At 71.3% G+C, this 114,150-nt stretch carries 100 protein-coding genes, 2 tRNA genes and 2 pseudogenes (2 of these 104 only partly in view); 37 read left to right on the forward strand and 67 right to left on the reverse strand.

Features of this window, described 5'->3' with window-relative positions; translation table 11 throughout:
- On the reverse strand, positions 1-646 hold the 5' portion of the coding sequence (locus tag OG522_RS05495; RefSeq protein ID WP_329461790.1) for a hypothetical protein. 590 nt of this gene lie to the left of the window's left edge; 646 of the gene's 1,236 nt are visible here — the first part of the coding sequence; its start codon is at positions 644-646; its stop codon lies off the left edge, out of view.
- Positions 647-953: 307 nt separating this feature from the next.
- On the opposite strand from OG522_RS05495, the gene OG522_RS05500 reads away from it, so the two are divergent.
- The 3 genes from OG522_RS05500 to OG522_RS05510 all read left to right on the forward strand — a co-directional run bounded on the left by OG522_RS05500 (position 954) and on the right by OG522_RS05510 (position 3,234).
- The gene (locus tag OG522_RS05500) at positions 954-1,958 is read left to right on the forward strand and encodes an SPFH domain-containing protein (RefSeq protein WP_329461791.1); all 1,005 of its coding nucleotides are present in this window, start codon (positions 954-956) and stop codon (positions 1,956-1,958) included.
- Complete coding sequence (locus OG522_RS05505) at positions 1,955-2,857, forward strand: hypothetical protein (RefSeq protein ID WP_329461792.1); 903 nt, start codon at positions 1,955-1,957, stop codon at positions 2,855-2,857. The genes OG522_RS05500 and OG522_RS05505 overlap by 4 nt, the downstream gene beginning before the upstream one ends.
- Positions 2,858-2,976: 119 nt before the next feature.
- On the forward strand, positions 2,977-3,234 hold the full coding sequence (locus OG522_RS05510; protein ID WP_329461793.1) for a hypothetical protein: 258 nt from the start codon (positions 2,977-2,979) through the stop codon (positions 3,232-3,234).
- A gap of 23 nt (positions 3,235-3,257) precedes the next feature.
- Here OG522_RS05510 and OG522_RS05515 read toward each other — a convergent pair whose 3' ends face one another.
- The 4 genes from OG522_RS05515 to OG522_RS05530 all read right to left on the reverse strand — a co-directional run bounded on the left by OG522_RS05515 (position 3,258) and on the right by OG522_RS05530 (position 7,573).
- A complete protein-coding gene (locus OG522_RS05515; RefSeq protein ID WP_329461794.1) occupies positions 3,258-4,085 on the reverse strand; it encodes an SAM-dependent methyltransferase in 828 nt (275 codons plus the stop codon).
- 455 nt (positions 4,086-4,540) lie between these two features.
- Positions 4,541-5,773, reverse strand: coding sequence for a cytochrome P450 family protein (locus OG522_RS05520; protein WP_329461795.1), 1,233 nt, complete (start codon positions 5,771-5,773; stop codon positions 4,541-4,543).
- A gap of 117 nt (positions 5,774-5,890) precedes the next feature.
- Positions 5,891-6,754, reverse strand: coding sequence for an ABC transporter substrate-binding protein (locus tag OG522_RS05525; protein WP_329461796.1), 864 nt, complete (start codon positions 6,752-6,754; stop codon positions 5,891-5,893).
- 153 nt (positions 6,755-6,907) lie between these two features.
- Positions 6,908-7,573 carry a chaplin gene (locus OG522_RS05530; protein ID WP_329461797.1) on the reverse strand — a complete coding sequence of 222 codons (666 nt, stop codon included), beginning with the start codon at positions 7,571-7,573 and terminating at the stop codon, positions 6,908-6,910.
- A 374-nt stretch (positions 7,574-7,947) separates the two neighbouring features.
- Here OG522_RS05530 and OG522_RS05535 point away from each other — a divergent pair, with 374 nt between their 5' ends.
- Entirely contained in the window at positions 7,948-8,697 is a 750-nt protein-coding gene (locus OG522_RS05535) for a hypothetical protein (RefSeq protein ID WP_329461798.1), read from the forward strand.
- Here OG522_RS05535 and OG522_RS05540 read toward each other — a convergent pair.
- The 3 genes from OG522_RS05540 to OG522_RS05550 form a co-directional block, all read right to left on the reverse strand.
- Positions 8,682-9,401 (reverse strand): MgtC/SapB family protein, encoded by a 720-nt coding sequence (locus OG522_RS05540; RefSeq protein ID WP_329461799.1) that lies wholly within the window; start codon positions 9,399-9,401, stop codon positions 8,682-8,684. The two genes, OG522_RS05535 and OG522_RS05540, sit on opposite strands and share 16 nt — an antisense overlap.
- Before the next feature lie 269 nt (positions 9,402-9,670).
- Entirely contained in the window at positions 9,671-11,188 is a 1,518-nt protein-coding gene (glpK, locus tag OG522_RS05545) for a glycerol kinase GlpK (RefSeq protein WP_329461800.1), read from the reverse strand.
- A gap of 66 nt (positions 11,189-11,254) precedes the next feature.
- Positions 11,255-12,103 carry an MIP/aquaporin family protein gene (locus OG522_RS05550; RefSeq protein ID WP_329461802.1) on the reverse strand — a complete coding sequence of 283 codons (849 nt, stop codon included), beginning with the start codon at positions 12,101-12,103 and terminating at the stop codon, positions 11,255-11,257.
- Positions 12,104-12,458: 355 nt separating this feature from the next.
- On the opposite strand from OG522_RS05550, the gene dhaK reads away from it, so the two are divergent.
- Positions 12,459-13,463 carry a dihydroxyacetone kinase subunit DhaK gene (gene dhaK, locus OG522_RS05555; RefSeq protein ID WP_329461803.1) on the forward strand — a complete coding sequence of 335 codons (1,005 nt, stop codon included), beginning with the start codon at positions 12,459-12,461 and terminating at the stop codon, positions 13,461-13,463.
- An 82-nt stretch (positions 13,464-13,545) separates the two neighbouring features.
- Here dhaK and OG522_RS05560 read toward each other — a convergent pair.
- A tRNA-Pro gene (locus tag OG522_RS05560) sits at positions 13,546-13,619 on the reverse strand.
- 93 nt (positions 13,620-13,712) lie between these two features.
- On the opposite strand from OG522_RS05560, the gene OG522_RS05565 reads away from it, so the two are divergent.
- Positions 13,713-14,198 (forward strand): DUF309 domain-containing protein, encoded by a 486-nt coding sequence (locus OG522_RS05565; protein ID WP_329461804.1) that lies wholly within the window; start codon positions 13,713-13,715, stop codon positions 14,196-14,198.
- Here the strand turns inward: OG522_RS05565 and OG522_RS05570 are convergent.
- The 7 genes from OG522_RS05570 to OG522_RS05600 all read right to left on the reverse strand — a co-directional run bounded on the left by OG522_RS05570 (position 14,188) and on the right by OG522_RS05600 (position 20,447).
- Positions 14,188-14,817 carry a LutC/YkgG family protein gene (locus tag OG522_RS05570; RefSeq protein ID WP_329461805.1) on the reverse strand — a complete coding sequence of 210 codons (630 nt, stop codon included), beginning with the start codon at positions 14,815-14,817 and terminating at the stop codon, positions 14,188-14,190. The two genes, OG522_RS05565 and OG522_RS05570, sit on opposite strands and share 11 nt — an antisense overlap.
- Entirely contained in the window at positions 14,814-16,256 is a 1,443-nt protein-coding gene (locus tag OG522_RS05575; RefSeq protein ID WP_329461806.1) for a LutB/LldF family L-lactate oxidation iron-sulfur protein, read from the reverse strand. The genes OG522_RS05570 and OG522_RS05575 overlap by 4 nt, the downstream gene beginning before the upstream one ends.
- Entirely contained in the window at positions 16,253-17,008 is a 756-nt protein-coding gene (locus OG522_RS05580) for a (Fe-S)-binding protein (RefSeq protein ID WP_329461807.1), read from the reverse strand. The genes OG522_RS05575 and OG522_RS05580 overlap by 4 nt, the downstream gene beginning before the upstream one ends.
- Before the next feature lie 48 nt (positions 17,009-17,056).
- Positions 17,057-18,286: a cytochrome P450 gene (locus OG522_RS05585; RefSeq protein ID WP_329461808.1), complete on the reverse strand. Its 1,230-nt coding sequence runs from the start codon at positions 18,284-18,286 to the stop codon at positions 17,057-17,059.
- Between the two features lie 271 nt (positions 18,287-18,557).
- Positions 18,558-19,415: a class II fructose-bisphosphate aldolase gene (locus OG522_RS05590; protein ID WP_329461809.1), complete on the reverse strand. Its 858-nt coding sequence runs from the start codon at positions 19,413-19,415 to the stop codon at positions 18,558-18,560.
- Complete coding sequence (locus tag OG522_RS05595; protein ID WP_329461810.1) at positions 19,415-19,540, reverse strand: hypothetical protein; 126 nt, start codon at positions 19,538-19,540, stop codon at positions 19,415-19,417. Before OG522_RS05595 ends, OG522_RS05590 begins: the two co-directional genes overlap by 1 nt.
- Before the next feature lie 22 nt (positions 19,541-19,562).
- Complete coding sequence (locus OG522_RS05600) at positions 19,563-20,447, reverse strand: SIS domain-containing protein (protein ID WP_329461811.1); 885 nt, start codon at positions 20,445-20,447, stop codon at positions 19,563-19,565.
- A gap of 139 nt (positions 20,448-20,586) precedes the next feature.
- Here OG522_RS05600 and OG522_RS05605 point away from each other — a divergent pair, with 139 nt between their 5' ends.
- On the forward strand, positions 20,587-21,366 hold the full coding sequence (locus tag OG522_RS05605; RefSeq protein ID WP_329461812.1) for a DeoR/GlpR family DNA-binding transcription regulator: 780 nt from the start codon (positions 20,587-20,589) through the stop codon (positions 21,364-21,366).
- Positions 21,367-21,456: 90 nt separating this feature from the next.
- Here OG522_RS05605 and OG522_RS05610 read toward each other — a convergent pair whose 3' ends face one another.
- On the reverse strand, positions 21,457-22,245 hold the full coding sequence (locus OG522_RS05610) for an alpha/beta fold hydrolase (protein WP_329461813.1): 789 nt from the start codon (positions 22,243-22,245) through the stop codon (positions 21,457-21,459).
- 124 nt (positions 22,246-22,369) lie between these two features.
- The gene (locus tag OG522_RS05615) at positions 22,370-22,969 is read right to left on the reverse strand and encodes a TetR/AcrR family transcriptional regulator (protein ID WP_329461814.1); all 600 of its coding nucleotides are present in this window, start codon (positions 22,967-22,969) and stop codon (positions 22,370-22,372) included.
- Positions 22,970-23,139: 170 nt separating this feature from the next.
- On the opposite strand from OG522_RS05615, the gene OG522_RS05620 reads away from it, so the two are divergent.
- From OG522_RS05620 to OG522_RS05630, 3 genes and pseudogenes are all read left to right on the forward strand, one after another.
- A complete protein-coding gene (locus OG522_RS05620) occupies positions 23,140-23,958 on the forward strand; it encodes a phosphatase PAP2 family protein (protein WP_329461815.1) in 819 nt (272 codons plus the stop codon).
- Entirely contained in the window at positions 23,955-24,842 is an 888-nt protein-coding gene (locus OG522_RS05625; protein WP_329461816.1) for a DMT family transporter, read from the forward strand. The genes OG522_RS05620 and OG522_RS05625 overlap by 4 nt, the downstream gene beginning before the upstream one ends.
- Before the next feature lie 27 nt (positions 24,843-24,869).
- Positions 24,870-25,256: pseudogene (locus tag OG522_RS05630) on the forward strand (TetR/AcrR family transcriptional regulator C-terminal domain-containing protein); the annotation flags it as partial.
- Here the strand turns inward: OG522_RS05630 and acuI are convergent.
- The 4 genes from acuI to OG522_RS05650 all read right to left on the reverse strand — a co-directional run bounded on the left by acuI (position 25,246) and on the right by OG522_RS05650 (position 31,019).
- Positions 25,246-26,229 (reverse strand): acrylyl-CoA reductase (NADPH), encoded by a 984-nt coding sequence (gene acuI, locus OG522_RS05635; RefSeq protein WP_329461817.1) that lies wholly within the window; start codon positions 26,227-26,229, stop codon positions 25,246-25,248. The pseudogene OG522_RS05630 and the gene acuI sit on opposite strands and share 11 nt — an antisense overlap.
- Positions 26,230-26,349: 120 nt before the next feature.
- Positions 26,350-29,019 (reverse strand): TIM-barrel domain-containing protein, encoded by a 2,670-nt coding sequence (locus tag OG522_RS05640; RefSeq protein WP_443074664.1) that lies wholly within the window; start codon positions 29,017-29,019, stop codon positions 26,350-26,352.
- A 277-nt stretch (positions 29,020-29,296) separates the two neighbouring features.
- Positions 29,297-29,602, reverse strand: a complete 306-nt coding sequence (locus OG522_RS05645; RefSeq protein ID WP_329461818.1) for a hypothetical protein — start codon at positions 29,600-29,602, stop codon at positions 29,297-29,299.
- A gap of 1,024 nt (positions 29,603-30,626) precedes the next feature.
- The gene (locus OG522_RS05650; protein WP_329461819.1) at positions 30,627-31,019 is read right to left on the reverse strand and encodes a nuclear transport factor 2 family protein; all 393 of its coding nucleotides are present in this window, start codon (positions 31,017-31,019) and stop codon (positions 30,627-30,629) included.
- A gap of 103 nt (positions 31,020-31,122) precedes the next feature.
- Here OG522_RS05650 and OG522_RS05655 point away from each other — a divergent pair, with 103 nt between their 5' ends.
- On the forward strand, positions 31,123-31,566 hold the full coding sequence (locus OG522_RS05655) for a MarR family winged helix-turn-helix transcriptional regulator (protein WP_329461820.1): 444 nt from the start codon (positions 31,123-31,125) through the stop codon (positions 31,564-31,566).
- Between the two features lie 449 nt (positions 31,567-32,015).
- On the opposite strand, the gene OG522_RS05660 is transcribed toward OG522_RS05655, so the two are convergent.
- Together OG522_RS05660 and OG522_RS05665 are read right to left on the reverse strand one after the other, a co-directional pair.
- On the reverse strand, positions 32,016-33,071 hold the full coding sequence (locus tag OG522_RS05660; RefSeq protein WP_329461821.1) for a cobalamin B12-binding domain-containing protein: 1,056 nt from the start codon (positions 33,069-33,071) through the stop codon (positions 32,016-32,018).
- On the reverse strand, positions 33,068-34,612 hold the full coding sequence (locus OG522_RS05665; RefSeq protein ID WP_329461822.1) for a PP2C family protein-serine/threonine phosphatase: 1,545 nt from the start codon (positions 34,610-34,612) through the stop codon (positions 33,068-33,070). Before OG522_RS05665 ends, OG522_RS05660 begins: the two co-directional genes overlap by 4 nt.
- A 436-nt stretch (positions 34,613-35,048) precedes the next feature.
- Here OG522_RS05665 and OG522_RS05670 point away from each other — a divergent pair, with 436 nt between their 5' ends.
- Positions 35,049-35,561, forward strand: coding sequence for a TspO/MBR family protein (locus OG522_RS05670; RefSeq protein WP_329461823.1), 513 nt, complete (start codon positions 35,049-35,051; stop codon positions 35,559-35,561).
- A gap of 523 nt (positions 35,562-36,084) precedes the next feature.
- On the opposite strand, the gene OG522_RS05675 is transcribed toward OG522_RS05670, so the two are convergent.
- Together OG522_RS05675 and OG522_RS05680 are read right to left on the reverse strand one after the other, a co-directional pair.
- Positions 36,085-36,158: transfer RNA gene (locus tag OG522_RS05675), tRNA-Pro, on the reverse strand.
- Between the two features lie 274 nt (positions 36,159-36,432).
- The gene (locus OG522_RS05680) at positions 36,433-37,614 is read right to left on the reverse strand and encodes a Gfo/Idh/MocA family protein (RefSeq protein WP_329461824.1); all 1,182 of its coding nucleotides are present in this window, start codon (positions 37,612-37,614) and stop codon (positions 36,433-36,435) included.
- 1,232 nt (positions 37,615-38,846) lie between these two features.
- Between OG522_RS05680 and OG522_RS05685 the strand changes: the two genes are divergently transcribed.
- A complete protein-coding gene (locus OG522_RS05685; protein ID WP_329461825.1) occupies positions 38,847-40,052 on the forward strand; it encodes an acyl-CoA dehydrogenase family protein in 1,206 nt (401 codons plus the stop codon).
- A gap of 27 nt (positions 40,053-40,079) precedes the next feature.
- Here OG522_RS05685 and OG522_RS05690 read toward each other — a convergent pair whose 3' ends face one another.
- Genes OG522_RS05690 through OG522_RS05710 form a run of 5 tightly spaced genes read right to left on the reverse strand, consistent with a single transcriptional unit; the run spans position 40,080 to position 43,979 of the window.
- Complete coding sequence (locus OG522_RS05690) at positions 40,080-40,643, reverse strand: GAF domain-containing protein (RefSeq protein WP_329461826.1); 564 nt, start codon at positions 40,641-40,643, stop codon at positions 40,080-40,082.
- 2 nt (positions 40,644-40,645) lie between these two features.
- Positions 40,646-41,263 carry a GTP-binding protein gene (locus tag OG522_RS05695; protein WP_329461827.1) on the reverse strand — a complete coding sequence of 206 codons (618 nt, stop codon included), beginning with the start codon at positions 41,261-41,263 and terminating at the stop codon, positions 40,646-40,648.
- Positions 41,241-41,612 carry a DUF742 domain-containing protein gene (locus OG522_RS05700; protein WP_329461828.1) on the reverse strand — a complete coding sequence of 124 codons (372 nt, stop codon included), beginning with the start codon at positions 41,610-41,612 and terminating at the stop codon, positions 41,241-41,243. The genes OG522_RS05695 and OG522_RS05700 overlap by 23 nt, the downstream gene beginning before the upstream one ends.
- A 2-nt stretch (positions 41,613-41,614) precedes the next feature.
- Positions 41,615-42,049, reverse strand: coding sequence for a roadblock/LC7 domain-containing protein (locus tag OG522_RS05705; protein WP_329461829.1), 435 nt, complete (start codon positions 42,047-42,049; stop codon positions 41,615-41,617).
- 7 nt (positions 42,050-42,056) lie between these two features.
- Positions 42,057-43,979 carry an ATP-binding protein gene (locus tag OG522_RS05710; protein ID WP_329461830.1) on the reverse strand — a complete coding sequence of 641 codons (1,923 nt, stop codon included), beginning with the start codon at positions 43,977-43,979 and terminating at the stop codon, positions 42,057-42,059.
- A gap of 450 nt (positions 43,980-44,429) precedes the next feature.
- On the opposite strand from OG522_RS05710, the pseudogene OG522_RS05715 reads away from it, so the two are divergent.
- Positions 44,430-45,621: pseudogene (locus OG522_RS05715) on the forward strand (PP2C family protein-serine/threonine phosphatase).
- Between the two features lie 12 nt (positions 45,622-45,633).
- Here OG522_RS05715 and OG522_RS05720 read toward each other — a convergent pair.
- The 3 genes from OG522_RS05720 to lgt form a co-directional block, all read right to left on the reverse strand.
- Positions 45,634-45,810, reverse strand: coding sequence for a hypothetical protein (locus tag OG522_RS05720; protein WP_329461831.1), 177 nt, complete (start codon positions 45,808-45,810; stop codon positions 45,634-45,636).
- A gap of 77 nt (positions 45,811-45,887) precedes the next feature.
- A complete protein-coding gene (locus tag OG522_RS05725; protein ID WP_329461832.1) occupies positions 45,888-47,951 on the reverse strand; it encodes a transglycosylase domain-containing protein in 2,064 nt (687 codons plus the stop codon).
- 145 nt (positions 47,952-48,096) lie between these two features.
- A complete protein-coding gene (gene lgt / locus OG522_RS05730) occupies positions 48,097-48,954 on the reverse strand; it encodes a prolipoprotein diacylglyceryl transferase (protein ID WP_329467498.1) in 858 nt (285 codons plus the stop codon).
- 360 nt (positions 48,955-49,314) lie between these two features.
- Here lgt and OG522_RS05735 point away from each other — a divergent pair, with 360 nt between their 5' ends.
- From OG522_RS05735 to OG522_RS05745, 3 genes are all read left to right on the forward strand, one after another.
- Complete coding sequence (locus tag OG522_RS05735) at positions 49,315-51,144, forward strand: bifunctional serine/threonine protein kinase/MFS transporter (protein ID WP_329461833.1); 1,830 nt, start codon at positions 49,315-49,317, stop codon at positions 51,142-51,144.
- A 171-nt stretch (positions 51,145-51,315) separates the two neighbouring features.
- Positions 51,316-52,692: an efflux RND transporter periplasmic adaptor subunit gene (locus OG522_RS05740; protein ID WP_329461834.1), complete on the forward strand. Its 1,377-nt coding sequence runs from the start codon at positions 51,316-51,318 to the stop codon at positions 52,690-52,692.
- Positions 52,693-52,803: 111 nt separating this feature from the next.
- Entirely contained in the window at positions 52,804-53,160 is a 357-nt protein-coding gene (locus tag OG522_RS05745; protein ID WP_329461835.1) for a hypothetical protein, read from the forward strand.
- 130 nt (positions 53,161-53,290) lie between these two features.
- On the opposite strand, the gene OG522_RS05750 is transcribed toward OG522_RS05745, so the two are convergent.
- Complete coding sequence (locus OG522_RS05750; RefSeq protein WP_329461836.1) at positions 53,291-53,860, reverse strand: histidine phosphatase family protein; 570 nt, start codon at positions 53,858-53,860, stop codon at positions 53,291-53,293.
- 258 nt (positions 53,861-54,118) lie between these two features.
- Between OG522_RS05750 and OG522_RS05755 the strand changes: the two genes are divergently transcribed.
- Together OG522_RS05755 and OG522_RS05760 are read left to right on the forward strand one after the other, a co-directional pair.
- Positions 54,119-54,340 (forward strand): CbtB domain-containing protein, encoded by a 222-nt coding sequence (locus OG522_RS05755; RefSeq protein ID WP_329461837.1) that lies wholly within the window; start codon positions 54,119-54,121, stop codon positions 54,338-54,340.
- 20 nt (positions 54,341-54,360) lie between these two features.
- Positions 54,361-55,128 carry a CbtA family protein gene (locus OG522_RS05760; protein WP_329461838.1) on the forward strand — a complete coding sequence of 256 codons (768 nt, stop codon included), beginning with the start codon at positions 54,361-54,363 and terminating at the stop codon, positions 55,126-55,128.
- Positions 55,129-55,135: 7 nt separating this feature from the next.
- Here OG522_RS05760 and OG522_RS05765 read toward each other — a convergent pair whose 3' ends face one another.
- On the reverse strand, positions 55,136-56,335 hold the full coding sequence (locus OG522_RS05765; RefSeq protein WP_329461839.1) for a hypothetical protein: 1,200 nt from the start codon (positions 56,333-56,335) through the stop codon (positions 55,136-55,138).
- Between the two features lie 996 nt (positions 56,336-57,331).
- On the opposite strand from OG522_RS05765, the gene OG522_RS05770 reads away from it, so the two are divergent.
- On the forward strand, positions 57,332-58,726 hold the full coding sequence (locus tag OG522_RS05770) for a hypothetical protein (protein WP_329461840.1): 1,395 nt from the start codon (positions 57,332-57,334) through the stop codon (positions 58,724-58,726).
- A 30-nt stretch (positions 58,727-58,756) separates the two neighbouring features.
- Here OG522_RS05770 and OG522_RS05775 read toward each other — a convergent pair whose 3' ends face one another.
- Both OG522_RS05775 and OG522_RS05780 read right to left on the reverse strand, forming a co-directional pair.
- Positions 58,757-59,956, reverse strand: a complete 1,200-nt coding sequence (locus OG522_RS05775; protein WP_329461841.1) for an MBL fold metallo-hydrolase — start codon at positions 59,954-59,956, stop codon at positions 58,757-58,759.
- A gap of 169 nt (positions 59,957-60,125) precedes the next feature.
- Positions 60,126-60,572, reverse strand: coding sequence for a PPOX class F420-dependent oxidoreductase (locus OG522_RS05780; RefSeq protein WP_329461842.1), 447 nt, complete (start codon positions 60,570-60,572; stop codon positions 60,126-60,128).
- Positions 60,573-61,039: 467 nt separating this feature from the next.
- Between OG522_RS05780 and OG522_RS05785 the strand changes: the two genes are divergently transcribed.
- From OG522_RS05785 to OG522_RS05800, 4 genes are all read left to right on the forward strand, one after another.
- Positions 61,040-61,711 (forward strand): GNAT family N-acetyltransferase, encoded by a 672-nt coding sequence (locus tag OG522_RS05785; RefSeq protein WP_329461843.1) that lies wholly within the window; start codon positions 61,040-61,042, stop codon positions 61,709-61,711.
- 307 nt (positions 61,712-62,018) lie between these two features.
- Positions 62,019-62,531: a putative immunity protein gene (locus OG522_RS05790; protein ID WP_329461844.1), complete on the forward strand. Its 513-nt coding sequence runs from the start codon at positions 62,019-62,021 to the stop codon at positions 62,529-62,531.
- Between the two features lie 130 nt (positions 62,532-62,661).
- Entirely contained in the window at positions 62,662-62,922 is a 261-nt protein-coding gene (locus OG522_RS05795; RefSeq protein WP_329461845.1) for a hypothetical protein, read from the forward strand.
- Between the two features lie 38 nt (positions 62,923-62,960).
- Positions 62,961-63,953, forward strand: a complete 993-nt coding sequence (locus OG522_RS05800; RefSeq protein ID WP_329461846.1) for an NAD-dependent epimerase/dehydratase family protein — start codon at positions 62,961-62,963, stop codon at positions 63,951-63,953.
- Between the two features lie 214 nt (positions 63,954-64,167).
- On the opposite strand, the gene OG522_RS05805 is transcribed toward OG522_RS05800, so the two are convergent.
- Positions 64,168-64,959, reverse strand: a complete 792-nt coding sequence (locus OG522_RS05805) for an SGNH/GDSL hydrolase family protein (protein WP_329461847.1) — start codon at positions 64,957-64,959, stop codon at positions 64,168-64,170.
- Positions 64,960-65,156: 197 nt separating this feature from the next.
- The gene (locus OG522_RS05810) at positions 65,157-67,253 is read right to left on the reverse strand and encodes an alpha-galactosidase (RefSeq protein WP_329461848.1); all 2,097 of its coding nucleotides are present in this window, start codon (positions 67,251-67,253) and stop codon (positions 65,157-65,159) included.
- Between the two features lie 170 nt (positions 67,254-67,423).
- On the opposite strand from OG522_RS05810, the gene OG522_RS05815 reads away from it, so the two are divergent.
- The gene (locus OG522_RS05815; RefSeq protein WP_329461849.1) at positions 67,424-68,239 is read left to right on the forward strand and encodes a tyrosine-protein phosphatase; all 816 of its coding nucleotides are present in this window, start codon (positions 67,424-67,426) and stop codon (positions 68,237-68,239) included.
- Between the two features lie 4 nt (positions 68,240-68,243).
- Here the strand turns inward: OG522_RS05815 and OG522_RS05820 are convergent, their stop codons facing one another.
- From OG522_RS05820 to OG522_RS05905, 18 genes are all read right to left on the reverse strand, one after another.
- Complete coding sequence (locus OG522_RS05820; RefSeq protein ID WP_329461850.1) at positions 68,244-68,414, reverse strand: DUF6126 family protein; 171 nt, start codon at positions 68,412-68,414, stop codon at positions 68,244-68,246.
- Positions 68,415-68,429: 15 nt separating this feature from the next.
- Positions 68,430-69,023, reverse strand: coding sequence for a helix-turn-helix domain-containing protein (locus OG522_RS05825; RefSeq protein ID WP_329461851.1), 594 nt, complete (start codon positions 69,021-69,023; stop codon positions 68,430-68,432).
- Between the two features lie 66 nt (positions 69,024-69,089).
- A complete protein-coding gene (locus OG522_RS05830; RefSeq protein WP_329461852.1) occupies positions 69,090-70,526 on the reverse strand; it encodes an aspartate aminotransferase family protein in 1,437 nt (478 codons plus the stop codon).
- A complete protein-coding gene (gene dxs / locus OG522_RS05835; protein ID WP_329461853.1) occupies positions 70,523-72,430 on the reverse strand; it encodes a 1-deoxy-D-xylulose-5-phosphate synthase in 1,908 nt (635 codons plus the stop codon). The genes OG522_RS05830 and dxs overlap by 4 nt, the downstream gene beginning before the upstream one ends.
- Positions 72,431-72,671: 241 nt before the next feature.
- The gene (gene hpnH / locus OG522_RS05840; RefSeq protein ID WP_329461854.1) at positions 72,672-73,694 is read right to left on the reverse strand and encodes an adenosyl-hopene transferase HpnH; all 1,023 of its coding nucleotides are present in this window, start codon (positions 73,692-73,694) and stop codon (positions 72,672-72,674) included.
- Between the two features lie 5 nt (positions 73,695-73,699).
- Positions 73,700-74,347 carry a phosphorylase family protein gene (locus OG522_RS05845; protein ID WP_329461855.1) on the reverse strand — a complete coding sequence of 216 codons (648 nt, stop codon included), beginning with the start codon at positions 74,345-74,347 and terminating at the stop codon, positions 73,700-73,702.
- Complete coding sequence (gene shc / locus OG522_RS05850; RefSeq protein WP_329461856.1) at positions 74,347-76,329, reverse strand: squalene--hopene cyclase; 1,983 nt, start codon at positions 76,327-76,329, stop codon at positions 74,347-74,349. The genes OG522_RS05845 and shc overlap by 1 nt, the downstream gene beginning before the upstream one ends.
- A gap of 107 nt (positions 76,330-76,436) precedes the next feature.
- Positions 76,437-77,546: a polyprenyl synthetase family protein gene (locus OG522_RS05855; protein WP_329461857.1), complete on the reverse strand. Its 1,110-nt coding sequence runs from the start codon at positions 77,544-77,546 to the stop codon at positions 76,437-76,439.
- Entirely contained in the window at positions 77,543-78,925 is a 1,383-nt protein-coding gene (hpnE, locus tag OG522_RS05860; protein ID WP_329461859.1) for a hydroxysqualene dehydroxylase HpnE, read from the reverse strand. Before hpnE ends, OG522_RS05855 begins: the two co-directional genes overlap by 4 nt.
- A 136-nt stretch (positions 78,926-79,061) precedes the next feature.
- Entirely contained in the window at positions 79,062-80,012 is a 951-nt protein-coding gene (hpnD, locus tag OG522_RS05865; protein ID WP_329461860.1) for a presqualene diphosphate synthase HpnD, read from the reverse strand.
- Positions 80,009-80,902: a squalene synthase HpnC gene (gene hpnC, locus OG522_RS05870; protein ID WP_329461861.1), complete on the reverse strand. Its 894-nt coding sequence runs from the start codon at positions 80,900-80,902 to the stop codon at positions 80,009-80,011. The genes hpnD and hpnC overlap by 4 nt, the downstream gene beginning before the upstream one ends.
- A gap of 418 nt (positions 80,903-81,320) precedes the next feature.
- The gene (locus tag OG522_RS05875; RefSeq protein WP_329461862.1) at positions 81,321-82,136 is read right to left on the reverse strand and encodes an ABC transporter ATP-binding protein; all 816 of its coding nucleotides are present in this window, start codon (positions 82,134-82,136) and stop codon (positions 81,321-81,323) included.
- The gene (locus OG522_RS05880) at positions 82,123-83,004 is read right to left on the reverse strand and encodes an ABC transporter permease (RefSeq protein WP_329461863.1); all 882 of its coding nucleotides are present in this window, start codon (positions 83,002-83,004) and stop codon (positions 82,123-82,125) included. Before OG522_RS05880 ends, OG522_RS05875 begins: the two co-directional genes overlap by 14 nt.
- Positions 83,005-83,070: 66 nt before the next feature.
- Positions 83,071-83,943 carry a glycosyltransferase family 2 protein gene (locus OG522_RS05885; protein WP_443074816.1) on the reverse strand — a complete coding sequence of 291 codons (873 nt, stop codon included), beginning with the start codon at positions 83,941-83,943 and terminating at the stop codon, positions 83,071-83,073.
- A gap of 8 nt (positions 83,944-83,951) precedes the next feature.
- On the reverse strand, positions 83,952-84,731 hold the full coding sequence (locus OG522_RS05890; RefSeq protein WP_329461865.1) for a CDP-alcohol phosphatidyltransferase family protein: 780 nt from the start codon (positions 84,729-84,731) through the stop codon (positions 83,952-83,954).
- Positions 84,709-85,770 (reverse strand): iron-containing alcohol dehydrogenase family protein, encoded by a 1,062-nt coding sequence (locus OG522_RS05895; protein ID WP_329461866.1) that lies wholly within the window; start codon positions 85,768-85,770, stop codon positions 84,709-84,711. The genes OG522_RS05890 and OG522_RS05895 overlap by 23 nt, the downstream gene beginning before the upstream one ends.
- Positions 85,758-86,495, reverse strand: coding sequence for a phosphocholine cytidylyltransferase family protein (locus OG522_RS05900; RefSeq protein ID WP_329461867.1), 738 nt, complete (start codon positions 86,493-86,495; stop codon positions 85,758-85,760). The genes OG522_RS05895 and OG522_RS05900 overlap by 13 nt, the downstream gene beginning before the upstream one ends.
- On the reverse strand, positions 86,492-88,285 hold the full coding sequence (locus tag OG522_RS05905) for a DUF5941 domain-containing protein (RefSeq protein WP_329467499.1): 1,794 nt from the start codon (positions 88,283-88,285) through the stop codon (positions 86,492-86,494). Before OG522_RS05905 ends, OG522_RS05900 begins: the two co-directional genes overlap by 4 nt.
- 440 nt (positions 88,286-88,725) lie before the next feature.
- On the opposite strand from OG522_RS05905, the gene OG522_RS05910 reads away from it, so the two are divergent.
- A complete protein-coding gene (locus tag OG522_RS05910) occupies positions 88,726-89,667 on the forward strand; it encodes a cation diffusion facilitator family transporter (RefSeq protein ID WP_329461868.1) in 942 nt (313 codons plus the stop codon).
- Between the two features lie 122 nt (positions 89,668-89,789).
- On the forward strand, positions 89,790-90,395 hold the full coding sequence (gene idi / locus OG522_RS05915) for an isopentenyl-diphosphate Delta-isomerase (protein ID WP_329461869.1): 606 nt from the start codon (positions 89,790-89,792) through the stop codon (positions 90,393-90,395).
- On the opposite strand, the gene OG522_RS05920 is transcribed toward idi, so the two are convergent.
- Positions 90,370-90,870: an ATP-binding protein gene (locus tag OG522_RS05920; protein ID WP_329461870.1), complete on the reverse strand. Its 501-nt coding sequence runs from the start codon at positions 90,868-90,870 to the stop codon at positions 90,370-90,372. The genes idi and OG522_RS05920 overlap by 26 nt on opposite strands.
- Before the next feature lie 441 nt (positions 90,871-91,311).
- Here OG522_RS05920 and OG522_RS05925 point away from each other — a divergent pair, with 441 nt between their 5' ends.
- Positions 91,312-92,079, forward strand: coding sequence for an enoyl-CoA hydratase/isomerase family protein (locus OG522_RS05925; RefSeq protein WP_329461871.1), 768 nt, complete (start codon positions 91,312-91,314; stop codon positions 92,077-92,079).
- Here the strand turns inward: OG522_RS05925 and OG522_RS05930 are convergent.
- Both OG522_RS05930 and OG522_RS05935 read right to left on the reverse strand, forming a co-directional pair.
- Positions 92,051-92,689 (reverse strand): DJ-1/PfpI family protein, encoded by a 639-nt coding sequence (locus tag OG522_RS05930; RefSeq protein WP_329461872.1) that lies wholly within the window; start codon positions 92,687-92,689, stop codon positions 92,051-92,053. The genes OG522_RS05925 and OG522_RS05930 overlap by 29 nt on opposite strands.
- 217 nt (positions 92,690-92,906) lie before the next feature.
- On the reverse strand, positions 92,907-93,869 hold the full coding sequence (locus OG522_RS05935) for a GlxA family transcriptional regulator (protein WP_329461873.1): 963 nt from the start codon (positions 93,867-93,869) through the stop codon (positions 92,907-92,909).
- A gap of 122 nt (positions 93,870-93,991) precedes the next feature.
- On the opposite strand from OG522_RS05935, the gene OG522_RS05940 reads away from it, so the two are divergent.
- Together OG522_RS05940 and OG522_RS05945 are read left to right on the forward strand one after the other, a co-directional pair.
- Entirely contained in the window at positions 93,992-94,855 is an 864-nt protein-coding gene (locus OG522_RS05940) for an SCO6745 family protein (RefSeq protein WP_329461874.1), read from the forward strand.
- A gap of 66 nt (positions 94,856-94,921) precedes the next feature.
- Entirely contained in the window at positions 94,922-97,366 is a 2,445-nt protein-coding gene (locus tag OG522_RS05945) for a Tex family protein (RefSeq protein WP_329461875.1), read from the forward strand.
- Between the two features lie 101 nt (positions 97,367-97,467).
- Here the strand turns inward: OG522_RS05945 and OG522_RS05950 are convergent, their stop codons facing one another.
- The gene (locus OG522_RS05950) at positions 97,468-99,105 is read right to left on the reverse strand and encodes an ABC-F family ATP-binding cassette domain-containing protein (protein WP_329461876.1); all 1,638 of its coding nucleotides are present in this window, start codon (positions 99,103-99,105) and stop codon (positions 97,468-97,470) included.
- Positions 99,106-99,277: 172 nt separating this feature from the next.
- Between OG522_RS05950 and OG522_RS05955 the strand changes: the two genes are divergently transcribed.
- Positions 99,278-100,042 carry a thioesterase II family protein gene (locus OG522_RS05955; RefSeq protein ID WP_329461877.1) on the forward strand — a complete coding sequence of 255 codons (765 nt, stop codon included), beginning with the start codon at positions 99,278-99,280 and terminating at the stop codon, positions 100,040-100,042.
- An 80-nt stretch (positions 100,043-100,122) separates the two neighbouring features.
- A complete protein-coding gene (locus OG522_RS05960; RefSeq protein WP_329461878.1) occupies positions 100,123-101,064 on the forward strand; it encodes an FAD-dependent oxidoreductase in 942 nt (313 codons plus the stop codon).
- Between the two features lies 1 nt (position 101,065).
- Here the strand turns inward: OG522_RS05960 and OG522_RS05965 are convergent, their stop codons facing one another.
- Both OG522_RS05965 and OG522_RS05970 read right to left on the reverse strand, forming a co-directional pair.
- Positions 101,066-102,343, reverse strand: a complete 1,278-nt coding sequence (locus tag OG522_RS05965; protein WP_329461879.1) for a M14 family metallopeptidase — start codon at positions 102,341-102,343, stop codon at positions 101,066-101,068.
- Complete coding sequence (locus OG522_RS05970) at positions 102,340-104,337, reverse strand: Xaa-Pro dipeptidyl-peptidase (RefSeq protein ID WP_329467501.1); 1,998 nt, start codon at positions 104,335-104,337, stop codon at positions 102,340-102,342. Before OG522_RS05970 ends, OG522_RS05965 begins: the two co-directional genes overlap by 4 nt.
- Positions 104,338-104,550: 213 nt before the next feature.
- Here OG522_RS05970 and OG522_RS05975 point away from each other — a divergent pair, with 213 nt between their 5' ends.
- Together OG522_RS05975 and OG522_RS05980 are read left to right on the forward strand one after the other, a co-directional pair.
- The gene (locus OG522_RS05975; protein ID WP_329461880.1) at positions 104,551-106,083 is read left to right on the forward strand and encodes a M1 family metallopeptidase; all 1,533 of its coding nucleotides are present in this window, start codon (positions 104,551-104,553) and stop codon (positions 106,081-106,083) included.
- A 244-nt stretch (positions 106,084-106,327) separates the two neighbouring features.
- Complete coding sequence (locus tag OG522_RS05980) at positions 106,328-107,353, forward strand: LacI family DNA-binding transcriptional regulator (RefSeq protein ID WP_329461881.1); 1,026 nt, start codon at positions 106,328-106,330, stop codon at positions 107,351-107,353.
- 89 nt (positions 107,354-107,442) lie between these two features.
- Here the strand turns inward: OG522_RS05980 and OG522_RS05985 are convergent, their stop codons facing one another.
- Together OG522_RS05985 and OG522_RS05990 are read right to left on the reverse strand one after the other, a co-directional pair.
- Complete coding sequence (locus OG522_RS05985; protein WP_329461882.1) at positions 107,443-108,312, reverse strand: oxygenase MpaB family protein; 870 nt, start codon at positions 108,310-108,312, stop codon at positions 107,443-107,445.
- A gap of 241 nt (positions 108,313-108,553) precedes the next feature.
- Positions 108,554-109,027, reverse strand: coding sequence for a F0F1 ATP synthase subunit B family protein (locus OG522_RS05990; protein ID WP_329461883.1), 474 nt, complete (start codon positions 109,025-109,027; stop codon positions 108,554-108,556).
- Positions 109,028-109,509: 482 nt separating this feature from the next.
- Between OG522_RS05990 and OG522_RS05995 the strand changes: the two genes are divergently transcribed.
- The 3 genes from OG522_RS05995 (at position 109,510) to OG522_RS06005 (ending at position 112,633) form a co-directional block, all read left to right on the forward strand.
- Positions 109,510-110,538: an alpha/beta hydrolase gene (locus OG522_RS05995; RefSeq protein ID WP_329461884.1), complete on the forward strand. Its 1,029-nt coding sequence runs from the start codon at positions 109,510-109,512 to the stop codon at positions 110,536-110,538.
- 33 nt (positions 110,539-110,571) lie between these two features.
- Positions 110,572-111,657 carry an RICIN domain-containing protein gene (locus OG522_RS06000; RefSeq protein WP_329461885.1) on the forward strand — a complete coding sequence of 362 codons (1,086 nt, stop codon included), beginning with the start codon at positions 110,572-110,574 and terminating at the stop codon, positions 111,655-111,657.
- A 241-nt stretch (positions 111,658-111,898) separates the two neighbouring features.
- Positions 111,899-112,633, forward strand: coding sequence for a MerR family transcriptional regulator (locus tag OG522_RS06005; RefSeq protein ID WP_329461886.1), 735 nt, complete (start codon positions 111,899-111,901; stop codon positions 112,631-112,633).
- A gap of 66 nt (positions 112,634-112,699) precedes the next feature.
- On the opposite strand, the gene OG522_RS06010 is transcribed toward OG522_RS06005, so the two are convergent.
- A protein-coding gene (locus OG522_RS06010) for a 3-hydroxyacyl-CoA dehydrogenase NAD-binding domain-containing protein (protein ID WP_329461887.1) crosses the window boundary here: on the reverse strand, positions 112,700-114,150 show its 3' portion. Its footprint extends 724 nt past the window's final position; the window shows 1,451 of its 2,175 coding nt (coding positions 725-2,175); its start codon lies beyond the right edge, outside the window — the gene reads right to left on this strand; its stop codon occupies positions 112,700-112,702.

Here is a 114,150-nt window from a genome sequence, read left to right on the forward strand (position 1 = left end):
CGTGCCAGCCGGTGTTGGTGCGCCATTCGGTGACGAAGTCGACCGCCTGGTCGACCTCGCTGCGCCATTGGGCGGCGGTCCAGTTGGCGACGGAACCCGGACCCTCGCAGAAGTGGCCGTTGAAGTGTGTGCCGATCTCGTGTCCGTCGGCCCACGCCTGCCGGGTGTACTTCAGCGTCTCCTTGAGGTGCTGATCGGTGAGGTATCCGATGTCGGAGGCGCCGACGGGATTGTTCGGCGGCCGATAGAGGCTCTTCTTCGACTCCGGCAGCAGGTAGAGGCCGGACAGGAAGAACGTCATGCCCGCGCCGTGGTTCCTGGCCAGTTCGAGGAAGCGCGGGAAGAGGCCGTTGCCGACCTCGCCGGCGCCGTCCCAGGAGAAGATCACGAACTGCGGCGGGGTCTGGCCGGGTTCGAGCGGGACGGGCCTGTCAGGCTGGTTGGGCTGCTTGCCGGTGTCCGCCGTCGACCCGTCACCGATGAGCCTGGCCTGCTGCTTTGCGGGTTTCGCCGGTCCCTGGCCGGAGGCCGGTACGCCCGGCCGCTCGGCGCCGCCATCGCCCGTCGAGCCGCAGCCCGCGAGCCCCGCCGCGGCAACCGCCCCAAGTCCCGCGCCAAGCAATCCCCTTCGGCTGATGTCCCGCATTGCCTGCTCCCGTCGCTCATCCAGCGGACCCCTGATCTGTAGACCACACGGCCATGAATTAACCCAATATCAGATGATATTGAGCCGCTCGCTTCGTCACACCGACACCACCATCACCACGTATGACCATCCCTTGACTTTCCGTAGGCCATCCGACGAGCCCGCCTTGAATCCGGCCACCCCCGCCCCGCGCGACCACCCGGCTCAACTCACGCCAGAAGGGCCGCCCTTCCCTCATTCACGTCATCTTGACGATAAACCCTCGCGGCCATATCGTCACTGAGACGAAAAGAAATGAGGTTCCGTCATGGCCGACATCTCCCGGCGCTTCGGCTGGCGCCATCTGCGCTCCACGCCCACCGCTCACGTCCGGCACCACAGGAACGGCGTCACCGCCCACGACGGCGCGGGGCTGAGCTTCTGGTTCCGGCCCCTGAGCGCCGCGCTGTCCGAAGTGCCGGTCAACGACCGGGAGCTGGCCATGGCCTTCCACGCCCGTACCTGCGACTTCCAGGACGTCACCGTGCAGGCGACCGTCACCTACCGGATCAGCGAGCCGGGCCGGGCCGCCGACCGGCTCGACTTCTCCATCGACCCGGACACCGGCATCTGGCGGGGCGACCCCTTGGACCAGTTGTCGACGCTGCTCACCGAGACGGCCCAGCAGCACGCCCTCGACGTGCTCGCCCGCACCCCGCTGGCGGCCGCGCTCGCCGACGGCGTGGCCGCGGTACGGGAGCGGGTCGCGGACGGTCTCGCGGCGGAGGCCCGGCTGCCCGCGACCGGCATCGAGGTGGTGGCCGTACGGGTCGTGGCGATCCGCCCCGAGCCGGAGGTGGAGCGGGCGTTGCGGACGCCGGCGCGGGAGCAGATCCAGCAGGAGGCGGACCGGGCGACGTACGAGCGGCGGGCCGTGGCCGTGGAGCGCGAGCGGGCCATCGCCGAGAACGAACTCGCCAGCCGCATCGAACTCGCCCGGCGGGAGGAGGAGTTGGTGGAGCAGCGCGGCACCAATACGCGCCGCGAGGCCGAGGAGGAAGCGGCGGCGGACGCGGTGCGCGCCGAAGCCGAGGCCGCCCGCACGGTGCGGCTCGCCCAGGCGGAGGCGGAGGCGGCCCGCGCGTCGGGCGAGGCGCGGGCGGCCGCCCAGGCGGCCTGGCTCCAGGTTCACGGCGAGGCGGACCCGGCCACGCTGCACGCCCTGGCCGTGACCCGGCTGGCCGAGAACCTGCCCCGCATCGACAGCCTCACCCTGTCCCCCGACGTCCTCACCGAACTGGTCTCCCGGCTGGGCCGGGGGGAGCGGTCGTGAGCCTGGCACCGCGGGCCGTGCTCGTCCATCGCACCTCGGAATACGAGGAGTTGCTGACCCGGCACGGCACACACGGCCAGGCGGAGTTCTTCCTCTCCTCGCGGGGACGGGAGATCCGCGAGGTCGCCGAACGCCATCAGCGAGTGCTACGGGCCCTCGCCGATGTGTCGGCCGCGGTGCCGTCGCAGTGGCGCCAGGCCCGGGTCGAGCGCGCCGACCTCGACCGCTTCCTGTTCGCCCCCGAGGACGTGGTCGTGGTGGTCGGACAGGACGGTCTGGTCGCCAACGCCGCCAAGTACCTGTCGGGACAGCCGGTGATCGGCATCGACACCGAGCCGGGGCGCAACCCCGGCGTCCTGGTGCGCCACCGGCCGGACGCCGCGGCGGCGCTGCTGCCCGCCGCCCTCTCGCGCGACCGCGGGGTCGAGGAGCTCACCATGGTGGAGGCGGTCACCGACGACGAGCAGCGGCTGCTCGCGCTCAACGAGATCTACCTCGGCGCCCCGGGCCATCAGACCGCCCGCTACCGCATCGCCGCAGCCGCCGGAAGCGCCACCAAAGTGGAAGCGCAGGCCTCGTCCGGCGTCCTGATCGGCACGGGCACGGGAGCCACCGGCTGGCTGCGTTCGCTGTGGCTCCAGCGCGAGAGCCCTTGCGCCCTGCCGTCGCGCGCGGATCCCCGCCTGGTGTGGTTCGTGCGCGAGGCATGGCCCTCCCCCGTCACCGGCACGTCGTTGGTCGACGGCGAGTTGTCCCGCTCGCAACGTCTGCGGATCACTGTGGAGTCCGACCGCCTGGTCGCGTTCGGCGACGGCATGGAGGGCGACACACTGGAACTGACCTGGGGTCAGTCGGTCACTGTGGGCGTTGCGGACACGGCGTTGCGGCTGGTGGGCTGAGGGCGTCGGACACAGCGGCCGGCCCGGCGGACCGCGCGTCATCGGGGCCGTGACGGCCGATTGTCAGTGGCGTACGGCATCGTGAACGGTGAGCCCGTACTGCCGAGGGAAGGCTGCCGATGACCGCCACCGCTGTGATGACGTCCCATGAACGCTCCGCCGCCCAGGCCTATCTGCGGCTGCTCAGTACCGTGCGCGCCGCCCTCGACGCACCCGCGGGCGGGCCGCAGGCCCCGCTCGCCCTGGAGGGCGTCATCGCCGAGGCGGACGAGGCTCTGGCGCTCGCGGGCCTCGCGGGCAACGAAGAGGCGCTGTTCGTCCTCGTGGGCAGCCTGCATGGTGGCGGGGCGCCCGCGCCGGGGCGGCCCCGCCCATGAGACGACGGCCGGATGCCGCCGCGTCAGCGCTTGAGGGCGACGCCGCCGTACATCGCCACCTCGGCAGGCAGTGCCCCCTCGCCCGTCTCCGGGCGCCATCGAGAGCACGAGACGACCCCGGGCTCAAGGAGCTCAAGTCCCTCGAAGAGCCGGGCGATTTGATCCGGGGTGCGCTGGGTCAGCCTGGGCGTGCCGTGCTCGTTCCAGAACGCCACGGCGGCGTCCACATCCGGCATGGCCGGGCTGGTGATGGTGTGGGAGAGCACTAGATGGCTGCCTGCCGGAAGTTCCCTCATCAGATCTCGCACGAGGCGGATCGCCTCGTTTTCGTCCGGGATGAAGATGACGACGCCGAGCAGCATCAGCGCGACCGGCTGCGTCAGATCGAGGGTCTTCGCCGCGTGTTCCAGGATGGCGCCGGTGTCGCGAAGGTCGGCGTCGAGGTAGTCCGTACGCCCCTCGGGAGCGCTGGTGAGCAGAGCACGGGCGTGTGCGAGGACCAGGGGGTCGTTGTCGACGTAGACGATCCGGGCCTCGGGCGCGAGCCGCTGGGCCACCTCATGGGTGTTGTCGGCGGTGGGCAGCCCGGTGCCGACGTCGAGGAACTGACGCACACCCCGGTCGGCCACCAGATGGCGCACGGCCCGCCCCAGGAACAGCCGGTCGGCGAGCGCGTAGTCGCCGATGCCCGGGTGGAGCGCGCGGATCTGGTCGCCGACTTCGCGGTCGACGGGGTAGTTGTCCTTGCCGCCGAGCCAGTAGTTCCAGATCCGGGCGGTGTGCGGCTGCGCGGTGTTGATGCGCTCGCGCACGTGGTCGGGCGTCGAGGCGGGTGCGGGGTTCTCGGTCACGGATGTGTCTCCTGGAATCCTGGAGGTGCGGCGCTGCGTCAACAGCCAATCTAGATACCGGAGTTGGCCCTTTCACAGTCACCCCACCACCCCCGCCCCACCCCGCCTCGACGGACCCGGCCCTGCTTCCGGGACGCGGGCCCCCGTGTGCATCGGCCGCCGGACACTCGGCGCGCCGCGGGGCGCCCGCCGGCTGCCCCACGGACGACCGGTTCCACGCCGCCGGTGACACCGCGCTGCGCGTGCGGAGTCGGCCCGGGGGGCGCCGCGCTCGCACGCCCTCGCGCTCGCACGCCGACGTCCTCGCATGCCGTCGTGCTCGACCGGCGGTCGCCGCGAGGTGCGCCGGTTCGCTGTGGGGCCGCGAGAGCGACGTGTGGACCCTCCCTGCCGACGGCACGGGCGCCCCCGGCAGGCCGTCGAGGGGGTCTGGTCGCCGGTCGTGGTGGGCCCGGCTACGCCCCCAGCCGTACCGGAATCTCCTGCCAGCCGCACGCGATGAACGACGGAACCTGCTTCAACTCCGCGCTCTTGACGGCCAGTTCGAGGTCGGGGAAGCGGGAGAAGAGCGCCGGCAGGGCGGTCAGGGCTTCCATCCGGGCGAGCGGGGCGCCGATGCAGCGGTGCACTCCGATACCGAAGGCCAGATGGTCGTCGGCGCCGCGCGCGGCGTCGAAGGAGTCCGCCTCGGCGCCGTAGTGCGCCGGGTCGAGGCCCGCCGCCGCGTAGGTGGTGACGATGGCGTCGCCCGCCGGGATGGTGACTCCGTCGACCGTGACGTCCGTGACCGCGAACCGCAGGGGGAGATTGGCGATCGACGGCTGGACGCGCAGCGTCTCGTCGACCACGGCGTCCCAGGTCGTCGCGCCCGAGCGGACGGCCGCGAGCTGCCCCGGCCGGTCCAGGAGCGCCACGATCGCGTTACCGATGAGGTTGACGGTCGTCTCGAACCCGGCGCCGATGACCAGGAGCACGGTGTGGACCAGTTCCTGCTCGCTGAGCCGGTCGCCGTCGTCGTCGCGCACCTTGATGAGTTCGGTGGTCATGTCGTCGCCCGGCCGCTCCCGCTTGGCAGCGACGAGGGCGCCCAGGACGGTGGCGATCTGCTCCTGTACGAACGCGCCGTGCTCGGGGCTCGGGTCCGAGGTGTCCATGATGGCGGCGATCAACCGGCCGGTGGCCTCGGTCAAGTGGTCCGGCACGCCGAAGAGTTCGCAGATGAGGCGCATGGGGAGCGGGTATGCGTAACCCGCCTTGAGATCGACCGGCCCACCGCTGGCAGCCGTTTCGGCGAGGCCGTCGAGGAGTTCGGCGGTGATCGCCTCGACCCGGCCCCGCATCGCCTCGGTGCGCCGGGCCGTGAAGCTGGGGGCGACCAGTTTGCGTAGCCGCGCATGGTCGGGACCGTACGTCGAGAGCATGTTGACCACGCCGACCCAGCCCAGGACCCAGGCCCAGCCGGGGTGTTGGTCCAGCTCCGGGAAGAGCGACCAGTGCTTGCGGGGGTCCTTGCTCACCTGCGGATCGAGGATCAGAGTCTTGAGGGTGTCGTAACCGGTTGGTGCCCAGGCGGGGATGCCGCCCGGCAGCGTGACGGGCACGATCGGCCCGAGTGCGCGCAGGCGGGCGCTCTCGGCGGCTATGTCCGCACCGAACGGGTCGAGGGGCACACGGGCGGGCGCGCTCATTCTCGGTCCCTCCTGACTGAGTAGGTGGCTAACCTGCCCAGTACACACCGGTGTTGACCCGCCCCTCGTCGCCTTTGGCCGAACCTGGACGTTCTCTCCCCCCATCGGACCGGCCGCTCAAGCCGTCTCCAGTGCCTGGGCAACCAGCTTGAGGAACGCCGCCTGGGCACGGGCGCTGCATGGAGACTCCGGGTTCCAGTCGAGGACGCGGGCTCCGCCCTCCAGGGCGCGCCACGACGGGTTGGCCCGCAGCGTGTCGGGCGCGGCCGCGTTCGACCTGGCGTCGGCGAGGACGATGGCCGGGCGCAGTTCGGCCGCTTCGTGCCAGCCGGTCGTGGACCAGTTGGTTCCGGTGCCCCCCTCCGGCTCGACCAGGGCGACGCCGTACGCCGCGAGGTCGAGCAGTTGGGGCCAGGCCCGGGGCCTCGCGAGGTGGACCTGGTCGGGACCCGCGGCGGACAGGGCGAGAACGCGGGGCGCGGGAGCCCGCGCGGCGGCCGCCCGCAGGCGGTCCTCGGCGGCTTCCAGCTCCGCGGTGTCCTCGGGGGCCGCCCCCAACGACCGTGCGAGATCGGCGAATCGGGCCCGCACCTGGGCCGGTGTGCGGGACGCTCCCACGTCCAGAACGACCAGCGGGACCTGCTCTTCCAGATGCTTGGCGACCTCGGGATCCAGCCCGTACACCTGGCCGCCACCGTACGCAACGGCCACCACCAGGTCCGGTCCGGCGCCCAGCAGCGCCTCGACGCCGAGGTCCGCGCCCGCCCCCAGGTAGCCGACCTCGGTCCGCGGCAGCGCGCCGGACTTGGCGGGATCGGGTTCGGCGCCGTCGTGGAAGGACCCGAACACCGCCACGGGACGGAGCCCCAGGTCCCAGAGCGTGGCGCCGGCCTGTATGTAGGCCACCACGCGGTACGGGCGGGCCGCCGCGGTCGACACGTGCCCGCGGTCGTCCGGGAATTGCCAGGCCGTCTGCTCCATCACGCCATCCGCCCCCAATGCGGTCGCGTTCGCCGCTCGTACGAAGCCGTACCCCGCTTGTCTGCCCAACGCCCGGACGAGTCACCCTTGTTCCCGGACCGGCACGACGATGGCCCCGGCCTGAGGGCCGGGGCCAGGGGAACATCGGTCGCGTTACTGGCCGACGTTACGGAACCGCCGGTAGAGCAGCGAGCCGCCGACGAGCAGGACGGCGGACGCGGGAGCGGCGAAGCCGACGCCGTCGGAACCGGTGTGCGCGAGGGTCGCGCCCTCCGCCGAGACGACCGGGGCGGCCGGTTCGGCCGGGGCGGGCGCAGCCGGGATCGACCTCACCGGGGGCGCGGTCGGCGCGGCGGGGTGGTCCGGACGCGGCGCGGAGTGGTTCACGGCCTTGTTGCCGAAGGCCGGGTTGCCGATCCCGACGACGTTGACCGAGTTCCCGCTGATGTTCACCGGAAGATCGATGGGCAGTTGGAGGCCGTTGCCGGAGAGCACCCCGGGCGAATCCTTCGCCTCACCCTCCGCGGAGGCCCCGCCGCCGTTGACGGAGTTCGACGAGCCGGACTTCTCCGACTTGTCGCCGTGGTGCGCGGACGAGTCGTTGGCGCACTTGTTACCCGCGGCGGGGTTGAGCAGCCCGAGCACGTCGACGGTGTTCCCGCACGCGTTGACCGGGACGTCCACCGGCAGCTGGATGGCATTGCCCGCCAGCAATCCCGGGGAGGCTTCAGCAGCGCCGGCGGCGGTCGAGTCCGCGTACGCATAACCGGTCGCGGCCAGCACACCGCCCGTGGCCACCACAGTGACCAAGCCTTTCATGGCAACCCGTTTCATGGGTTCCTGCCTTCCGGAGTCTGTCGCGGGACACTCGCCCGCACCGCCAACAACGGCGAACACACCGGATGAGTTATGCCGCATACGCCATTCACACCCCATCGGGTGGCCGCGTTATCGATTTGAGCAGGAAAGGGCGCATTACAGGACAGCATTTACTGATCTACGCGCCCGCGACAAGGCGCCGCAGACCCGGTCGAATGGGTCAGGGGGCGGCCCTTCGGCCGGGTGTGCCCCATGGCAGGATCTTCCGGAGGTCGGTGGGGAGTCCCTGGCCGGAGCTGGTCTGGGGGTCGAGGGTGCGCGGGGACACGGAAGCCCGGGTGCGGGAGGTGGGGCCGCAACCGGCCTCCTCTGACATGTGGCGGCCTGTTGCGGTCCCGCAGGCCCGGCCGCCCGGCGCGGGCGAACGCAGCCTCAGACGCTTCGCACGTTTCCTCGGACGGAATCTGCTCCGCGAGTTCCGCGCCATCATCGTCGCGCCGGTGCGCGAAGTGGTGCGGCGCGGCCTGTCCGGCATCCTCCTGGCGTTCCTCGCATCCGCGGCGGTGCTCGTTCTGCATGCGGTGGACCAGTCGCCGACCGGCGCGACTCTCGTGCGGCTCACCTCGCACGTCCGGGGCGACGTGTCGCTCCCCGTCGTTGTGCTGCGCACCCCGCTCTCCCTGTTCGTCCCCGCCCGCGACCTGCCTGCCTGGCCGGGCATACCCGTCCTGTTCCTCGGGGTCGCGCTGGCCCAGCTGTTGCTCGGCCCCGCCCGGACCGTGGTGGTGGCGTACGCCGTCTCGCTCGCCGGCACGCTCAGCGCTCGCGTCCTGATCGCGGTCGGGCCCGGCTGGTGGGGGCTACCGCCCGAGGCGGCGCACGTCATCGACACCGGGGCCTCCGCCGCGGTGGTCGGTCTCTTCGCCCACATCGCCACCGTGAAGCGGGCGCCCGTCCTGTTCCTGTGCGCCGTCGGGCCGACCGTCGTCAGGTCCTTCCAGAAGCCGAACCTGGCGGGCCACGAGCACATCGTGGCCATCACCGTGGCCGTCGCGCTTGGCTTCGTGGCCACCCGCAGGGCCGGGAGGAGCGCCCTGCGCGGGTGGGCTCACTCGTCTTCGTAGCCGTCGCGACTACAGGCCACCACACCCGCCACGTCGGCGAACCGGGCCGCCAGGACGCCCGGGTCGCCGCGGCCCACCGCCGACACCAGGACCTCGGCCACGTCTCCCGTGCCGCCCGCCCTGAGCATCTGCAGCCCGCCGACCGTGAACCCGCCGCGCTCGCACTGCTCCAGGAGCTCCTGGAGGAGCCCCGGCCGCTGCTCGTACGCGATCCGGAAGTTCAGCGCCAGCGACCGCATGGCGGGCAACCGGTGCACCAGCGGGCGGACCGCGTAGGCCGCGACGAAGTACGCGGCGGTCGCCAGGACGGCGAGCAGGGGCAGCCCCGCGGCGGCGGCCGCGCCCACCGCGGCCGCCAGCCAGATCGTGGCCGCGGTGGTGAGTCCCTGGACCGAGCCGCGGTTCACGAAGATCACCCCGGCGCCGATGAAGCCGACCCCGGACACGATCTGGGCCGCCACCCGCGAGGGGTCGAGCTGGATGGTCCCGACGTGCAGGACATCACTGAACCCGTACTTGCTGACCAGGGTGAACAGGGCCGCGCCCACGCCCACCGTGGTGTACGTCCGCAGCCCCGCGGCCTTCTGACGGATCTCCCGTTCCAGACCGATGGCCGCGGAGAGCAGGAAGGCCAGTCCGAACTCACCGGCCTGGAGCCACCCCTGACCACTCGGCTCCAGCGCCCCCGCCGTCAACAGAGCCATCACACGCCCCTTCGCACCCGGCTCGCCCCATCCTCACGAACAAGCATCGCCTACCCATACAGCCACATTCCATGATGTGCCGCCCGCCACCGGCCGATGGCCTCCATGGCGGAAAACGAGCAGGGGCCGTATCGGATCACGCCGATACGGCCCTGCATATACGTGCCCATACGGCTAGTTGGAGCCGGGACGACAGGAGTGAACCGCGATCCCCGACCGGGCTCCCGCGGTGACGTCCTGGAGCCCGGTCGGTCGCTCGGGGCCGGAACCTATTCGACCTTGGCCCAGTCGAGCGTGCGTTCCACCGCCTTCTTCCAGCCCGCGTATCCTTCCGCGCGCTGTTCCTCGGACCACTGGGGCTCCCAGCGCTTGGACTCCTGCCAGTGGGTGCGCAGTTCGTCCGTGTCGCGCCAGAAGCCGGTGGCCAGACCGGCGGCGTAGGCGGCGCCGAGCGCGGTGGTCTCGGCGACGACCGGGCGGCTGACCGGAACGCCGAGGACGTCGGCCTGGATCTGCATGCACAGGTCGTTGGCCGTCACGCCGCCATCGACCTTGAGCACGTCGAGGTGGACACCGGAGTCCTGCTCCATGGCCTCCACCACGTCGCGGCTCTGGTAGCAGATGGCTTCCAGGGTGGCCCGCGCCACATGGCCGTTGTCGTTGTAGCGGGCGAGGCCGACGATCGCGCCGCGGGCGTCGGAGCGCCAGTACGGGGCGAACAGACCGGAGAAGGCCGGGACGAAGTAGATCCCGCCGTTGTCCTCGACGGTACGCGCCAGGCGTTCGCTCTCGGCGGCGTCAGTGATGATCTTCAGCTGGTCGCGGAGCCATTGCACCGCGGAGCCGGTGACGGCGATGGAGCCTTCGAGCGCGTAGATCGCCGGGCTGTCGCCGAACTGGTAGGCCACGGTGGTGAGCAGACCGTGCTGGGACCGCACGAGTTCGGTACCGGTGTTGAGCACCAGGAAGTTGCCAGTGCCGTAGGTGTTCTTGGCCTCGCCCGGGGCGTAGCAGACCTGCCCGACGGTGGCTGCCTGCTGGTCGCCGAGCACCCCTGTGATGGGGATGGCGGCTCGCAACGGCCGGGACGTACGGGTCTGTCCGAACGCCTCCCGGTGGGAGGACGGCTTGATGGTGGGCAACATCGCCCGGGGAACGCCGAAGAAGCCCAGCAGTTCGTCGTCCCAGTCGAGGGTCTCCAGGTCCATCAGCATGGTGCGGCTGGCATTGGTCACGTCGGTGGCGTGGATGCCGCCGTCGGGGCCGCCGGTGAGGTTCCACAGCACCCAGCAGTCGGTGTTGCCGAAGAGGGCATGGCCCTGCTCAGCCGCCTCGCGGACTCCGTCGACGTTCTCCAGAATCCACTGGATCTTGCCGCCGGAGAAGTAGGTGGCCGGCGGCAGTCCTGCCTTGCGGCGGATGACATCGCCCTGACCCGAGCGTTCCAGGGCAGCCGCGATGGAGTCGGTACGGGTGTCCTGCCAGACGATGGCGTTGTAGTAGGGACGCCCCGTGCGGGGGTCCCATACGACGGTCGTCTCCCGCTGGTTGGTGATGCCGATGGCCTCCAGGTCGGACCCGGAGAGGTTTGCGTGCCGGAGGGCGTTCTGGATCACCGAGTTGGTGCGCTCCCAGATCTCGACCGGGTCGTGTTCGACCCACCCCGAGCGCGGGAGGATCTGGGAGTGCTCCAGTTGGTGCCTCGCCACCTCGCTGCCGGCATGATCGAAGATCATGAAACGGGTGCTGGTTGTTCCCTGGTCCACAGCGCCGACGAAGTCAGCCATGGGATGCCGCCTCTCTTGGAGCCACTTCTGCGAGGTGGGCCGGATCGCGGCCGCTCCAGGGCCTGGTCAGCTCTCGTCCGGAGTCGGGATCCGTCCAGCGGGCTCCGGCTCGGCCGTCGGCAGGAACCAGCCGATGAAGAACTTGTACAGAGCCGCTCCCAGGACACCGCCGATCAGCGGACCGACGATGGGCACCCAGAAGTAGAAGTGCCCGTACTGATCGCGCCACGCTCCGCCGTAGCCAGTCAGGAAGCTGGCCAGGCGGGGGCCGAAGTCACGTGCCGGATTGATCGCGTAGCCCGCGTTGGTGCCGACCGCCATGCCGATCGCCACGACGACCAGGCCGATGATGAACGGGGCCAGGTTGGCGCCGGGGGGCGTGTTGAGCACGTCCGTGATCGCCATGATCAGCAGCAGCAGGATCGCCGTGCCGATGATCTGGTCACGCAGCGCGCCCCATTCGCTGACCGGCAGATTGGTGTTGCCGTTGGCCGGCAGCGTGGAGAAGACGAACTGCGTTTTGATGGTGTGGCCGGGGTCCGCCTTCGCCAGCGCCTCGGTGTAGTTCCACCGCACGATCAGGGCTGCCACGAACGCGCCGGCCGTCTGGGCCACCACGTAGGGAGCGACCCTGCTCCACGGGAAACCCTTGAACGTCGCCAGCGCGACCGTCACCGCGGGATTGAGGTGAGCACCGCTCAGCCTCGCCGCGACGTAGACGCCCAGGGTGACGCCGAGGCCCCAGGCCCAGGCGATGCTGTCGTGGTTTCCCAGGCCGCCCACCGGATTCGTGAGGGCGCCACCGGCGACTACCTGAGCCACCACACCACAACCGAAGAGGATGAGGATCATCGTGCCGGCGAATTCGGCTGAAAGCTCGCCGACCAGTCCTGAGCTCTTGAGTCGCTCAGCCATGGGTGCCCGCTTCCCGCCGGCCCCCAAGGGACCGGCCGTCGACTGCCCCGAGTGCTCCGCACATCAGTGTAAAACCCGCCGGAGCGATGCGCGCGCGACGCGACAACGCCGGCTGCCAGGCCAGGCGGGAGACGGAAGTTCGCCCGTCGGCGGGAGATGCCTGGGCTGCCTTTTACGCTCCGCCCCGCCCCGTGAGGCCGGGCGGCGGCGAGCACGCGTCGCGGATGTCCACGGCGTGACGGCACACTGTTCGTGTGGCGTGCGATCGCGAATGCGCCCGCCTGTCACCGGCGATGTCCGAGCTCGGTGCGGACACCGGGCAAAGGCTCGGCCGCCGGTTCACCCGGGAGGTCCCATGAAGATGCTGATCAACAGTCCGGAGACCGTGGTCGCCGATGCCCTGCGGGGGATGGCTGCCGCCCACCCCGAGCTGAACGTGGACGTGGAGCGGCGGGTGGTCGTGCGGCGGGACGCGCGGGAGGGCGGGCGGGTCGGCCTTGTGTCCGGCGGCGGCTCCGGGCACGAGCCGCTGCACGCCGGGTTCGTCGGGTACGGGATGCTGTCGGCCGCGTGTCCCGGGGAGGTGTTCACCTCGCCCGTCCCGGACCAGATGCTGCGCGCGGCGAGCGCCGTCGAGGCAGGACAGGGCGTGCTGTTCGTCGTCAAGAACTACACCGGGGACGTGCTGAACTTCCAGATGGCCGCCGAGCTCGCCGAGGAGGACGGCGTCCGGGTCGAGCGGGTCCTGGTCAACGACGACGTCGCCGTCACCGACAGCCTGTACACGGCCGGGCGGCGGGGCACCGGGGCGACCCTGTTCGTGGAGAAGATCGCCGGGGCGGCCGCCGAGGAGGGGGCGCCGCTGGAGCAGGTGGCCGCGATCGCCCGGCGCGTCAACGAATCCTCGCGCAGCTTCGGCGTGGCGCTCAGCGCCTGCACCACTCCCGCGAAAGGCAGCCCGACCTTCGACCTGCCGGACGGGGAGATGGAACTCGGGATCGGGATCCACGGCGAGCCCGGTCGAGAGCGGCGCGCGGTGATGCCGGCCCGGGAGATCGCGGAGGCAGCTGTGGGAGCCGTACTCGACGAGCTGGCGGAGGTGGCTCCGGCCGACGGGCCGGTACTGGCCCTGGTCAACGGGATGGGAGCGACGCCGCTGCTGGAGCTGTACGGGTTCCACGCCGAGGTGGCGCGACTGCTGGAGGCCCGGGGGGTCCCCGTCGCGCGGACGCTCGTGGGCAACTACGTCACATCGCTGGACATGGCGGGCTGTTCGGTGTCCCTGTGCCGGGCCGACGCGGAAATGCTGCGGCTGTGGGACGCGCCCGTGCAGACCGCCGCGCTGCGCTGGGGCCGCTGACCCCAAGACGTCGTCTCCAAAAACGACCAAGGGGCCGTTTCAGATTGCTCTGAAACGGCCCCTTGCGTACGACTTCGAAAAGTCGGGACGACAGGATTTGAACCTGCGACCCCTTGACCCCCAGTCAAGTGCGCTACCAAGCTGCGCCACGTCCCGATGCCCGTCTGACCTGGGGTTTCCCCCGGCCGTTCGTGCATGAGAACCATACCGCACTCCAGGGTCCGATCAGGAACGGGGGACAATCGGCGCATGGAGAGTTCTGCACGCCGGGATCGTGACGCCGATGGCCGGGCGCGCAACGCGCGGCCCAGGGACGGGCTCGGCCGACCGCTGCCCTACGGCGCGGACGGGGTGGCACGGCAGCCGGAGGGGGTGACTCGCTCCCCCGAGGAGACGCTTCGCGAAGCACAGCGGCTCCTTGACGCCGGGATGCCGTTCCACGCCCACGAAGTGTTCGAGGACGCCTGGAAGTCGGGTGCCGCCCAGGAGGAGGCCCTGTGGCGGGGGTTGGCGCAGCTCGCGGTGGGACTGACCCATGCGGCGCGTGGCAACGCACGGGGCGCCGCTTCCCTCCTTGAGCGGGGGGCCGCGTCGCTCGCCCGGTACACCGGGCAGGGCGAGGTACCGACGTACGGCCTGGATCTAACCGAACTCGCCCGGTGGGCACGGGAGTTGACGGTTCGTCTGCCAGATCGCATGGACGCCGCGACCGAGGCCCCCCGGCTCACTCGCTGAGCAGGATCACTTCGAGGGTGCGCGGGCCGTGCACGCCCTCCACCCGGTCGAGTTCGATGTCGCTGGTGGCCGAGGGGCCGGAAATCCAGGTGAGCGGCCGCGTGGGGTCGAGTCGGGACATGGCCTGCGGTACGGATGCGACGACCTGCTCCGGGGCCCGTACGACGCAGATGTGGTGGTCCGGGACGAGGGTGATGCGTCGGCGCCCCTGGGCGGGCCCCCCGTCCAGGACGATCGTGCCGGTCTCGGCGATGGCCAGGGCGCAGCCGGTCACGACGCTGGCCACGCCGTCGAGTTCGGCGGCGGTGGACTGCGGGTTGTCGGGCACGCGGACGGGGGTGGCCGAGGCCAGCCACTGGGGCGGCAGTCCCGTCGGCGCCAGGACGTTCGCGGACCCGTGTGCGGCCAGGAGCCGCGCGACGAGGGGACCCACCCCGGCCGGGTCCGCGCGGTGCACGATCGCGCGGTAGTCGGCGAGGTTCTCGTGCAGCAGGTCGAGTACGGCCGCCGGGTCGTTGGGGGTGTGGCTCGCCAGGTAGTCGCGGGAAGGGGTGGGGGCCGCGGGGGCGCCGGCCACGGCGGCGCGGACCCGGGCCAGGATGCGGTCGCGTGAGCTCATGAGCGGTTCTTCTTCCACCAGTCCCGGAAGGGTTTTTCGGGGAACGCCGGCAGGTCGCGGCTGTCGGTCCAGGCCGTCGCGCCGGGCGGCCGCTTCGGGTGCAGTGCGCGGGTCCTGGCCGCGGCCCGCTCCCCCGCGGCCATGACCCGCGGATGGTCCATGGCCCAGCCGGCCGCCTTCATCGCGGCCTTCTCCAGGCGGTGCCCCGGGCCGCCCTGGCCTGCGACCTTCTCGCGGAGGTGGACGAGCACTTCGGGGATGTCGATGGCGACGGGGCAGACCTCGTAGCAGGCACCGCAGAGCGAGGAGGCGTACGGCAGCGATGCGTCGATCTCGCTTGTGGTACCGCGGAGTTGGGGGGTGAGGATGGCTCCGATCGGGCCGGGGTAGACCGAGCCGTAGGCGTGGCCGCCGGCCCGTTCGTACACCGGGCACACATTGAGGCAGGCCGAGCAGCGGATGCAGCGCAGGGCCTGCCGGCCCACCTCGTCGGCCAGCGCGTCGGTGCGGCCGTTGTCGAGCAGTACGAGGTGGAAGTCCTGCGGGCCGTCGCCGTCGGCCGGGCCGGTCCACATGCTGGTGTACGGGTTCATCCGCTCGGCCGTCGAGGAGCGCGGCAGCGTCTGGAGGAAGACCTCCAGGTCCTGCCAGGTCGGGATCACCTTCTCGATGCCGACGACCGAGATCAGGGTCTCCGGCAGGGTCAGGCACATCCGGCCGTTGCCCTCGGACTCGAAGACGACCAGTGTGCCGGTGTCGGCGACCATGAAGTTGGCGCCCGACACGCCCACCTTCGCCCGCAGGAACTTCTCCCTCAGGTGCAGGCGGGCCGCCTCGGCGAGGTCGGCGGGCGTGTCGGTGAGACCGTCCGGGGCGGGTCTGCCCCAACTGCCCATCCGGTCAAGGAAGATGTCGCGGATCTCGACGCGGTTGCGGTGGATGGCGGGGACCAGGATGTGCGACGGCCGGTCGTCGCCGAGCTGGACGATGAGCTCGGCGAGGTCGGTCTCGTAGGCGCGGATTCCTTCGGCGGCGAGCGCCTCGTTGAGTCCGATCTCCTGGGTGGCCATCGACTTGACCTTCACCACCTCCGTCTCGCCGGTGGCTCTGATCAGGTCGGCGACGATCCGGTTGGCCTCGTCCGCGTCGGCGGCCCAGTGCACGGTGCCCCCGGCGGTGGTGACCGACTCCTCCAACTGGACCAGATATTGGTCGAGATGACGGAGCGTGTGGTCCTTGATGCGCTTGCCCGCCTCGCGAAGCTGCTGCCAGTCGGCGAGTTCGGCGACCGCCTTGGCGCGCTTGTCGCGGATGGTGTGGGTGGCGTGGCGGAGGTTCTCGCGCAGGGTGGTGTCACGGACGGCGTCGCGCGCGGCCCGGGGAAACGCAGGGGGATCGGGCGGGGGGAACGCGGGCATGCCGACGAAGGTGCCGCTCATACGTGGGGCTCCGCTTCGGTGCTGAGGAGGATCTCGGCGATGTGCAGGGCTCGCAGCGGGGCGTCCTGGCGGTGGAGGATGCCGCCGATGTGCATCAGGCAGGAGTTGTCGGCGCCGCACAGCACTTCGGCACCGGTCGATGCGGCGTGGGCCACCTTGTCGGTGCCCATCGCGGCGGACACGTCCGGGTTCTTGACGGCGAAGGTGCCGCCGAAGCCGCAGCATTCGTCGGCGCCCGGGAGTTCGCGCAGTTCCAGGCCCTTCACGGCTTCCAGCAGTCTGCGGGGCCGGTCGCCGAGCCCCAGCGTGCGCAGGCCGTGGCAGGAGGGGTGGTAGGTGACGGTGTGCGGGAAGTACGCGCCGACGTCGGTCACGCCGAGCACGTCGACGAGGAACTCGCTCAGCTCGTACACGCGCGGGCCCAGCGATCGCGCGATCTCGCCCAGCTCGGGACCGCGCCCTTCGGCCGCGGCCTTGTGGCCGATGCGCGGATAGTTGTCGCGCACCATCGCCGCGCAGGAGCCGGACGGGGTGACCACGTGGTCGTACCCGTCGAAGACCCGGCCCATCCGCCGCACCAGGGGTTCGGTCTCGTGCCGGTAGCCGGTGTTGTACTGCGGCTGTCCGCAACACGTCTGCCCGGCGGGAAAGTCGACCTCCACCCCGAGCCGTTCGAGCAGCTTCACCGTCGCGATGCCGGTGGCGGGGTACACCGCGTCGTTGACGCAGGTGACGAAGAGTGCGACGCGCATGGTCGGAGGATATGCCGCACCGGGGCCGCGCGACAGGACCGTGATCGTTCACCAGACGAGGTGCAGCGCCTCCGGGGACCGGTGGATCATCGTCGGCCGCATGACGACCGGTCTGTCCTCCGCCAGCCGCAGTCCCGGCAGCCGGGTGCTGAGCAGTTCCAGGGTGATCCGCAGCTGTTCGCGGGCCAGTTGGGAGCCAGGACAGCCGTGTACGCCGTATCCGAAGGCGAGGTGGCGGGCCGGAGTGCGGGTGATGTCGAAGACGTCGGGCCGCTCGTGCCGACTGGGGTCCCGGTTGGCCGAACCGTACGCGATGAACACCACTGTCCCGGTGGGCAGTTCGGTGCCGGACAGGATGACCGGGCGGGTCGTGACGCGGCGGAAGCCCTGGATCGGGCTGTCGTAGCGGGCCGCCTCTTCGACGGCGGCCGGGATCATTTCGGGCTTCGCGCACAGGAGCTCCCACTGCGCGCGGTGGCGCAGCAGGTGCAGCAGTGTCGTTCCGATCAGGGCGCTGGTGGTGAGGTGCCCGGCGAGCAGGAAGTTTTGCAGGTGGGCGACCATTTCGTGGCGCTCGTCGAGGGTGAGTTCGTCGGTCGCCGACCCGCCGCCGGGAGCGAGCGCGGTGATCAGGCCGGTACACAGGTCGTCCTGCGGGTGGGCGCGCCGGTCCCGTATGTACGTGTCGAGGAGATGTTGCAGCGCGACGACGTCACGGGCGGCCGCGAGCTGGTCCGGCTCCTCCATCGGGCGGAAGAGCAACTGCTCGGCCCGGTGGCCGCCGTGCACGGCGAGCGGAACATCAGCGGCGTCCAGGCCGATCAGCCGCCCGATCACCGCGCCGGGGAGCTGGAGCGCGTACTCCGCCATGAGTTCGGCCGAGCCGCGTTGCGCGAAGGCGTCGACCAGCGCCGAGGCCCGTTCGGCCGCGTACGGGACGATGGCGGCGACCCGCGAGGGCGACAGGCCGTGGACGATCGGGGCGCGCAGTCGCTGGTGCAGAGCTCCGTCCGAGCTGACCACCACGGGCCGGCCGCCTAAACCCCGGCCCATCTCGGCGAGCACCGTGGGTCCGGGAAGGACGTCCGGGCGCAGCGCGTTGGCGGAGGAGAACGCTTCGGGGCGGCGCAGCACTTCACGCACGTCCGCGTCGCGCGCCACCAGCCAGGCGTCCAGCTCCGGCACGAAGGTCAGACCCTCGGCGTGCCGGGCCCGCGCATAGTGCGGATAGGGGTCGCGCTGCAGCGCGTCGAGCCGAGCGTGCTCATGCCGGTCCACAGGCCCATCGTCTACGACGTCCGGCGACATCGGAAGAGCGCCGGGCAAGCGGAAGGGGGCGGGTGGGGGGCGAGCGGGGGCAGGGTGGTGGTGGGAGCGCTCTCACTCCGGGGGCACGCGTGAGAGCGCTCTCGGGCAGGGGCGCGTGAGAGCGCCCTCGGGTGCGCGCGGGGTCGGGAGCGCCCTCGGGTGGACTCGCTTCCGAGAGCGCTCCCGGGCCGTCTCACGCCCGAGAGCGCTTTGGCCGGGCCGACCGGTTCGTACGGGCGGCTCAACTCGTCCCGTCGAGGACTCCGATGAGCCGGGTGACGGTCGCGGCCATCGCCTGGCGGCCGACCGTCAGGTAGGTGCGGGCGTCCACCGCTTCGGGATGGGCGGCGAGATAGGCGCGGATGGCGTCGGTCATGGCGATGTTCAGCGCGGTGCCGATGTTGACCTTGGCGATGCCGCCGACGACCGCCGCCGACAGCGCCTTGTCCGGAACTCCGGAGGAGCCGTGCAGGACCAGCGGCACCCTGAGGGCTTCGTCGAGTCTGGCGAGCAGGGCGTGGTCCAGTTGGGCGGTGCGCGAGGTCATGGCGTGCGAGCTGCCGATCGCGACGGCGAGCGCGTCCACGCCCGACTCGGCCACGAACTGCCGCGCCTGGCCGGGGTCGGTACGCGCACCGGGGGCGTGGGCGTCCAGTGGGGCCTTGCCGTCCTTGCCGCCCACCTCCCCCAACTCGGCTTCGATCCAAAGGCCTTGGGTGTGCGCCCAGTCGGCTGCGGCGCGCGTCGCGGCCAGGTTCTCCTCGTACGGCAGATGGGCCGCGTCGTACATCGCGGAGCTGAATCCCGCGTCGACCGCCTGGCGCAGGAGTTCGTCCTGCTTGACGTGGTCGAGGTGCAGCGCGACCGGTACGGACGCGGCTTCGGCGGCTGCGGCGGCGGCGCGGGCGAGCGGCAGGACCCGGCCGTAGCGGAACTTGACGACGTTCTCGCTGACCTGGAGCACGACCGGCGACTTGGCCGCTTCGGCGCCCGCGATGACCGCCTCGGCGTGTTCCAGCGTGATGATGTTGAAGGCCGCGACCGCGCGGCGTTTGTCGGCGGCTTCGGCGACGAGCGCGCCGGTCCGTGCGAGTGGCATCAGTGCTTCCCCTTCAGCTTCGTCACGTTGACTTGCGTGGCGTCGTCCATGTGCGGCGCGTTTGTGTGCGGCACGTTCATGTGCGGCGCCTCCATGTGCTCCGCGTTCACCTGCGTGGCGTTCATCTGCGGCACGAGCCCGGCCGGGTCAGGCGCCGTCGAGGATGACGGAGCGGGTGAGGTGGCGTGGGCGGTCCGGGTCGAGTCCGCGGGCAGCGGCGACGGCCACAGCCAGGCGCTGGGCGCGCACGAGTTCGGCGAGCGGGTCCAGGCGACCCTCGATCCACATCGCGCCGGTGTCGGCCACCTGCCCGGCGAGGCCTTCGGGGGCTTGCCCGAACATCCAGGTGGCAGTGGTGGTGGTCGAGATGCTGATGGGTCCGTGGCGGTATTCCATCGCCGGGTACGCCTCGGTCCAGGACAGGGATGCCTCGCGCATCTTCAGCGCGGCTTCCTGGGCGAGGCCGTTGGTCCAGCCGCGCCCGAGGAAGGTGAACTGGGTGCAGCCCACCAGGCCTTCGGGGAGCGGTTCGGCCAGTGCCGTGCGGGCGTCGGCGACGGCCTGCTCGGTGTGCAGCCCGAGGTGGGCGCGCAGCAGGGTGAGGGCGGTGGTGGCGAAGCGGGTCTGGACGACCGACTCCTCGTCGGCGAAGTCGAGCACGACGATGTCGTCGGCGGCCTGCATGACCGGGGTGCTCGGGTCGGCCGTGATGGCGGTGGTACGGACCCGGCCGCGCACCGCCGCGAGCAGGTCGAGCACCTCGGTGGTGGTACCGGAGCGGGTCAGCGCGACGATCCGGTCGTAGGAGCGTCCGGTGGGGAATTCGGAGGCCGCGAAGGCGTCGGTCTCGCCCAGGCCCGCGCCTTCGCGGAGTGCGGCGACGGCCTGCGCCATGAAGAAGGAGGTGCCGCAGCCGACGACGGCGACGCGTTCGCCGGGCGCCGGCAGTGCGTCCTTGTGCTGGACCGCGAGTTCGGCCGCCCGCTTCCAGCATTCGGGCTGACTGCTCAGTTCGTTCTCGACATGGCTCATGCCGGGCTCCCACCCTCTGAATCTGACGGGCCTATGCTTGTTTATGCAAAATATATCGCTCTTTCGAGCACAATCAAGCATGCGACTGTGCGCTAAGGTCATTACGGACGGTCACCGGTACGAAGAACGGAGGGTGCGGATGTCGCGCGACGCCCGCTGGCAGGCACTGCTCGAACTCCTCGTGGAGCAGGGTCGCCTTGAGGTCGACGAGGCGGCGACGGCCCTCGGCGTGTCGGCGGCCACCATCCGCCGCGACTTCGACCAGCTCGCCGAGCAGCAGATGCTGGTGCGCACGCGGGGCGGCGCGGTCGTGCACGGCGTCTCCTACGAACTCCCCCTGCGCTACAAGACGGCGCGGCAGGCCTCGGAGAAACAGCGGATCGCGAAGGCGGTGGCGGCTCTGGTCGCCCCCGGCGAGGCGGTGGGTCTGACGGGCGGCACCACGACGACGGAGGTCGCCCGCGCGCTGGCCGTGCGGCCCGAACTGGCCGCCGGATCACCGGCGTTGACGATTGTGACCAATGCGCTCAACATCGCCAACGAGCTCGCGGTTCGCCCACAGTTCAAGATCGTGGTGACGGGCGGGGTGGCCCGCCCCCAGTCGTACGAGCTGACGGGGCCGCTCGCGGGCGGGGTGCTGAACCAGATCACCATGGATGTGGCGGTGCTCGGCGTCGGCGCCTTCGATGTGACGCACGGGGCATCGGCGCACGACGAGGACGAGGCCGGCATCAACCGGCTGCTGTGCGAGCGGGCCGAACGGGTCATCGTGGCGGCGGACTCCACGAAGCTGGGCAAGCGCACGTTCGCCCGGATCTGCGCGACGTCCCAGGTCGGCACGCTGGTCACCGACACGGCGGTCTCGCCGGAGACGGCGGCGCGGTTCACCGAGGCCGGGGTGAGGGTCCTCGCGGTGTGACCCGCCGACGAGCCCGCCCTGTGGGCTGGGCATACGGTCCACCCACACACCCCGGGCCCGACCGGCGGGCCCGCCCCCCCGGCCGCGCTCTCAGGCGGTCAGGAAACGGGCGATCCGTTCGCCCCACGTGGCGATGTCCGCCGAGTCCGACGAGACGTGCAGGCGCGCACCCGGCAGGATCGCCGCGAGCTGCTGCGCCGTCGACAGCGGGTGGACCGGATCGTCGGCCAGCGCCAACAGCAGGGCAGGTTGGGTCAGTTGGGCGAGGGCGTCGCGGTCGGGGAGGTCGGAGTCGGCGAGGCCCCGGTACACGGCGGGCACGAGATCGCCCTCCACACCGCACTCGCGCGGCGGGTATCCCGGCACTCCGGCGAGGGAGGGCGGCACGCGGGTGGCGGCCGTCAGGGCGGTCAGGATTTCGGCGCCGCGCTGCTCCACGAGGTCGGCGACCTTACGGTAGCCGGCCGCCTGGGCCGGGCGGGTCTCCCAGGCGGTCGGCGGGATGAGCAGCACCAACCGGTCTAAGAGCAGCGGCTGTTGGAGCGCCGCGTGCAACACCGTCGCACAGCCGAGGGAGGAACCCATGCCGGTCACCGGCGCCTCGCCACCGAGGTGGCCGAGCAGGGCGACGAGGTCCTTCGCGAACCGGTCGAAGCGGTAGTCGGCCGGGTTGGGGCGGCCGGTGGAGGCGCCGTGGCCGCGGGCGTCGTACCGGACGAAGCGATGCGTGGGCAGCCGCTCAACCGGCTCCCAGCTGAACATGCCGAGCCCGGCTTCGACCTCGCGGCTCAGCGGGGCTCCGTGCGCGTAGACGGCGAGCGGGCCCTCACCGGTGTCGTCGTAGTCGAGGCGTGTGCCGTCGGGGAGCGTGAAATGCACGGATCATGCTAACCGGGGCCGGGGGTCCGGGTCCGCTCCCCGGGTTCCGCAGACCACCGACCGAACTCCCTTAGCGCAAGCGGTAGTTGACGCGAGGACCCAGCGCCCGCTCCCCCGACCCCGCTCAGCCGATCCGCAGCGCCGGGAAGATCACCGATTCGAGGAGTCCGAGCAGGGTGTCCTCGCCGCGGAAGCGGTCCTCGAAGAGGCGCTCGATGCGCAGCATGCCCATGATCATGGGGGCGACGTAGCCGATCGCGGGGTTGTCCGCGGCCACCTCGCCGCGTTCGACGCCGCGCTGGAGCATCGCGTCCAGTGCGGCGATCTCCGGGTTCAGTACCGTCTCGCGGAGGGCTTCGCGCAGGTCGGGGTGCTTGATGTAGGCCTGCCCGACGGCTTCCATCAGCTCGGTGTCGGGGCCCTCGCGGCGACCGACCGCCCGCGCCGCCTCACGCAGGTCCCCGGCGAGGGTACCGGTGTCGATGCCGGTGAAGAAGGAGCAGCGGCTCTTGCCGAGGGCCGCCGTGACGAGCAGGGGCTTGCTCTTCCACTGCCGGTACAGGGTGGCCTTGCCGCACTTGGTGCGCGCGGCGACGCCCTCCATGGTCACGGAGTCGTAGCCGCCCTCTCTGAGCAGGTCGAGCACGGCGTCGTACAGCTCCAGCTCGCGCTCGGGGCTGATCTTGCTGCGGCGGGCAGCGGCCGTGGCGGCCTGCGTCGACATCGTTCCCTCCGGAGAAAACAAGGGGTGCTCCTGCACATACGAGAGTAGGCTCCGCTCAACCGAGACGCAAACGTATCGAGACGTTTGCGTCTCGATGACTTTGGATCTAGCCTGCCTATGTTTGCTTCCGTTTTTTCCACGTATTGATCCAGGTTCAAAGGGGCCGGAGAATGCCTGCCGGTATAACCAAGGGGACGCGTCGCCAGACCCGTCCCACCGGACCGGAGACGACCGCATCCCGGCCGCCCCTGGTACGCGAGCTGCTGCTCGTGACCGCGCTCTTCCTCGTCTACAAGTTCGGCCGTCAGCTGGCGAACGGGCACGAGGCGAGGGCCTTCGACAACGCCGACCACGTGTGGAGCTGGGAGCGTGCGCTGCACCTGCCCGGCGAGGGCTCCGTCCAGCATCTGCTGCTGCACGGCGACGCCCTGGTCAAGGCCGCCAACACCTTCTACGCCACGGTGCACTTCCCGGCCACTGTCGCCTTCCTGGTCTGGCTGTATCTGCGCCGCCCCGAGCACTACCTGTGGTCGCGCCGGGTCCTCGCCGCGCTCACCGCCGGCGCCCTGGTACTGCACATCACGCTCCCGCTCGCCCCGCCGCGGATGCTCGCGGCGACCGGGCTCATCGACACGGCTCAGGTGTACGGACCCTCCGTGTACGCGGCGACACCGGACAACGACGCCATGGCGAACCAGTTCGCCGCGATGCCCTCGCTGCACTTCGGCTGGGCGCTGATGGTCGCCATCGGGCTGATCGCGGCGACCCGCGGGCGCCTGCGGTGGCTGTGGCTGCTGCATCCGCTGGTCACCCTGCTCGTGGTGGTGGGCACCGCCAACCACTACTGGCTGGACACGATCGTGGCCGCCGGGATGCTCGGCGCGGTGCTCTGCTTCGTACCGGCACCCCGTCGCGTCACACAGTTGCCTGCGGCATCCATGTCGGACCGGCGCACCGCTGTGCCGCAACTCTCCGAGGCCGCGCGATGAACGAGTCCGCGCTGCTCGCCATCCTCCTCTCGCTCGCTTCGGCCGCCGGATACGCGCTGGCCGCCGTCGGCCAGTCCCGGCTCGCGGCCCAGGGCGGCGGTGGGCTCGGCAAACTGCTGACCCGGCCGCTGTGGTGGTGGGCTGTCGGCCTCAACGCGGCGGGCGCGCTCATGCACGTGGCCGCGCTCCACTACGGTCCGCTCACCCTGGTCCAGCCGCTCGGCGCGCTCACCCTGGTCGCCGCGCTGCCCCTCTCCGCGTACTACGAGCGGCGGCGCGTCACCCGGCGCGAATGGCGCGGTGCGGCCTGGACGCTGGCCGGGCTCGCCGGCCTGATCGCGGTCACTGGGCCCGCCACCCCCGGCGACGCGCTGAGCCTGCGCGAGGCCCTCGCCATCGCCTCCACCACCGCCCTGCTGCTCGCCTTCCTGGTACGCGCCGGAGCGCACTCCGCGCACGGCGGCCGCCTCGGCCTGGCCACCGCGTCCGGGGTCGCCTCGGCGGTGGCGTCGGCGCTGACCCAGACGGTCACCGCGTCGCTGGCCCCCGAACTGCCCGGAGCTGCCCTGGCCTGGTGGCAGACCACGCTGGTCGCGGTGCTCGTCGCGACGTTCGCGGTCGGCGGGCTACTGCTTTCGCAGTCGGCCTACCGCGGTGGCCTGGCCGCCCCGCTGGCCGTGGTGAACCTGGCGAACCCCGCCGCGGCCGCGGTGATCGGTGTCGCGCTGCTCGGCGAAAGCTTCCACGGCGGACCGCTCGGCTGGGCAATCGCCGCGGCGTCGGCGAGCGTGGCCGCCCGCGGCGTCATGATGCTGACCGGCGCCACCCCCGCGGAACTGCCCACAGAACTGCCGACCGCCGAACCGGCCCACCTCCCCGCCTGAGTCCGCACCGGAGCGCGCGCCTCAGGCGTCCAGCGCGATCGCGCCGAGTGGGCGCTGGCCGCGCTCGATGGGCGCGGGCTCGAACCGGCCACCATGTTGGACGTGCACGTGGTGCTGTACGGCTATGTGCAGGGGATCGCGACCAGCCTGGAGCAGGAGACCCAGGCGGCGGCCAGCACCGGAGTGAGCGCGGAGGGCTGGATGGAGCAGCAGGACGCCACCCTCAACTCCCTTGCCGCATCGGGGAGATACCCGGTCTTCACCCGGGTCACCGCGGCCTTGGGAGGCGGGTACGAGCTGCGGCTCGACGCGGTCTTCGAGTTCGGTCTCGGCCAGCTGCTCGACGGCTTCGCGGGGATCCTGGAGGGCGGCCGACCGGGACCGGCCGCCCCTGCTTCGTCCGTCAGGCGTTGACGTCCACGACCGTGCGGCCGCGGACCTGGCCGGCGAGGATACGGTCCGCGACGGCGGGTACCTCGTCCAGGCCGACGACGGTGGTCATCCGCTCCAGGAGGGCCGGATCGAGATCGCGGGCCAGGCGCTCGTACGCCCTCACGCGGCGCTCCATCGGCGCCTGCACGGAGTCGATGCCGGCCAGGGTCACCCCGCGCAGGATGAACGGCAGGACGGTGCCCGGGAGATCGGGGCCCTGGGCCAGGCCGCAGGTGGTGACCGTACCGCCGTAGCGCGTGCTCGCGAGGACGTTGACCAGGGTGTGGCTGCCGACCGAGTCGACCGCGCCGGCCCAGCGTTCCTTGCCGAGCGGACGGCCCGGGGTGGAGAGTTCGGTGCGGTCGATGATGTCGGCGGCGCCGAGTTCGCGCAGGTAGTCGGCCTCGGCGGGCCGGCCGGTGGAGGCGATGACCCGGTGTCCGAGCCGGGCGAGGAGCGCCACCGCGACCGAGCCGACACCGCCCGCGGCACCGGTGACGAGCACGTCGCCGCTCGCCGGGGTTAGGCCCGCGTCCTGAAGGGCCAGGACGCTGAGCATCGCGGTGTATCCGGCGGTGCCGATGGCGGCGGCCTGCCGGGTCGTGAGCGGGGCGGGCAGCGGAACCAGCCAGTCACCACTGACCCGGGCCTTCTGCGCGAAGCCGCCGTCGTGGCTCTCGCCGACCCCGTAACCGTTGAGGACGACCTTGTCACCGGGCACGAAGGAGGCGTGGCTGGAGGATTCGACGGTGCCCGCGAAGTCGATCCCGGGGATCAGCGGATACGTCCGCACGATGCCCTTGTCGGCGAGCGCGAGGCCGTCCTTGTAGTTGACGGTCGAGTAGTCCACGGCGACGGTCACATCGCCCTTCGGGAGCTCGCTCTCCTCCAGCGTGACGGTCTCGACCCGGTGGCCCTGCTCGTCCTTGCTCACTCGGATGGCGCGGAATGACATCGAATCGATCCCCTAGCAGTCGGGTGCCTGTACGCCGATCCTGCCTCACCGCCGTTGCCGACGTGCGAAGGGGCCGTACCGGACGGCTCACGGTACGGCCCCCGACCAGGTGGCGGTCGATCAGGCGAGCTCCACCGAGAAGCCGTGCCCGGTGGGCAGCGACGGTGTTTTCACCTCCGTCACTCCGGTCGCGGGGTCGTAGTACCAGCCGGTGCCCGCGGCCGCGAGCTCGGCGGCGGACCCGTAGCGGTGCAGCCGGGCACCGCCGAGGGCGGCGACCGCGGGGGCCGCCTTGGTGTGCACGGTGAAGCGGTAGCAGCGCGCCGACGCCTTGCCCTGGTAACCGCCCACGCTTGCACCGACGTTGATGACCGAGGCGCGCCCAGCCGAGGTGACCTCGACGCGCTGGGTGGCCGAGGCGCCCTGGGCGTACTGCCGGGTCACCCCGTCGTCCTCGTACAGCGTGTACGAGGAGCGGCCCGGCTGCGGGTAGATGTCGTAGTCGAGCTCGCCCTTCTCCCGGGTCTGCCACGATGTCGTGCCCTTGGGCCACATCGGCACGATGGAGCCGCCCTTCACGAACAGCGGCAGGGTGTCCAGCGGTGCCGCGTAGTTGTTGACGGTCGTGGGGCCCTGGTAGGTCTTGCCCGTCCAGTAGTCGGTCCAGGTGCCCTTGGGCAGATAGATGCCGTTGCGGACGCTGGTGTCGCTGTAGACGGGGGCGACCAGGAAGTCGGGTCCGGCCAGGAACTCGTACTTGGCGTTCGCGCCGAGGGTGTTCGGATCGTCCGGGTACTCGAGCGAGAGCGGACGGACCGCGCCGACGCCGGTCTTCGTGGCGTCCTTGGAGAGCCCGTACATGTACGGGATGAGCCGCTCCTTCAGCTGGAGGTATTTGCGGTTGATGGCGGCGTACGGTGCGCCGTCGAGCCAGGGCTGCTGGTCGGCGGCCTTGCCGGTGGCGAGGTCCTTGGCCCAGCCGTCCATCGTCATGATGGCGGGCAGGAACGCCTTCCATTGGAGGTCGCGGGTGTACATCTTCGGGTCGTGGCCGAAGATGCTGCCGACGTCGCCCGTGTTGTACGCGATGCCGGAGAGCGTGGCGCCCGCGTAGGTGGGGATCTGCCAGCGCAGGTAGTCCCAGCTGAGCTTCTGGTCGCCGCTCCACAGGACACCGCAGCGCTGCGCGCCGGACCAGGAGACGGGCAGCCACACGAATCCGCGGGCGTCGCTGTTGTCCTCGATGCCGGCCTTCGCCTGGTCGCACGCGTTCAGGGCGAATCCGTAGCCGTTGCCGACCCAGGCGACGTCCAGTTTGGCGACCCGCTGGCCCGCCTTGACCTGGTCGGCGAGTTTGTCGAGGCCGTCCTGCGTCCAGAGGCCGAGCTGGGCGTTGTGCGCCTGGAGGCCCTTGCCGGTTTCGGCGAGGTTCTCGTAACCGCAGCCGTAGCCGTCGTTGACGAGCATCCACCCGAGCGGCATCTGGTTCTGCGTGTAGCCGTCGGCGACCTTGAGTGCGTCCAGGGTGTGCCGTTCGCCCCGGTTGGCGTTGTGCAGATAGCAGTCGGAGTCGCCGGGTTCGAGTCCGTACACCGGCGGCATGAACGGCTTGCCGACCAGCGAGGTGTACTTGCCGATGACGGACTTCACGTCGCCGGTGAAGTAGTAGGCGTCCAGACGCCGTTCCTGCTGCCCGGTGCGCACCCGCGGCCCGAAGTCGTACGCGCCGGGCGCGAAGGTGTTGCGGAACACGCCGTATCCGGCGGAGGAGATGTAGAAGGGCTGCGAGTTGTTCCAGCCGCCCTCGTTCCAGTTGGTGTTGTTGCCGACGTTCATGATCTGGTCGCGGTGGGAGAAACTGCCGTTCTGCTCGCCACCGCCGAAGAACTGCTCGTTCGCACCGCGGGTCAGGCTCTGTCGCATGCCGCCGGAGGTCCAGCGCAGCGGGTCGGCCTCCGACCAGATGGCGGTCCTGTTGTCGCCCTTGTAGAGCGCGAAGCGCAGCGGCTTCTTGTAGACGCGCAGGACGACATCCTTGCTGCGGATCCCGTAATAGGCCCCCGCGTCAAAGGACTTGGTGTTCTTCTGCGGCTTCGGCTCGGTCTGGATCATGTGGCTGCCGGGCGGGTCGGTGAACGTGCCGTCCGGAGTGGCGCGCAGCCGCAGCGTGTCGTCGGCGAGGAAGTCCGCGCGGGCCTTGAGCGCGCCCGCCGCGATGTCGTACGTGCCGTCCTTGCCGCTGAAGCCGGTGAGGTTCCCGGCGTCGGTCGGCTCGGGCAGGTAGGCCTTGCCCGTGAACGAGTTGTGGTGCACGTCGTAGGGGACGACGACCACGTGGTACGTCCCCGACGCCTTCGGTATGACGGTCGCCTCGGGGTCGGCGGTGCCCGCGCTGGAGGCGACCTGTTTGCCGGCGTCGTCGTAGATGTACATGTCGAAGTCGTCGGTGGGGGTGGCCCATTGGATGGAGACGGGCACACCGCCCTCCGGGTTGTCGTCCCACTGGCCGGGGGGCGGGTTCACGGTCAGGTCGAAGCGTGCGCAGACCGCGCCCGCCGGGTCCTGCGCGGGCGGCGGGCACTTGTCGGGCGAGCCGACCGTGCCCTTCTCGTAGAGCGGGCTCTGCCAGGTCACGGACTTGGTGCCGCTGTCCAGAACACCGCCGGGCGGCGCCGCGGCCTCGGCATGGGCGGCCGGAACGGTCAGGGCGGTGAGGGCGAGCGCGAGCGCCGAGAACACGGCGACGGCGGGACGTCGGGGCGGGCGGGGACGGTGCCGGTGGATCCGCAAGGGTCGTTCTCCGTTCGTACCGAGCAACAGCCGGACGTAGCGTGCGCGTTCATGCTTGGAACAGTGGAGTTTCGAGCATCAAGATTCACCGTGAGCCGGGTACATGTCAACGGCTGGGGCGTGCGGGGCTCCGTGAAACCTCGATGCGGGCGTTGGCGGTTGGGGCGCCCGTGCTGATCGGAGGCGGAGGTGGACAGCGCTGAGCCCGCGCCGCCTGGGTTCAACTTCCGGCGGCGCGGGCTCGGTGACTTGTTCTGCGGCTGTACCGCCGCATCCCTCAGGGCAGGACGAACCAGTCCATGCCGAGTGCGGCGGCGAGGCCCACCACCAGGAGCCAGGACCCCAGCCGCGTACGCCCGTTGCGGCTCAGCTCGATGACCACCCCGCACAGGATCAGGGCGAGTCCGTACACGCCGACGACGAGGACGGAGGAGCGTGTCGCGATGCGCACCACGAGGACGACGGCCATCGCGGCCATGAGCACCCCGGCCGCAACCATCCGCAGCCGCCGCGCCTGCCGGGGCGCCATGCCCACGCGTGCGGCCTCGCCGCTGAGGCCGCCGTCGACCGCCTCGGCGCCCACGACCTCAGCCGCTGAATCACCGGAAGCAGCGGGGGCGGCGGAGACGCCGGGGGCGTTGGAGGTGGCAGGGTCCTGGGGGGCCTCGGGGGTGCCGGGGGCTGCGGGGGGCGGGGTGGCGTCGGAGGTTGCGGGGGCAGGGGTGGCGTCAGAGGTTGCTGGGGCCTCGGGGGTGCCGGAGGCTGTGGGGGGCTCGGGGGCCGGGGTGGTGTCAGAGGCAGCGGAGGTTTCGGAGGTACCGGAGGCCGCGGGGGGCCGAGTTGCCTCAGACGCAGCGGGACGCTCGGGGGTACCGGAGGCCGCGGGGGCCCGGGTTGCCTCAGACGCAGCGGGGCGCTCTGGGGTACCGGAGGCGTCAGAGGTTGGGGTCCCGGAGGGCTTAACATCCCCGGAGGCTATGGGAGTTGCAGGAATCTCCGAGCTCCCGGGGCTGACTTCGGGAGCCTGCGCGGCTTGTGATTCCCCGGCCGGTTCCGGCTCTTCCGGGGTCTCGGATCGGGAGGCGGCGGAGTCCTGCGTACCCTCCGCGCTCTTGCGGACTTCGGGGCTCTCCGGCTTCGACGGCCGCCGCTCCGAATGCTGTTCGGGCAGCGTCGCCTTCGCTGTTGCGCGCGCTTGTGCAGCCGCGTCCACCGTCTGTTCCTGATCCGAAGTGCTCATGAGCTCGGATCGTAATCGCTTCACGGGCCACGGTGTTCTGCCCTGCCCCGGAGAAAGCCCGCCCCGAAGCGGCCCCGCCTCGGCCACGGCGGCCGCTCAGTTGGCCAGACGATTCCCGGTGCGGGCAGGGAACGGGCAGTCAGGCAGCGGTCGGTGGCGTCACCGCTCGTGGTTGCACGACGCGCTCGTACGGCACGGCTGTTCAGCGCCCCTCCACGGCAAGGCCGTACGGCACGACTCCACGCCACAGCCACACGACACGCCCGACAGCCCGCCCCGGCCCTGCGGCGGTCCCCCGGGGCGGAACCGCAGGGCGGTGTGCCCTGCGCCCGCCCCGGGTCAAGGCGGGAGCGGCATGCAGGAGCCCCTAGCGGGCGCTGCCCAGATCGCGGTCGGCGTCGGAGCCCTGAAGCATCAGGGTGGTCTCCTCTATGCGGCTGAACCGGCCGTCGGAGGCGAGGTCCGCGAACACGTACACCTCCATGCTCACCGACGAGCCGTCCGTCTTGACGATGTCGACGGTGTGCCGGTCGGCGTACTTGTCGCCGTCGGACAACTCCTCGTGCACCACGACGCGCCCGTCGGCGACGACGGTGCGCAGGTGGGAGATGTGGTCGATGAACTCGGCGCGGTCGGCCCACTCCCCGTCCGTGCGCTGGCGGTACTCCGGGGTGAAGTGCCGGTCGGCGGCTTCCGCCACGGTGATGTCCCGGTTGAGGAGGAGGTCGTTGAGGGCGGCGGCGATGCCGGTGCGGTTCATGATGGTCGTCCTTTCAACACAAGATCAAGCAATGCGTGCGCTGCGCACGCATTGCTGTGACTGTAGCAGCAGACGCGTGCGTTGCGCACGCTATTCTTGGGCCGTGGAAAACGAAGTAGGTCACGAGATCGCGGAGGCGCTGGGCATTCTGCTGCGGCGCACCACGCGCGCACAGCTGCACCGACGACTCACCGAGGGCATGGGCGAGGGGGTGGACGAGGCGACGTATCCGGTGCTCAGCGCGCTGGCGCGGACCGGGCCGCGCAGCGCGGCCGACCTGGCTCCCGATGTCGGCATCGACCGCTCCGGCGTCACTCGCCGTGCCTCCCGGCTGGAGGCCGCCGGGCTGATCAGCCGCGAGCCGGATCCCCATGACCGGCGGGCGCAACTGCTCGTCCTCACCGAGCGGGGGCGGCTCGCGGTGGCGGAGCTGCGGGCGCGGCTGGCCGCCCACATCACGACGAGCCTGTCCACCTGGCCGCCCGGCGAGGCCGAGGCCTTCGCCCACCAGCTGCACCGCTTCATCGCCGAAGGGCCGTTCAGCTAGCGAGCGCCGTGCGCGCGCCCTGCGCAAGATCGCCGGGCCGGTCGCCCGGCCCGGAAAACGATCAAGGGCCGGTTCGGATTTCTCTGAACCGGCCCTCGAACTGCGACTTCGAAAAGTCGGGACGACAGGATTTGATCCTGCGCCCCCTTGACGCCCAGGCGGTCGAGAGGGCGTCCAACTGATGCTCACCCGTCCCAATCGCGCAGGTCAGGGCCTATCCCGTCCAACCCGCATGGCGCCTGATGCCACCTCATGACATCCAGTCCGTGAGAGGCGCGTGAGAAGCAGCAACGCGAGCGGGAGTACGCAAGTGCCTTGCCACACACTCTCGCGTGCAGGGATGTTCCGCTTCCTTAGGAGTCCCCGAGGGTTGATAGTGGCCCGTCGTCCGGGCCAGGGGCGGACTCGGGCGGCCAACAGCGTGCGTCTCCCGTAACCTGCCGCAGGGATCAGGCGTCCGTCCAGGTGTGTCCGGCCCGCTCCAGTCGTCCTTGACCCGCTGCCAGGTGGGTCAGGGTGCGGGGAAGATCGCTCAACGGCTCGCAGAGGGCCCGGACCACCAGGTCCAGGCCGGCCGGCGGTATCCCGCGGGGGGCCAGCACATCGGCGAGGAACACCAGGAAGTCCGTGAAAACGCGCGGGTCGTCGACGAAGACACCGGCGGCGAGGAAGTCCACCAGGAACCCCAGGTCCTCGACCGCGGCCTCATATCGGTCGTCGGCACATCGCCGCATCGACGGGAAGCATCGGCGCAGGTGGTCGACCAGGTGCCGCAGAAGATCACCGCGGCGGCTGACGAGTTGGGCATACTCCCCGTCAGCCAGGTGGTCCAGTGCGGGCGCCCCGGTCAGCGGCGGCGGCCACTGCTCCCCCAGCAGGTCCGCGGCGTCCACGGCGGTGCGCGCGTACAGGTCGGCACCCAGCGCACGAGCCCAGATGCCGTCCGGTCCGAAGCCGGCCCCACCGACCAGGACCGGTACACGCGCCAGTCGGCACGCCTCGATCGTGCGGTACATCCGGGGCAGGCGCACCGCCAGCATGCACGACAGGGCGATCAGATCAGAGCCGTTCTGATGCAGATACGAGATCAGGTGTGCGGTGGGTACACCGGCACCGAGGAACCGCACCGCGAAGCCGCGCAGCCGCAGTACCTCCGCAACAATATGGGCGGGCAGGGTGTGCCATTCGCCGTCCGGACAGGCCACCACCACGCTCCCGAGAGGAGGGTCGGGGACCACGGTCGCGGCGGCGAGTGCGGAGACGGCCCGGTTGCTGACATGGGTGGCCGCGTGTTCCTGGGCCACACTCCACTCGTTGGTCACCCAGCGCTCGCCGACCGCTGCCTGGGCGGGTGCGATCAGGTCGAGCAGCAGGTCCTCGGCGCTGACGCCGCGGGCGAGAAGGTCCAGGACGAGCGCCACGGCGGCGGTCTCGTCCGCTCGGGCCAGGGTGTCGTCGAACGCCGTGCGAACACTCTCGATGGCGTCGGAGCGCTCGGCGGTCACCGCGGCTGCCCCACATCCGCTGACGGCGCAAGCGCGGGAGCCTGCACGGCGAGAACGGCGAGGTCGTCGTGGTCGCCTCCGGCCAGCCACTGCCCGGTGCGCAGGTCGATACGCTCGGCGACCGCGCCGGCCGGCATGCCGAGGCAGGCGGCCAGGTCGCGCTTCAACCGCCGTTCGCCGTACATCTCCTGCTCCGTCGGCCCACCGCGCGCCTCGGTCACACCGTCGCTGTACAACAGCAACAGTTCGCCGGCTGCCAGCCGGATCTCCGTCTGGTGGAAGTCCGGGTCGGGCAGGGCGCCGACCAGCGTCCCACCGATGTGCACCTCGTCCACCCTGCCGTCCTTGCGCAGCACCAGTGGCGGCAAATGCCCACCGCCTGCCAGCACGACGTCCAGCGCGCCGTCTCGCGCCGAGCCGGCGGACCCCGTCACCAGTGTCGTGAAGGGAATGGGACCTCCCTCCAGAAGCGCCTCATTGAGCAGCTGCAGCATCCTTACGGGCCGGGATTCCACCAGAGCCAGCGATCGGAGGCTCTGCCGCACCCGTCCGGCGAACACCGCCGCCTCGACCCCCTTGCCGCAGACGTCGCCGAAAAAGAACCTGACACCGCCCTCGGCGTCCGCCCGGACCTGGTAGAAGTCGCCGCCGAGCCACAAAGTTTCGCGGGCGGGCCGGTACGCGGCCCCGAGGTGGACCCCCGCCACGTGCGGAAGCGGGTCAGGTTCCAGCCCGTCCTGCAGCACGGCAGCGGTGTGCACCTGCTCGGCATAGAAAGCCGCAGCCGCCAGCGCGAGGCTCGCACGCGCGGCGAACTGCCGCGCCAGCTCGACGTCCGCCGCACCGAAGCCCGTCCGCTGTGGTCTGTGCGCCAACACCAGTACGCCGGCCGGCATCCCGGGCCCGGGGAGCGTGACCACCAGGGCCTGACCAGCCGGACTCGGATCCTGCGGCAGCGCTCTGCCCAGCCGCGCCACTTCCTGCCAGTCGCACAGTACGGGCTGTTCCACCAACCCTCTCAGGGCGTGGGCCACTGATGGGGCCTGGTCCAACGCCGCTGCCGGCAACTGGCCGGCGCACTCGTCCGGCCCGTAGAGGTGCCAGGCTACGCAACGTCCCCGGACCGGCAGGAACAGGATGGCCGTGTCCGCCAGGGCGGGGACCGCCACCCGCACCACCGCACGCACCGTACGGCCGTGGTGGAGGGAGGCCGCGAGCTGCTTCCCCGCCTCCGCCAGGAAGGCGGAGCGGGCCCGCTCCGCCTTCAGCTCGTTCTGGCGCTCATGGACCGCGCTGTCGTCGCGCACCAACCACACACAGTGACCGGCGAGAGTCCCGTGGCCGTGCAGCACCACCCGGTGCCCTGACAACCGGCGCCCGTCAGAAACTGTCTCGAAGCAGTCCACACCCTCGGCCATGGGACGCGACAGCGGCCCAGGGAGCGGCTCACCGATGCGCAGCTGAGGGAAGAGTCGTTCCGCCTGGACGTTGCACCAACTCGGCAGCCCGGCCGCGTCGCAGACTACGACGGCCTGATCCACCAGATCCAGCAACCTCGCGCACACGCCGGCCGGCAGCTCTGGTGTCGCCGGCGTCGCACGTGGCCTGTCCTGTCGGCGTGACGCAGCAGACGAACCAGGGACCGAAAGGCCCGGCGCCTGCGTCCGCCAAGGTGTCTCGCGGCCGCCGCTGGTCACCGCCGCCCGCTCACGCTGTCGTCGGCCACGGCAGCGGCGCACCGGCAACCTGCTGCATGGCAAGGCAGGTTGTCCAACAGCTGGATCACCGCCTTCTTCACATCGCCAGAAGACTCCCCCGAAGCAACGGTAGCGCGATCTCGACAGGGCCGTCGTGGGCTCCGGCGGATCACGGCCGGGCGGATGCGCGGGCAGCGACACCAGACTTCCCCTCGCCCGGATGGACCGCGAAGAATCGGGTCGGGTCTCACCCCGCCACACCACGGGGCATACATCCGTTATGCGAGTTCTGACATCTTCCAGTCGCCATGAGGCGAAACGCCGCTGGCCCGCTTACGCGCTGGCTGCGGCTGCGGTGACGGCTACGGCGGTGACCGGCGCGCGAGCCGTGGATCCCAACAGCGCCTGGTACGAAGCCTTGTCCAAACCGCCATGGCAGCCACCCTCGTGGGCGTTCGGTGCAGTATGGACCCCCTTGTACGGGAGCATCGCCTTCGCCGCCGGGCACGCCGCGAACCGGACAGGTGGCGGCGAGCGCCGCCGACTGGTCGGGGCACTGGCTGCAAACCTGGCCCTGAACGCGTCCTGGAACTGGCTGTTCTTTGCCGCCAGGAGCCCCCGGGCCGGTCTCGTCGGCACCACCCTCCTTACCCTGAGCACTCTGGACGTCCTGCGGGTGACCGCCCGCGTCGACCGGGCCGCCGCGACGGCCCTGACCCCCTATGCGGCCTGGTGTGCCTTCGCCACCACCCTCAACGCCGACATCGTTCGCCGGAACGGCGGCTGCCGATAAGCCGTCCGGCCTGGCGGCCGGCGGCTTCCGCGCCTTCTGGAGCCTCCGATGCCGCTCCTCACCATGGCACGGCCGCGGCTGTCGGCTCCGGGGCTGAACAGCGATGGCTCACATCGAAGGGCTTCGGGGCGAACCAGTGGTCCGCGGCATGCGGGTCCGACAACGCGTCCGGAAGGACGGCAAGCAGGTCGCTGGTGTGCCCAACTCGCCCGGCGACTGGGCAGCCACTGGACCTGCCCACGTGCAGTTGATCGATGACAGATGCGTCCAGTGCGAACCCGCTGGCAAGGATCCCCCATCGCGGAAAGCAACCGTCCAACCCATTGCAGTGATCGTTAAGTCAGACACAAAGGAGAAATGGGGCATTCATTCACGGCACCGGCGCCGGGCAGCACCCAGCCCAGCCATCGAACCGTGAAAACCGTGAGACGAATGTGAGGGGCAGGTCCCGGAGCGCACCGGAGGCCGCTTCCTCGCGAACGAGAAAACGGCCTCTGACCTGCGACAATGGGATGAACCCTTGTCGGGACGACAGGATTTGAACCTGCGACCCCTTGACCCCCAGTCAAGTGCGCTACCAAGCTGCGCCACGTCCCGATGCCCGTCTGACCTGGGGTTTCCCCCCGGCCGAACGCGCATCAGAACAATACCGCACTTGGCCGGGTGGTCACGAACCCGATTCCGGGCCCGAGGTCCAGCCGCCCGTAGCATCGCCGTCACCCGGCGAGGGCGGCGAACCGACTCCGGGCACCGCTCCCCCCAAGCAGAGCGCCGCGCCGGGCGAAGGCGGCGAACCGACTCCCGGCACCGCTCCCCCCAGGCAAAGCCCGGTGGCGGCCGGTCCTCTCGGTCTCGCGTCCGCCTCCGTCCCCTACCGCTGCCCCCGCTCGAAGTACGCCACCAGTTCCGGGTCGAGGCGCGGGACCTCGCGCGGGGTGCCGCCGGCCCGCAGGGAGGATGTCGCCTGGTACCCCGCCGCCACCGCCATCCGGGCCGCCACCGGAGAGGTGTCGGTGACGCCTCCCTCGCGTACGAAGCGGAGGAACTCGTCGATGATCAGCGGGTCGGCGCCGCCGTGGCCGTGGTCGTCCTCGGCCTTGGGGATCTCGTACGTCTCGTCGGGCTCGGCGCGGTACTCGGAGCGCCGGGAGTTCCAGACCTTCACCTGGCCGCCGGGGCCGTCGCCGAAGTTCTCCAGGCGGCCCGCGTCGCCGATGACCGTGTAGTTGCGCCAGTAGTCCGGGGTGAAGTGGCACTGCTGGTAGGAGGCGAGGACACCGTTGTCGAGGCGCATGTTGAGCAGCGAGACGTCCTCGATGTCGATGACCGGGTTGAGCGCGCGCTGGGTGTGCGGGGGCCAGTGGCCGTCCTCGGTGTACCAGTCGTCCGTCTTGGGCTCGCCCGGGGCCCTGCGGTGCGGGTTGCCTCCGTACACCATGAGATCGCCCATGGCCTGCACGTCGCGCGTGTAACCGCCGGACAGCCAGTGCAGCACGTCGATGTCGTGGGCCGCCTTCTGGAGCAGGAGGCCGGTGGTGTACTGGCGCTCGGCGTGCCAGTCCTTGAAGTACCAGTCGCCGCCGTACCCCACGAAGTGGCGCACCCAAACCGTCTTGACGGTGCCGATGGCGCCGCGGCCGATGAGGTCGCGCATCATCCGCACCACGGGCATGTGCCGCATGTTGTGGCCCACGTACAGGCGGGTTCCGGTGTCGCGCGCGGTGTGCAGGATCTCGTCGCAGCGCTCGACCGTGATGTCGAGGGGTTTCTCCACGAAGGCCGGTTTTCCGGCGAGCAGGGCGGCGCAGGCGAGGTCGGCGTGGGTGTGGTCGGGGGTGAGAACGAGCACCGCGTCCAGGTCCGGGGCGTCGATCACCTCTCGGTGGTCGCCGGAGACGACCGCGTCGGGGAAGGCCGCGGCCGCCGCCGTACGGGCCCGGGGGTCGGGGTCCGCGACGGCGGCGACGGTCGAGCCGCGGCCCGGCCGGTGCGCGGTGCGCGCGATGGTGCCGCGCATGCCGTATCCGATGACGCCGATACGGAGGTCGGTCATTTTCAACTTCCTTCACGTCGGGCGGTGTTGCCCTGCGGCGGGCGGCGGGGCGCGGCGCTGGAGCGATGACCCACGGAGCGCCGGCGGCGCCGATACCGACGGGCATGCTGCGCATTGTTCTCGATGTCGGCCTCCGAGGCGGGTACATCGCGGCACCCGGCTCCTGGCGTCAGCCGGGCGGGCGACTGTGCGGGGCGGCCGGTGGCCGGATTCCTCACCACTTCCCCACACCTCGCGGGCCCCCGCGCCCCCATGCGGCGGCCGGGGCCGCCGGTCCGGCGCGGGCCTCGCCCATCGGGGGTGTCCGGATAGATTTGCTTCCCGGCCAAAACCCTTCGGTGGCGGGTGAGCGCAGCCGCGGCGGCGCTCGCTTCCGCATCCCGCACTTCGCCATGCGCCCCGCACCACCTTTTTGTGCCGTTCGCGCCGCACCGTGCCCCAACGCGCTGGTCATGAGCGTTGGCGTTCTGATGCGATCAGGGTGTTCGCGCTCTCACCGATGGTGATCGATTCCGTTGCGGCAAGCGGAAGTTGTGAAGCGGGGCGCCCGCAACACGCGGCTCTCGCGGGGCGGTGCCGTGCCGTCCGAGGCGTACTCCGCTCGGGCCGGCTCGCCCCGGAGCCGCTCGCACGGCCTTCGGACAGCATTCCGCCTCACCCCGCCCCGTACGGAAGGCGACAGGCCAGAGAGGGGGTCGCGGCACTCGCGCCGCGTTCCGGGACGATGGACGCCGACCGGCATCCGCAGGCCAACTCCTCTACAGTGCGGGGCGGTCCGCCACCCGACGCCACCCCAGCGGCGGGCAGCGTGTGGTCGATCCGTCAGCACGGACCTCGATCGTTCACCCACATGCAGGAAGGAGAGTCCAGTTCCGTCGATCTCGCAGCCGAATCGGTTCTCCGGCTGTCCTCGGATGTCACGAGTGTGGTCATCTGATTCCGTTTACTGTCCCTCAGTGCCACATAGCCACGAAACCTTTGCCGTGGGCATGTGGCAGAAGGGCGTGTGAAGGGGATGCAATCGACTCGGACCGAACGGGCCGGACCCCACAGAACACATCGCCGACCGCACGTCAACACGCCTGATTCTGGCCAAAGTTGACGATGAATGTTGAACGAGCCGAAGGTGATCAACAGCATGAGGGGGTCGGCCTCTTCGGAACGGGACCACTGCCGATGCACCACCTGCGCGGGTCATCCGCGACAGGCGTTTCGCGGAGGAGGGCTCACGGATGGACGCGCACTTCAGCAGCCGACTGCACCATCAACTCAGGGAAGACGTCAGGCACTTCGCGGAACGCGAGGTCCGGCCACGGATCGCCGAAATGGAGGCGGCCCGCACCGTCCAGCACGAACTGTCCCGGCTCATCGCCCGGCAGGGCTGGATCGGAGCCACCGTCGCCCCCGCATACGGCGGTATGGGGGTGGGGCACCTCGGCAAGACGATCATCATCGAGGAACTGTCCCGGGTCAGCGGTGCGATGGGTGCCATGGTGCAGGCCTCCCAGCTCGGCGTCGCCAAGATCGTCCACTTCGGCAGCGAGGAACAGAAGAAGACCTGGCTGCCCGCGGTCTCCTCGGGTGAGTGCCTGCCGACGATCGCGGTCACGGAGCCCGAGTCGGGCGGTCATGTGCTGGGGATGGCCGCGAGCGCGGTCCGCGACGGCGACGACTACATACTCAATGGCCGAAAAGTGTTTGTGGGCAACAGCCACGTCGGCGATCTTCACGGGGTGGTCCTCCGCACCGGACCCGGCTCCCGGGGGCTGTCCGCATTCCTGGTCGAGTCCGACCGGCCGGGCTTCTCGCTCGGCGAGCACCGCGAGTCGATGGGCCTGCACGGCTTCAGCTTCGGCGAGCTGTCCTTCGACAACTGCCGTGTCCCGGCGGCCAATCGGCTCGGCGAGGAGGGCGATGGGCTCGCCGTCGCGTACTCCTCCAGCGTGCTGTACGGGCGGGCCAACCTCACCGCCGTCTCGCTCGGCATCCACCAGGCGATCCTGGAGGAGACGGCCAGGTTCTGCACGGAGCGGATCCGCTACGGCAAGCCGCTGTACGAACTCCCCAACATCAAAATCAAGTTGGGGCAGTTGCAGTCCCGGCTGATGACGGCCCGTCTCGTCGCCTATCACGCGGTGCACCTGCTCGATCAGGGCCTGCCGTGCGACGCCGAGCTGATGAACGCCAAGGTGCTCAACGTGGAGTCGGCGCTGGATTCGGCACGCAACGCCATGGAGATCCACGCGGCGGCCGGTCTGTTCACCGACCGCCCCATCGAGCGCTATCTGCGCGACGCCCACCACATCTTCGCTCCGGCCGGCACCTCGGACGTACAGCTCCTGCGGCTGGCCGAGGTGGCTCTGGGCACGGCGAAGGGCCAGTGGTCACAGCGGCTCTCCGAAGTGGTGCGCACCGAGGAGCTGGCCACGGTCCACTGACCGTACGGCGGACGGGCGGGGCGGCGGTCAGAAACCGCCGTCCTCGCGCCGGTGGATCTGTTCCACCAGCTCCGCCGCCATCGACTTGATCGTTTCGAGCCCGGCCCGGCCCCAGGGCCGGGGCTCGGTGTCGACCACGCAGATCGTGCCGAGCGCGATGCCCGTGCGGTCGATGAGCGGCGCCCCCAGATACGAGCGGATGCCGATCTCGTCGACGACCGGGTTGCCCGCGAAGCGGGGGTAGTCGCAGACGTCCTCCAGGACCAGGGCTTTGCGCCGGACCACGACGTGCGGGCAGTAGCCGTGATCGCGGGCCATGATCCGGCTGACCCCGCCGGACGCGGCCGCGAGGTCGGAGCCGGTGTGCGTGCCGTTCGGGGTGTGGAGTCCGGCGAAGAACTGCCGGTTCTCATCGATGAAGTTGACCATCGAGAAGGGCGCCCCGGTCACCTCGGCGAGCTTGTGGGCGAACTCGTCGAAGGCGGGGTCGGGCTGCTCCCCTATCCCCAGCTGGCGCAGCCGCTGCACACGCACCGGCGCCTCCCGGTCGACAGGGGTGAGCAGCAGATGTCCGGTCGGGTCGTACGTCATAGTCAGGCTCCATGGCTGGTGGCTGCCGGAATGGTGGCGAGCAGGTGCTGGACGAGAGTGACCAGCGTGCGGATGCCGGAGCTGCCGATGCGGGCGTCGCACAGTACGACGGGGACCTCGGGCTTGAGGTCTATGGCGGCTCGCACCTCCTCCGGCTCGTAGCGGTAGGAACCGTCGAACTCGTTGACGGCGACGAGGAATCCGATTCCGCGCCGCTCGAAGAAGTCCACGGCGGAGAAGCATTCGTCGAGCCGTCGGGTGTCGGCGAGGATCACCGCGCCGAGCGCCCCCTCGGACAGCTCGTCCCACATGAACCAGAAGCGCTCCTGGCCGGGCGTACCGAACAGGTAGAGCACATGGCTGTCGTCGAGGGTGATGCGGCCGAAGTCCATGGCGACCGTGGTGGTGGTCTTGGACTCGACCCCTTCGAGGCTGTCGTGCGCCACGCTGACCGTGGTGAGCAGCTCTTCGGTGGAGAGCGGTTCGATCTCGCTGACCGCTCCGACAAAGGTCGTCTTGCCGACCCCGAACCCGCCCGCGATGAGGATCTTCAGCGCGGTCGGGAACAGGTCCACGGCGTCCCCGGCGGGGAGGGCTTCAAAGCCGTCGTCGTAGGCCATCGAGGACTGCCTCCAGCAGAGATCGGTCGGTGGGCGTGTGGTGGAAGCGGGGGGCCCGTGCGGTCACCGCCCCGCAGTCCACCAGGTCGGACAGGAGCACCTTGGTGACGACGGCCGGCAACCGCAGGTGCGCCGAGATCTCGGCCACCGAAGTGGGCCCCTTGCACAGACCGAGGGCCTGCGAGTGCTCGGGGCCCAGGAGTGCCTGGGGCACCGAGCCGGTGGCCATGACCTGGGAGAGCAGGTCCAGGGTCGCGGTCGGCCGGGTGCGTCCGTTGCTGACGGTGTAGGGGCGGATCAGCCGCCCGGCCGCGTCGTCGAGCCACGGCCCGTCCTGCGGGGCCGGCACGGTCAACTCCTCAGCCCGCTCGTTGATCCGGCTCCGTGCCTGGCCGGCGTCACGAGATACGGCCGTACGCTCTTGACGAGCATGGCCATCTCGTATCCCAGGACCGCGGCGTCGGCCTCCCGGCCCGCGAGGACCGCGAGACAGGTGCCGGAACCGGCCGTGGACACGAACAGCAGCGTGGAGTCCAGCTCCACCACCACCTGCCTGACCTCTCCCCCGTCGCCGAAGCGCGCCCCCGCGCTTCGGCCCAGCGAATACAGGCCGGAGGCGAGGGCTGCCATGTGGTCGGCGCTGTCGGTGTCCAGACCGTGAACGGATTTCACCAGACCGTCGGAGGAGAGCAGAACCGCATTGCGGGTGTAGGGCACCCGCTGGACCAGTCCGCTCAGCAGCCAGTCGAGGTCCGAGACGTGTCCGGTCGGCGCATCGCTCGCCATGGTGCATCTACTCCTTGGAGTGTTCGGCGTCAGTGTCCAACTGGTGCGCCTGGGCGGTGAGGTGGGTCGGCTGTGCGGAGTGGCTCTGCTGGGACTCGGCGAGCCCGATGCCCCGCTGGAAGGCGGCCATCAACCCCGGGTCGTGCAGGGCGTATTCGTCGTCCCGGCGCGGTGCGGGTGCGTCCCGCAGTTGGGGTACGAGGTGTTCCTGGCTGCGGCGCCGGGGCAGGTCGGGGCGGCCCATGGTGCCGCGCACGGAGCCGTTCTGGGCCGGCGGGAAGGGGGCCGGGCGGGGGTCGGCGGGCTCGGGGGCGGCGGCGTGCTGGAGGCCGGGAGGCGCGGCGGCCGGATTGGGCCGCTCGTCGTGGGTGCCGCGCACGGGCAGGGGCGCGCTGCCGTGGCCGGCCGTGGTCGGCTCGTCCAGGTGCGGGCGGGGCGCGGGCGGCAGGTCGTGGGCCGGCCGGGCCTGGTACACGGGCTCCGGAGGTACGGAGGCGAGGGCGGGCGTGGGAACGGCAGCCGGTACAGGGGCCGGTACGGGGGCCGGGCGAGGCGGCTCGGCGGGCCGGGCGACCTGGGCGGGAACCGGGACGGCGGGCATCTGGCCGGTCGTCTCGGTGGCCTGCTGGGGGGCGCCGTTCGTCTGGTTGAGGCCTTCCTGCTCGGCGCCCAGCAGACCCTGCGGCAGCACGAGTACGGCCTGCACTCCACCGTAGATGTTGGTCTGGAGGCGAACCGCGATGCCGTGCCTGCGGGCGAGGGCCGAGACCACGAACAGTCCGATGCGGCCGTCCTGGAGGAGGTGGGCGACGTTGACCTGGTCGGGGTCGGAGAGCAGCGCGTTCATCTTGTTCTGCTCGGTGACCGGCATGCCGAGGCCCCGGTCCTCGACCTCGACGGCCAGACCGGCCGTCACGTGCTGGGCGCGCAGCAGGACTTGGGTGTGCGGGGCGGAGAACACGGTCGCGTTCTCGACGAGTTCGGCGAGGAGGTGGATGACGTCGGCGACGGCGTGGCCGCGCAGCGTCCCGTCGATCGGCGGGACCAGTTTGACCCGGGGGTACTGCTCGACCTCGGCGATGGAGGAGCGCAGGACCTCGGTCATGGTGACCGGGTGCGACCACTGGCGCCGCGAGATGGCACCGCCGAGCACGGCGAGGTTCTCGGCGTGGCGGCGGATGCGGGTGGCGAGGTGGTCGACGTGGAACAGGCCCTTGAGCAGCTCCGGGTCCTCGACCTCGTTCTCCAGCTCGTCCAGGAGCTGGATCTCGCGGTGGACGAGCGACTGGAGCCTGCGGGCGAGGTTGACGAAGACCTCGACCTTCTGCTCGTTGCCGACGCTGCTGGAGAGCTGGGAGGCCTGCACCACGGCGACCACGGCCGCGTCGTGCGAGCGGGTCAACTCATGGGCGAGCAGCTCGAACTCGTCGGCGCCCGCCGGGAGTTGTGCCGGGGCGCAGCGCGCGGGCGGCCCTTCGCCGCGGCGCAGCGCCTCGACCACCGTACGGAGGTCGGCGGCGGAGCGGGCGCTGCCGCGGCGCAGTCCGTTGGCGCGGCCGAGCACTGTTTTGGCGGCGCGGTCCGCGCCGATTCCGGCCGCGACCAGTGCGGCGATCGCGAGCACGGCGAGGCCGGCCAGCGCCGCCCAGAGGCCCGCCGAGGGGTGCTTGCCGGTGGAGTGCAGGGTGAAGGCGACGGCGGCCGCGCCGCACAGCACCGCCACGGTGGCGGGCAGTACGGCGGCGCGCAGCAGCTGCGGGCGTATGCGGGACTCGGGCGACGGGCGCGGCCCGGGGGGCGTCGGAGCCCGGCCGGCCTGGGCCTGGTGGCCGTCGTCGGCGGGGGGCTGCTGCGGCCGGGCGGCGTTGCGGCCGTGCCGCCCGCCCTCGCGGCGGTCCGGCCGCGCGGCAGGTGCGCGGAGATGAGACATCGGCGTCCTCGGTGCGTGGGGTCCCAGGGATCATTGTGGCAGGCCCAACTAGGCTGATGTAGGGCCCGCATTGATCGGCGACCACTTACGGTAGTCGTCAATCCATCACCCTCGGTGCTCAGTTGGCAAAGTTCCACGCACAGCGTCCCGCTCTGGTATGACGCATCGTACGACAGAGCGATAACGTGCGGGATCTTCAACTGCCCACTACGGAACGGCTCATGCCATTTCCTGTCCCGGTGCGTTCCGTTTCGTGACGGTCCGCAGAAGCCACCGCGCCGTGACCCTGGATGGTGACGTGCCGCTACCGCGTAATGGCCGGAACGTGCTGCGACATGAGTTCGAAGAGCCGTGTCGGGCGCGGGCGGCGAGGGGCACCCCGCGGTGCCGCGTACGGGCGGAACGGGGGCACGGCTGTGAAACTGGCCGAAAGGAGGTGGTGGGGCAGCCATGGAGGCGGACGCCGCGGACCCGGAATTCGGCGAGCAGTTCCTGGAGGACATGCTCGCCCAGGCCCACGAGGCCACGCCGATGGACATCCCGGTGCTGGCGAACCGCTGCGCCGAGGCGTTCGGCATCGATGAGATCTTGATCTACCTGACCGACCTCCAGCAGCGCTGGCTGGTCCCGCTCACCGATGGGCTGCCGCCCCTGGACGTGGACGCCTCGCCGGCCGGCTGGTGCTACCGGACCGTTTCGCCACGGATGGAGGAATCGGGGAACGGTGTGTGCGTCTGGCTGCCCGTGGTCGACGCGCCGAACGGCTGGGGGTGCTCGGGGTTCGCACGCGGTCCCTGGACGCCGTCCGGCTGCGGCGCTGCCGGACGCTGGCGGGGATCCTGGCCATGGCGATCGCCTCGAAGCGGGCGTACAGCGACAGCTTCGCCCGGCGGGCCCGGACCGAGCCCATGCAGTTGCCCGCGGAGATGCTCCGCGCCTACCTCCCCCCGCGCACCATCGGAAACGCGCACGTCGTCTCGACCGCCGTCCTTGAGCCCGCGTACGAGATCGGCGGGGACGCCTTCGACCATTCACTCACCCAGTCCACGCTGCACGCGGCGATCCTCGACGCGATGGGCCACGACCTGGCGTCGGGCCTGACCACCTCGGTCGCCCTGGCGGGCTGTCGCAACGCGCGGCGGGCCGGGGCCGGGTGCCCGACCTTGTGGAGACCATCGACCAGGCCCTCGCCCAGTGGCTTCCCGACCAGTACTGCACGGGCATCCTCACCCAGCTCGACCTCGCCTCGGGCGTACTGAGGTGGTGCAACTGCGGACATCCGCCACCGCTGCTGATCCGCGCGGGACACGTCCTGGAGGGCGCTCTCGAACGCCAGGCCCAGCCGCCCATGGGCCTGCCCGCCCGGTTCAGCGACGAGGCGAGAACCGTCCACGAGATCGCGCTGGAGCCGGGTGACCGGGTGCTGCTCTACACCGACGGCGTCACCGAGTCACGTACCACGGGCGGCGGGGAGTTCGGCATGGACCGCTTCGCGGATTCCATCATCCGGGCGACCGCGGCGGGCGAACTCGCCGCCGAGGCGCTGCGCCGCCTCATCCACTCCATCCTCGACGGCGAGGGCAGCGATCTGCGCGACGACGCCACCCTGCTGCTCATCGGGTGGTCACCGCCCGGGACGTAGCGGTCGGCCCGGTCAGCGCCGACGCCGGCGCCCCGCCCAGGTACGGCCGATCCCGGCGATGTGCAGGGCCAGCAGCGCCAGGCCGATCAGCATGATGTTGGTGGACGTGAACACGTGGTTGGTCGCGATGTCGGCGGCGTTGACGAGGAACGCGATGAAGAAGACAACGGCCGCGCCTATGGCGAGCATGGGGTTCCTCCTCCGGGGTGCGAGGTGGTGACGGTCGAATACCCCGGCCGCCGGAAAGGAACCCTGCGGCACGGCTCCTACACCTTGCGCCCGCCGGGCAGCGGGGTCGTGGTCAGGTTTCCGGCGGGGACGCCGGCGAGTGCGCCCTCGATGGCGTCGCGCCAGACGGGGCCGGCCAGCGTGCCGCCGAAGGCCTGGCCGACGGTGGTGCCGCCGATGGTCTGGCCGTCGAGGTCCTGCGGGCTCCTGGTGTCGCTGACGACGGCCGCACCGGACAGTTCGGGCGTGTATCCGGCGAACCAGACCTGCTTGCTCTCGTCGGTGGTGCCGGTCTTGCCCGCGCTGTCGCGGTCGGTGAGCCCGGCGGGCTTGCCGGTGCCGTCCTGGACGACGCCCAGGAGCATGGTGGTGACGGTGTCGGCGGTCTGCGCGGACATCACCTGATGGCAGTTGGCCTGCGGCACCGCCATGTTCTGGCCGTCCGGCTTGGTCACCGAGGCGATGGCGACCGGCGTGCAGTACGTGCCGTGGTTGGCGAAGGTGGCGTACACGTTGGCCATCTCCAGCGGGGTGAGGTCGTTGCTGCCCAGCGTCAGTGAGGGGACCACCTGGAGTTTGGTGCCGCCCGCCTGCCCGGTGATGCCGAGCGCGTTGGCCATCTTCGCCACCGCGCACAGGCCGGTGTCGGCCTCCAGCTGGGCGAAGTAGGTGTTGACGGACTGGGCCATGGCGTCGGGCATGGCGAACGGTCCGGTCAGCGAGGGGCTGTCGTTGTGGACCTCGCCGTTCTCCGGGAAGCTGTTGCCCGCGCAGTCGGTCATGGCGGGCCAGGGCATGGAGTACGGGGACGGGTACTGCTGGTCGGGTGCCGTGCCGTTCTCCAGCGCGGCGGCAGCCACGATCGGCTTGAAGGTGGAGCCGGTCGGGAAGCCCAGGCCGCCGCCCATGTTCGTGCCGACGTTGAGGTTGATCTCGGTCTGGTGGGCGCCCAGGCCGTACTCGCGGCTCTGCCCCATGGCGACGATCTTGCCGGTGCCGGGTTGGACGAGGCTCATCACGGCGGCGGCGTCGTCCGTGGTGTAGGCGTGCGAGGTCACCGACTTCTGGAGGGCCTGCTGCGCCTTCGAGGACAGCGTCGTGCGGATCTGTAGACCGCCCCGTCGCCACAACGCCTGCCGGTCGGCCGCGGTCTTGCCGAACGCCGGGTCGGTCAGGACGATCCGGTGAACGTAGTCGCAGAAGAAGCCCTCGCCCTGCTGGGCGGTGATGCAACCCTGGCGCGGTGCGCTGACCTGGAGTCTGATCGGTGTACTGATCGCCTGCTCGGCCTGCGCGGCGGTAATCGAGCCGTACTGGGCCATCTTCGTCAGCACCGTGTCGCGGCGCTGCTTGGCAAGCCGGGAGTTGGTGACCGGGTCGTACATCGACGGCGACTGGACGAGCCCGGCCAGGAGCGCTGCCTGGGGCAGGGTGAGGTCCTTGGCGTGCACGCTGAAGTACCGCTCCGCGGCCGCCTCCACCCCGTACGCCTGCTCGCCGAAGAAGGTGATGTTCAGGTAGTTGGTGAGGATCTGGTCCTTGGGCAGGGTCTGCTCAAGCTCGATCGCGTAGCGCAGCTCCTGGATCTTGCGGCCGAGCGTCTGGCGCTGGGCTTCGAGGACCGCCTTCTGGTCACTGCCCGCCTGCTCGACGAAGACGTTCTTCACGTACTGCTGGGTGAGCGTGGAGGCACCCTGGGCGACGCTGCCGCTGGCCGCGTTCTTGTTCAGGGCGCGCAGCACGCCCTGAAGGTCGACGGCGCCGTGCTGGTAGAAGCGGTTGTCCTCGATGTCGACGAGCGCCTCCCGCATGACCGGGGCGATCTGGCCGCCGGGTATCACGGTGCGGTCCCGGTCGTAGACGGTGGCTATGAGGCCGCCGTCGCCGTCGTAGATCTGGGACGCCTGGGAGAGTGGCGGCGTCTTGAACTCGTCGGGAAGGCTGTTGAAGCTCTCCGCCGCGGACTTGGCGCCCAGGCCGAGTGCGCCGAAGGCGGGCAGCGCGATCCCTGCGGCCAGCGCGCCCGCCAGCACACTGACCCCGAGAAACCGGAAGGTACGGGTGATGGCGGATCCGGGCCGGCGGGAGCACGTCGAGGGCATACCGCGAAACATACGCACTACACCTATGAATTCCATCAAATAATCGTCTATGGAGGATGATTCCGGCCGCCCGGGGCTTCCACCAGGGCGTTCATCACCGCCACGGCGTCGGAAACAACCCCGTGCGGGTGCCTGCGGGGGCCGCTCAGCGCGCGGCGGAGTCCTCGTGTGCCGCCTCGGTGTCCGCCGTCGGGGGCGGTGTCTCCTCGGTCGCGGGGCGGCGGGTGGCGTACAGGTAGATGAGGGCGCCGACGAAGAGGGCCGCGGAGACCCAGTCGTTCAGGCGCAGGCCGAGGAAGTGGTTGGCGTGGTCCACCCGCAGTGCCTCGATCCAGGCGCGGCCCGCGGTGTACGCCAGCACATAGCAGGCGAACAGCCGCCCGCGGCGCGGCCGGTAGCGCCGGTCGAGCCACAGGAGCAGCGCCATGACGCCGAGGTCCCACAGTGACTCGTACAGGAAGGTGGGGTGGTAGAAGGCGACGGTGGGGCTGTCGTCGGGGCGGTGCGCGGGGTCGATCAGGAGTTTCCAGGGCAGGCTGGTCGGGCCGCCGAAGAGCTCCTGGTTGAAGTAGTTGCCCCACCGCCCGATGGCCTGGGCGAGCACCAGGCCGGGGGCGGCCATGTCCGCGAAGTCGGCGAGCCTGATGCCGCGCCGGCGGCAGCCCAGCCACGCGCCGACCGCGCCGAGTGCGACGGCGCCGGGGATGCCGAGACCGCCGTCCCAGATGTACAAGGCGCGGATGGGTTGCTGTCCCGCGGTGAAGTAGAGCTCCGGGTCGGTGATCACGTGGTAGAGCCGCCCGCCGAGCAGGCCGAAGGGCACCGCCCACACCGCGATGTCGGCGATGTCCTCCCGGTTGCCGCCGCGCGCGGCCCACCGGCGCCCGGTCAGCCACACCGCGACGAAGACACCGGTGATGATGCACAGCGCGTACGCGCGGATCGGCACCGGACCGAGGTGCCACACCCCCTGGGAGGGGCTCGGCAAATACGCCAGCGTCATGGGGGTCATCGCTCTCGCCGTACGATCCGGGTCATTCGCCCGGGTGTCCACCGACATTACCTCGGGCCCCGGACCCCGGCGGGAGGGCCTTGGTCGTGGGGTGCGGGACCGCTCGGCCGGCGTCGCGCCGTGGCGGCTGGACGCAGGTGAGGGTGCGGTGGGAATCGAACTTGCCGGCGGCCTTGTCCGACACGGCAGTTGTTCGCTCGTCGCGACGGCCGCGGCGAGCCCGGCGGGTCGCGTGGAGCCGGCCCTCGGCATGGGCGGGGCGGCCGCCGTGGCCTCCTGCCCCGCTGCCGCCGCTGCTTTTCTCTCGCCAAAATCGGCCAACAGGCCGTCCGTTCCGCTAACTTCCTGCGTGTGGACCAGCTGATCACCGCAGACCCGACACGCATAGGCCCGTACCGCCTCATCGCCCGCCTGGGCGCCGGCGGTATGGGGCGCGTCTACCTCGCCCGCTCCGACAGCGGGCGGACCGTCGCGGTCAAGGTCGTCCAGGACGAATTCGCCCACGACCCCGAGTTCCGCAAGCGGTTCGCGCGTGAGGTGGCCGCCGCGCGCCGGGTGGGCGGCGCCTGGACGGCGGCCGTGCTCGACGCGGACACCGGGGCCGCGGTGCCGTGGGTGGTGACCCAGTACATTCCGGGGCCCGACCTGCACACCGTGGTCGCCCAGGACTTCGGGCCGTTGCCCGAGCACTCGGTCCGCGTCCTCGCGAACCGTCTCGCCCTCGCGCTGCAAGCCGTGCACGAGGCGGGTCTGATCCACCGCGACCTCAAGCCGTCCAACGTCCTGGTGACCGTCGACGGCCCCCGCGTCATCGACTTCGGCATCGCGCGGGCGCTGGAGAGCCTCGCCGGGGACAGCCTGCACACCCGCACCGGCATGCTGGTCGGCTCCCCCGGGTTCATGTCGCCGGAGCAGGCCCGCGGCCTCGAACTCACCCCCGCCAGTGACGTCTTCTGCCTGGGCGCCCTCCTGGTCCACGCCGCCACCGGACGGCTCCTGTTCGGCGCCACGGACAGCGGCCTGAACGCCCACCTCTTCCGGATCGCGGAGGAGGAGGCGGACCTGACCGGCGTGCCGGATTCACTGGTCGGTCTCGTACGCGCGTGTCTGCACAAGGACCCGGCCGCGCGGCCCACCCCGCTGGAGGTGGCCGCGGGCACGGCGACCGACCGGGCCGAGGAGTGGCTCCCCGGTCCCGTGCTGGCTCAACTCGGCCGCCATGCAGCCCAGTTGCTGGACTACGCGCCCGAGGCAGCGCCCGCGCCACCGGCCCCGGTGGCGCCCGTGCCCGCGCAGCCGACGCCCCCACCGCCCGCGTACAGCCCGACGGCCCCGGCGGACTTCCGTCCCCTGCCCGGCTTCGGCCCGGCGTATCCGAACCCCGGCGCCGCGCCCGCGCCTTCGACCGATGCGTTGGGTCCTCACCCCCGGCGCTGGTGGGGCCTGCCCGCGATCGCGCTGGCGCAGTTGCTCGTAGTGCTCAATACGTCCTATCTGTCGGTGATGTTCGTGGTCGTCCGGGTCGTTCTGCACGTGCGCCAGCAGCAGATGACGACGCTGCTCCTCTCCTATGCCGTCCCCTTCGGCGCGCTGCTCCTCGTCGGCGGGCGCGTGGCGGATTCCATGGGCCGTAAACGGGCGCTGATCACCGCACTGGCCGGCTTCGCGGTGGCCTCCGCGCTCAGTGCCACGGCCGTCGACAGCGACATACTGATCGGCTCCGTGGTCCTGCAAGGTGCCTGTGCCGCTCTGCTGTGGCCGTCGGCGCTGTCCCTGCTGGCCACCTCCTTCCCCGACCCGAGGGAACGCGGCGCGGCCTTCACCGTCTTCGGCCTGGTCGTCGCAGGGGGCTCGGTGGCCGGACTGCTCTCGAGCGACGGTCTGTTCAGGATGCTGAACTGGCGCCTCTTCCTGTACGCCGATGTCCTGGTCGCCGTGGTCGCCCTGATCGCCACCGCCGCTCTGGTGCACGAGAGGCGGGGAGGTGGCGCGGTGCGCCGGAACACGTTCGGTGCGGCGCTCGCCACCGGCGGTCTCATCACGCTCGCAGGCGGCTTCGCCAACCTGGAGGTGTGGCGCTGGACCATCCCGCTGATCGCCGTCATGTCGATCGGGGCCCTCCTGCTGCTCGGCGGGACCTTCGTGGCGTGGCGGACCAGGACGTCGAGTCCGCTGCCCTAGGGCTTCGAGGCCGGGGCCACCGGCCCTTGCCCACCATGGGGGTTGACACCTGGGGGCCTTCCGGCCTGTCCGGCGACCCCCGCCACAAGATCGTTTGGCGGGGGTCCTTGGTCCGGAAGCTTGGCCGGGGGGACATGTCATGCGTGCGGGGTTCCTGTCAGGCTCCTGTGTATGAAGGTCCTTCCACGGCTGCCCCGAGCCGTTCTGCTGAACTCGGCGCTCGGCGTAGTGCTCCTTGCGGCCCTGGGCGGTGCTTACGCCGCGGTGAACTCCGACAGCACCACTGCCACCCCCCGGACGGACAGCCGCACGGTCGCCGTCTCCACGGGAAAGGTGCAGGCCACTGTCACCGGGTCCGGTTCGCTGGCATCGCCGAGCGATGCCGGAGTGAACTTCACCACCGGTGGGCAACTGTCTGAAGTCGCCGTCAAGGCCGGTGACAAGGTCAGCAAGGGGCAGGTGATGGCCAAGGTCGACGACACGGCGGCGCGCCAGGCACTCGCCCAGGCCAAGACGTCGCTGACCGCCGCGAAGGCGAACCTCACCAAGGTGACGGAGGGTCAGCCGGCCAGCCCGCCGGCCGGCTCCGGACCCAACCCCGGGAATAGTCCGAGCCACGATCCCTCCCCCTCACCCACTCCCTCCACGAAGCCCAGCCCGAACCCGTCGCCGTCCAAGCCGACACCCACCCCGTCGGCCACCATCACCCCCGCGGGCGTGCCCTTCGCCGGGATATCCGTCCGCAACGCGGCGTATGTCGACGGGGCCCCCGCCGCCGCCCCGTCGGTCGATCCCGCGCTGCTCCTCCAGGCCCAGACGCAGGTGGCCCAGGCGCAGAGCGCGGTGGACAACGCCCAGCGCACGCTCGACGGGACCGTGCTGACCGCACCGGTCGACGGGACGATCGCATCGGTTGGTGCGGCCGTCGGCCAGACCGTGGTGGGCACGACCTACACGTCCGGAGCGGGCGCAGCTCCCGGTTCGGCACCGGGGCAGGCGCCGGGCCAGGCACCCGGCACGACGGGCGGCACCGGCACCGGTGGCGGCTCGCCCTCGCCGAGCGGTTTCATCGTCATCACCAATCCCACCGGGATGCAGGTGAAGGCCAACTTCTCGGAGGCCGACGCGCTCCGGCTGAAGCCGGGCCAGTCGGCCACGGTCACCCTGAACGTCCAGGCGGGCACCGCGCTCAACGCGAAGGTCCTGTCGGTCAGCACGCTCGCGATGAGCGGTGGCGCTGGTGGCGCCGCGCAGTACCCCGTGACGTTCGACATCACGAGCGCGACGAAGGATCTGCACACCGGGCAGAGCGTCAGCGTCCAGGTGGTGTCGGGCGAGGCGGCCGAGGCTCTCTACGTGCCGACGGCGGCATTGAGCGGCACGGGCCCCACCCGCACGGTGACGGTGGTGGGACCGGACGGCGCCGCGCACCCCGCGTCGGTGACGGTGGGCGTCGAAGGAGACACGAACACCCAGATCACCAGCGGACTGACGCAGGGTCAGAAGGTACGGGTCACCACCGTGGCGCCGTCCGGCCACAGCGGCTAGCAAAGCCGCCGCGCCCCCGGTACCGATCCGGAGCCGGGGATCTGCTTGCGGCCGCCTCCAGGATCCTCCAGCACGACCGCAGCACCATACGGACAAGGGAGTACCGAGATCATGGTCCCAGACCGTGACGCGTTCACGAAGCCAGACGGCCAGGACCCCGCGCAGGTCTCTCAAGCCACCGCCCCCTCGCCCGTGCCCGACCCGGCTCCCGCGGTGGCTGGCGAGCAATCCACCGCGGGCAGTGACATGTCGGCCCTCTCGGCCGGCGAAGGCGCCGGAAAAGCTCCGGCCGCCTCGAAGGGGCGCACGCCGTGGCGGGAACTGCCGTGGCTGACACTGCTCCTGGCCGTCGGCGTGATGACGGTACTGGGCTTCATCGCGGGCGTACTGGTGGAGAAGCACCATCTCGACGCGCCGGACAAGCCCGCACCGGCCGCGGCCCCGCACACCTCCGCCAACGGAAGCTGATCCGTTCGAGGGCCGGGAAGGAAGCCAGGCTTCCTTCCCGGCCCTTGTCGTATTCCCGGGGCCTGCGCAGGGGCGGTCTCGCCAGCCGCAGGGCGGGGAATCCGCCTCGATCGCGGGCGCGCTAGGCGGGTCAGGGCGCCAGCGGCCGCCCGCACCGCAGGTTCCAGCGCCCCGCCCGGCCGCTGAGTTCGGTGACGGTCAGCGCCGTCACGTCCAGGCGCCAGAACACCGTCGGCGAAAGCGCCAGGGCCCGCACGAGCGCCGCCCGCACCACCGACGGCTGGACGACCGCGAGGACCCGCCCGCCACCACCGGACACCTCCTCCAGCCAGCCGTCGACGCGGCCGCACAGATCGATGAGCGACTCGCCGCCGTGCGGAGCCGCCGACGGATCGGTCAGCCAGGTGGACACCGCGTCCGGCTCGGCGGCGCTCACCTCTTCCAGGAGCCGCCCGCGCCAGCGGCCCGTGTCCCAGTCCGCGAGAGCCGGTTCGGGCGTGGCCCGCAGGCCAAGGGCGGCGGCGGTCGCACGGCAGCGCCGGGACGGCCCGCTCAGGTACCGGTCGGCGCCGGGTACCGCGCCGCGGACAGCCTCGGTCCGTCTCCTCCCCTCCCCGTCCAGCTCCGCGTCGTCGTCGAACCGGGCCTCGCGCAGCGCCTCGCTCATCGCCGGTGAGACCAACATCACCCGGGCCGTCACCGTCACATCCTCGCCGTGTCACTGTTCATGTCCCCAGCACATCACGGCGGTTGGCGTGCTTCGCACCACCGCGCGCCGTAGCGGAGCGCGGCCGGGGACGGTACCGTCTGGTGGACATGACGAAGGTGTGACGGAAGCCCGGTGAGAATCCGGCACGGTCGCGCCACTGTGTACCCGCACCCCGTGCGGGAAGTCAGACCCAGCACCTCCGTCTCAGGCACCACAACCGGGACGCGTGTTCCCCCAGGAGGTTCTGCCATGGCACAGTCCGCTGCTGCCCCCGTCGCCGTCGACACCCCGGCGATCACCCCCATCTCGCTCAAGGCGATCGCGCCCTGGGCCGTCTTCTTCGGCATCCTGATGCTCGTCCTGCTCTACTTCGTCGGTGCCGAGCAGGGCGCCACCTCGCTGATCTCCGGCACGGACGTCCACGAGTGGGTCCACGACGGACGCCACCTGCTGGGCTTCCCCTGCCACTGAGACCAGGGGACACCGAGCTCGTGAACTCCGTATCCGTCCGCGCCCTGTTGGTGCGCGGAATGCTCGCCGGCCTCGCCGCCGGTGCTCTCGCCCTCGTCGTGGCGTATCTGCTCGGCGAGCCCCGGGTGGACTCGGCCATCGCGTTCGAGGACGCCCACTCCCACGAACACGGAATGGAAGTGGTCAGCCGCTCGCTGCAGTCCACCGCCGGGCTGGCCACCGGCGTCCTGGTCTTCGGCGTCGCGGTCGGCGGGATCGCCGCCCTGGCCTTCTGCTTCGCGCTCGGCCGCATCGGCGGGTTCGGGCCGCGGGCCACCGCCGCACTGATCTCCTTCGGCGCGCTCCTCACGGTGTACGTCGTACCGTTCCTGAAGTATCCGGCGAACCCGCCGTCCGTCGGCGAACCCGACACCATCGGCCAACGCACCACGCTGTACTTCCTGATGATCGCGCTGAGCGTGCTCGTCGCCGTCGCGGCGGTCATCCTCGGCAAACGTCTGGCACCCCGTCTCGGCAACTGGAACGCCACCGTGGCGGCCGGGGCCGCCTTCCTCGTCGCGGTCGGCCTCGCCTACGCGTTCCTGCCCGCCACCAACGAGGTGCCCAAGGACTTCCCGGCAACCCTGCTGTGGCAGTTCCGCCTCTCCGCCATCGCCATCCAGCTCACCCTGTGGACCAGCTTCGGTCTGCTCTTCGGTCACCTCGCCGAACGCCTCCTCATCCCCGCCCCGGCTCCCGGAGCCGCGAAGAAGACCAAGGCCGCACGGGCCGCCGCCCCCGTGAACTGACAGCCCATCACCAGAACCCGCCGGACGTGCCCGGCGGGTTCTCGCTGTGTCCACAGCCCTGGTGCGAGGTCGCCACCTCGGGGACCATGGGTAGCGGTGAAGCGACTCGGCATGGCGACGGGGGCGACATGAGTGGGGTGGAACTGGTGGTGGCCGCGCTGACCGCGGGCGCGTCGGCCGGGCTCACCGACACCGCGAGCAGTCCTGGTTCGTCCTGCATCCCCCGCCCGGTGTCCGGATCGTCTCCTTCTTCGTCACGGGACGGTTCGCGGCCCAGAGCGACCGGGAAGCGTTCCTCGACGTCATGATCGAGCAGCTCGCGACGCTCCTCGGCGAGCCCGTCCCCTCGTACTGGACGGCCGCCACGCGCACCGCGCACCTGTGGGCCATGTTCGACGCGGCAGCACACCACTGCCGCCGACAGGGACAGCGGCTCCTGCTCGTCGTGGACGGCGTCGACGAGGACCGCGGCACCGGCTCCCACAGCATCGCCGCGCTCCTCCCGGCGCGGCCGCGCGAGGGCCTGCGCATCGTGGTCTCGGGGCGCCACAACCCTCCCCTCCCCTCCGACGTACCCGCCGACCACCCGCTGCGCGATCCCGGCGTCAGACGCACTCTCACCGCGTCGGCGCACGCGCGGGGCATCCAGCGGGAGGCGCCGCTCGAACTGCGCAGGCTGCTGCTCGGCCCCGAGGCCGAGCGGGAACTGGTGGGCCTGGTGACGGCCGCGGGCGGCGGTCTCAGCGGCCGGGACCTGGCTGAGCTGACAGGTCGTCAAGTATGGGAGGTGGGGTACTCGTTGCGCACCGTCGCCGGACGCTCGTTCACGCACCGGCCGGGCGGGGGCCGTTCCGGTTCGACAACCGCCGGCGAGGTCTATCTGCTGGCCCACGAGGAACTCCAGGAAGCCGCCGTCCACTTCCTGGGCGGTACGCAGCTGGCCGCATACCGGCAACGCCTCCACGACTGGGCGGCCCGATGGCGCCGTGCGGGGTGGTCCGCCCAGACGCCCGACTACCTGCTCTTCGGATACTTCCGCATGCTCCACGCCCAGGGCGAGTCGGCCCACATGACGGCCTGCGCCCTGGACCCGGCCCGCCTTCGCACGCTGCTCGACGTGACCGGCGGTGACGGGGCCGCTCTCGCCGAGATCACCGCCGCCCAGGACGCGCTCCTCGACCGCGATCCCCCCGGACCTGGACTCCATGGTTCTGCTCGCCTTCCGGCGGGACACCCTCACCCACCGCAACCGCCGGATCCCCACGCGTCTTCCCGCTGTGTGGGGGCGCCTCGGACATCCCCTGCGGGCCGAAGCCCTCGCACGGTCGCTGCCCGATCCGGACCGCCGCGCCCGCGCGCTCGCCGCCCTGAGCGAGGCACTGGCCGAAGACGGTACGGACGGCCGGGCGGCAACCGGGCCGGGTGTGACCGTGGTCGGTGCGGTGGAAGTCGCCGACGAGGCCGAAGCCGCGGCCCGGTCCGTGACCGGGGCGGCGCCGCGCGCGCAAACGCTGGCGCAAGTGGCCGAAGCCTGGGCGGAGTTGGGCCACACCGACCGCGCAAAGGCTCTGGCCGACGAGGCCGAACGCCTGGCCTGGTCCGATGTGGGTGACGCGTACGAAACGTCGCAGGCCGTGCAGGCGGTGGCCCGGACGTGGGCGCGGCTGGGCGCCGCGGACCGCGTCGAAGCGCTCGACCTCAAGTTGGGCGCACTGTCGCAGGAGCGCAACTGGTCATCCACAGTCGACGCATTGCCGCCCTGGGTCCTCACGCTGGCACGTGCGCTGGCACGGTCGGGCGAGGTCGACCGCGCCGAGACCGTCGCTCGCGGCATCACCAACGCCCAGGAGATGGTCCTCACGCGGCTGGAACAGCACCTCGATCAGCGCGGGTACGGCGCCCCTGACGGACGCCGGGCCCATGGCGCCGAGGAAGCGTCCATCGCCATCGGCGAACCCGAACTGTGGGCCCTGGCGCTCGCCGAGGTGGCGCAAGCGGGCGGGCGGGCGACGCCGAGCGCGCCGAGGCCCTGCTGGCAGAGGCCGAGAGTCTCACGGGAGCCGGGCCGGGCACCCCGTACCGGGCGAGAGCACGGGCCCGCTCGATCGTCGCGGTGGTACGTGGCTGGAGCGCGCTGGGGCACCTCGACCGCGCCGAAAGACTCGCCCGCCGCGCCGGAGCGCTGCTCCGGACCGGAATCCCGGTGCGGTACGCGTCCGAACTGGCCTGGGAAGCCGAGGTGTGGGCGCGGCTCGGGCACCGCGAGCGCGCCGGGGAACTGGCCCGCTCGGCGGAGACGGCTGCTCGTGGAGCCACCCGGCCGGGGCTCCAGCGGGGGAAACTGGCCGAAGTGGCCGTGACACTGGCCTGGTCCGGCGATACCGACCGCGCCGTGGCACTGGCGCGCGCGATCACCGATCCGGGTGCGCGCGATCACGCACTGGCCGAACTGACCGCTGTCGCCTGCGCCCGGGGCAACATCAGCCGCGCCCACGAGGTGGCGCGGAGCATCACCTCCCCGGAGCTGCGGGCGCGGGGGTTGGCAGCGGTCGCGGAGGGCATGACGAGGGCCGGGCCCATCGGCGCGGCCTCAACTGTGCTGGCCGATGCGGAGGTTGCGGCGCGAGCCACCCCCACCGTGGGAGAGCGTTCGCTCGCCTTGGCCGAAGTGGCGGCGGTGAACATGGTCATGGGCCGGGCCGCCCACGCCCGATCGGTCCTGCGCGAGGCGGAGCGCCTGGCCCAGTGGATCGCGGTCCGGGAGTCCGATCAGGGCAACCGGGTCATGGCGGTGGCAGATCTCATGGCGCGGCTCGGCCATCTCGACGGCGCCGTCCAACTCGCGCGAAACATCATGGACTTGGGGCTGCGCACCGAAGCACTCCTCCAGCTGGCGGCCCAGCTGGCACGCGCGGGGCAGAGGGAGCGGGCCCGCCTCCTCGTCCATGATGCCGAAGAGGCCGTTCGGACCGATCCCGACTACCGGAGGTGGAAGCCCCGGGCGAACGGGCTGGCCGAAGTGGCGGAGAGGTGGGCGCGCTGGGGCGAAGCCGGACGCGCGGCTCAACTCGCCCGCGCGGCGTCCCAGTTCGCGCGCGCCGACACGGCCCGGAGCTGGCACGACGTCATGGCATTGGGCGATGCGGCGGCGGCACTCGCCCGCCAGGGAGACGTCGGGGGCGCCGAGGCGGTGACCCGGGCGATTGCCGGGCCGTACTTCCGGGACCGCGCCCTGACCCAAGTCGCGGAGGCGCTGACCCAGTCGGGCCATGCCGACCGGGCCGAGGCACTGGCCGGGACGATCACCCAACCGCACTGGCAGGCCGTGGCGCTCGTGGGGGCGGCCCGCCGGTCCGGCCGTGCCCGCACCCGCCATCTGCTCACGCGGGCCCTGCGGATCGACGCCTGGCAGACGGCCGCCGACGTGCTCGTGCTTGAGACACCGGAGGCGCTGGCCTCGATCGTCGACGAACTCCTCACCGGTGTACCGGACTTGGGCGGATCCGCGGAGGAGCCCACCTGGCTGCCCCACTCCCCGCGGCCGTGGACGCTCATGTTGAAAACGGTACGGAAGGGCAACGATCCGGAACCGAGCTAGGGGTGCTCGGAGGTCGCCCCTCGCGTACCGTCAGCGCTCGCCCGCCAGGTCGAGTTCGGCCAGATTCGGCTTCGACTCCACTTCGAGCGGCTTCGGTCGCCGCCAGTGATGTGCGATGGTCCCGGCCACGGGCCGCCACCACGGATCGGTCGGCAGATCGCCACCGGGCTCGAACGGCTCCCCCGGCCGCGGCGTGGCCAGCCCCTGGCCCACCGCTCCGGCGACGTCCACGGACCACTCGGCCGGCTCGGCCCACGGGTGCAGCGCGAGGTTGAACGTGCCCCAGTGGATAGGCATCAACGCGCCGTGCGGAACGCCGCCTTGGAGGTCGAGGTGGGCGCGGAGACCTTCCTCCGGAGTCATGTGGATGTCCGGCCAGAACTCGCTGTACGCACCGACCTGGATCATGGTCGCGTCGAACGGGCCGTGCTCCGCGCCGATGTCGCTGAAGCCCCCGAAGTAGCCCGTGTCACCGCTGTGGTAGATCCGGTGCTCGGGCCCCGTCACCGCCCACGACGCCCAGAGCGTGTGCTGCTGGTTGCGCAGGCCGCGGCCGCAGAAGTGGCGGGCCGGGGTCGCGGTGAGCGTGATTCCGTTGGCCTTGACGGACTCGTTCCAGTCCAGCTCGTGAATCCGGTCGGCCGGTACGCCCCAGTGTTCCAGGTGGGCGCCGACGCCCAGCGGCACCGCGAAGACCGTGCCGGTTCCGGCCAGCGAGCGGATCGTGGGGAGGTCAAGGTGGTCGTAGTGATCGTGCGAGATGACCACGACGTCGACCGGTCCGAGCGAGGCCAGCGGCACCGGCACGGGGTGCAGCCGCTTGGGCCCGGCGAACGGGAACGGAGAACAGCGCTCGCCCCATACGGGGTCGAAGAGCACCCGGCGCCCGTCGATCTCGGCGAGCACGCTCGAATGCCCCATCCAGGTGAGCCGCAATCCGGTGACCGGCGGCTTCGCGATGTCCGCGAGCGTCGTCGGGTGCACCGGGATGTTGCCGGTGGGGGCGCGGCGTACCCGCTGCTCCTTCTCGAAGAACAGCTTCGCGAACTCCAGGGTGGAACCCGTGGGTCTGGTCCGGGCGCCCTCCGGGTTCTGGAACACGCCGTCCGCGAAGTTCGGCGAGCGGCGGATCCGAGCCATCCGCTCCCCCGTCGGGTCGGCGCCGAACGCGGCCGGCCGCAGTTCGCGCAGCCTGGAGCGGAGTGGAAGCAGAGAACCAGCGCCGGTCACGGCACCTCCTGGGGCTCGGGGGTCGTTCCATTATGTGCGGCGACCGTGCACGCGCCCGCGGGCAGGTGGCCGAGGAGGGTCCCTCGGACGCCGCCGCGACCGTGCCCGACTGTCTGTCCGCCGCGGGCGCCGACTTCGGGCGGTCAGGCCGGGCGATCTGGTCGGTCGGTCAGGCGCCTTGGCGGGGCTGGCCGTAGGCCCGCTCGACGCGGAGCCTCAGTACGAGGCGACGGTCGCGCACCATGGCGGCGCGGTACTCGTCCCAGTCGGGGTGCTCGCCTTGCACGTCCCGGAAGAGGGAGACCAGTTCCTCGACCGTTTCGTCGTGCGGGTCGGCCGCGACCGGGGTGAGATCGGCGGTCCCCTCGGCGACGGTCCAGGCCCAGCGGTCCTCGCTGGTGACGTGGTAGCTGGCACGGGGATCGCGGCGCAGGTTCCTGGTCTTGGCCCGGTCGTCGGTGAGCGAGACCTTGATGACGCCGTCGTCGGGGTAATAGGCGTGGTTGACGTTGGAGAGCTGGGGCCGCCCGTCCCGCTTCAGGGTGACCAGGACGCCGCCGTCCTGCGCGCCGACCAGTTTCAGGAGGGCTTCCTGGGGTGCGTCGAATGCCGTCATGCCTGGGAAACGCCGAGAGGGACGGCCGGATTCCCCAGGCGCTGGTTCACCGCCGTCCGGCCAGGCCCTCGGGCCCGAAGATCGGCGGCCCGGCACCCCGGATGCACGCCGCAAGCGGCCCGGCGGGGGCCACGACTGCGGGGCTGAACCCCGGCCCAGCGCCCGGCGCCCGGCGGTGGCCCGGACGCCGGGCGCACCGCAGCCCTGGCCTCCCGGGGCCCCGCCCCGACGCCGCCGCAGAAATCGGCCCGGCAAAGGACCACCACCGTCCAGCCGGCGCCCGGCCCAGCGCCCGACGCCAACACCCGACAAGCGGCCCGGCGACCCGAGGCCCCGGACGACGCCCCACCGCGGCCCGGCTTCTCTGCTTCCCGGCGACCGAATCGCACCGCAGACATCCAGTCACCGTCCGGCTCGGCCCGGCCAATCCCCGGAATCGGGCTTGCCGCGCCTGGCATGATGCGCGGATGATCACGCCGATACCGCACGTAGTGCCCGCCGGCCGCATGGCCCGGCAGCCGCAGCCGTCGTTCGTCCTGCCCGGCGGGCGGGAACTGCGCCCCTGGCGGGAGTCGGACGCCTCCGTTCTGGAGGCCTCGTGCCGCGATCCGGAGATCGTCCAGTGGAACCGCGTCGAGGCCCTGTCGCCGCGCACCGCCCGCGAGAAGATCGCCCGCTGGGGACAGCGCTGGACGGAGGAGGCCGCCGCGATCTGGGCGATCTCACGGCGGGACGACGCCAAAGCCGTGGGGCTCATCGGGATCGGTGACCTCGATCTGCGCGGCGGCAGCGGCGAGCTCCTCTACTGGCTGCTGCCCGCCGGACGCGGGGCCGGTGCGGCGCTCGACGCCACCCTGCGGGTCAGCCGGTGGGCGCTGGAGGAACTCGGGCTGCACCGGATCCGGATCACGCATTCGGTGGAGAACCCCGCCTCCTGCCGAGTGGCCGAGCGGGCCGGTTACACCCTGGAAGGCACGATGCGCAGCGCACTGCTGCACTCCGACGGTTGGCACGACGAGCACTTGCACGCCCGGGTGGCCGGCGACCCCTGGCCGATGGGACCGGCCTTCGAGGAGGGCGAACCCGGTCGCCGCAAAGGCGGCCCGACCCGGGCGGCCCACGGCCGGGTGCGTGCCTGAGATCCGGCCAGTGAGCGTGGGACAGGGGTGGAGAACGTAAGACGCGGGTGGTGACGCGGCAGCGACACCGGGCCGCCGACCCTGGACGAAGTGACCGTAAGCGCGCTGAAACGGCAGCGACACCGGACGGCGGACCCGGCACCATGTGCGGGCGGTGAAACCGCAGCGACACCGCGCGGCCGACTCCGCACCATGAGCGAGTCGTGAAACCCCAGCAACACCCCACCGCCGACCCAGCACCACATGCGCGCGGAGAAACCCCAGCGACACCGCGCCGCGGACCCGGCACCATGTGCGGGTGGACCAAGTGACCGTAAGCGATGAAGACCGCCGACTCCTCGGACTGTGGGCCGCCGACTGCGCCGAGCGGGTGCTGCCGCTGTTCGAGGCTGCGGCTCCCGATGACACCCGGCCTCGCGAGGCGATCGAGGTCCTGCGGAGCTTCACGCAGACCGGGAGGCGGACCGCGCGGCTGCGCTCCGTCAGCTGGGCGGCTCACAAAGCCGCGCGCGACGTCGAGGATCCGGCCGCCACAGCCGCCGCCCGTGCCGCCTGCTACGCGGCAGGCGCCCCTTACATCCACGCCCTGGCCACCCCTCACCAGGCGCGCCACATCCACGGGCCCGCGCTCTACGCGGCGCTCGCTCGCGAGTTCGCGGCGGGCGACGACCCCGCCGTCGGTGACAGGGAAGTGCACTGGGCGATCGGTCACGCCTCACCCGCCGTCCGCTCGCTGACGCGGCAGTTGCCTGCTTGCGAGCCAGGTCGCAGCCGACTGGCCGAGCTTCGCCATCGACTGGACGCAGCCCTTCGCCTCTGACCGGCGAGCGTGCACCCCCCTTCCCATTGACCCCCCGCGCTCGACGGCAGACGCGAGCCCCGCCGCGACCCACTACGCACGCGCCACCGCGAAGGCTCGCGCGACGAGCGACGACACCGCCCTCATCCGCATGCGGATACTCGACATGCGGGTACTCGACCGGGCCGGCCGTGACGGCGTCATCTGGCCGCACCACATCCACGACGGCCACCTACGGCGGCACCGTGCCCCCGGTACGGGGAACGCCGACGAGCTCACGCGGCGCGGCTACACCTTCGCGGCCTCCCTCGGCAGCTCGCCCCGGCACCGCCGAAACCCGGCACCGTACACGGCCGTAACTACCCGCCATCACACCTCCGCCGGTCCGGCCGATTACGCCCACAGCAAGTAACCGTTCCGAACCGCCCGCCCGGCAGGCAGAGTCGGGGCATGAGAGTGCTGATGCTGGGTGGTACGGAATTCGTCGGCCGGGCCGTGACCGAAGCGGCGCTGGCTCGCGGTCACGAGGTGACGGTGTTTCACCGGGGCCGCCACGAGGCGCCGGCGGGGGTGGTCTCACTGCACGGCGACCGCACCGCCAAGGGCGGGCTCGCGGCGCTGGAGGACGGCGAGTGGGACGTGGTCGTCGACACCTGGTCGCACGCCCCGGCCGTCGTCCGCGACGCGGCCCGGCTGCTGTGCGGGCGGGCCGGCCAGTATGCGTACGTATCGAGCCGGTCGGTGTACCCCCACCCCACCCCGGTCGGCGCCGACGAGGACACACCGCTGGTGGCGGGCTCCCCCGACGACGTGGACGAGGTGGACTACCCGTCGGCCAAGCGCGGCGGCGAACTCGCCGCGGTGCGCGAATTCGGCGCGGAGCGCACGCTGTTGGTGCGCGCGGGTCTGGTCCTCGGCCCGTGGGAGAACATCGGCCGACTCCCGTGGTGGCTGACCCGGGCCGCACAAGGCGGCGACATGCTGGCCCCCGGCCCGCGCGATCTGGGCGTGCAGTACATCGACTGCCGCGACCTGGCGCAGTGGACCCTGGACGCGGCGGAGGCCGGGCTCAGTGGTCCGTACAACCTGGTCAGTCCGGCAGGCCACACCACCATGGGCGGACTGCTCGAAGCGTGCGTCGAGGTCACCGGCGGCGGGGCGGTGCTGCGCTGGACCGAGGCCGAGCCGATCCTGGCGGCCGGTATCGCGCCGTGGCTCCAGCTGCCCGTGTGGATTCCGCCGGGCGAGATGCACGACACGATGCACGGCTCGTCGGTCGCGAAGGCCGTGGCGGCCGGGCTCCACTGCCGCCCCGTGTCGGAGACCGTCGCCGACACCTGGGCCTGGCTCCGCTCGGTCGGCGGGACCGCGCCGCAGCGCCCGGACCGCCCTCAGGTCGGCCTCGACCCGGAGACGGAGGCCAAGGTGCTCGGCCGCAGCTGACCGGCCGGACTCTCTCCTCGGGGCGATCAGCCCCAGCCCCTCGCACCACGGCCACCCCTGACCGGCCCAGCCCCACCCCTCGGGACGGTCAGCCCCAGCCCCTCGCACCACGGCCACCCCTGACCGGCCCGGACCCGCCCCTTTCGGGCGATCAGCCGAAGCCCCTCCGGCCACGGCCACATCATCGCCACCGCCATCACCGACTGACGTACCGTCAAAGAGGCAGCAGATCAGGGCGCTTGGGCGTGACCTCGTCGCCCGAGGACTCGCCTCGCAGCCGCCGCCCGATCCACGGCACCAGGTATTCGCGCGCCCAGTGGATGTCGTCGCGCCGCACCTCCAGGGTGTTGCGCGGCGGCAGCGGGGGCCACGGCTGGTCCGGGTCGGCCGGTACGTCGAGGCCGAGCACCTGGGCGGCGCGCAGTGCGACCCGGGTGTGTCCCTCCGCCGAGAGGTGCAGCCGGTCGGCGTCCCAGGCCCGCCGGTCCTGGACGGACTTCAGCGACCAGAGGTCGAGCACCGGGCAGTCGTAGCGGTCCGCCATGGCCCGCACATGCCCGTTGTACGTCGCGATCTTGCCGCGCAGATGGCGGAGCAGGGTGACGCCTCGGGTGTCGAAGCCGGTGGTCACCATGACGGTGCCGACCGACGACTTCAGGTCGGCGAGCGCCCGCTCGAAGCGTTCGGCCACCTCGTCGGGGTCGGTGCCGGGCCGGATGATGTCGTTGCCGCCCGCGCAGAAGCTCACCAGGTCCGGGGCGAGCTCCTTGGCGCGGGGCACCTGGTCCTCGACGATCTGGTCGAGGAGCTTGCCGCGCACCGCGAGGTTGGCGTAGCGGAAGGCACCTTCCGGCCGCTGGTCTGCGAGCAGCACCGCGAACCGGTCCGCCCAGCCGACGAACGTACCGTCCGGGCCGGGGTCGCCGACGCCTTCCGTGAAACTGTCGCCGATCGCCGTATACGACCCGAACGCGCCGCTGCTGAATGATCTCGAATCGTCTGCCACGAGGGCTCATCCTCCACCCCCGCAAGTGACCTACGCCACCGTAGGGAGGGGTTGACGACGGGTGAGATAGACCACCCGGTCAGTTTTCCCGGACCGGGAATACGGGCCCGGGGGCTCCGCGCCGGCCGCCCCGGGCTCCGGTTCGCGAGGTGAACTGCCCCTACGGATCAGGGCAGTTCAAGCCGGGGAAGGCGTTATCAGCGGGCGCGTCGCAGCCGGAACACCGCCGCGTCCAGATCACCGCGCAGTCCGGTGGCGAGCCCGCGGTGCAGCAGCACGGCTCCCCGGTGGACCGCCCCGGTGTCGAGGCACTCGTACGCCGCGGTGGCGTCGAGCCCGCGCAACCGGACGGCGGGCGGAAGCTCTCCGTGGCGCTGAGCCTGGAGCCAGGCCAGGACGACGGTGTCGTCGCCCCGGGTGTACTGGACGGCGCTCAGCCCGCCCTCGGGTGCCCGCAGCCGGTACTGGGTGCCGAGCTGCACCACCGGGCGGATCTCCTTGTACAGCGCCACCCACTCGCGCGCCTCGGCGAGTTCGGCCGCGCTCCACCGGTTCAGGTCGCCGCCCACGCCCAGCACGCCGGCCATCGCGCTCACGAAACGGAAGCGGAGGCTGCTGGCCCGCCCGTTGAGCTGCTCGTTGGGGCTGTCGGTCACCCAGGCCGCCATCACCCGGGCGGGGTGCAGCTGGCTGAAGCCGTGCTGGATGGCGAGCCGGTCCAGCGGGTCGGTGTTGTCGGAGGTCCACACCTGGTCGGTGCGCGAGAGCACCCCGAGGTCGACGCGCCCGCCGCCACCCGAGCAGGACTCGAAGGCGACCCGCGGGTGCGCGGCGCGCAGTTGGTCGAGCAGCGCGTAGAACGCCTCCACGTGTTCGACCCACAGCTTCTGCGGATACGGCTCGTCCGGCCAGCCCGCCTCGGTGAAGCACCGGTTGAAGTCCCATTTCACGTAGTCGACGGGAGCACTGGAGAGCAGCCCGTCCAGCTGCTCCCACAGGTATGCGCGGACGTCGCGGCGCGCGAGGTTCAGGACGAGCTGATGGCGGAACTCGGTGCGGCTTCGGCCGAGTTGATGCTGCACCCAGTCGGGGTGGGCACGGTAGAGGTCGCTGTCGGGGTTGACCATCTCCGGCTCGACCCAGATCCCGAACTGCATGCCGAGCGCGTGCACTTCGTCCGCCAGGGGCTTCAACCCACCGGGGAATCGGGCCGGGTTGGGGCTCCAGTCACCGAGGCCCGCCGCGTCGTGGGTGCGGGCGCCGAACCAGCCGTCGTCGACGACGAACAGTTCCACGCCCATGTCGGCCGCGCGGTGCGCGAGGGCGCGCTGCTGATCCTCGGAGATGTCGAAGCCGGTCGCCTCCCAGGAGTTGAAGAGCACCGGCCGCGGTTCCCCGGCGCGCGGAATCACCCGGGCCAGCTGCCAGGCGTGCCATTCCCGGCTCGCGCCGCCGAAGCCGCCCCCGCTCCACAGCCCGGCGAACACGGGCGAGGTGTACGCCTGACCGGGCGCGAGCAGCACCAGACCCGCGTCGTCGTGCCCGGCGCCGCCGTTGATCTGCACCCGCCCGTCGGGCAGTGCGTGCACCGCGATGCGCCAGGACCCCGACCAGCCGAGCGCGCACCCGTACACCTCTCCGCTCTCCTCGGTCGCGGCGCCGTCGGCGTCGAGCGCGACCCAGGGCAGGTGCTGGTGCCCGGTGTGACCGCGCCTGCTGCCGAGTACCTTCTCGCCGGGGGTGAGTTCGCTGCGTACGAGACGGGACTCGGCGGCCCAGCGGCCGTGCAGCTGGCTGAGCCGCCAGCCGTCGCGCTCCGGCAGCGTCCAGGCGGCGGCGTCCGCGCGCAGCAACTCCAGTGCGCCGTCGGCTCCTTGATGTGCGGCGGTCACCCATCGCTCCACGACGTCGAAGTCGTCGCGCATCCGGTAGTGCAGGGTGAGCGCGAGACCGTTGGCGGGGTCGGTGAACGTCAGGCGCAGCTCGTCACCGTCGACGTCCGAGTCGGCGAAGCGCCACTCGGTGCCCCGCGCCTGTCCGGTACGCACCGAGAGCGCCGGGCGCACGAAACGCGGCCCGCCCTCCACCGGGTACTCCTCCACGCCGTCCAGACGCGACTCGAACGGCCACGGGGGCGGCAGGGGCTCGCGGGCCAGAGCTGCCGCGTCGGCGACCGAGATCCTGGGGCCCCAGTGGAGGTGCAGCAGTTCCTCCCGGTCCGTGAGGTGCAGCGCATAGCTGCTGGTCCGACCGGACAGCAGCCAAAGACGTCCGTTGTCACCGAGCTCGATCATCACGACCCCCAGATCCGCACACATACGCACACATACGCACAGGATCGGGGTGGAGGTGCCTCGGGGGCAACGCTTGTGCGGTGTGCAGGGAGATGGTTGCCCCAGGAATGCATGTCGTATCGTCGGGAGACGCGCAGGCCGCGCCACCCGGATCGACGTCAGGAGCCGCCGTGACCCAGCAGATTCCGCAGGTCCCCTCGACAGAGCCCGAGCTGTCCGGGGTGCGCAACTTCCGTGACGTGGGCGGGTTGCCGACCGTGGACGGTCTGCGGGTGCGCGGCGGCCGGCTCTTCCGCAGCGGACACCTCGCGCACGCCACCGAGGCGGACGCGGCCTTCCTCGCCACCCTCGGACTGCACACGGTCTTCGACTTCCGCAACGCGGGCGACCACAAGCTGGAAGGCCCGGACATCGCGCTGCCGGGCGTGCGCAACATCAACATTCCGCTGACCGATCCGGCCGACGGCGCGGAGTTCTGGAAGATGGTCCGCGACGGCGGGCTCGCCGAACTGCGCTCCGCCCTGTCCGACGGCCGAGCCGCGGACCGGATGATCCACTCGTACCGGGAGATCATCACCCGGCGCACCGCCGAGCACAGCCGGGTCCTGCACGCGCTCGCCGAGGACAGCGTCCCGGCGCTGATGCACTGCGCCGCGGGCAAGGACCGGGCGGGTCTTTCCATCGCCGTGGCGCTGCTCGCGGTCGGCGTCGAGCGGGACGCCATCGAGGCGGACTACCTCAAGTCCAACGAGCCGCACCGCCGCTACAAGGTGCGCCGCACCAGCGAGTCGGCGGACGCGATGTCCCCCGAGGTCATGGAGCTCCTGAGCCCCCTCTTCGACGCCCGCGCCAGCTATCTGCACGCGGCCTTCGACACCATCGACAAGACCTGGGGCAGCACCGAACGCTACTTCTCCCAGGGTCTCGGTCTCGCCCCCGAGACCCGCGCGCGGCTGCGCGAGCGTCTCCTGGACGGTGCGGTGTGACCCGCTACTTCGCGCCCACCGCGAAGAGCAGGTAGAGGAAGCCGGCGAAGATGTGCCCGGCGATGAGGTAGGCGAAGAGCCGGACCACCAGCCCCCGGGGGAACTTGGTCTCCGCCGTCTCCTCGATGTTCTTGCGGGGTGTCGCCGCGACGGGCGCGCTCTCGTGCTCGGACATGTCTGTCCCGTCCTCTCAGCTGTGCGGGTGGTGCGGATGCGGATCGGGGCTCTGGAGCAGGGTGTGCACGAACAGGAACTCGGCTCCGCCGGGCGAGGCGGCGGAGATCCGGTGCGGGGTGAGCGAGTCGAAGTGCGCGCTGTCACCGGGGTCGAGTTCGTGGGTGGCGTCCCCCAGGCTGAGCCGGAGCCGGCCGGTCAGGACGTAGAGCCACTCCTCACCGGGGTGGACCCGGACGAGTTCGCGCTGCGTGCCGTACGGGACCTCGACGCGCAGTGCCTGCATGGCCCGGCCGGGGCCGCCGGTCTGGTGGTAGGTCCAGCCGTCGGCCTCGCGGGGCGCGGCGCGGCCGGCCCGGATGACGGGTTCGCGCTCGGGCGGCATCTCGCCGAGCAGTTCGGAAACCGTCGTACCGTAGATGCGGGCGAGCGCGAGCAGCATCGGCAGCGAGGGTTGCCTGGCGCCCGTCTCCAGCCGGGAGAGGTGCGCGGGCGAGAGACCGGCCCGCTGGGCGGCGGCCTCCAGGGTGAGACCGCGACGGCGGCGCAGTTCGCGCAGCCGGGGCGCGACGCCGGGGAGCGCCGCGACGTCGTCGGCAGGAGTGCTCATGCACTCCATTCAGACAGGTCTTTGCCTCAGGGACAAACTTTTTGCCTCTGAGGCAAATTTCCCTCGCTAGCGGTTGGCGACCGCCTGCTTGACCAGGGTGCGGCCGAAGTCCCACATGAGTCCGCCGCCGCCGTGCGCGTCGTCCATGACGGCGGTGAAGGCCTCGACGAACCGGTCGACCTCGCGTTCCTTGATGGTCAGCGGCGGAATCAGCTTGATCACTTCCAGATGGTCGCCGGAGACCTGGGTGAGGATGCGGTGTTTCTGGAGCAGCGGCACGACGACCATCTGCGCGAACAATCCCTTGCGGGCCGCCTGGAGCATGGTCCAGCGGCTGCGCAGTTTGAGCGAGGACGGCCTGCCGAACTCGATGCCGATCATGAGCCCGCGCCCTCGTACGTCCGAGAGCAGTTCGTAGCGGTCGATGAGGGCGGCGAGCCGGGTCCGCAGCAGATCGCCGGTGGTGCGGGCGTTCTCGATCACCGACTCGTCCGCCATGACCGACAGGACGGCGAGGCCGGCCGCCATCGCCTGGGCGTTGGAGCCGAAGCTCGCCGAGTGGACGAGGACCCGGTCCATGGACGAGTAGACCTTTTTGAAGATCCACTCCTTGCCCAGGGTGGCGCCGACCGGCACGTACCCGCCCGAGAGCGCCTTCGCGACGCACACCAGGTCCGGTTCGACGCCCTGGTCGTGCTGGTAGGCGTAGAAGTCACCGGTCCGGCCGAGGCCGGTCTGCACCTCGTCGGCGATGAGCAGCGCCTTGTGCCGGTGCAGCAGTTCCTGCGCGGCGAGCAGATAGCCGGGCGGCGCCTCGTGCACGCCCTTGCCCTGGATCGGCTCGACGATGAGCGCGGCCACGTCTCCCCGCTTCAACTCCCTTTCCAGGGCGGCGAGATCACCGAGCGGCAGCGCCGTGTCGGGCAGGAGCGGCGCGAAGCCGTCGCGGAATCCGGACTCGCCGTTGACCGACAGGGAACCGGTCGTCAGGCCGTGGAAGGCGTGCGAGCAGTACAGGACGCGGGGCTTGCCGGTGGCGTACCGGGCGAATTTGAGGGCGGTCTCCACGGCCTCGGTGCCACTGTTGCCGAAGAACACCCGGTCCAGGTGCGGACTGTGCGCGAGGAGCTTCTCGGCGAGCAGTCCGGGCAGCGGCTGGCAGTCGAAGCGGGTCAGGTCGGCGAGCGAGGCGTCGAGCACGTCGTGCAGGGCCTTGCGGACGACGGGGTGGTGACGGCCCAGGCCCATCACCCCGAAGCCGGCGAGCATGTCGAGGTAGTCGTTGCCCTCGGCGTCCCAGAAGTACGCGCCCTCGGCCCGCTCGTAGACCTTGTCGAAGCCGATGGTGTGCAGCATTCGGGGAAGCTGGTGGTTGAGGTACTTGGCGTGCAGTTCGTAGCGTTCGGCCCCGCGTGCGGCGAGGAGTTCCGCAAGGTCGAAGCCCTTGGCTCCAGAACCTTCGGGGGTCGGTGGTGCGAAGCCCTTCGGCTCGCCGTCGGTCATGCGTCGATCTCCTTGTCGGCCGCCGCGGCGGCTTCCTCCGTGGCCGCCAGTGCGGCACCGATCCGTCCCGCGATCTCCACCGGTGTGAGCCCGATGTCGGCCAGCACCTCGGCGCGCTTGGCGTGCGCGAGGAACTGCTCGGGGATGCCGAAGGTACGCAGCGGGACGTCGACCCCGGCGTCGCGCAGAGCCTGCCCGACGGCCCAACCGACGCCGCCCGTACGGACGTTGTCCTCGGCGACGGCGACCAGCCGGTGCCGAGCGGCCAGCGGGGCCAGCTGTTCGTCGACGGGTTTGACCCAGCGAGGGTCGAGCACCGTGCACGTGATGCCGCGCCCGGCGAGCAGCTCGGCCGCCTGGAGGCAGACCGGCGCGAGGACACCCACCGCCACGAGCAGCACGTCGGCGTCCTCGTCGGCACGCAGCACGTCCATGCCGCCGATCCTGGCGACGGCCGGAACGTCGGGCCCGACGGACTCCTTGGGGAAGCGCAGGACCGTCGGCGCGTCGGCCACGTCCACGGCCTCGCGCAGCTGGGCCCGCAGCTGGCCGGCGTCGCGCGGCGCGGCGATCCTGAGCCCCGGTACGACCTGGAGCACCGACAGGTCCCACATGCCGTTGTGCGAGGGGCCGTCGACGCCGGTCACCCCGGCCCGGTCCAGGACGAAGGTCACCGCGCACCTGTGCAGCGCGACGTCCATCAGCAGTTGGTCGAAGGCCCGGTTGAGAAAGGTCGCGTACACGGCGACGACCGGGTGCAGACCACCGGTGGCGAGCCCGGCCGCACAGACCGCCGCGTGCTGCTCGGCGATACCGACGTCCCACACCCGCTCCGGGAAGCGCTCGGCGAACGCGCTGAGACCGGTGGGGTGCAGCATGGCCGCCGTGATGGCGACGATGTCCGGCCGCTGGGCGCCGAGTTGAGCGAGTTCGGCGCCGAACACCGACGTCCAGGAAGGCCCGCTGGAGGGGGTGAGGGGCTCGCAGGTGAGGGGGTCCATCGCGCCGACCGTGTGGAAGCGGTCGGCCTCGTCGTCGAGCGCGGGCTGATAGCCGCGGCCCTTCTCGGTCAGGCAGTGCACGAGTACGGGTCCGTGGAAGCGCTGGGCCCGCCGCAGCGCCGACTCGACCGCCTCGGTGTCGTGTCCGTCGATCGGTCCGACGTACTTCAGGCCGAGGTCCTCGAACATGCCCTGCGGGGCGAACGCGTCCTTGAAGCCCTTCTTCGCGCCGTGCAGCGACTCGTACAGCGGCTGCCCCACGACGGGCGTGTGCTGGAGGACTTCCTTGCCCCAGGCCAGTATCCGCTCGTAGCCGTCGGTGGTGCGCAGCGTGGCCAGGTGGTTGGCGAGCCCGCCGGTGGTCGGCCCGTACGAGCGCTCGTTGTCGTTGACGACGATGATCAGTGGCCGGTCCCGGGCGGCGGCGATGTTGTTGAGCGCCTCCCAGGCCATGCCGCCGGTGAGCGCTCCGTCCCCTATGACGGCGACGACGTGGCCGTCCCTGCCGAGCACCTGGTTGGCCTTGGCGAGCCCGTCCGCCCAGCCGAGCGCGGTGGAGGCGTGCGAGTTCTCGATGACGTCGTGCTCGGACTCGGCGCGCGAGGGGTAGCCGGAGAGGCCGCCCTTGGTGCGCAGCTTCGAGAAGTCCTGCCGACCGGTGAGGAGTTTGTGGACGTAGCTCTGGTGTCCGGTGTCCCACAGGATGCGGTCGACCGGTGAATCGAAGGCCCGGTGCAGGGCGATGGAGAGCTCGACCACCCCCAGGTTGGGTCCCAGGTGGCCCCCGGTCCGCGCCACCGCGCTGATCAGGAACTCCCTTATCTCATGGGCGAGTTGGCCGAGTTCGTCGCGGTCAAGCGCTCGCAGGTCGTGCGGCCCCCCGATGGTCTCCAAGATCGTCACGCTCGGGCCCCCTCTTTCGGATCCTGTTCAGCTCACGATCAAGCTCAGGCGTGACCCGCGCCGTCGACTGCCGGAGCCCCGATGTCCGGTGTGCGCGTCGTCGTGGACCGCACCGGGACGGGTGCGTCCCCGCCCACCGCCACCGGCCCGGCCCGGATGCGCCGCTGGGTGGCGGATCACCCCTGGCCGGGCCGGCGGCGCGGTGAGCCCCGGGGAGACCGGCCCCCCGGGGCCCGTCACGTCAGCCGCGGTTTCCCTGGACGGTCTCGCGCACCGCCCTGAGCGACTCCTTCAGCGACCCCATGGTCGCGAGCACGGCGGTCGGCTCGTAGCCGCAGTGCGCCATGCAGTTCGCACACCGCTCGTCCTTGCCGCGGCCGTACTTGCTCCAGTCGGTGTCCTCGACCAGCTCCCGGTACGTCGGCACGTACCCGTCGCTCATCAGGTAGCAGGGCCGCTGCCAGCCGAAGAGCGAGTAGTTCGGGATCGCCCACGCCGTGCACGGGAAGTCCGCCTTGCCCTCCAGGAAGTCCAGGAAGAGCGGCGAGTGGTTGAGCCGCCAGCGCCTGCGGTTGCCGCCGGCGAAAGCCTTCTTGAACAGCTCCCGGGTCTGCTCGACGCCCAGGAAGTGCTCCTGGTCGGGTGCCTTCTCGTAGGCGTACGCGGGCGAGATCATCATCTCGTCGACCTTGAGGTCGTCATTGAGGAAGTTGAGGACCTCGATGATGGTCTGCGGGGTGTCGGTGTTGAAGAACGTCGAGTTGGTGGTGACCCGGAAGCCCTGCCGCTTGGCCTCCTTGATCGCCTCCACCGCCTCGTCGAAGACGCCCTCCTTCGCCACCGACTCGTCGTGCCGCTCGCGCAGCCCGTCGATGTGCACGGCGAAGGCGAAGTACGGCGACGGCGTGAAGTCCTTGAGCTTCTTGCGCATCAGCAGGGCATTGGTGCACAGGAAGACGTACTTCCTCTTCGCCACCAACTGCCGCACGATCTCATCGATCTGAGGGTGCATCAGCGGTTCGCCGCCCGCGATGGAAACCATCGGCGCCCCGGATTCGAGGACCGCTCCGACGGCCTGCGCCACCGGCATGCGCTGCTTCAGGATCCCGGCCGGATGCTGGATCTTTCCGCAGCCCTCGCATTTGAGGTTGCAGGCGAAGAGCGGTTCCAGCTCGACGATCAGCGGGAACTTCTCACGCCTGCGCAACTTCTGTTCAAAAAGATAGGTCCCGACCCTGATGGACTGACGAAGCGGCATGGCCATCTGGCTCACCTCCTGGGGAGCAGCAAAGAACGGTGCCATTCAAAGAACGCGGGAAGGACGGCACGAAGAACGCGGAAGGCTGATATTCCACCGCGTACCGTGCCAATTCGGACGAGTTCATGTTCTGGAGCGTCCACGACCACCCGTACGGCCGCAACCGGACGCGCTCCGGTCCGCACGGCGGTCCACAGCGTGGCGGCGGACTCCATGTCCACCGCGATGGCCCCGGTCGCCCTCAGATCGGCCCGCTCGGGCCCTCGTACGACGTGGTCGGAGCCGGTGAGCGGGCCGGTGTGGACGGTGCGGCCCGGCAGCGCCTCGGCGAGCGCCTTGGCGAGCACCTCGGTGTCGGTGCATTCGGTGGAGCCCCGCGGGTCGCGGGTTTCCTCGGCGACGACCAGGTCCCCGGGGTGCATCCCGGGGACGAGGCCGGCGCAGAAGCCTGAGGCGATGACCGCCGCGTCGTGGTTCACGGCCGCCCCCAGCGCGCCCGCCACAGCCCGTTCGGCGGCCCGGGGGCCCATGCCGGTGCGCAGCACGGTGACCGGGGCGCCCGCGCCGGTCCGGGCGGCGCCGCGCAGCGCCAGCCGCTCGATGGTGAGCGCGCACGCGATCACCAGCGGCAGGGGCTGCGGGGCCTGGGGAGCTTCCATCAACTCCCCTTGGTGGCGTTGGGGGAGAACGGTTCTCCATGGACGTAGCGACCCAGCGCGGTCAGCGGGAAGACCTGCCGGTAGAGGTGGTAGTTGATCGAGAAATCCCAGGGGAAGCCCGTACCGGTGAAGTACGGCTCGTCCCAGGAGCCGTCCTCGCGCTGGTTCTCGGCGAGCCAGACGATGCCTCGCTCGGCGGCCTTGCCGTCCCGCTCCCCCGCCGCGAGCAGCGCGAGCAGCGCCCAGGCGGTCTGCGAGGCCGTCGAGGGCCCCCGGCCCATCCATTCGGTCTCGCCGTACGAGCGCAGGTCCTCACCCCAGCCGCCGTCGTCGTTCTGTACGGATTCCAGCCAGGCGACCGCCCGGCGGATCGCGGGGTGCGAGGCGGGGATCCCGGCGGCGGTCAGCGCGGGCACCACCGAACCTGTTCCGTAGACGTAGTTGACGCCCCAGCGGCCGAACCAGGCGCCGTTGGCCTCCTGTTCGGCGAGCAGCCACTCGATGCCGTGCCGGGTGCGCGGATCGTGCGACTTGCCCTCGAAGGCGAGCATCTCCACCATGTGCGCGGTGACGTCGGCCGACGGCGGGTCGATGACCTCGCCGAAGTCGCAGAACGGCAGCCGGTTGGGAAAGGCGCTGGTGTTGTCGGCGTCGAACGCGCCCCAGGCGCCGTTCTTCGACTGCATGCCGAGGCTCCAGCGCGCCCCCCGGGCGATGGCGGCCTCGATCTTCTCCGGCTCTGGGTGCCGCACGCGGCGCAGCGCCAGGATCACTTCGGCGGTGTCGTCGATGTCCGGGTAGTTGTCGTTGTGGAACTCGAACGCCCAGCCGCCGGGGTCGAGTTGGGGCCTGCGTACGACCCAGTCGCCGGGGCGGGTGATCTCCTCGCCGAGCATCCAGTCGGCCGCCTTGACCAGGGCGGGATGGTCGGCGGGCAGGCCCGCGTCGGCGAGCGCGATGGTGGCCAGGCAGGTGTCCCACACCGGGGACTGACAGGCCTCGATCATCCGGGCGCCGTCCTCGCGCCACACGGCGAACCGGTCGAGCGACTCCAACCCGGCCCGCATCACGGGGTGTTGGAGGTCGTAGCCGAGCAGGTGCAGGGCGATCACGGAGTACACGGCGGGTGGCTGGATGCCGCCCCAGCAGCCGTCGTTCTCCTGGCGCTCGATGATCCAGCGGGCGGCGCTGCGCATCGCGGCCCGGCGCAGCTTGCGGGGCGCCACCTTGCGGTAGCCGTGCAGCACCTGGTCGAGCCGCTGGAAGACGCCGTCCCAACTCGCCATCGGGGCAAGGGGTTTGGCCGGATTGGGGGTGCGGGCGTCGGTGTGCAGCTCATCGAGCGGGAAGGGCGCGGGCCGTACCGGGCGCTTCGCGGAGACCACGGTGAGCGGCACGATGGTCTGCCGGGCCCAGCAGCCGAAGTCGTAGATGTTGAGCGGGACCCACTTGGGCAGGAAGATCAGCTCGGGCGGCAGCTCGGGCAGGTCGTCCCACTTCCACCAGCCGAACAGGGCCAGCCAGATCCGGGTGAACACCCGTGCCGAAGCGATTCCGCCGTTCGCCCTGATCCACCCGGAGGCGCGGGCCATGTGCGGGTCCTCGGGCCGGTCTCCGGCGAGTCTGAGGGCGACGTACGCCTCGATGGTGGTGGACAGTTCGCCGGGGCCGCCGAAGAAGGTGGCCCAGGTTCCGTCGTCCCGCTGCTCGCCCCGGATGAACAGGGCGGCCGCCTGGACGGTCTTCTCGTCCTGCACCCCGAGGAACTGGCGAAGCAGCAGATCCTCGGCGTCCATGGTGACGTTGGTCTCCAGGTCGCCCTTCCACCAGCCCTGGGCGTCCTGCCTGCCGAGCAGGTGCTCGATGCCGCGTTCCGCGGCCCCCCGTGCGGCGTCGAGCACCGTGTCCGCGCCGGGTGGTGCACTGGCCGCGGCGGCGCGGGGCCGCGGGGCCCCGGTGCTTCCGTCGGTCGTCGCTGTCATGGCTTCCCCTTCGTGCAGTAGCTACTTCTGCTGTGCTGGGGTCTCCGTCGGACGGAGCCCGGTCTCCCGGGCCCTTCCGGCGACTGCGAGTCATATGCGAATGGTGATCATCTCTTTCGTACGACGACGAAGTCCGCCAGCGCGGTGAGCTGCGCGCGGATCTTTTCCGGCATCTCGACGGCTCCCAGCGCCTCGATCGCGATGGTGTGCTGCCTGCGGGCCTCCTGGGAGGTCCACTCGCGGCCGCCGGCCTCCTCGATGAGGGCCGCCCGGGTGGCGAACTCCGCCTCGGAGAAGCTGTCGAAGTCATTGCTCTTGGCATCCGCGGCGAGCAGTTCGCCGAGCCGTTCGGAGGCCGGGCCGCCCGCCGCGAGCGCCGCGACGACCGGCAGCGACTTCTTGCGCTGGCGCAGGTCGCTCCAGGTCTGCTTGCCCGTGGCGTCCGGGTCGCCCCAGATGCCGAGCAGGTCGTCGACGGCCTGGAAGGCGAGGCCCAGGTGGTAGCCGTACGCCTCCAGGGTGTCGGCGGTGCGGTCGTCGGCCCCGCCGAGAACCGCGCCGATGGAGACGGCGCAGGCGAGCAGCGCGCCCGTCTTGTTGCCCTCCATCTCCAGGCACTCCTCGACGGTGACCCGCTCGCGGTGCTCGTAGGAGATGTCCTGGGCCTGACCGTCGATCAACTTCCGCGTGGCGGTGGTGAGTCGGCGGGTGGCGCGGCCCGCCTCGACCGTGCCGAGTTCGAGCAGGACCTCGTTGGCGAGGGCGAACAATGCGTCGCCGACCAGGATCGCCTGCGCGGGTCCGTGCACCTTCCACACCGTGTCGCGGTGGCGGCGCTGCTCGTCGCCGTCCATCAGGTCGTCGTGCAGGAGCGAGAAGTTGTGGACGAGTTCCACGGCGACCGCGCCGGGGACACCGACCTCGGCGGCGGCGCCGGCCGCCTCCGCGGAGAGCAGGGCGAGCGCGGGCCGCACGGCCTTGCCGCCGTCGCCGTCCGCCGGGCGCCCCTGGGCGTCGATCCACCCGAAGTGGTAGGCGGCGACGGTGTCCATGGGAGCCGCGAGCCGGTCGACGGCCGCGCGCAGCTCCGGCGTCGACAGCGCGCGCCCCCGCTCCAGCAGGGCGGTGACGTCCACGGTGTCCACAGCCGGATTCGCCGAAGCCGAAGGCACAGTCGGCACAGTCTCTCCTCTTGTTCCAGTACTGCTAATAGTCATGCCGCCTCCTGAAGCGGATGAACATGGGGGCGGCCCAGGGCGCCGAGGGCGGCACCGGCGGCGCTGAATCCGCTGCGCACGGCGCCCTCCATGGTCGCGGGCCAGCCGGTCGCGGTCCACGCGCCGGCCAGGTACAGGCCGTCCGCACGGGTCCGCGCCGACGGCCGCAGCCGTCCGACGCCGGGGGTGGGGGCGAACGTCGCTGTCCGCTCCCGGGTGACGAAGAAGTCGAGGATCTCCGCGCCGCGCGCGGCGGGCAACAGCTTTTCCAGCTCGGGCAGGTACCGCGCGCGCAACTCGGCCACCGGCAGGTCGATCTCGTCATCGGCGGCCGACTGGGAGATGGCCAGATACTGCCCCCCGCCCATGAGCCCCGAGGAGTCGGTCCGGTCGAAGACCCACTGCACCGGAGTGCCGAGCGCGGCGAAGAAGGGCTGCTTGAGGACCTTGCGGTCGTAGACCACGTGGACGTTGAGGATCGGCGCGGTGCCGATGTCGAGCAGCTTGCCCGGATCGTCGAGCGCGCCGTCGGGCAGCAGGTCGTACGTCTCCTTCTGCGGGACGGCGAGCACGACGACCTCGGCGTCCAGCGTCTCGCCGGCCACCTGGACCTGCCAACTTCCGTCCTGCGTACGGGAGATGGACTCGGCCTTGGTTCGCGTCTCGGTGCGTACGCCGGCCGAGTCGAGGGCCTTGCGGGCCAGCGTGTCGTGGAGTTCACCGAGCGGCACGCGGGCCCAGCCGATGTCGGCGGCGCCCGGCTCGGAGAGCAGCCCGGTCTTGAAGACCATGGCGGCGAGCCCGAGCGAGGCGTGCGGCGCGGTGGCGTTCAGGGTCGCCACGCCCACCAAATCCCACAGCGCCTCGATGGTGCGCGCCGACTGCCCGTGCCGGCCCAGCCAGGTCGCGAAGTCCACGCCGTCGAGCGCCGGGTCGGCCGGGTCGAGCCGCTTGAGCGCGAGCGCGGCGCGCCCGACGGAGGCCCGCTCGGCGAGCGAGAGGTGCGGGTAGGTCGCCAGGCTCCTGGCCAGATGCAGCGGCACGGGCAGCGCGGCGCGGCGCAGCCGGCCGAGCCGCGGCCCCCTGGGGTGCGCCACGTCGAGGACGGGGACGTCCAACCGGGCCTGGACCGGGGCGAGTTCGGCTCCGCCCACCCGGTCGAGGAACCAGCGGTAGGCGGTGCAGCACCGCAGGTAGACGTGCTGGCCGTTGTCGACGGTGAGGTCGCCGCGCCGGAAGGAGAAGGCGAGACCGCCGAGGCGGGGGCGGCCCTCGATGAGGGTCACGCTCAGCCCCGCGTCGGCCAGTTCGAGCGCCGAGGTGATGCCGGCGAGACCGCCGCCGACCACCACCGCGCGTCCGGGCCGCGTCCCGCTCATGCGCCCTCCCCTCCGGCCGGCCCGGGGTGCTGCGCACGGCGGGCCGATGCAGTCAGGGACGCGGCGGCGCGCCGCGAAGTTGCACGTCGGGCCCGCGTAATGGTCCTCAGCCCTTCGTCCGGGTACGCGTGGGGCATCAGGCGCGCCTCCTGGCGGTCTGCCGGGACACGTACCGGGTGTCGAGGCCGGACAGTCCGCGTACCGCGACGTACGCCTTCTCCCGTCCGGGCAGCGAGACCCGCCCGCGCAAAACCGCCTCCGGGTCGCGTTCGATCCGGTCCAACAGACGCCGGTAGATTCCGGCCATGGCCGCCACGCAGGCGCCGCTGCGCCGGTCCAGCATCGGCAGCAGCCGGTAGCCCTCGGCGAACAGGGCTCTGGCGCGCCGCACTTCGAAGTGGACGAGGCCGGCGAAGTCGGAACCGGCCGGCGGCACCGGGCTGTGGAAGCCCGCCGAGCAGCCGAACTTGGCGAGGTCGTCGGCGGGCAGATAGGTCCGCCCGTTGCCGGCGTCCTCGCGGACGTCCCGGAGGATGTTGGTGAGTTGGAGTGCGAGCCCCAGCGTGTCGGCGTACTCGGCGGCGCGCTCGGTGCCCGGTGCGCCCTGCTGCGTACCGAAAACGCCCAGGGAGAGCCGGCCGATGGCGCCCGCGACACACCGGCAGTAGACCTTCAGGTCGTCCCACGTCTCGTAGCTCTCGCCGTGCACGTCCATCAGGACGCCGTCGATGAGCTCGTCGAGCCCGCCGAGCGGGACGGGGAAGCGGCGCGCGGTGTCCGCGAGCGCCACCGCCACCGGGTCGGTGTCGTCCTCGTCGACCTCGCCGTCCCGGACGCGCCCGAGCAGCGCCCGGGTCTCCTCCAGGCGGGACTTCTTGGCGTCCACCGGCAGCGTGCCGTCGCCGATGTCGTCGACGCGGCGCGAGAACGCGTACAGCGCCGACATCGCCTGCCGCTTGTCCGCCGGCAGCAGCCTGATGCCGTAGGCGAAATTGCGCGCCTGCTGCCCGGTCACGGCCTCGCAGTAGCTGTATGCGGCCTGTACCGGTGCGGACACGGGTGCCTGTGCCTCCACGGTCCGGCTCACCCCTCTCTACGCGCTCTTCGCAAGACGGCTCCCACCTCGCGCATCAGCCTTGCCTTGGTGGGCTTGGGCGGCCCCGGGAGTACGTCGTGGCCGGCGGCAGCGACCGCGTCGAGCGCGGCGCGTCCTCCGGCCACGAATCCGGCCAGTAGCAGCTTGAGTCTGCCGTGGACGCTACCCACCAGGGGGGTGCCTTCATTCAGCAACGACCCGGCGCGTTCCGCCTCGAACGCGACCAGGGCACGCACCGAGGCGCTCCCTCGGGGAGCCGCCAGATCGGCCTCGGTGACGTGGAAGCGCGCCATGTCCTCGGCGGGCAGATAGATCCGGTCCCGGCCGAGGTCCTCCTTCACGTCCTGGAGGTGCTCCACGATCTGCAGCGCCGTGCACACCGCGTCGGAGCGGCGCACGCGCTCGGCGCTCGCGGTGCCGGTGATGGCCAGCACCAGGCGCCCCACGGGGTTGGCGGAGAGCTCGCAGTAGGCGACGAGTTCCTCGTACGTCCCGTACCGCCCGACCTGCTGGTCCTGCCGGTTGGCCGCGATCAGCCCGAGGAACGGCTCGGGGGTCAGCGAGCGGCGGCGCACGGTGGGCTGGAGGGCCTTGAGCAACGGGTGGTGCGGGGTCCCGTCGAAGACGCGGCGCAGATCCGCCTCGAAGGCGTCGAGCAGCAGGAGGCGGTCGTCCGCCTCGGCGGGGTCGACACCGAGGTGGCGGGCGTCGGCGCCGCCGGGGGCGAGGTCGCCGTCACCGATGTCGTCGACGAGACGGGCATAGCCGTAGACGGCCATCAGGTCGTCTCGCCAGGCGCGCGGCAGAAAGAAGGGGGCCACTGGGAAGTTCTCTTCCGTGGCCTTGTCGAGCGTGGTGCGCGAGGAGGATCCGGTGCGCACGTCCCGGACTGGAGTCACCGGGTACCGCCCGGCGCGGGAACGGCGGCCGTCCCTTTGAGCCGGAGATCTTCCGTAGCCATGGCCGTCACATCTCCCGTTCTACACCGCCGACCCAATACATCCTATTTCGGACACGCCGCCTGACCTCCCCGGACGGGGTGACCCGTCGCGCGAGGCGCCCGGGGCGTATTACCCCACTTGCCGCGAATCAGCACCGGTACAGCTTACGTTGTACAACGGCCGACAACACGTCGGGGTGTTGCGAGCATTACGAGAACACTCCAATCCGGCCCAACCTTCCCCGCATACTGGCAACTTGACGGGTTCTTGACCCCGCGACCACACCATAGGACGCGAAGACCCCCGCCGGGGTTGATCGACGGGGGCCGGGATTTCACGTCCGGCGGGTGACTGGGCGTCAGCGGCCGGATTCCTTCTGGTACGCCTTGACGACCTCGTCGGTCGGACCGTCCATGAGGAGCTCACCGCGCTCCAGCCAGAGCACGCGGTCGCAGGTGTCCCGGATGGAGCCGATGCTGTGGCTCACCAGGAAGACGGTTCCGGCGTGCTTGCGCAGTTCCCGGATGCGCTCCTCGGAGCGGATCTGGAACTGCCGGTCACCGGTGGCCAGCGCCTCGTCGATCATGAGGACGTCGTGGTCCTTGGCCGCGGCGATGGAGAACCGCAGCCGGGCCGCCATACCGGAGGAGTAGGTCCGCATCGGCAGGGAGATGAAGTCTCCCTTGTCGTTGATGCCGGAGAAGTCCACGATCTCCTCGTAGCGCTCCTTGACCTCCTCGCGGGACATGCCCATGGCCAGGCCGCCGAGAATGACATTGCGCTCGCCGGTCAGGTCGTTCATCAGCGCCGCGTTCACGCCGAGCAGCGAGGGCTGGCCGTCGGTGTAGACCCGGCCGCTCTCCGGCGGCAGCAGTCCGGCGATGGCCCGCAGCAGGGTCGACTTGCCCGAGCCGTTGGAGCCGATCAGGCCGATCGCCTCGCCGCGGTACGCGGTGAACGAGACGCCCTTGACCGCGTGCACCCGGCGCATGCCCCGGGAGGCGCCGCCGGTCTTGTCCCGTTTGACTATGCGGCTTAGGGCCGCGGTGGCGCTGCCCTTTCCGCCACCGCCTCCGTTGACGGTGTACACGATGTGCACGTCGTCACAGATGACGGTGGGGATGCGCGCGTCGACCACGTCGGCGCGCTCCTTGATGTCCTCAGCCACGGCCATACCGCTCCTCAGCCTTCCAGAAGTACACGAAGCCCAGTCCCCCGACGACGACCGCCCAGCCGACCGCGAGGGCCCACACGTGCGGGGGCAGCGTGTGGCTGCCGTAGCCGTCCATCAGGGCGTAGCGCGCCAGGTCCATGTAGACCGCGGCGGGGTTGCACTGAAGGATGACCTTCAGCCAGTGCGGCTTGCCCCTGAGCACGGTGCCGAGGCTGAACATCACGCCGGACGAGTACATCCACGTACGCATGATGAACGGCATGAGCTGCGCGAGGTCCGGCGTCTTGGCACCGAGGCGCGCGAAGGTCAGCGCCAGCCCGGTGTTGAAGACGAACTGGAACGCGAGCACCGGGATGATCAGGAGCCAGGTCATGCCCGGCATGAAGCCGGACGAGACCACCACGATCATCAGGACGATCATGGAGAACAGCAGCTGCTGGAGCTGCTGGAGTGCGAAGGAGACCGGCAGCGAGGCGCGCGGGAAATGCAGGGCCCGCACCAGGCCCAGGTTGCCCGAGATCGCGCGTACGCCCGCCATCAGCGAGTTCTGCGTGAACGTGAACAGGAACACGCCGGTCACCAGGAACGGGATGTACGCGTCCGAGGCGATGCCCCGCTTCGCGTTCATGAGAACGCCGAAGATGAAGTAGTAGACCAGCGCGTTCAGCAGGGGCGTCGCCACCTGCCAGATCTGGCCGAGCTTCGCCTCGCTGTACTGGGCGGTCAGCTTGGCCGACGAGAACGACAGGATGAAGTGGCGCCGACCCCACAGCTGCTTGATGTAGGCGGTGAGCTGGGGCCGGGCCCCGCTCACCGACAGCCCGTGTTTGGCGGCGAGGTCCGCCGGGGACAGGGTTGTGTCACTCACAAGTGAAAACTTTCGTGTTCATGAAGTACGCCCGATGGTCTCAGAGACCTCTCAGAGCCGAGACTCTCAGATGACGGGAGGACGGCCCAGCCGGGTGAGTCTGAAGACCGTACGCCACTTCATGGGGCGCCGTGGTCCGCAGGGCGTCGTCCAGCCCTCCTTGAAGCCGCCGAACCACGCCTTCAGCGCGGGGCCGGACGGCTTGCGGGCGAGGGTGAGCAGCAGCCAGACCCCGAGGTAGACGGGGACCAGCGGCGCGGGCAGGTTGCGCCGGGCCAGCCAGACCCGGTTGCGGGCCACCATCCGGTGGTAGACCGCGTGCCGGGACGGGGCGGTCGTCGGGTGGTGCAGGACCATGTCCGCGCGGTAGTCGATCATCCAGCCGGCGTCGAGCGCCCGCCAGGCGAGGTCGGTCTCCTCGTGAGCGTAGAAGAACTCGTCCGGCAGCCCGCCGACCTCCGCGAACACCTTGGTGCGCACGGCATTGGCGCCGCCGAGGAACGTCGTCACGCGCGAGGAGCGCATCGGGTCGGCGGCGCGCAGCCTCGGGACGTGGCGGCGCTGGGTGATCCCGGTGTCGGGGTCGGCGATGCGGAAGCTGATGATGCCCAGCTCCGGGTCGGCGGCGAAGGCCTGCCGGCACAGCTCGGCGGTGTCCGGGTTCGCGAGCAGCCCGTCGTCGTCGAGGAAGAGCAGCACGTCCATCCGCGCGCCCGACGGTCCGAACGCCTCGATGCCGACGTTGCGGCCGCCCGGAATGCCCAGGTTCTCCGGCAGCTCCACGGTGCGTACGCCCTCGGGGACGTCCGGCACGGGGGCTCCGTTGCCGACCACGACGACCTCGATCCGGTCGCCGTCCTGCTTGGCGACGGAGTCGAGCAGGGCCCGCAGCTCGGCGGGGCGGTTGCCCATGGTGATGACGACCGCGCCGACCTTCATCGGGGCGCTCACTTCAGCCTGCTCGAAGCGAGCACGGACACGAGGTGCAGCAGCGTCTGAAGGAGCGCGATGCCCGCGAGCACTGCGACGCCCAGGCGCGAGAAGTACAGGTCGCCCCGGACCTGGTCCACGACCGCGAGGACCAGGATCAGCAGGGACGCCTCGATGCCGAGGACCAGCCGGTGGAACTTCAGCGCGGCGGCGGCCCTGCGGGCCAGCGCCATGCCGGAGGAGCGCGGCTCGGCGGCCGCGTCCTTGACCTGGGGCAGCCCGGCCTGGTGGCGGGCGACGCCGACCAGGTCGGTCTCGGCCTTGATCAGGATGGCGCCGAGCGCGGCGAGCGTACCGAGGAAGGCCCACAGCCAGTCGATCCGGCCGCCGCCCCACAGGTCCGCGGCGCGCAGACCGAAGCCGACGAGTACCGCCGCGTCGCACAGGTAGGCGCCGACGCGGTCCAGGTACACGCCGGACAGCGAGAACTGCCTCTTCCAGCGGGCGACTTCACCGTCGACGCAGTCGAGCAGCAGATAGCCCTGTACGGCCACGACGCCGAGGACCGCGCCCCAGATGCCCGGGACGAGCAGGGCCGGGGCGGCGAGCACACCGCTGAGGGTCATCACGTAGGTCAGCTGGTTCGGCGTGACCTTGGTGGTGACCAGGAGGCGGGTGATGCGCAGCGAGATCTCGCGCATGTACAGGCGGCCGCCCCAGTGTTCTCCGCTGACCCGGTCCTTCACACCCGCCGGGTGCACGACCGGGCGGAGCTCAGCTACGGATGGTCTTGGCATAGTCGGCGTACGCGTCCCTGATCTGGTCGGTGGACAGGTCGAGGTGCTCGAGGATGGTGTAGCGGCCGGGGCGGGTCTGCGGTGCGAACTCGACGGCCTGGACGAACTCGGCGTCCGTGAAGCCGATTTCACTCGCCAGGACCGGCAGCGCGTGCCTGCGCAGCACCTCGGCCATCAGCGCGGACTGCTCGGGCGCGCCGCGCAGGTGCATCGCGAAGGCCGCGCCGAGGCCGCACTGCTCGCCGTGGCTGGCGGCCCGGGTCGGGAAGAGCAGGTCGAAGGCGTGGCTGATCTCGTGGCAGGCGCCGGACGAGGGCCGGCTGTCGCCGCTGATCGACATGGCGATGCCGGACATGACCAGGCCCTCGGAGAGGGTGACCAGGAAGTCGTCGTCGCCGACGGTGCCGGGGTGGCGCAGGACCGCCTCGCCGGCGCTGCGCGCCATGGCGGCGGCCAGGCCGTCGACGGGCTCCCCGGTCTCCCGGTGCGAGAGCTCCCAGTCCGCGATCGCCGACAGGTTGGAGATCGCGTCGCCGATGCCCGAGCGCACGAAGCGCGCGGGCGCGTCCCGGATGACGTCCAAGTCGATCAGGATGGCCAGCGGGGTGGGCACGCCGTAGGAGCCGCGCCCGTTGTCGTTGTCGAGCGTGGAGATCGGCGAGCAGATGCCGTCGTGCGAGAGGTTCGTCGCGACCGCGACCATCGGAAGACCGACCCGGGCCGCCGCGTACTTCGTGACGTCGATGATCTTCCCGCCGCCGAGCGCCACGACCGCGTCGTAGCGCTTGCCGCGCATCGCGTCGGCGAGCTTGACCGCCGCGTCGATGGTGCCGCCGTCGACGGGGTACCACTCGGCGCCGGGCAGCAGCGGGCCGAACTGCTCACGCAGCTTCAGGCCGGAGCCACCGCTGATCGCGATCGCCAGGTTCCCGTTGGCCGAGATGCGCTGGTCGGCGAGGACGACCGCCAGGTCGTCCAGCGCCCCCCGCCGGATGTCGACGACAACCGGCGAGGGGATCAGCCGCGTCAGTACTGGCACGCGATCTCACGGCCCTTCGCGAGGTCGTCGTGGTTGTCGATCTCGACCCACGAGACCTCGCCGATGGGCGCGACGTCGACGGCGAAGCCGCGGTTGACGAGCTCCTGGTAGCCGTCCTCGTAGTAGAGGTCGGGGTCGCGCTCGAAGGTGGTCTTCAGGGCGTCGGCGAGCTCCTCGGCGGCCTCGGCCTCGATGAGCGTGACGCCGATGTACTCGCCGGTCGCGGTCGCCGGGTCCATCAGCTTGGTGATGCGCTGGACGCCCTTGCCCTCGGCCGTGATGACCTTCATCTCCTCGTCGGCGAGGCTCTTCACCGTGTCGAGGGCGAGGATGATCTTCTGGCCGTCGCCGCGCGCGGCGAGCAGCGTCTTCTCGACGGAGACCGGGTGGACGGTGTCGCCGTTGGCGAGGATCACACCGCGCTTGAGGACCTCACGCGCGCACCACAGGGAGTAGGCGTTGTTCCACTCCTCGGCCTTGTCGTTGTCGATCAGCGTGATCGCGACGCCGTACTTGGCCTCCAGGGCCTCCTTGCGCGCGTACACGGCCTCCTTGCGGTAGCCGACGACGACGGCGACCTCGGTGAGCCCGACCTCGGCGAAGTTCTTCAGCGCGATGTCCAGGACGGTGGTGTCACCGTCGACAGGCACGAGGGCCTTCGGGAGCGTGTCGGTGTAGGGGCGCAGACGCCGTCCGGCACCGGCTGCCAGTACGAGGCCAATCATGCTGTTTCTCCTTCGTCATGTACGGCAGGTGCTCCGGAGGACACCCAGAAGCGGATGGACTCCACGAGCACCACGAGCGCGATGGCCGCCGCGAGGGCGGTGAGCGCCAGGGTGAAGTCTGTGCCTCGCGTGGCGAGGACGGCGGCGAGCACCGTCACCACGAGCGTGCGGCCGTCGTGGCCGCCGATCAGCCGCACCAGCCACGAGGGCGGCGCGCCGGAGCCGCCCTTGATGCGGTAGACCGTGTCGTAGTGATGGTAGGCGACCGCGGCCACGAGGCCGAAGGCCGCGGGCAGGGCCCCGTTCACGTCCGAGCGGGCCGCCAGGATCAGGACCGTGCAGTATTCGGCCACGCGGAAGAGCGGCGGTACGAGCCAGTCCAGGGCGCCCTTGAGGGGGCGACCGACGGCGATGCCCGACAGGACCGCGTAGAAGACGGCCGCGACGATCATCTGGCGGCTGCCGACCGGCTGCGTGAGTGCGGTGGCGATGAGGGCCGTGGTGCCGACGGCCGCCACCACGGGGGCGCCCGGCACCCGGGGTGCCTTCGCGGCGACCAGTTGCGCGAGCGGCCCGCTGTCCGCGAGGTCGGCGAGCGCCTGGGCTGCGCGGTCGGTGCGGGTGGCTCGACGGGTCAGCGAGCGAAGGACGCGTCCCGCGGTGGTGTAGCAGGCGGCGAAGGCACAGCCGATGAGGAGCGCGTAGAACACGATGCGGGGCGTGGTGACGGCGGTCAGCACGGCGATCATCGCCCAGCGCTCGCCGATCGGCAGCACGATCATGCGGCGCACCCACACCGTCCAGCCGACCGAGTCGAGTTTGTCGGAGAGGGCGGCGGTGGGGCTGGTGTTGGCCGTCGCGTCGTGGTTGGCCTCGTTGAACGAGAAGTCCACGACGTGGCGGCAGGTCTGGAGCACCATGGCGCCGAGCGCGAGCGCCCATACGTCGTCGCCGCCGCGAGCCGCGCCGAGGGCGAGCCCCGCGTAGTAGGCGTACTCCTTGGCGCGGTCGAACGTGGCGTCGAGCCAGGCGCCCATTGTCGAGTACTGGAGCGAGTAACGGGCGAGCTGCCCATCGGTGCAGTCCAGGACGAAGGAGAGGATCAGCAGCACTCCGGCCGCGACGTAGCCGCCGCGGGTCCCGGTCGCCGCGCAGCCGGCCGCGATCAGCGCGGTGATCAGCGAGGCGGTGGTGACCTGGTTGGGGGTGAGCCCCCGCCGGGCGCACCAGCGGGCGAGGTAGCGGGAGTACGGGCTGATGAAGTGGGTGGTGAAGAAGCCGTCGCGGGACTTGACCGCGTTGCGCAGTCGTACGGCCTCGTCGTCCACGGCTGCGACGGCCCGGCTGGCGGCGGCCGCGGCCGCCTCGTCGGCGGGGACGGTCGCGACCAGCGAGCCGAGCTCGGGGTGGTGCACCGCGACGTCCTGCGCCTCAAGGGCGGCGGCGATGTCATCGGCGAGCACCGAGGCGGTACACACGTGGGCTGCCGGAGCCGGGACGCCGGCCAGGGCGCGGTCGAGCGCCGGGCGGGCCTCGGCCTTGACCGTCAGCGCGCCGGGCACGGAGGCCGCCGGGAAGCGCGGGTCGGTCAGCGCCAGGCGCAGGGAGTGGAGGTGTCCGACGAAGCGCGGGTCGACCAGGGCGACGCGTTCACCGGCGGGCACCTCGGCTAGCAGGGCGGCCACGTCCTCGGGCCGCTGGGCGGAGCGGACGTCGAAGCCCAAGGAGCCCAGCTCGGGTCCGAGCTGCGACCCGGGGACCGGCAGACCGGTCAGGATGGCGGTCGACAGTCGAACTCACTCCTTTTGAACGGGCAGAACGGGCAGGATGCCTGGCTGCTCGGCCCGGCACGGCGGCGGGCGGCACGTCGGCAGAGGCTATCGGATGCCCGGGACCGCGAATTCACTGGCCGTTTACGCCCGAGCGGGCCCGGCGGCGCCTGCTCGGGACGCCGCGACCATCATTGTCGATCAAGGCCACAGCCCACAAACCGCGGTCCGCGTCGATCAGGGCCACAGCCCACAAACCGCGGCCCGCGCGCTGGGGGTGACGGCCGTCCCACCGAAAGCGCGGCCCTCGCACCGAGCCGTTGACCTGCGAGCATTTCCGCAGGTCAGGGCACATGACAACGGTGTTCAGTCTCGTGTTGCACATACCCCCTACCCGTAGTTCACTTGGCCCTCGTACACAGATATGACCATCGAATGAAACCGGATCCGGGAGGCGTTTCATGGGGGCTGGGCACGACCACGGGCACACCCACGGGGGGCCGCCACCGACCGGCACCGCCGCTGCCGCGTACCGAGGGCGGCTGCGGATCGCGCTCGGAATCACACTGACCGTGATGGTCGTGGAGATCGTCGGCGGCCTGCTCGCGGATTCGCTTGCGCTCGTCGCGGACGCGGCCCACATGGCGACGGACGGCCTCGGGCTCGCGATGGCACTGCTCGCCATCCACTTCGCCAACCGGCCGGCCGGCGGCAACCGCACCTACGGCTACGCCCGCGCCGAGATCCTGGCCGCGCTCGCCAACTGTCTGCTGCTGCTCGGTGTGGGCGGCTACGTCCTGTTCGAGGCGGTCTCCCGGTTCCTGGAGCCCGCCGACACCTCGGGCGGCACGGCCGTGGTCTTCGGCCTGATCGGTCTGGTCGCCAACTCGGTGTCGCTGTCGCTCCTCATGAAGGGGCAGCAGGACAGCCTCAACGTGCGCGGCGCCTTCCTTGAGGTGCTCTCCGACGCGCTCGGCTCGGCGGCCGTCGTGGTGGCCGGCCTGGTCATCATGGCCACCGGATGGCAGGCGGCCGACCCGATCGCCTCGCTGATCATCGGCCTGATGATCGTGCCCCGTGCCGTCAAGCTGCTGCGCGAGACCCTCAACGTGCTGCTCGAATCGGCTCCCAAGGGGGTCGACATGACGCAGGTGCGGGCGCACATCGTGGAGTTGCCCGGCGTCGAGGACGTCCACGATCTGCACGCGTGGACGATCACCTCCGGGATGCCGGTGCTCTCGGCGCATGTGGTGGTCAGCCAGGACATCCTCGACTCGGTGGGGCACGAGAAGCTGCTGCACGAGTTGCAGGGATGCCTGGGCGACCACTTCGACGTCGAGCACTGCACCTTCCAGCTGGAGCCCAGCGGCCACGCCGAACACGAGGCGAGGCTCTGCCACTGACCCGCCTCTCGCGGTTCCCCGCGCCCCGAGCGGGGCAGGGACATGCGGGTGCCCGCGGAAGTACGGACACGCCGCTTTTGTGCGGCAGACTGGGCAGCCGAGGACCGAAGCGAAGGATGGTTATGCCGAGCACACCAGCCACTACGGCGAACAACTCGTCGAACGGGACCACGGGCGCAGCCGCGCAGGAAATCATGCTCGAACTGGTCGACGAGAGCGGCAACACCATCGGAACGGCGGAGAAGCTCGCCGCGCACCAGGCGCCCGGTCAGCTGCACCGGGCCTTCTCCGTCTTCCTCTTCGACCCGGCGGGCCGCCTGCTGCTCCAGCGGCGGGCGCTCGGCAAGTACCACTCCCCCGGCGTCTGGTCCAACACCTGCTGCGGCCATCCCTACCCCGGCGAGTCCCCCTTCGCGGCGGCCGCCCGGCGCACGTACGAGGAGCTGGGCATCTCGCCGACGCTGCTCGCCGAGGCGGGCACGGTCCGCTACAACCACCCGGACCCGGAGTCGGGCCTGGTGGAGCAGGAGTACAACCATCTGTTCGTGGGCCTGGTGCAGTCGCCGCTGCGGCCGGACCCCGAGGAGGTCGGCGAGACGGCCTTCGTGACGCCCGAGGAGCTGGCCGAGCGGCACGCCCGCGCCTCCTTCTCGGCGTGGTTCATGACGGTGCTCGACGCGGCGCGGCCCGCGGTGAAGGAGCTCACGGGGCCCGACGCGGGCTGGTGATCCCGGGCAACGGGGCCAGCGGGAGTGCGGCCCAGATGATCTTTCCGCCGTTCGCGGTCTGCTCGACGTCGCACACCCCGCCGGCCTCCTCCGTGACCTCCCGCACCAGGAGCAACCCGCGGCCGCCGGTCCGGCCGTAGTCGGCCTCCAGGGCCTTGGGCCGGTAGGGGTGGTTGTCCTCGACCGCGATCCGGATCCACTCGGCGCCGATCGCCACCTCGACGGCGACCTGGGGCGAAAGCAGTGCCGCGTGTCTGACCGCGTTGGTGACCAGCTCCGAGACGATGAGGAGCAGTCCCTGCACGAGGTCGTCGTGGGCCGGAACGCGCTGGCGGGCCAGCAGGTCGCGTACCGCGTGCCGGGCCTGCGGGACGGAGACGTCGACGGCGGGAGCGGTGAACCGCCATACGCCCTCGTACGACCGAGGAGTGGTCGGAGCGGCGGGTTCGGGCGGCAGGCTCCCGCGGATCTCCATGTTCCGGCACCCACCCTCACGGCTCGACTGCACACCCGTCTGCTGAAGAGTGTCGGGAGTGCGTTGGTCCGGACCGGCCGACTGAACAGAAGTCAGCGCCTATCGCCGCCTTTTGCCCGGCGATGCAAGGGAACGTCACTTCTCCATGGATTTCTGACCCTCGCCTGACGGCTTTGCCATGGCTTGCGGGGGTGTCGGAGGCATCGGAGGTGTGCCTTCCCCGGTCTCCGCGGGGGCCACCGCGTCGTTCACCATCGTGACGATTTGGCGCCCGGCCACTGCCATGGCGAGCAGGCCGAGGCCGTCGAAGAGCAGCGGTGCGCGGCCACTGCGTGGGCGGCGGGAGCCAGCTCGCGGCGGCGTGCGTGCGGCTCCCGCGCCGTGTCCGTTGGACGCCCCCTGACGATCACAGGTACCGGGCGCCCGGATAGCATCCGGCGCATGCAGCCGCAGTTGGAGCAGAGCCTTGCCGAGGGCGTCGCCACCGTCGTCATCAGCAATCCCGCCAAGCGCAACGCGCTGACCTCCGCGATGTGGCGCGCGCTGCCGCCGCTGCTCGCGCGCCTTGCGGCCGATCCGGACGTACGGGTGCTGGTCCTGACCGGGGCCGGGGACACGTTCAGCGCGGGCGCGGACATCTCCTCGCTGCGCGAGCCGGGCGCGGACCCCAAGCGCCTCGCGGTAGCGGCCGAGGAGGCGCTGGCGGCCTTCCCGAAGCCGACGCTGGCCGCGGTGCGCGGCCACTGCGTGGGCGGCGGGAGCCAGCTCGCGGCGGCGTGCGATCTGCGGTTCGCCGAAGAGGGCGCGTCCTTCGGGATCACTCCCGCGAAGCTCGGCATCGTCTACCCGGCCTCCGCCACCCGGCGGCTGGCCGCGCTGGTGGGACCTTCGACCGCCAAGTACCTTTTGTTCTCCGGTGAGTTGATGGACTGCGCGCGGGCGCTGCGGACCGGTTTCGTGGACGAGGTGCTGCCCCAGGGGCAACTGGCCGAGCGGGTGGCCGAGTTCACCCGGATCCTGGTGTCACGCTCGGCGCTCACCCAGGCGGCGGCGAAGGAGTTCGCGGACGGCAGGTCCGGCCGCGAGGCCCACTGGGCACAGCAGGAGCGCGCCAGCGGCGACCCCGCGGAAGGGGTCGCCGCCTTCCTGGAGCGCAGGCCCGCGCGTTTCACCTGGCGGGTCAGCCCCGCGGGAAACCCTTCGTCCTGAACTCCTCCACCAGGTCGGCGGGCGCCTTGTCGGGCGAGCCCGCGTCGTAGGGCGGCCGCGGGTCGTACTCGGTGAGCAGTTGCACGGCTTGGGCGTACCGGTCCCCTGCGATCCGGCCGAGCAGGGTGAGCCCCATGTCGATGCCGGCGGAGACGCCGGCCGCGGTCACGTACTTGTGGTCGAAGACGACCCGCTGCCTGGTCGCGCTCGCGCCGAAGAATCGCAGTTCGTCCAGGGCGAGCCAGTGCGAGGTGGCCCGGCGGCCCTTGAGGAGCCCGGCCGCACCCAGCAGCAGCGAGCCCGTGCACACCGAGGTCGTCCACGTCGAGATGACGTCCGCGGTGCGCAGCCAGTCGACTATCGCGCCGCCCTTGAGGTGCGGCTCGATGCTCTCGCGCGGTGCGCCCGGCACGACCACGATGTCCGGACGGGTCACCTCGTCCAGGGGCTTCTCGGCGACGAGCGTGAGGCTCCCGCTGGCGTTGCGTACGGACCCGGTCTGCTCGGCGACGAACACCGTCTCGGCACCGGGGAGCCGGCTGAGGGTTTCATAGGGGCCCACCGCGTCGAGCGCGGTGAAGCCGGGGTAGAGGAGGATGGCGATCTGCATGAACTGCCCTTCGACATACGCGAGTTGGACATGCGTCAGGGGACGCGCGGCAGGATGCGGTCAGTGGTGGGCTTCGGTGCGGCGGCGCATCGTCGGACCGCTCTTTGGTGGAAGTCGGGGTGCACCCCCGCGCCCCGTAGGGCCCCGGAGCCGCGACCTCGTGGGGCTCCGGCGCGACGAGCCCGCGGCCGACGATCGCCACTTCCCGCGGGAGCGTTCAGGCGGGGGCGGGGCGGAAGCGGCGCCGGTATTCGGCGGGGGACGTTCCGAGGCTCTTGATGAAGGCGCGCCGCATCGCCTCGGGGGTGCCGTAGCCCGCCGCGCGGGAGACCTCCTGGACGCCGCCCGGGGTTTCTTCGAGGAGGCGGCGGGCGTGTTCCAGGCGGACCCGCTCGACGTAGCGGCCGGGCGTCGTGCCGGTCTCGGCGTGGAAGGCGCGGGCGAAGTGGCGCGGTGAGAGCCTGGCCCGCCCGGCGAGCGCCTCGACCGACAGATCGCCGTCGGGATGCTCGGTGATCCACTGCTGGAGTTCGCGCAGCGGTTCACGCCGGGCCGTCTGCGCGGCGAGCTGCGCACTGAACTGGGCCTGGTTGCCGGGGCGGCGCAGGAACACGACCAGCTGACGGGCCACGGTCAGGGCCACGTCCCGGCCGTGATCCTCCTCCACCAGGGCGAGCGCGAGGTCGATCCCCGCGGTGACCCCGGCCGAGGTGGCGATCGAGCCGTCCCGCACGAAGATCGGGTCCGGCTCGACGCGCACCGCGGGGTACTCGCGGGCCATGTGGTCACAGGCCGCCCAGTGCGTGGTGGCCCGGCGCCCGTCGAGCAGCCCGGTCTCGGCCAGCAGCAGTGCGCCGGTGCACACGGAGACGAGGCTGCGGGCGCGCGGGCCGTGCTCCCTCAGCCAGTCGATCAGCCGGGAGTCGGGATGACGGGCTCCATCGCCGCCTGGGACGAGCAGGACGTCCGGCGCCTCGGCGTCCGCGAGCGCGAGGTCCGCCATCAGGCGCAGCCCGCTGTGCGAGGCGACCGGGGCGCCGTCGAGCGAGGCGAAGCGCAGCCGGTAGGCACTGGGGTCCCCCAGGGCGCTGCCGGCCCTGGCGAACACCTCGGCCGGCCCGGTCACATCGAGACTCTGGACGCCGTCGAAGAGGACGACCAGCACGGAGCGCTTCTTCATGTCTCCATACTTGGGCCTCGCCGTGATGGCCGCAATGACGAGAATCCCACCTATCCTGCCATCGCGCACCTCGTTGGACCCTGCCCCTTCACGGCGTACCGACCAGTCGGTAACGTGCTGGTATGACCTCTCTCCCGCCGCGCGCCGGACGCCACTGCCACAGTCCCCTCAACTCGCTGCACGCCACGGTCTACTTCTCGCCGGACGTCGCCAAGGAGCTCGCCGGGATCGGCATCGAGGACCCCAGCGCCGCCTACTTCGCGGGGCGGGCGGCCGCGATGGGCGCCGTGGGACCCGGCGTCGTGGCGGCCGCGTTCTACAACTTCCGCCACGACCTGATCGCCCGCCACCTGCCCGCCGTGTGGCGGACCGCGTCCCCCGAGGCCGTCCTTCAGGCGCGGCTGCGGGCCGTCGACAGCACGCTGCGCCGACTGCTCGGCGAGGAGGCGGTGGACTCGGACGAGATGGCCGAGGCGGCGCGGCTCGCGCTGCGCGCCACCGAGGGCTGTACCCGGCACGCCCGGCCGCTGTACGCCGCGCACGCCGACCTGCCGGTGCCCGAGCAGCCGCACCTCGCGTTGTGGCACGCGGCGACCCTGCTGCGCGAGCACCGGGGCGACGGCCACCTCGCCGCGCTGCTCGAACTCGGCCTGGACCCGCTGGAGGCCCTGGTCAGCCACACCGCGACCGGCAAGGGCATGGCGCCCCGCTGGGTGCTGACCACGCGCGGCTGGCAGCGGTCGGACTGGGACGCGGCCGCCGAGCGGCTGCGCGAGCGCGGACTGCTCGACGCCGACGGCGAGTTGACCGCGGCGGGGGTGGCGCTGCGCGCCGACCTGGAGGACCGCACCGACCGTCTGGACCTCGCCCCGTACGAACTCCTCGGCGAGCAGGACGTGGCGCGGCTCACCGAACTCGCCAAGGGGTTCCTGGTGACCGCGGCGCTGGCGGGCGGCTTCCCGGGGGACCTCGTCGGCAAGGGCTGATCGTCGATTGCCGGTGCCGCCTGCCACAATGGCGCCTCAGGCTCAGCGAGAAGGCGGTACGGCAACGTGACGACGTCCATCGAAGGCAGGATCGCCGAGGAACTCGGCGTACGGGAGCGGCAGGTGAAGGCCGCCGTCGAGCTGCTCGACGGCGGGTCCACTGTCCCGTTCATCGCGCGCTACCGCAAGGAAGCGACCGAGATGCTCGACGACGCGCAGCTTCGCACCCTCGAGGAGCGGCTGCGCTATCTGCGGGAACTGGAGGACCGCCGTACGGCGGTGCTTGAGTCGGTGCGCGAGCAGGGCAAGCTCACCGACTCCCTCGAAGCGCAGATCCGGGCCGCCGACACCAAGGCCCGCCTGGAGGACATCTACCTGCCGTTCAAGCCGAAGCGCCGCACCAAGGCGCAGATCGCGCGCGAGGCGGGCCTGGAGCCGCTGGCCGACGGCCTGCTCGGTGACCCGTCGACGGAACCGCTCGTCGCGGCCGCCGCGTTCGTGGACGCGGACAAGGGCGTCGCCGATCCGGCGGCCGCGCTTGAGGGCGCCCGCGCCATCCTCGCCGAGCGGTTCTCGGAGGACGCCGACCTCATCGGTGAGCTGCGCGAGCGCATGTGGACCAAGGGCCGCCTCGCGGCGAAGGTGCGCGAGGGCAAGGAGGAGGCGGGCGCCAAGTTCGCCGACTACTTCGACTTCACCGAGCCGTTCACCGCGCTGCCCTCGCACCGGGTCCTCGCGATGCTGCGCGGCGAGAAGGAGGACGTCCTCGACCTGGTCCTGGAGCCCGAGGAGCCGTCGGCCGAGCCGGGCCCCTCGACGTACGAGAACATGGTGGCGCGCCGCTTCGGCGTCAACGACCGGGGCCGCCCCGGCGACAAGTGGCTTGCGGACACGGTGCGTTGGGCCTGGCGCACCCGCATCCTGGTGCACCTCGGCATCGACCTGCGGCTGCGGCTGCGCACCGCCGCCGAGGACGAGGCGGTGCGCGTCTTCGCGTCCAACCTGCGGGACCTGCTGCTCGCCGCCCCGGCCGGTACGCGCGCCACGCTGGGCCTGGACCCCGGTTTCCGTACGGGCGTGAAGGTGGCGGTGATCGACGCGACCGGCAAGGCCGTCGCGACGGACGTGATCTACCCGCACGTCCCCGCGAACAAGTGGGACCAGGCGCTGGCCAAGCTGGCCGCGCTCTGCCAGGAGCACGCGGTCGAGCTGATCGCCATCGGCAACGGCACCGCCTCCCGCGAGACCGACAAGCTCGCCGGTGAACTCATCGCCAAGCACCCGGAGTTGAACCTCGCCAAGGTGATGGTGTCGGAGGCGGGCGCTTCGGTGTACTCGGCTTCGGCGTTCGCCTCGCAGGAGTTCCCGGACATGGACGTGTCGCTGCGCGGCGCCGTCTCCATCGCCCGGCGCCTGCAGGACCCGCTCGCCGAGCTGGTGAAGATCGACCCGAAGTCCATCGGCGTCGGCCAGTACCAGCACGACCTGTCCGAGGTGAAGCTGTCGCGCTCGCTGGACGCGGTGGTCGAGGACTGTGTGAACGGCGTGGGCGTCGACGTCAACACCGCCTCCGCGCCGCTGCTTTCGCGGGTCTCGGGCATCGGGTCGAACCTCGCCGAGAACATCGTGGCGCACCGCGACGCCAACGGCCCGTTCCGTTCCCGCCGGGCCCTCAAGGACGTGGCGCGGCTCGGCCCGAAGGCGTACGAGCAGTGCGCGGGCTTCCTGCGGATCCGTGACGGCGAGGATCCGCTGGACGCCTCCAGCGTGCACCCCGAGGCGTATCCGGTGGTGCGGCGAATGGTGAAGACGGTCGGCAGCGAGGTGGCCTCCCTCATCGGCAACACGGGGGTGCTGCGCTCGCTGCGGCCCAACGACTTCGTGGACGAGACCTTCGGTCTGCCCACCGTGACGGACATCCTGCGCGAGCTGGAGAAGCCGGGGCGCGACCCGCGCCCGGCCTTCAAGACGGCCACCTTCAAGGAGGGCGTCGAGAAGATCGGCGACCTGGCCTCCGGCATGGTCCTTGAGGGGGTCGTCACCAACGTGGCGGCGTTCGGCGCCTTCATCGACATCGGCGTGCATCAGGACGGGCTCGCGCACGTCTCGGCGCTGTCGAAGACGTTCGTGAAGGACCCGCGCGAGGTGGTCAAGCCGGGTGACATCGTCAAGGTGAAGGTCCTCGACGTCGATGTGCCGCGCAAGCGGATCTCGCTGACCCTGCGGCTGGACGACGACGCGGCCGCGCCGGGCGGCGCGCCCAAGCGGGAACGCGGCGAGCGGGGCGGTCAGGACAAGGGCCAGGGAGGGCGCCCTCCGCAGCAGCGCCGTGGCAACGGCGGCGGCGAGACGCGGGGCGGCGGTCGGCAGGGCGGCGGCGAGATGCGCGGTGGCGGCAGGCAGAGCGGCGGCCAGGGCCGCGCCTCGGCGCCGGCTCCCGCCAACAGCGCGATGGCGGACGCCCTGCGCAAGGCGGGCCTGCTCGACCCGAAGGGCCGCGGCGGGCGCTGAGAGGGGTCAACGACGAGGGCCGGGCACACGTCAACCGACGTGCGCCCGGCCCTCGTTGGCGTGCCGGTCGGCGGTGGTGCCCCGCCCGGCCGGGCGCGGGGTCAGTGCTCGGTAACCTGGCCGTCCGCCACCACCAGACGCCTGGTGGTGTGCACCGCGTCGAGCATGCGCCGGTCATGGGTCACCAGGAGCAGGGTGCCCGAGTACGAGTCGAGGGCGGACTCCAGCTGCTCGATCGCGGGCAGGTCCAGGTGGTTGGTCGGCTCGTCGAGGACCAGCAGGTTGACTCCCCGGCCCTGGAGCAGGGCGAGCGCGGCGCGGGTGCGCTCGCCCGGCGACAGCGAGGCAGCGGTGCGCAGCACGTGGTGTGCCTTGAGACCGAACTTGGCGAGCAGGGTGCGGACCTCCGCCGGCTCCGTGTCGGGGACCGCGGCGCAGAACGCGTCGAGCAGCGACTCCTCGCCCAGGAACAGGCCGCGCGCCTGGTCCACCTCGCCGACGACCACGCCCGAGCCGAGCGAGGCGTGGCCCGCGTCCAGCGGGAGCCTGCCGAGGAGGGCGGCGAGCAGGGTCGACTTGCCGGAGCCGTTGGCACCGGTGATGGCCACGCGGTCGGCCCAGTCGATCTGGAGCGAGACGGGCCCGAAGGTGAACCCGTCGCGGTGCACCTCGGCGCCGCGCAGGGTGGCGACGACCGCGCCGGAACGGGGGGCCGAGGCGATCTCCATGCGCAGCTCCCACTCCTTGCGGGGCTCCTCCACGACATCGAGGCGCTCGATCATGCGCTGGGTCTGGCGGGCCTTGGAGGCCTGCTTCTCGCTGGCTTCGCTGCGGAACTTCTTTCCGAGCTTGTCGCTGTCGGTGGCCTTGCGGCGGGCGTTCTTGACGCCCTTGTCCATCCACGAGCGCTGCATCTGGGCGCGGCCTTCGAGGGCGGAGCGCTTGTCGGCGTACTCCTCGTAGTCCTCGCGCGCGTGGCGGCGCGCGGTGTCGCGCTCTTCGAGGTAGGCCTCGTAGCCGCCGCCGTACAGGTTGATCTGCTGCTGGGCGAGATCGAGTTCGAGCACCTTGGTGACGGTGCGGGCCAGGAACTCGCGGTCGTGGCTCACGACGACCGTGCCCGCGCGCAGCCCCTTCACGAACGCTTCGAGCCGGTCCAGGCCGTCCAGGTCGAGATCGTTGGTCGGCTCGTCGAGAAGGAAGACGTCGTAGCGGGACAGGAGCAGCGACGCGAGGCCGGCGCGGGCGGCCTGGCCGCCGGAGAGCGCGGTCATGGGCTGATCCAGGCCGGTGGTCAGGCCGAGCGAGACGGCGACCTCCTCGGCCCGCTCGTCCAGGTCGGCGCCGCCGAGCGCCAGCCAGCGCTCCAGGCTGTCGGCGTACGCGTCGTCGGAGCCCGGGGCCCCGTCGACCAGCGCCTGGGTGGCGGTGTCCATCGTTTCCTGGGCGGCGGCGACCCCGGTGCGGCGGGCCAGGAACGCGCGGATCGTCTCGCCGGGGCGCCGGTCGGGCTCCTGCGGAAGGTGGCCGACGGTGGCGCCGGGCGGGGAGAGCCGCAGCTCGCCCCGTTCGGGGGTGTCGAGCCCGGCGAGCAGGCGGAGCAGGGAGGACTTGCCCGCGCCGTTGGGGCCGACGAGGCCGATGACGTCGCCGGGGGCGACCACCAGGTCGAGTCCGGCGAACAGGGTGCGGTCGCCGTGGCCGGCGGCGAGGTCCTTGGCGACGAGAGTTGCAGTCATGAGGTGACCGATCTTAAGCCGTCGCCGGGCACGCCCCGGCGCCCCCTGGCCTTGCGGGCCCCGCCTCCGACAGGATCAGCCGTGGCACCCGCCCCGGGACCGTTCGACGCCACCGACCGGCCCCGGCCCACCGTCCGACTGACCCGACCGCTTTCCTGGAGGTCCGCACACCATGAACACCGCCGCGTCACCACGCTGGCTCGTCGGCGGGGCGCCGCGCCCCGGCGCCCCCACGGTGTACTGCTTCGCGCACGGGGGCGGCTCGGCCACGGAATACCTGCGCTGGGCCCGTGACCTGCCGGACGCCGACTTGCGGGCCGTGCAGCTGCCGGGCCGCGGTTCGCGTTTCGTCGAGCCGGGGTTCGGCTCGCTTGACGCGCTGGTTGCGGCGTTCCTCGCCGAGGTGCCGCTGAGCGGGACGCCGTACGTCTTCTTCGGGCACAGCCTGGGGGCGCTCATCGCGTACGAGATCACCCGCGCCCTGCGCGCGGCGGGCCGGCCGCTGCCCGCCCGGCTGATCGTGTCCGGTTACCCGGCGCCGCACCGTCGTCACCCGCGGGTCTCGGACCCGCTGCACGGTCTGGCCGACGACGAGCTGATCGAGCGGGTGGCGAGCATCCACGGCGGCATCCCGCGGGAGGTACTGGACTCGGCGGAGCTGCGGGCGCTGGTGGTCGGCCCGCTGCGGGACGACTACCGCGTCCTGGAGACGTACTCCTGGCGACCGCAGGAGCCGCTGGCCGTGCCGCTCACGGTGCTCGGCGGCCGCGACGACACGATCACGTTCGGGGAACTCGACGCATGGCGGGAGCACACCACAATGGATGTGACGGTACGTCAATTTCCTGGCGGGCACTTCTACTTGCGCGATCAACCCGCCCCCGTGCTGAAGGTGATCTCCGAAGCACTGGAAGGCGTCGGCCAACCGGACAACTGATCACCGCCAGGCCGCGCCCACCCCCCTGACGTCGGCGCACCAGCCCCGCCACGGGTGCCGCCATGAGCTACCGTCCCGCTATGAGCAGCGACGTGATCGTGGTGGGCGGCGGGATCATCGGGCTGACGACGGCGATCGTCCTGGCCGAGTCCGGGCACCGGGTTCGGGTCTGGCGCCGGGAGCAGACGCGGGACACGACGTCCGCGACGGCGGGTGGCCTGTGGTGGCCGTACCGCATCGATCCCGAAGTGCGCGTCGGTGCCTGGGCGTTGGCCTCCCTGCGCGTGTACGAGGAGCTGGCCGGACGGCCGGACGAGACCGGCGTGCGACTGGTCGAGGGCCTGCACGAGGGGGCCCGGCTCGCTGATCTCGGGCCGTGGGCGGCCAAGGTGCCCGGCCTGCGGGAGGAGCCCCGGGGGCTCCGAGCCAGGCTTCCGCTGATCGACATGCCGGTCTTTCTTGGCTGGCTGGAGCGGCGGCTGACGGCGGCCGGAGGGACGTTCGAGACACGGGAGGCCGAGCGCCTTCCGGATGCGCCGACCGTGGTCAACTGCACGGGCCTCGACGCCCGGGATCTGGTACCGGACCTCGAAGTCCGGCCGGTACGCGGTCAGTTGGTGGTGGTGGAGAATCCCGGGGTCCACAACTGGTACACCTCGGTGGAGGACGACGGTCCGCAGTCCACGTACTTCTTTCCGCAGCCGTACGGGCTGATCCTCGGCGGCACCGCCGAGGAGGACAGCTGGAACCGGGCGCCCGATCCGGCGACGGCCGAGCGGATCGTCGCCCGCTGTGCGCTGGTGCGCCCCGAAATCGCCGGAGCACGTGTGCTTGCCCACCGCGTGGGACTGCGTCCGGCGCGGACCTCCGGCGTCCGCATCGAGCGTGAAACCACGGCGCACGGCGGGGTGCTGGTCCACAACTACGGGCACGGCGGCGCCGGGGTCACGGTGGCCTGGGGCTGCGCCGAGGAGGCGGCGGCCCTTGCCGCCGCCTCCCCCGCGCCCCGGCCGCCCCGCTGACTCAGCAGCGCTCGACGGGCTCGGCCGCGGTCAGCCGGTACCGGGCGCGCCCGTCGAGCAGCAGCGGCACCAGGGCGCGCAGGGACTGGCGCACGGGCACGAAGGCGCCGCCGTCGGTCGTGCGCCTCAACTGGACTCCGTGCAGGGCGAGTTGGTCATCGACCTGTGCGTACTGCGCGGGGTTGAGGTGGTAGCCGCAGGGCGGACGCACGAGGATCTCGCCGGGGGCCGGGCGGGCGTTGTCCGCACCGCCGAGGTAGACCGGCCCCCGGTCGCGATACCCGGCGACGCGGGCCGCGCCCGTGGCCGCCTCAATGGAGGCCCGGCGCTCCGCCATGAAGGTGAAAAGACCGCGTAGCCCGGCCAGTTGGGAATCCACCCGGCGCCGTTGGTTGACCGCGGGGTCCGCCTTCTCCGCCTCGGTCATCGCATCCGCGCGGCTCTCGATGAGCAGGGCGACCGCGTGCTTGACGCCCGCCGTGTTGCGCAGGATCCGCTCCTGGCCGTCCCCCGCCACCTGTTTGACGGGGGCGCCGGTGTCGGGGTCGGTCCAGATGCCGTAGGTGCCGGTGCGGTAGCCCGCCTCCCGCGCCGTCCGGCGGACGTAGTCGGCGGACAGGTTCCGCGCCTCCTGGTGAACCTTCGGGGCAGTGTTGAGGTTGCGCGGCCAGAGGTCGAAGAGGTCCTTGTCGTAGACCTTGGGCGTGGCCCGGTACTCGTGCAGGTCGTAGATGACGTCGGGGTGCCGGTCGCGCAGGACCGAGGCCACGGCCCGAGCCTCTGCGGTCTTCAGGGCCATGTGGTCGCGGTTGATGTCGGCGCCCTCGGAGTTCTCCCGGGTGTCGGCGGCCCGGCCGTCCGGGTTGGCGGTCGGGATGACCACGACCGTGGTGCGCTCCAGGAAGCGCAGCGTCGTGCGGTCTTTGGTCAGGGCGAGATCACGGATCGTGGTGAGACAGGCTTCGCGTCCTGACGGTTCGTTACCGTGCTGAGTGCATACGAGAAGCACGGTGTCGGTGGTGTGTCCGCCGCCGATGCGTACTTCTTGCAGCGGGCGGCCCTGCCGGGTGGTGCCGATCTTGCGTACCGAGGTCCGCTCGCTGAGCCGGTCCACCTCGGCGAGGAACGTCTGCTCCTGAGACCGGCTGGTCCAGTGAGCCCCGTGGCTGCTCTCGAAGCCGGTCCGGGGCACGGCGGAACCCGCCGCCACGGGCGCGGTGGCCAGGGGGACGGCGAGCGCGGCCGCCGTCACCCCCAGCAGCACCAGGCCCGCTCTCACCGGCGGACGTCCCCGGGCAACCGCTGCGTCAGGCGCGGGACCGGAACACCCCTGGGTGCCACCGAACCGCCCGTTTGGGCCTGCGGACGCGTACCGGAGGTGGCCCGTACGAACGCCCACGGGCCGCCCACGAACGGAACCTTCGCCGCCGTGCGCGCCAGATCCAGGGTGAGGGTCGGCCTGCTGGCCGGCGGGTCGATGAGGTCCTTGTCGGTGCCCGCGACGATCAGCGCAAGCCGGTGGCCGGCCGGGACGACGTGGTCGGTCGCGGCCAGGTCGAGGGTGATCGTGTACGGCTTGCCCGGGGTGAGCGGGACGCCCTTGAGGTCGGAGGCGTAGTTGCCGAGGTCGGCCCAGCCGCGACTGAAGACGGTGTAGCCGACCGCGGTCTTGTCCGCCGAGGTCGTCAGATAGCAGGAGCTGTCACCGGCCGTGCTGGCGCCCCAGCAGGTGCGGTCGGTGCCGGTGACGATACCTTCGTGCGCTCCAGCGTAGTTGCGGATGGTGTCGGGTCCGAGGTCGACGAGGACCGCCGACAGGTAGGCGCTGCTGGTCGTCGGCGTGGCGGTGACGGTCACCTTGGACGAGCCGGACACCCGCAGGTCCCGGGTGAGCGGCTGGGTGACGAAGCCCGACTTGTCCGGCGTCGACTTGTCGATCTGGGCGGCCCAACTCGTCTCGTCCAGAGCCGGGTTGTCTGTGAACGTCGAGGTCGTTCCGGCGGGCGCGGGGCTCAGTGCGAGCCCTCCGACGCCGGGGGCCGGACCGCTCACCGGGTTCACCGCGGTCGTCGCGGTGCCGGCGGGGGGCCAGACGGCATCGGTGCTCCACTGGTCGGGGTGGCGCTCGATGTCGGCCATCGGCCGGTGTTCGATGCCGTTGTCGTAGCCGAGCAGATAGTGGTCGAACCACTGGTGGAGGGTGTCCACCCAGGCACCGCGCCGGTAGTCGAACGGGTCGACGTGGCCGGTCTGCGACAGCCAGATCTTCCGCTCGACCCCGTTGGCGGCGAGCGCGTCCCACCACTGGCCGAAGTTCTTCGTACGGACGTTGAGGTCCTGCATGCCGTGTACAACGAAGACACTGGCCTTCACGTTGCCGGCTTGGCGCACATAGTCCCGTTCGGACCACAGACTGGTCCAGTCGCCGCTGCGCGGGGAGCCGTCGATGAGCTTCTGCTGCTCGGCGGCACAGCGCTTCTGCGCGGCCGGGCTGTCGACGAGGCCGGCCAGATCGGCGGGGCCGCCGTCGTACAGCGGCGCGCCCTTGGCGAAGTAGTAGTCGTACCAGGACGAGATGGCGCTGATCGGCACGATCGTCTTGAGGCCCGCGACGCCGGTGGCGGCCACCCCGTTGGCGATGGTGCCGTCCCAGCTCTTGCCGATCATGCCGGTGCGGCCGTTGCTCCAGCCGGCGGTGGCGCGCTCGGTGCCGGTGCGCGAGGTGTAGGCGCGGGCGCGGCCGTTGAGCCAGTCGATGACGGCCTTGGCGGACTGGACGTCGGAGCGGCCGCCGACGTCCGCGCAGCCGTCCGAGCGGTTGGTTCCGGCCAGGTCCACGCCGACGAAGGCGTAGCCGCGCGGCACGAAGTAGTTGTCGTAATAGAGCGGCATCTGCACGATGGCGCCGTTCGCGTCGTACGTCTTCAACTGGCTCTCGTTGCCGCGGCCGCAGCACGAGTAGTAGGGGCTCGCGTCCATGATGACCGGTATCTTGCGGCCCTGCTGCGCGGGCTCGCGCGGCCGGACGATGTCGACCGCCACCCGGTCGGTCTTCCCGTCCCCGTCGCCGTCCAGACCGGTGTCCACCCACACGGCCTCGCGGATGGCGTTCTCGTACGAATAGACCGGCTGGCTCTCCCGGAGGTGGGCCGCCTGTGCGCCCGCCGGGGCGATCAGCACCGCGGCCAGGGCGGCCACGGCCGCGAAGACGAATGATCTGGGGGACCGTGATCCGGGGGGCCTGAAGGATCGTGTCCTCAGGCGGCTACCCATGCGTATCGACATGGACGGACGGTACTCCGGTCAACTCCCGTACAAAAGAGGGCAGTCGAGGAATCAAAGCGGCCGAAGACGCACAAGTCAACATGTCGGCCGAATGGCGATCGTGTGACATGAGGGGCCATGGACATGACCGGAGCGGCCGGGGCTGAATAGGGTCCGAAGAGATCGTTCACCCCACGACGACCCCTACTTCCTGGAGCTCTCGTGTACCGCAGAATCATCGCCCCGAGCGTCCTCGCCGCCTCCCTGCTGCTGGTGATCCCGGCGTCGGCCGCGGACTTCACTCCGGGCGCCCCGGGCATCGGCGACCCCTACTACCCGGCCAGCGGCAACGGCGGATACGACGTCTCGCACTACGACCTGAAGCTCAGGTACCAGCCCGCTACGGACCTGTTGGAGGGCACGGCCACGCTGCTGGCCACCACCCAGCAGGACCTTTCCCGCTTCAACCTGGACTTCGGTCTCGCGGTGAGCGAGGTGCGGGTGAACGGCGCCAAGGCGGCCTTCGCCAAGTCAGGCAGCCACGAGTTGGAGATCACGCCCGCCTCCCCGCTGCCGAAGGGCCGCTCCATCACCGTGGTGGTGAAGTACGCGGGCAAGCCCTCCGAGTTGAAGGTCGACGGCTGGACCGCGTGGCAGCGCACCCCGGACGGCGGGGTGGCGGCCCAGGAGCCGGATTCCGCGGTGTGGTGGTTCCCGTCCAACGACCACCCGCTGGACAAGGCCACCTATGACGTGTCGGTCAAGGTGCCGGACGGCACCCAGGCCATCAGCAACGGCGTTCTGCAGAGCCAGAGTTCGAAGCTGGGCTGGACAACGTACAACTGGCGCTCCAACAAGCCGCAGGCGTCCTACCTGACCACGCTCGCCGTCGGCAAGTTCGACATCACGACCGACAAGACCGCGAGCGGGCTCCCGGTCCTCAACGCCTACAGCAAGGACCTCGGCGACAACGAGGGTGCCGTGCGCGCCAGCGTCGAGCGCACCAAGGACGTCGCCGAGTGGCTGGAGAGCATCTTCGGCAAGTATCCCTTCAACGCGCTCGGCGGATACGTCCCGAACGTGCCGAGCCACTTCGCGCTGGAGACGCAGACGCGCCCGTTCTACAGCCCCGCGCAGTTCGCGAACGGCGCCAACGTGTCGGTGGTCGTGCACGAGCTGGCGCACCAGTGGTACGGCGACAGCGTCTCGGTCAAGGGATGGAAGGACATCTGGGACAACGAGGGCTTCGCATCGTATGCCCAGTGGCTCTGGTCGGAGAAGGAGGGTGACGGCACCGCGCAGCAGCTGGCGGACTGGGTGTACGCGCAGCACCCCGCCGACGACCCGTTCTGGAAGGTGAAGCCGGGCGACCCGGGCCCGGACAACCAGTTCGACGCGGCCGTCTACGACCGGGGCGCGGTGGCCATCCAGGCACTGCGCAACACGGTCGGCGACGCGTCCTTCTTCAAGATCCTCAAGGGCTGGCCGGCGGAGCACGCCTACGGCAACGCGGCGGTGGGCGACTTCGTTTCGTACGCGGAGAAGATCTCGGGCAAGCCGCTCGCCGCGCTCTTCGACACCTGGCTCTTCCAGCCGGCCAAGCCGTCCCCCTCGGCGGCGGCGAAGGCCAAATTCACGGTCCGGTCCGCGAGCAGCGGGGCCGCGTCCGGCCCGTCGGCCGGGGCGTCCAAGGCCGTCGAGCCGAAGTCGTGGAAGAAGATCTCCGAGTCGCATTCGGCACACGGCGGACGCTGACGCGAGCGCGGCCGGGGGCGGGCGGAGAGCGACCGGACTCTTCCGCCCGCCCCCGGCCGGTCGCGGCCGAGCCATGCGCCGCCCGACGCGGCACGGACCGAACCATGCAGCCACCCCCGCACGATGCGGACGTGGGGCGGGTGCCCGTCCCGCCTGGGCGTGGAAAGGGGAGTCCGTCCGCCTCCTTTGCCCCACGGGTACCCGATACGCTGGCTCGGATCCGCTCTCATGAGGAGAACTCGCCTTGGCCGAGCAGCACTTCGGGACGCGTCCCACGCTCGAAGCCGTCGCGGCGCGCGCCGGGGTGTCCCGGGCGACCGCGTCCCGGGTCGTCAACGGTGGCACGGGCGTACGCGCGCCCCTCGTCGCCAAGGTGCGCCAGGCGGTCGAGGAGCTGGGTTACGTTCCCAACCCGGCGGCGCGGTCACTCGTCACCCGCCGCACCGGCGCGGTCGCCGTGATCGTCGCCGAGCCGGAGACCCGGTTCTTCTCCGACCCCTTCTTCTCCCAGCAGATCCGCGGCATCAGCCAGGAACTCACCGCGCATGACACCCAGTTGGTGCTCCTGCTCGTCGAAGGTGCCGCGGACTACGGGCGGGTGGCCCGCTACCTGACCGGCGGCCATGTCGACGGAGCGCTCGCCTTCTCGCTGCACGACGAGGATCCGCTGCCCGCCATCGCCCGCGGCTCCGGAATGCTGACGGTCTACGGCGGCCGGCCCGGCTGGCCCACGGCCGTGCCCTACGTCGACGCCGACAACCGGGGCGGAGCACGTGAGGCCGTCCGCCATCTGCTCTCGATCGGCCGCAGGCGCATCGCGCACATCGCGGGCCCGCTCGACCAGACGGCATCGATGGACCGCCTCGACGGGTACCGCGACATGCTGCCCGAAGCGGATCCGGCGCTGATGGCCGAGGGGGCGTTCACGCCCGGGAGCGGGGCCCGCGCGATGGCCGAACTGCTCGCGCGCAGACCGGACTTGGACGCCGTGTTCGCCGCCAACGACCTCATGGCCTCGGGTGCGTTGCGGATGCTGAGGGAGCGCGGTCGGCGGGTGCCGGAGGATGTCGCGCTGGTGGGTTTCGACGACATGGCGTCGGTGGCGGAGGCGACCGATCCGCCGCTGACGACCGTACGTCAGGAGATAGTGGAGATGGGTCGCCTGATGGCACGGCTGCTGCTGCGCGGACTCGACCAGCGCGACACCGAGGCGGCTCCACCGGCTTCGGTGATCACCCCGACCACCTTGATCCGACGCGCTTCGGCCTGAGCAGGAGCCCTCAGCCGCCAGCCCTCAGCCCTCAGCCCTCAGCCCTCAGCCCTCAGCCCTCAGCCCTCAGCCCTCAGCCCTCAGCCGGATCATGCGCGGCGGTGCACGGAATGCCGGAACTCCGCCCTGGCCCGGCGGGCGAGCGGCAGGTAGCGCAGCCGCTCCGGCAGTACGGGGACGACGGCCCGCACCACCCGGCCGAAGCGGCGCAGTTTCCGCTCCTGCTCGTCCGTCCAGTCGAGCCCGATCGCCTGGCGTGCGTCCGGCGGCATGAACCCGATGGTGACGAACCGCCTGAAGCGTGCGAGCGGTGGCAGCAGCACCGGCCAGAGCACTCTCAGGGCCAGCCGCAGCGCGAGCGGACCGCGATCGGGGGGCGGGACCGGCCGGTCGGTGGCGACCAGTTCCTCGACCACCACATTGTCGGCGATCTCGTCGGCGAGGACCTTGCGGTAGTAGGGCCAGAACTCCTCGATGGTCTGGGGCATGTCCCGGTCGTGGATGCCCAGGATCCGGCCGACCTGGAGCCACTCCGCGTACAGCTCGCGGTGCTGTGCGTCGGTGAAGGGACGGCCGATGTACTGCTGGGCGTGCGCGAACACGGGGTATCCGGTGGCGTGCACCCACGCGTAGTAGGCGGGCGTGAGCGCGTGGTAGCGGCGGCCTGTGGCGTCCGTGCCCTGGATGACCTTGTGCAGCCGACGCAGCCGGCGCCCCTCCTCGGCGGCCCGCTCGCCCCCGTACACCCAGAGCTGCAAGGAGCGCAGGGAGCGCTCTCCGCGCCCCCACGGGTCGGCGCGGAACACCGAGTGCTGGTCGACGCCCGCGCCCACCGCGGGGTGCGCGACCTGCATCGTGAGTGCGGCGGGCAGGGTGAGCAGCATCCTGACGTCCCCGGCCAGGCTCCACAGCACGCCGCCGGGCGGGGGCGGCACGGGTGCTGCGTCGCGGTGGGTCATGGCCGGGCTCTCTGGGACTGACGGGGCTGTGGTGCATTGCCGGGGCTCTTGGGGATTCCAGTATGCGATCACCCGGACGGCGAAGGCACAGGAGGGCCCGGATCACCGTCCACCCACGATGAGCGGCGATCCCACTCCACACGAAGCCCGCCCCGGCGACGCAGGGGAGCACGCCCTTGGCGATAAAGGGGAGTACGCCCCCGGCGAGGTCAGCCCGCCGGGGGCGTGGTCACGAGTCCGCTCAGCGCCCGGCCGGGGCCGGCAGCGCCTCGCCGAGGATCCGGCCGGCCAGCTCGGTGGCCAGGACGTGGACGTAAGGGCGCAGCTCGGCATCGGCCGCCGCGCGCGCCGCGGCGATGTCCGCGGTACCGGCGGCGAGGATCTCGTCCCGCTCGCGGATGCCCTCGGCGCGGGCCGCTGCTATCGCGGCGGTGCCGTCCTCCTTGGCCTGCTGCCTGATGCGGGCCGCCTCGTGGCGCGCCCCGGCGAGCTCGGCCTCGTACCGCGCGCGCACCTCCGCCGCCTCCGCGAGCACGGCTTCGGCCTCGTGCGTGCGGCCCGTGGTGAGCGCCTCGCGCTCCTCCAGGGTGCGCTTGAGGCGGGGCAGCAGAACGCCCGCGAGCATCCAGAAGCAGAGCGCGAACACCACCAGGCCGAGCAGGAGATCCGGTACCTCGGGATTGAGCGGTCCCACATTGATGGGGAGGAGATTCACGCCTGGCACCTTCTCTCACTCACGCGCCCCGGGCTCCACGGCCCGCGCTGTCGCACTCCTGATCTTATGACAGGGGTACGACAGCGGGACGACTGGGCGACGAGAGCACGAATATGACGATCCATCAGGTATCGCGACGGCCCGTCAGGTGTCGTGCCGCAACGCGACAGAACGGGCGGCACGGGCGGGCCCCGAGGCGGGGTCGCGGGGCGGACGGACCACGCCATCCATTGGCCGGATTAGAACCTTCTTATAGAAACGCGTTCTAGAAATGGCTATGGTGCGCGACAGGTCACGCTGCGTCCGATTGCGGGCGTGGCCGATCGCGGTCCAGTAGCCGGTTCTGCAGGGGGAGGTTTTTTCATGAAGCTCCGTACCAGCGAGATACGGGTCGACAGTGCCGGGGGTGCGCCGTGAAGGCCGGGCGGGGCGGAGGCAGAGGCCTCCCCGCGCTGCTGCGCCTGAAGGCGACGGTCGCCGCGATGGGAACCGCGCTCCTCCTGCTCGCCGCGCCGTCCGCGCACGCCGATGCCCCGGGTCCACCACCGCTCGCCGACGGGTTCGGCCTGACCCAGGTGGGCGCGGCCACCGGCACCGCCACCAACTTCGTGATCACCGTCAAGACGGACCAGGTCGCCGGGGAGCACCACATCCGGATCCTGCTGCCGACCGGCTACGCGGCGAACCCCGCCCAGCGCTACCCGGTCTTCTACTTCCTGCACGGCGCCTCCGACGATCCGGCCAACCCGAACCTGGCCTATCCCGCTCTCACCGCGGCCACCTCGGTGATCACGGTCATCCCGGACGGCGGACTGCGGGGCTGGTACACCGACTGGCTCGACCAGAGCACCGCCGCGGGCGCACAGAACTGGGAGACCTTCCACGTCAAGCAGGTGATCCCCTTCATCGACGCGAACCTGCGCACCCTCGCCACCAAACAGCAGCGGGCCATCGGCGGACTCTCCATGGGCGGCTTCGGCGCCTTGCACTACGCCCAGCGCCATCCTGAGCTGTTCGGCCAGGTCGCCACGTTGTCGGGCGCCGACGACCTCTCGGTGGACCACCTGGTCATGCGCGCCGCCGTCGTCGCCACGCTGACCAACGCCGGTGCGCCGCTGTGCGGTTCCAGCTCCCCCACCTGCTCGCTCAACTTCGGCCCCACGGTGTCCAGCGACGCGATCTTCGGCACGCCGTACCCGGTGTTCAACGGCGACTGGCGCTGGAACGAGGCCGACCCCAGCGCCCACATGAGCCCGCTGGCCGGCATGGGCATCGCGATCTACACCGGTAACGGCAACGGCGATCCCGCGAACATGGAGTTCTGGGCCCAGTCAGCGGCACAGCACGCCAAGGAGCACCTGGACGCCCTCGGATACCCGTACCACTACGTGGACTACGCGAACGGTTCCACCTGGGGAACGCACTGCAACGGCGGCCACGAGTACGGCTGTTGGGCCCAGGACCTCGTGGACTACGTACCGCGCCTGGAAGCCGCGTTCGCCTCCGCCTGACCTCACCATCACCCAACAGACAAGGACCGACCCATGTCATTAGCCACGAACCATCCCCCCAGACACCGCGCCACCGCCCACCTGCGGATGCTGGCCGCCCTCCTGGCGACCTGCTGTGTCGCCCTGGGGATCGCGCTGTCGCCGTCGATGACGGGCACCGCTCACGCCGACGGGACCTGCACCACCCCGGTCCAGTGCGCGAGCTTCACTTCCCTGAGCAACAACCGGGCGCTCGACGTACAGAACGGTTCGACGGGCGACGGTGCCTTCATCGTCACCAACTCGGCGCCCGGCTACCACCAGTCCTGGCGCCTGAGCGTCAATCCGAAGGACTCCTCCTTCACCATCGTGAACAACGCGACGGGCAAGTGCATCGACACCGGCTGGCCGGCCCTGCGCCAGCAGACCTGCCAGGGCCAGTCCAGCCAGCGCTGGTATCTGGAGCCGGTCGCCGGGGCCGCCAACTCGTACCTGATCCGGCACGAGGACGACGACCAGTGTCTCGACCTCACCGCCAGCGCCCAGTACGACGACGCGTGGACCGGTCTGTCCGTCTGCCACGGCGGGCAGAACCAGCAGTGGACCGCACCCACCGGGGCCCGGAACCTGGCCGTCGACCACGCCGCCACCCGCTGCCAGAAGGACACCTCGTCCTGCACCTGGTCGGTGAAGAACGAGGCGCCCGCCGCTCCCCTGCCGACCGTCTGCGCGTCCTCGGTCTGGTTCAACAACACCAGCGGAACCATCTCGCAGGCCTTCTCGGTGACCAACGAAACCGGCTGGTCCAACACGATCGGCGACACGATGTCGGCGAGCTTCGGCACCGGCAACCTGCCCGGAGTGTCGGCGAACGTGACCTCGCAGCTCTCCTTCCAGAGCACCTGGAGCGGATCGACCAGCGTCAACAACAGTGTCACGGTGCCCGTGCCGGCCAAGAACTACGGCTGGGTGACCCTGTCGGTCCTGGCGCGCAAGGTCACCGGCACCTGGACCTTCGACGCGCACGGCTTCCCCTGGACCGCCGACGACACGGTCACCGTCCCGCTGAAGGACGACCCGAGCGGCGGCGCGACGATGTACATCGCGAACACCAGCACCAGCTTCTCGTCCTGCGTCTGAGCCCAGCCCGCGGATGAACCCATCCGGCGCCTGAGCCAACTCGGCCCGGCCCGGCGGCAGTTGCCGCGCGGGTCGGGCCTCCTGGCAGCCCGCCGCGATGGCCCGCCGGTACCCGGCGCACCGCCCGTTCCCGGCCGCCCTCCCCAGGCACTTTCACAACTATGGTGCGACAGCAATACTGTTGCACCGGATCGGCCGCGCCCAGCGGCGGCCGGGAACACCGGGGAAGCGAGGCACGGCCATGGCGACGGAGACCGAGGAACCGACCCTCACGGTCGACGAGCTGGCGGCGCGGGCCGGAGTCACCGTGCGGACGGTCCGCTTCTACAGCACGCGCGGCCTGCTGCCCCCACCCGTGATCGGGCCGCGCCGCGTCGGCCGCTACGGCCGGGCCCACCTGTCCCGGCTCGCGCTCATCGAGGAGCTTCAGCACCACGGGATGACGCTGGCGGCGATCGAGCGCTACCTTCAGCGGCTGCCCGCCGACCTGAGCGCGCACGACCTCGCCATCCACCGCGCCGTGGTGGCCTCCTGGGCACCGGATTCCGCCGACGACGCGACGCGCGCGGAGCTGGAGCGGCGCGCGGGCCGGGCACTGTCGGCCGACGACATCGACCGCCTCGCGGCGATGGACGTGCTGGAGCGCGTTCCCGGCTCGCCCGACGCCTTCCGGGTGGACCCGGGGCTCCTCGCCCTGGGCGTCCAGCTCCTGGACGTACCCATCGCGCACGAGACGATCCTGGCGGCGCGCACGGTGGTCCTCGAACACACCCGGGCGGCGGCGAAGGAGCTGACCCGGCTGTTCCAGGACGAGGTGTGGGGGCCCTACCGGGAGCGGGAGCGCGATCCGGAGGCGGTCGAGGCCATGAAGTCGCTCTCGGCCCACATGCAGCCGATGGTGGTGCAGGCGCTGGTGACCGCGTTCCAGCGCTCCCTCAAGGAGGAACTGCGCACCCGGTACGCCGACGAGTCCTGACCCGGCCCGAGTGGGGCGGGGCGGCCAATGCCTCCGCCCCACCCGCACCTCACGCGTCGCCGAACCTCACGCGTCCGTGAACTTCTCCCCCTTCCGCGCCTTCTCGACCAGCAGCGCCGGCGGCTGGAAGCGCTCGCCGTAGCGCTCCGCCAGTTCGCGGGCGCGGGCCACGAAGCCCGGCAGGCCGCCCTCGTAGCCGTTGATGTACTGGATGACGCCGCCGGTCCAGGCGGGGAAGCCGATGCCCATGATGGAGCCGATGTTGGCGTCGGCGACCGAGGTGAGGACGCCTTCCTCGAAGAGGCGAACGGTGTCCAGGGACTCCGAGAAGAGCATCCGCTCCTTCATGTCCTCGAACGGGATCTCGTACCCCGGCTTGCCGAAGTGCTCGCGCAGGCCCGGCCACAGCCGCCCCCGCTTGCCGTCCTCGCCGTACTCGTAGAACCCCGCGCCGCCGCTTCGGCCGGTGCGGCCGAACTCGTCCACCATCTTGTCGATGACCGCGTCCGAGGGGTGGCCGGGCCAGACGCCGCCCGCTTCCTCGACGGCGCGCTTCGTCTCGTTGCGGATCTTGCGCGGCAGGGTCAGCGTCAGCTCGTCCATGAGGGACAGGACCTTGGCCGGGTAGCCGGCCTGGCCCGCGGCCTGCTCGATGGACGCGGGCTCGATGCCCTCGCCGACCATGGCGACGCCCTCGTTGATGAAGTGGCCGATGACCCGCGAGGTGAAGAAGCCCCGCGAGTCGTTCACGACGATCGGCGTCTTGTTGATCTGGCGCACCAGGTCGAAGGCGCGGGCCAGCGCCTCGTCGCCGGTGCGGCCACCCTTGATGATCTCGACCAGCGGCATCTTGTCCACGGGCGAGAAGAAGTGCAGGCCAATGAAGTCGGTCGGCCGCGAGACGCCCTCGGCGAGTGAAGTGATCGGCAGCGTCGAGGTGTTGGAGCACAGCAGCGCGTCGGGCTCGACGAGGTCCTGGATCTCCTGAAACACCTTGTGCTTGAGCGCGGTGTCCTCGAAGACCGCCTCGATGACGGCGTCGCAGCCCGCCACCGCCTGCGGGTCGGCGGCCGGCGTGATGCGGGCGAGCAGCTCGTCGCGCTTCGCCTGCGTCGTACGGCCACGGGAGAGCGCCTTGGCGAGGAGCTTCTCGGAGTACGCCTTGCCCTTCTGGGCGGCTTCGAGCGACACGTCCTTCAGGACGACCTCGATACCGGCCCGCGCGCAGGAGTACGCGATGCCCGCGCCCATCATCCCGGCGCCGAGGACCGCGACCTTGCGGACGGGGCGCGGCTCGACCCCCCGCGGACGGCTGGCACCGGAGTTGACGGCCTGGAGGTCGAAGAAGAACGCCTGGATCATGTTCTTCGAGGTCTGCCCTGTGACCAGCTCGGTGAAGTAGCGGGCCTCGATGGTCAGCGCCGTCTCGAAGTCGACCTGGGAGCCCTCGACGGCGGCCGCCAGGATGTTGCGCGGTGCCGGGTAGGGCGCGCCCTGGAGCTGCTTCTTCAAGTTGG

Source organism: Streptomyces sp. NBC_01431, from assembly GCF_036231355.1.
GTDB lineage: Bacteria > Actinomycetota > Actinomycetes > Streptomycetales > Streptomycetaceae > Streptomyces.

Coding starts and splice junctions, on each gene's coding strand:
- OG522_RS05885 (WP_443074816.1), bottom strand. CDS start 83,943: ATGAAGGTCGGCGCGGTCGTCATCACCATGGGCAACCGCCCCGCCGAG.
- dhaK (WP_329461803.1), top strand. CDS start 12,459: ATGAAGATGCTGATCAACAGTCCGGAGACCGTGGTCGCCGATGCCCTG.
- OG522_RS05995 (WP_329461884.1), top strand. CDS start 109,510: ATGGGAACCGCGCTCCTCCTGCTCGCCGCGCCGTCCGCGCACGCCGAT.
- OG522_RS05930 (WP_329461872.1), bottom strand. CDS start 92,689: ATGCAGATCGCCATCCTCCTCTACCCCGGCTTCACCGCGCTCGACGCG.
- idi (WP_329461869.1), top strand. CDS start 89,790: ATGCCGAGCACACCAGCCACTACGGCGAACAACTCGTCGAACGGGACC.
- OG522_RS05890 (WP_329461865.1), bottom strand. CDS start 84,731: ATGCCAAGACCATCCGTAGCTGAGCTCCGCCCGGTCGTGCACCCGGCG.
- OG522_RS05960 (WP_329461878.1), top strand. CDS start 100,123: ATGAGCAGCGACGTGATCGTGGTGGGCGGCGGGATCATCGGGCTGACG.
- OG522_RS05970 (WP_329467501.1), bottom strand. CDS start 104,337: ATGGGTAGCCGCCTGAGGACACGATCCTTCAGGCCCCCCGGATCACGG.
- OG522_RS05940 (WP_329461874.1), top strand. CDS start 93,992: ATGACCTCTCTCCCGCCGCGCGCCGGACGCCACTGCCACAGTCCCCTC.
- OG522_RS05755 (WP_329461837.1), top strand. CDS start 54,119: ATGGCACAGTCCGCTGCTGCCCCCGTCGCCGTCGACACCCCGGCGATC.
- OG522_RS05820 (WP_329461850.1), bottom strand. CDS start 68,414: ATGTCCGAGCACGAGAGCGCGCCCGTCGCGGCGACACCCCGCAAGAAC.
- OG522_RS05650 (WP_329461819.1), bottom strand. CDS start 31,019: ATGAACCGCACCGGCATCGCCGCCGCCCTCAACGACCTCCTCCTCAAC.
- hpnE (WP_329461859.1), bottom strand. CDS start 78,925: ATGAGCGGGACGCGGCCCGGACGCGCGGTGGTGGTCGGCGGCGGTCTC.
- OG522_RS05795 (WP_329461845.1), top strand. CDS start 62,662: ATGCGGATACTCGACATGCGGGTACTCGACCGGGCCGGCCGTGACGGC.
- OG522_RS05625 (WP_329461816.1), top strand. CDS start 23,955: ATGAACGAGTCCGCGCTGCTCGCCATCCTCCTCTCGCTCGCTTCGGCC.
- shc (WP_329461856.1), bottom strand. CDS start 76,329: ATGACAGCGACGACCGACGGAAGCACCGGGGCCCCGCGGCCCCGCGCC.
- lgt (WP_329467498.1), bottom strand. CDS start 48,954: ATGACGCTGGCGTATTTGCCGAGCCCCTCCCAGGGGGTGTGGCACCTC.
- OG522_RS05615 (WP_329461814.1), bottom strand. CDS start 22,969: ATGTCGACGCAGGCCGCCACGGCCGCTGCCCGCCGCAGCAAGATCAGC.
- OG522_RS05605 (WP_329461812.1), top strand. CDS start 20,587: ATGTCGCGCGACGCCCGCTGGCAGGCACTGCTCGAACTCCTCGTGGAG.
- OG522_RS05720 (WP_329461831.1), bottom strand. CDS start 45,810: ATGCTCGCCATAGGCGCGGCCGTTGTCTTCTTCATCGCGTTCCTCGTC.
- OG522_RS05800 (WP_329461846.1), top strand. CDS start 62,961: ATGAGAGTGCTGATGCTGGGTGGTACGGAATTCGTCGGCCGGGCCGTG.
- OG522_RS05595 (WP_329461810.1), bottom strand. CDS start 19,540: ATGAACGCCACGCAGGTGAACGCGGAGCACATGGAGGCGCCGCACATG.
- OG522_RS05575 (WP_329461806.1), bottom strand. CDS start 16,256: ATGAGCGGCACCTTCGTCGGCATGCCCGCGTTCCCCCCGCCCGATCCC.
- OG522_RS05710 (WP_329461830.1), bottom strand. CDS start 43,979: ATGTCTCATCTCCGCGCACCTGCCGCGCGGCCGGACCGCCGCGAGGGC.
- OG522_RS06005 (WP_329461886.1), top strand. CDS start 111,899: ATGGCGACGGAGACCGAGGAACCGACCCTCACGGTCGACGAGCTGGCG.
- OG522_RS05935 (WP_329461873.1), bottom strand. CDS start 93,869: ATGAAGAAGCGCTCCGTGCTGGTCGTCCTCTTCGACGGCGTCCAGAGT.
- OG522_RS05685 (WP_329461825.1), top strand. CDS start 38,847: ATGGACGCGCACTTCAGCAGCCGACTGCACCATCAACTCAGGGAAGAC.
- OG522_RS05955 (WP_329461877.1), top strand. CDS start 99,278: ATGAACACCGCCGCGTCACCACGCTGGCTCGTCGGCGGGGCGCCGCGC.
- OG522_RS05590 (WP_329461809.1), bottom strand. CDS start 19,415: ATGCCACTCGCACGGACCGGCGCGCTCGTCGCCGAAGCCGCCGACAAA.
- OG522_RS05500 (WP_329461791.1), top strand. CDS start 954: ATGGCCGACATCTCCCGGCGCTTCGGCTGGCGCCATCTGCGCTCCACG.
- OG522_RS05780 (WP_329461842.1), bottom strand. CDS start 60,572: ATGACGGCATTCGACGCACCCCAGGAAGCCCTCCTGAAACTGGTCGGC.
- OG522_RS05825 (WP_329461851.1), bottom strand. CDS start 69,023: ATGAGCACTCCTGCCGACGACGTCGCGGCGCTCCCCGGCGTCGCGCCC.
- OG522_RS05810 (WP_329461848.1), bottom strand. CDS start 67,253: ATGATCGAGCTCGGTGACAACGGACGTCTTTGGCTGCTGTCCGGTCGG.
- OG522_RS05570 (WP_329461805.1), bottom strand. CDS start 14,817: ATGAGCTCACGCGACCGCATCCTGGCCCGGGTCCGCGCCGCCGTGGCC.
- acuI (WP_329461817.1), bottom strand. CDS start 26,229: ATGTCATTCCGCGCCATCCGAGTGAGCAAGGACGAGCAGGGCCACCGG.
- OG522_RS05550 (WP_329461802.1), bottom strand. CDS start 12,103: ATGGCTGAGCGACTCAAGAGCTCAGGACTGGTCGGCGAGCTTTCAGCC.
- OG522_RS05620 (WP_329461815.1), top strand. CDS start 23,140: ATGCCTGCCGGTATAACCAAGGGGACGCGTCGCCAGACCCGTCCCACC.
- OG522_RS05525 (WP_329461796.1), bottom strand. CDS start 6,754: ATGGAGCAGACGGCCTGGCAATTCCCGGACGACCGCGGGCACGTGTCG.
- OG522_RS05580 (WP_329461807.1), bottom strand. CDS start 17,008: ATGCGCGTCGCACTCTTCGTCACCTGCGTCAACGACGCGGTGTACCCC.
- OG522_RS05910 (WP_329461868.1), top strand. CDS start 88,726: ATGGGGGCTGGGCACGACCACGGGCACACCCACGGGGGGCCGCCACCG.
- OG522_RS05705 (WP_329461829.1), bottom strand. CDS start 42,049: ATGGCGAGCGATGCGCCGACCGGACACGTCTCGGACCTCGACTGGCTG.
- OG522_RS05535 (WP_329461798.1), top strand. CDS start 7,948: ATGTGGCGGCCTGTTGCGGTCCCGCAGGCCCGGCCGCCCGGCGCGGGC.
- OG522_RS05920 (WP_329461870.1), bottom strand. CDS start 90,870: ATGGAGATCCGCGGGAGCCTGCCGCCCGAACCCGCCGCTCCGACCACT.
- OG522_RS05670 (WP_329461823.1), top strand. CDS start 35,049: ATGCGAGTTCTGACATCTTCCAGTCGCCATGAGGCGAAACGCCGCTGG.
- OG522_RS05765 (WP_329461839.1), bottom strand. CDS start 56,335: ATGGAGTCCAGGTCCGGGGGGATCGCGGTCGAGGAGCGCGTCCTGGGC.
- OG522_RS05855 (WP_329461857.1), bottom strand. CDS start 77,546: ATGACTATTAGCAGTACTGGAACAAGAGGAGAGACTGTGCCGACTGTG.
- hpnH (WP_329461854.1), bottom strand. CDS start 73,694: ATGGCCATGCCGCTTCGTCAGTCCATCAGGGTCGGGACCTATCTTTTT.
- OG522_RS05510 (WP_329461793.1), top strand. CDS start 2,977: ATGACCGCCACCGCTGTGATGACGTCCCATGAACGCTCCGCCGCCCAG.
- OG522_RS05845 (WP_329461855.1), bottom strand. CDS start 74,347: ATGGAAGCTCCCCAGGCCCCGCAGCCCCTGCCGCTGGTGATCGCGTGC.
- OG522_RS05680 (WP_329461824.1), bottom strand. CDS start 37,614: ATGACCGACCTCCGTATCGGCGTCATCGGATACGGCATGCGCGGCACC.
- glpK (WP_329461800.1), bottom strand. CDS start 11,188: ATGGCTGACTTCGTCGGCGCTGTGGACCAGGGAACAACCAGCACCCGT.
- OG522_RS05985 (WP_329461882.1), bottom strand. CDS start 108,312: ATGACCCACCGCGACGCAGCACCCGTGCCGCCCCCGCCCGGCGGCGTG.
- OG522_RS05950 (WP_329461876.1), bottom strand. CDS start 99,105: ATGACTGCAACTCTCGTCGCCAAGGACCTCGCCGCCGGCCACGGCGAC.
- OG522_RS05695 (WP_329461827.1), bottom strand. CDS start 41,263: ATGGCCTACGACGACGGCTTTGAAGCCCTCCCCGCCGGGGACGCCGTG.
- OG522_RS05725 (WP_329461832.1), bottom strand. CDS start 47,951: ATGCCCTCGACGTGCTCCCGCCGGCCCGGATCCGCCATCACCCGTACC.
- OG522_RS05565 (WP_329461804.1), top strand. CDS start 13,713: ATGGAGAGTTCTGCACGCCGGGATCGTGACGCCGATGGCCGGGCGCGC.
- OG522_RS05925 (WP_329461871.1), top strand. CDS start 91,312: ATGCAGCCGCAGTTGGAGCAGAGCCTTGCCGAGGGCGTCGCCACCGTC.
- OG522_RS05875 (WP_329461862.1), bottom strand. CDS start 82,136: ATGGCCGTGGCTGAGGACATCAAGGAGCGCGCCGACGTGGTCGACGCG.
- OG522_RS05520 (WP_329461795.1), bottom strand. CDS start 5,773: ATGAGCGCGCCCGCCCGTGTGCCCCTCGACCCGTTCGGTGCGGACATA.
- OG522_RS05740 (WP_329461834.1), top strand. CDS start 51,316: ATGAAGGTCCTTCCACGGCTGCCCCGAGCCGTTCTGCTGAACTCGGCG.
- OG522_RS05540 (WP_329461799.1), bottom strand. CDS start 9,401: ATGGCTCTGTTGACGGCGGGGGCGCTGGAGCCGAGTGGTCAGGGGTGG.
- OG522_RS05830 (WP_329461852.1), bottom strand. CDS start 70,526: ATGACCGACGGCGAGCCGAAGGGCTTCGCACCACCGACCCCCGAAGGT.
- OG522_RS05785 (WP_329461843.1), top strand. CDS start 61,040: ATGATCACGCCGATACCGCACGTAGTGCCCGCCGGCCGCATGGCCCGG.
- OG522_RS05900 (WP_329461867.1), bottom strand. CDS start 86,495: ATGATTGGCCTCGTACTGGCAGCCGGTGCCGGACGGCGTCTGCGCCCC.
- OG522_RS05745 (WP_329461835.1), top strand. CDS start 52,804: ATGGTCCCAGACCGTGACGCGTTCACGAAGCCAGACGGCCAGGACCCC.
- OG522_RS05530 (WP_329461797.1), bottom strand. CDS start 7,573: ATGAAAGGCTTGGTCACTGTGGTGGCCACGGGCGGTGTGCTGGCCGCG.
- OG522_RS06000 (WP_329461885.1), top strand. CDS start 110,572: ATGTCATTAGCCACGAACCATCCCCCCAGACACCGCGCCACCGCCCAC.
- OG522_RS05600 (WP_329461811.1), bottom strand. CDS start 20,447: ATGAGCCATGTCGAGAACGAACTGAGCAGTCAGCCCGAATGCTGGAAG.
- OG522_RS05690 (WP_329461826.1), bottom strand. CDS start 40,643: ATGACGTACGACCCGACCGGACATCTGCTGCTCACCCCTGTCGACCGG.